Below are 115,343 nucleotides of genomic sequence, written 5' to 3'. Positions count from 1 at the left end.
CTGACGGTTCCCCTGATGATCGGCGTGGAGTGGCTGATGAAAAACGGCCTGTTTTCCTGGTGGGAGGAACACGTGCCGGACTGGGTCAACCGCATTTTTCCCGCGGAGCTCATGAGCATCGTGGCCGCGCAGATGGGCGGCCTGGTCCAGGCCGCCGGGGTGGCCGCCAACCTCCGCAGCCACGGCATGGTCACTTCCTCACAGATTCTGCTTGCCATGCTGGTAGCCAGCGCCATCGGCAACCCCATCCGCGCCCTGCGGCGCAACCTTCCCTCCGCCATGGGCATTTTCCCCACACGGGACGCCCTGACCATCGTGCTCGTCATGCAGCTCTCCCGCATGATCGGGGCCATTCTTCTGATTGCCCTGACGGGCCTTTTCATCCATTATACCCACTGACGCCTCATGACCGCCGCACCTGACATCCGCTGGGACATGCCCCCCGCCGCCATTGAGGCGGAAAGCTTCGCCGCCATTGAACGGGAGTTCCAGGGCTGGGAAGAGGTGCCGCCGTCCGAATGGAAGGTCATGCGCAGGCTTATCCACACCACGGCGGACCTTTCCATTGCCGCGGGGCTGGCCTTCCGCCATGACCCCATACCCTCCGCCCTGGCGGCCCTCCGCGGCCACTGCCCCATTTTCTGTGATTCCAACATGATCCGGGCCGGGCTTTCCGTGGAACGCCTGAGGCGCGCCCACCCCGGTTACAGCAAGGAGGACATCCATTGCTACATTGCCGATGCGGACATCGCCGCGCAAGCCAAAGCCACCGGGAGGACGCGGGCCATCTGCGCCGCGGAAAAGGCGCGCCCCATCCTGGACGGAGCCATCGTCCTCATCGGGAACGCCCCTCTTTCCCTGGCCCGCATCTCCCGGTATGTGCTGGAGGAGGGCATCAGGCCCGCCCTGATCGTCGGCATGCCCGTGGGCTTCGTCAACGTGGTGGAATCCAAATTGCTGACGGGAACCTGCCCCGCGCCCCAGATCGTTCTGGACGGGCGGCGCGGCGGAAGCGCCCTGGCCGTCACCACGCTGCACGCCATTCTGGAGAACCTGCCCGCCGCCTGATTTTTTCCTCATTCTACCCCATCCGCCGAATTCCGTTCCATGTCCTCCCCCCTCCGCCAGCCGCTCCGGAAAGGATTTTCCACCGGGGCCAATGCCGCCGCCGCCATCACGGCCGCGTGGAAAACGCTGAACGGAGAGAACATCAGTGAATCCATTCCCCTGCTTTTCCCGGACGGAGAAACGAGAATGCTCCCGCTGGCGGCCAGTGAACCGGGATTTTCCCGCATCATCAAGGATGGAGGGGACGACCCGGACTGCACCCACGGAGCCGTGATGGAGGCGCGCGTCCGGGCGGCCGTTCCGGAGGAAGCCGCCCCGGAGGATTACTTTCTGCCCATCCGCGGGGCCACCCTTATCCTGCGCTCCGCCGGGGGCATAGGCCTGTGCACGCTGCCGGGCCTGGACTGCGAGCAGCATAAATGGGCCATCAACCAAGGACCGCGGCGCATGATTGCTGACAACCTGGCCCGCTCCGGCATGCGGGAAGGGTGCTGGCTGGCGGAAATCTCCGTCCGGGACGGGGAACGGCTTGCCGGGAAAACGCTCAATCCCCTGCTTGGCGTGGTGGGGGGAATCTCTATTTTAGGCACCAGCGGCATCGTGCGCCCGTACAGCCATGAAGCCTATATTGCCACCATCCGCATCTGCGTGCGCTCCACCCGGCTCTCCGGCTTTGACAAGGCGGTCTTCTGCACGGGGGGGAGGACGGCCGCGCTGGCCAGGTCCCTTCTGCCGGGATACCCCTCCATCTCCTTCATCTGCATTGGCGATTTTATTGCGGAAAGCCTTCAGAGCGCAGGAGAACAGGGCATGGCGGAAGCCGTGGTGGCCTGCATGCCGGGCAAGCTCTGCAAGTACGCCGCCGGATTTGCCAATACCCACGCCCACAAGGTGGCGCAGGATATGCAGCTTTTTCTCCGCACGGCGGAACGCCACGCCGCGCTGGCGGATGAAGCGCGCCGGAGCATCCTGGCCTGTTCCTCCGTACGCCAGGCGCTGGCGCTGGTTCCGGAAGAGGCCCACCTTTCCCTGTACCGGGACCTGGCCGCGGAAGCCCGGCGCCAGTTCCAGCGCCACGTGCCCGGCCTGCCCGTCCGTTTCCTGATCTCCGGTTTTTCCGGCAGCCTTCTTCTCGACATACCTCCATGCCTTCCCTGACCGTTTTTTCCTGCGGCATAGGTCCGCTTCACCCCTCCCCGGCCCTGCTGGGCAAACTGGCGGAGGCGCAGAGCCTGTACGCTTCCGCCGCCCTGCTGAAGGAGTGCCCGCCCTGCAACGCACGGCGCATCCCCATCGGCAGGAACGCGCGGGAACAGGCGCGGGAGGCGCTGGAAGAAGCCCGGCAGGGCGGAAACGTGGTGGTGCTGGCTTCCGGAGACGCCCTGTTCCACGGGATGGGAGGCACGCTCCAATCCCTGGCCTGTGACGGGGACCGGCTGGAATTCATCCCGGCCCCAACCGCGTTCCAGGCCCTGTTCCACCGCCTGGGCATGCCGTGGGACCGAGCCCGGTGCTTCAGCGCGCACAGCACGGAAGATATCCCGTGGGGGGATATTCTGGCCCAGCCGCTTCCCGTCCTTTACGGCGGCCACCCCTTCACCGCGTGCCGCCTGGCCGGGGAGGCCATCCAATTCCACCCCCCGGCGGCTCAACGTTCCGCCGTGGCGGCGGAACGCCTGGGAACTCCCGGGGAACGCATCCTGAAAGGAACCCTGGCGGAACTGGCCCGGGAGGAATGCGCCCCCACCTCCATGCTCCTGCTGCTGCCGGACGAGCGTTCCGGAGCCGCGCCCATCCTGCCGCTGGGACTGCCGGCGGACTTTTATGAAAAGGAGAACAACCTGATTACAGCGGAGGAAGTGCGCGCCGTCATCCTGTCCAAGCTCCGCCTCCCTGCCTGGGGCGTGCTGTGGGACGTGGGAGCCGGAAGCGGCTCCATCGGCCTGGAAGCCGCCGCCCTGCGCCCCGGGCTCTCCGTGTACGGACTGGAACGGCAAGAGTCCCGCCTGGAACTGATCCGCCGGAACTGCCGGAAGCTGGGGTGCGTGAATTACGCCTGCATGCGGGGAGAAGCGCCGGAAGCCCTGGCTGCCCTGCCCGCGCCCGACCGCGTTTTCTTGGGAGGCGGGGGCGCCGCCCTTGAATCCATCCTCCAGGCGTGTTTTGACGCCCTGAATCCCGGCGGCCTCCTGGTAGCCTCCGCCGTAACCACGGAAAGCGAACACCTGCTTTACGGCTGGAACGCCGCCGCCCGCACGGGGATGTTCTCCCTGGACATCGCCTCCGAATCTCCCATTGCCGGAACCTACCACCATCTGCGGCACGGCAACCGCATCACCCTTTTCACCTATTCCCGCGCATGAATACCGCCCGTTTTCCCATCCATTTCATAGGAGCCGGCCCCGGGGCCGAAGACCTGATTACCGAACGGGGCGCCGCCCTCCTGAAGGAGGCGGACGTGGTCGTCTACGCCGGCTCCCTGGTCAATCCGGGGCACCTCAAACGCTGCCGCCCGGAAGCGGAACTCCACGACAGCGCCAAAATGAACCTGGAGGAACAGGTGGAGGTCATGGCCCGCGGGGTGCTGGAAGGAAAGAAGGTGGTGCGCCTCCACACGGGGGACCCGTCCATGTACGGAGCCATCGCGGAGCAATTCGACCTGCTTGACAAAAAGGGCATTGAATCCATTGTGGTGCCGGGAGTCAGCAGCGTTTTTGCCGCCGCCGCGGCCTTGCGCACGGAACTGACCTACCCCGGAATTGCCCAGAGCCTGGTGCTGACGCGCACCCCGGGAAGAACGCCCATGCCCTCCGGGGAAGCCTGCGAGGCCTTTGCCAAGACGGGCGCCACGCTGGCGTTCTTCCTCAGCGCGGGGAAGCTGGATGAACTGGCCGCACGGCTTATCTCCGCCGGGAAATCCCCCGATACGGCGGCGGCGGTAGTGTACCGCGCCACCTGGCCGGATGAAAAGATCATCCGCGGCACGCTGTCCACCATCGCGGCGGAAACGGCGCGGGCGGGCATCGGCAGGCAGGCCCTCATCCTGGTGGGTGACGCCATCGGCGCGCACGGCTGCGGGCAGTCCCTGCTCTACCACGGCCAATTCAGCCACGGCTACCGGAATGAGAAGGAAGACGAACGGTTCGACGGAAGCTGCGCGTTTTACGCTTTCACGGAAAAAGGAGTCCGCAAGGCGCAGGAGATTTCCCAGTCTCTGGGGAAAGCCGTTATCCATTCCGTAGGCAGGGCCGGGGAAACGGAAGGTGTCAAGCGGGTTTCCCCGGAGGACTTCGACCCGTTGCTTGCCCGGCAGTGGAACCTGTTTGACGCGCACGTTTTCATCGGGGCCACGGGAATTGCCGTCAGGAAAACGGCTCCCCTGCTCCGGGACAAGGCCACGGACCCGGCAGTAGTCTGCTGTTCGGAGTCCGGCTCCCACCTCATTCCCCTGCTTTCCGGCCACCTGGGCGGCGGCAACCGCCTGGCGCGCAGGCTGGCCCGCATCAGCGGCGGGGAGGCCGTCATCACCACCGCCACGGACACGCGGGGAATCACCGCCTTTGACGAAGCGGCGGCCAGGGAAAAGGCCTGCGTTCTCAACCCGGACGCCATCAAAACCCTGAACGCGGCCCTGCTTGACGGAGACACCGTATCTTTTCACGGTCCGCAGGAAATCCACGAACGGTACTGGCGGGACTGTCCCCAGGTCATTCCGGCGCGGGCGGATGGAGCGGAAGCCGCGGAAAAACCGCACGTTCCCGCCGTCTATTGGGATGAAGAGCCCCCGGAATCTGCGGGGGGAGCTGCCGCCCTGCTCATTCAGTCATCCTCCTTCGTGCTTGGAATAGGCTGCAAAAAAGGAACGGAACCCGGGCTGCTGCAGCAATACGCGGAAGGCTTTCTTGCCCGGCAGGGAATCTCCCGGTCCCGTATCAAAGCCCTTGCCTCCTGCACGCTCAAGGAGCAGGAACCGGCCATCCTGGCCCTGGCCGCAACATGGAACGTACCTTTCCATGTCTTTGAGCCCGCCGAGCTGGACGCGGTGGAAATTCCCACGCCGTCAGACGCCGTCTTTGAAAAAACGGGGACTCATTCCGTTTCCGAGGCTTCCGCCATTCTGGCCTCCGGGGGTAAAATCAACACTCCTAAAACCGTTTGCGGCGGGAACGTCACGCTGGCCCTGGCGACGTGCCCTCACGGCAGCCGGAACAAGGCCCGTCAAGAATCCGGAAACGTCATCGTCATCGGGCTGGGGTCCGGGTCTCCGGGCCAGCTTACGCCGGAAGCGGCTGCTGCCATGGAGCAATGCACCTGCATAGCCGGCTACACCAAATACTTGGATTTCATCCGGGAACGCATCCACGGGAAAAAGATGATCCAGACCGGGATGATGGGGGAAGTGCCGCGGTGCACGGCCGCGCTGGAAGCGGCTCTGAACGGGGAAAATGTCTGCATGGTCTGCTCCGGTGACCCGGGCATCCTGGCCATGGCCGGGCTGCTCTACGAAATGAGGAAGGAAAACGAACGCTTTTCCCCGGTCCGCATTGAAGTGCTCCCGGGAATTACGGCGGCCAGCATTTCCGCCTCCGCGCTGGGGGCGCCCCTCCAAAACGGCTTCTGCCTGTTGAGCCTGTCCGACCTGCTGGTCCCTGCGGAAGAAATCCGTGCCAACCTGGAGCAAAGCGCCGGAACGGCGCTGCCCGTGGTCCTTTACAACCCCGCCGGACGCAAACGCCGCCATCTGCTGGAGGAGGCCCTGCGTATCTTCCGGAACAAACGCGGTGGCCAAACCCTGTGCGCCTACGTGAAACACGCTGGACGCCCCGCCCAGCAAAAATGGGTGGGGACGCTGGACGAATTCCCGCTGGAGGACGTGGACATGTCCACGCTGGTGCTTCTGGGCGGCCCCCGGACCATCAGGGACGGAGACGTCCTTTTTGAACGGAGAGGCTACGCCGACAAGTACGGAATATCCTGACCTGATCCGGAAAGACAGCATCCGCAGAATTTGCCTGTTTCCCATGAATAAGCCTTTTCACGCCTTCTGCATCGCCTCCACCCAGTCCGGGGGAGGCAAGACCACGGTATCCCTCGCCCTGATGGCGGCGCTCTCCACCCGGGGATTACGCGTGCAGGCCTTCAAGTGCGGCCCAGACTACATTGACCCCTCCTTCCACCGGCAGGCGACGGGATTGCCTTCCTTCAATCTGGATACGTGGATGATGGGGAAAAACGGGGTGCGGTCCCAGTGGGCGCGGCACGCCTCCTGCGCGGACATCGCCATTTGCGAGGGGGTCATGGGCCTCTTTGACGCCCGGACGCCGGAAAGCCTGGAAGGAAGCACGGCGGACTGCGCCCTCACGCTTGGCCTGCCCATGTTGCTGGTGGTTCAGGCGCGGGGCATGGCGGGGTCCATTGCCGCCGTCGTCCGCGGCTTTTCCCAGCACCATCCCGGCCTGAACATAGCGGGAGTCATTGCCAACGGCGTGGGAAGCGCCACGCACGCGGACCTTCTGCGCCGGGCGCTGGCCCATCACGGCATGCCGCCGCTGGTGGCGGCGTTGCCCAGAAACGCGGAATGGACACTCCCGGAACGGCAGCTGGGCCTTGTTCCCGCGGAAGAGGAAGCACGGCAGCAATCCTGGTTCCGCAGGCTGGCGGAAGCGGTGGAAAAGCACGTCAACTGGAAGCTGCTGATGGACATCACGGAAATTCCCCGCCCCGCTCCCCTGAAAGCCTCCATTCCGTCCACCCCTGCCCGCGGGCGCCTGGCCGTGGCACGGGACAATGCCTTCTGCTTTTACTATGAGGACAACCTGGAACGGCTGAGGCAGGCGGGCTGGGAAATCACCTGCTTTTCTCCGCTGGAAGACACCGCCCTGCCGGAAGGAACCAGGGCCCTCTACCTGGGAGGCGGCTATCCGGAAACCTTCGCAAGCCGCCTGGAAAGCAATGAGGCCATGCGGAACGCCATCCTGGAATTTGCCAAGAACGGCGGAGAAATCTTTGCCGAATGCGGCGGTTACATGTACCTGTGCAAGGAACTGGCGCTTCCGGACGGGACAAGCAGGAACATGTGCGGAGTCATTGACGGAACGGCGCGGATGGGGGAAAAACTCCGTTCCCTGGGATACCGGGAAGCCGTGATGGAAACGGAAGCCCCGTTCGGGCTGCGTTTCACCCGCATCCGCGGCCATGAGTTCCACTGGTCCTCCATTAAACTGAACCGCCCCTACCCGCCCCTTTACACGGTCAGGGGAAAGGATGGAAGCCTGAGCGCGGAAGGCGTGGCGGACGGCAACGTGAAGGCCGGCTACATCCACCTTTACTGGGGGCAGGAAAACCATGACCAGCCGCAAACGCCCCAGCCGCGGCAGGGACGCGTCATCCTGCTCAACGGGGCCTCCAGCGCGGGGAAAAGCACGCTGGCCCGGACCCTGCACCGCCTCATGGAGGAGGACTCCATGATTTTTTCCATGGACGACTACCTGGCCATGAGCCGGGGAAGGCATGAAAACGCCCTGGACGCCGTCCGGGAAACCGGACTCCCCTTCATCGAATCCTTTCACGCCGCCATTGCAGAGGCCGCGCGGAAAGGCGCCCTGGTCATCGTGGACCACGTCATCGGCGAATCCCGCGCCTGGGTTCAAGACCTCCTGAACCGCCTGAGCGGCATTCCCCGCGCCCTCATCAAGGTGGACTGCCGGGAGGACATTCTGCTGGAACGCGAGCGGAACCGTACCGACCGGACTCCGGACCCGGCCCATGCGGAGCGTCAGCACGGAAGCATCCACCAGCACTTTCCGCATGACTTCTCCATAGACACCACGGAAGCGACGCCCCGGGAATGCGCCCTGGAACTCATGGGGCAGCTTCCGCCGGAATTCAGGGCGGCGCAGGAATGAAGAGAGGAATGGCCGACGGCGGAGAACAGATTTACCTGAGAGCTTTCAGGAGAGAATATCTTAAAACTCAACATTCCTCTGAGCCTTGACTCCCTGCTGAAAGGCATGCCTGACGCATTCAATCCGGCTCACGGTATCAGCCACGGCGACAATTTCCTCCGGAGCATCCCGGCCTGTCAGAACGACGACCTTTCCAGGGGCAATTTTCTTCAAAGCATCCAAGACTTCCGCAATGGGGAGGAACCCGTAATTCAGGGGGTAAAAAATCTCGTCCAGAATCACGGTTCCCACGGACTCATCCGCCAGCTTCTCCCGGGCCACCCTCCACCCGTCCCGGGCGGCGGAAGCATGGCGTTCGCGGGACTCTTCATCCCTGGCGCGGCCCGTAAACCCTTCTCCGGAACACACTACCTCCGCATTCGGAAACTGCCGGAGGGCCACCACCTCCCCATAGGAACCGTCATGCTTGATAAACTGAACCACAGCCACCTTGCCGCCATGCCCCAAAGCGCGCAGAGCCATGCCGAAGGCGGAAGTAGTCTTTCCCTTGCCGGGTCCGGTCAGAACAAGAATGCGGGAACCTTTCATGCCCGGCATTATACAGCCCCCAACAGCAATACCCAGCCCAAATTCCCATTGATTCCCTGCGTAAAATGCACTACCGGTCTCCGCATTCCCCTGCTGGTCACGGAGAAAGCATCTCCCCCGGCAGCACAAAATTTCATGAAGTACAGGCACTCATGCCATCTCCGCAAACCTGCGGGCAGACGTGAATAGGACTTTACAGAACCGCCCTCCTCACGGTAGCTTATGCCCGCGCTTGTTGCATGGAGAGATGGCAGAGCGGTTTAATGCAGCGGTCTTGAAAACCGCCGTGGGGCAACCCACCGTGGGTTCGAATCCCACTCTCTCCGCCACCTTTCCCTATTTTACGGCGCCTTAATCCGTTGATTGATCAAGGATTTTACTTTTCCGGGCCTTGATCTTCTTCCCGGCGTTTTCCCGAGGCATTTTCGATTCCTGAAGAACCAAGGCCCGCTGATTCCTTCTTCTGGGGCCTCTATTTCCTGATACGGTAGGGAATGTTTTACAAAATACTCATCGTCAGTCTGCCCGGTTCACCCAAACGTGAAACCATGTCCCAGCGCCTTTCCGCCCAGAGGCTTTCCTGGGAATGGGTGGACGGGGTGCGCGTCGCTTCCATGGAGGACATCCCCTGGGAGGAAAGGAACGACCTGGAGGCCTACGGCATTCCCCGTCTCAAGCAGGCTCCGGAATACGTTTGCCGGGCCATCGGGTGCAAGCGGGCCATGCGCCGCGCCATTGACCATGCCGCCACCTGCGCGGAAGACTGGGTGCTTATCCTTCAGGATGACGCCATACTGGCGGATTCTTTTGACGCCAAACTAAAGGAACTGCTCCATCGCGTTCCCGATGAAACCGGATGCGTGCTGCTGCACCGCGTGGGAGGCGGTGTAAAGGAAGTGGACGGCTGGACGCGCGTCACGGGCAATGTGCGCAGCATGACGGCTTTTGTGCTGCGCCCTTCGTTTGCCCTGTCCATGTCAAAAGCCCTCCTGCCGTGGGGAGGGGAAACGGACCGTATCTGGGAGTACCTGGCCCGGCAGGGAAAGATCATTCTCACCCCTGCCGAGCCCAGGCTTGTTTCATGCAACCAGAAGGAAAGCGATATCATCGGCGGCATTCCGGAACTGCATGTTTTTTGGAAATAAAGGAAAGAAAAAATTATCAGGATTCTCTCCACAGAGCTCATAGAATTCGAATTTTTCTTCTTTTCGCCATGAGCAAGAATTTATGAGTTTCTTCTCCCAATAACCTAAAATTGGGAGAAGAAACAGAATGATATCAGTTATTAAAAACCTTATTGATCAACAAATCATTTTTATCTTAATCATGGTTCGTTAACAGGTATTATTTTTTTCCGTGAATCACCTGTCCACTCTGACATGTCTTTGATATATTTTCAATTTCTCCGCTTTTCGCCACGGAACTTATTGAAAACGGATCTTTTTTTATAAAATCAAATTGTTAATGCACTTTCAAATTTACAACATTCAAATATTACTACGTTTCTTCTAGATGGGGAGGAGTTATACTGCATTTCAAGTATCTGTGCTGCATATTCGTATTTAAAATCAAAGGTAAACTGGATGAATAATACATGTTTTTTGTCATTATATTTATAAATCAATATAATATGTCTCGCTCGGAAATCCTGGAGATATAACTCCTGTTTCTTTCAATCTAGAACAAGTCAAGGGACTAAGTGTTCCGATACTTGGATGCGTGGAATATTCACGCCAAGCATCTTGCTTGCAATAAGTTGTTACTATGCAACATTTTGGACATTTAACCATTGAGCGTTGTTTATCGCATTGTCTGAGCGCCGAGTCATACTGTATAGTTTCACAGTCAAATTTTCCTGTTATATAATCTAAAACATCTTCCAATTTAGTTCTTCCTATTGATGAACTATTATCAGGATCTATAGGAGGAGTATATTCCGTTGGTTTATTCGATGGTTTTGTATTTTTATTATTTCTGGGTTTATTCTTAATTTGTTTTTTCAAGAATTTTGCTGCTTTTTGTTGAGAATAGGTATTCATGCGTCTATCCCCCAAAATATCAATATAGTTTATTCCATTATTATTAATAAAGGTATATAAATTTAGTTCATCTTTTTCTTCCAGGGAATCCCTAGAAGTCCACCTCCCGTCTAACGAATTTAAATATCTATAGTTATAATACGACATCCCCAAATCTTCATCCCATACTTCACTGCTCCATTGCAAGGGATTCGACGAGGCCTGTTCTCCATTGGTTGCAACAGCCCCATACGGAGTGTAGTCATAAGAAGCGACACTTTGCCCCTGATCGTCCAACAGTTCGGTAACGATCTTGCCAAAGTCAAAGCCGTACATGTACATCTCTCCCCTCGTCAACAGTGCCAGGGGACGAGTTGCTATCGGTTCTGAAGAGTCCCACAGGATCACGTGTTTGACAGTGGCATTCTGCAACATGTCCAGCGCGGCAATTTGCAGATAGTCCCGATAAAGGTAGCATTCATGTACCGTAACCACTCCATTCTGTTTGACTTTTTTAAACCATCTCCGGTCCATGTAGTCATAACCGCATTCCACTTCCATATTTCCCTGCACGAATTTTACAGGACGGTTGGCAGCATTATACGTTACCTCCCAGACACCCGTTTCCGTGTGAATCAAGGTCTGGTTACCGTTCATGTCAAAGGCGGGAAAGAAGGGTTGTTCCAGTGTTGAAGGTGGAGAGTTGAGAGTAGAGTTGGTGATTCCGGTGTATTGATTGAGGCTGTTGGCTTCGTAGCTGATTTCCCCGTCGATTTCCTGCGCTGTTTTGCGGTTGCCTATATTGTCATAGTCATAGACATAGTTTAGCCCTCCCAGGATTGCCCCCGTCAGTTCGCTGCGGTCATTGTACGTGAAGACATCATTCCTCACGGCTTCCGTACCGCGTTGCTGACTCCGGGTGACAGGCCTGCCCAGGGCGTCATAGGTCTGCGTTCTGGCCACTATGTTTGTGCCGTCTTTTTTGTAGGAGATATGCGTTGCCAAATCCCGGTGCTCTTCATAGGCCAGCTCCCGGCTGACGCCGCCCGGCATGGTCAGTGTGCCCGGCAGGTGTGTGCCGGACAAGTAGGAGTAGCCGAAGGCCTGCATTCCCGCCGCCGTCTGAATCCCTGCGGTGGCGAGGCGTCCGTCCGTTCCATAGCCTTGCACGGCATGGAGAAGGGACGTATCGCTTCCTCCGGTCAGCTCATATCCGGAGCTTCGTCCGCAGGAGTCATAATTTTCCTTCAGACTGTACTCTACCCCCCCAATGGTCACCTTTTCAGTATCCGGTTTGCCGTAGGAGTCATAAGTGATTTCCCTGGTGCCGGAGCCGTCTTTTATTTCCACCAGTCCTCCCAGATGGTTGTAGTCGTAGTGTATGTTCGGCGTTTTTCCTCCGGAGTATAGTTGCGATTTCAGCAGGCCCGTATCTACGTAGTAGGCATGGGTGACGGTTTGCCCCTGGGCGTCTGTCACGGAGGCAACCCGGTTCATGTCTCCGTACTGTGTCGTCACGATACTGCCGTCCGCATAGGTTTTCTTGAGTACCACTTTTTCCTGCCAGGCGTACTCCCATTCGGTCACGTCTCCGTCCGTTCGGAAAGAAGGATCGGTGGTGATCGTCTCTCCTGCACTGCGGAAGGTCGTCAGCCGAATCATGTTGCTGGCCTCATCATAGGCGAAGCAGGCGGGCTGGATGGCTGTTCCATATTCCGCCGTCTTGCGTCCGTATATGTCGTACTTGTAGCAGGTCGTCTTGCCCAGGGCATCCGTGAGGACGGAGGGCTGTCCGGTAGAACGATCGTAGGCTATGGACGCAGCATTCCCTGCGGCATCCGTCACCTGAATAGTCCGACCGGCAATGTCCTTCTTTTCCGTCACGGCGTTGCCGCGCCCATCCGTCTGAATGACCGTGCTGCCTGTGGCCGTGTACGCACGGCTCCAGGTGGTGGTGACTCCGGCATGATCCTTTTGTGAAACAGTGAAGCCGTCCATCACCAGCGTTTCCGCCGTGATGGAGGAAGTAGAAATGCTTTGCTGAACTTTTCTCCTGGTAGCTCCGTTGTATTCCGTCCATGTTGTCGTGACATGGCCGTAGATATCCGTCTCTATCGTCTTGCTTTCCAGTGTGGGGCTTAGTTCGGAAACCAGTTCCTCCCGCGTACTTGTCAGGGGGTAGCCTTGTGCGTTGTAGTCGGTCACGGTCGTTTTCCTGTACACCCCTTCCGTCTTTGCCTCATACGTATAAGCATATTCCTTATATGGGGAGTTGTAGGGAGTGGGGGACGTGGACAGCGGCTGTATTTCCCGGCACACTTCTCCCATGAGGTCGTACTCGTAAGTCGTCCTTACGTCGAGATCCGTGCGTTCGATCATTTGCCCTTTATTGTTGTAAATCAACAATATTTGAATTATCGCATCAACTCTATTTCTTATACTTTCCTTTTGAACCATAATCGGGCGCTGGAACTGGTCAAATATCTCACATTTGATTTTGTGGTTTGTTCCCATGATATAGCCATCAATATGAGATCCATAGGAATCCATCGGGTAACTGAACGTGAGTGGGTATTCCCCCGGCAGAGACTGGGTACGCAGGGAACCATCGTAGTTGCGCTCCGTCACCTGCTGCGCCCCGGTGGGCAGTGTGACCGTTTCCTTCAGTCCCCGGTTAACATAGGTAAAAGTGGTCACTCGGCCCAACTCGTCCGTCTTCCGGACAATCTGGCCCAGGCGGTTATAAATGGCAGCCGTCTGCCGGTGCATGGAACCGATGTAGGTGCCTTCCGTCAACACGCGGCCTACCGCGTCCCGCGTGAAGCTGGCAATGGTCTCCGGGGTGGTGTCCGTCGCAGAGCGAATAGTCTCTACCAATTGCCGGACGGTATTGTAACCGTAGGAGGTCATCACGCCATCCTCATCCACTTCGCGCAGGGGGCCGCAGCACATCCATTCCGTAGTGCTGACGCGTCCGTTGCCGCGTGTGCTCTTTGTCCGGCGGCGCTGCTCGTCGTATTCGTAATCGACTGTAGCAATGAGGCTCCAGTCCTCTCCTGTATGTACGTAGCTTTCTTCCCGTGTTACTGTCCCGTTCAGGGCAATGTACTGGACAGTCCGTTCGCTTCTTCCAGGCACGATAATGCCGTTCACGCGGGTTTCGCGTATAGCCTTGTTGGCGGCTCCATAGAGGGCCGTTTCCTCATACATCCATATCTGCTGTACTCCATCCGGAGCCTGACTCATTTTCGCACGGCCCCTTGCATAGGCTGGTGTGGCCTCGTCTCCATACAATTCTCTAACTTCCGTTTGCGACGCTCCAGATTCCGAGTAATACGCAATCGTTGTCCGGCGTATCTGGGGAGTGTCCATATACGTGTATACTCTTGTCATGATGTGGGCCTCTCCTCTGACACTGGAAAAATAGAAGGTTTCCTCCCGTGCAGGTCGATAATCATTGAAACGCTGGTTTGCGTAGATGGTTCGCTTCGCTACTTCCTCATCAGAGTCTACCCACGGGGAAGCTTCCAGAGTTACGCGGCCCTGCGCGTCGTATTCGTAGCGGGTATATCCGCCGTCTGGCTTGATCTCCAGGGAGACACGGTACTGTTCGTTATACGTGTAGGTAGTCGTCTCCGCCTCCGGAGCGCCATAGCCCTCTGTTTTACTCAGAACCAGCCATCCACCCGCCGTGCTTTTCTTGATCGTGCGGGTGCACGAGGCGGGCGTCTCTTCATTGATGCCTCTGACCGTTTTTATTTCCTCCCACTTACCATCCGGCAGATAGTTCCTTTCGTAGGTGGTGACAATCCGCTCGTCTCCTTCCCCCTCAATGATGGTGACGTTGTTCTCCTTGATCCGACGTTCAATACACAAGGTCGTCTGACCGTTCTGCTGGTTGATGATGTCCATCACCTTTACGGCTCCATCATACCGGCAGGTGTAGGAATAGGTCTTCACCGGGTCGCCCTGGGTGATCCAGCCGCTCTGCGCATTGCCGGAGACCTGCTTAGGAGCATACCATTCAATGTCCAGATGGCCGGTTGACCGCGTCAGCTGCAGCAGCCCCTGGGTGAGGCTCCAGACACTGGTGACTTCCCCCGCGCTGTCTCGCGTCACCTGCACGCTGTTGGCGTAAGCCTCGGCAGACATGGTGGCCCCTGTCTTCGTCGTAACTTCCACGACCTTGCCCGTTGCCACAGAGAACTGCTGTGCGGAACCGTCCGCCCGCACCACCTTGACATAGGCGGGCATTCCCTCTGTGCAGGGCGTCAGGTCCCGGTTCAGGTACTGGGCCAGGGAACCGTCCCTGCGGGTCATGCCCTGGCGCTCTCCCGTGGCGGAACCGGCGGCCGCCTTATAGTATTGGCAGCGTCCGGACGGGCGCTTGATGACTGCTTCCCGGGCCTGGTCATGGTAAGTCATTGTCCATTCCATCGGGCTGTCATAACGGAAAGGGATGCCGCAGTGTATCGGCTCGCCGGCCGCACGCATCCGGGAACGGGTGGGGGGCGGCGGGTCGGGATTACCGCCTACGCCGCCGCTTCCTTCACACTCTCCGGAATTCTGATCATCTCCAAAAGGAATACGCTGACCGTCTTCACCGTCGCCCTGGCTGCAATCCTTGTCACATTCAGTGCAGGTTGGGCATTCTTCCTCATCCGAAGGAGGATCACTGGAGGAGGATTCTTCGCTGTTGCTGCTCTCTCCGGATGGCTCGGACCCAGAAGGTTCAGAACTGAGAGAGGAAGACTCACTACTTGATTCCGAAGAAGACGGAGGAGCGCTTGATTCACTTGAACTGACCGGTGGAGCACTCGACTCGCTGGAACTCGCAGGAGGAACGCTCGATTCACTTGAACTGACTGGCGGAGCGCTCGACTCGCTGGAGCTCTCAGGAGAGGCACTCGACTCACTCGAACTGGCCGGCGGAGCGCTCGACTCGCTGGAGCTCGCAGGAGGGGCGCTTGATTCACTTGAACTGACTGGCGGACAACTGGAAGAAGATTCCGAGGAAGAGGGGGTACTGGACGATGGCGGTGCAGAGGAGGACGGTCCCGGCCACGGCCACCAGGGTTCAGCGCTGCTGGAAGGATCAGGTCCCGGATCAGGTTTAGGATCAGTATCCGGCTTTTCCTCGGAGCTGCTGAAGCCCCATTCCGGGTTTTCCCTGTCGTCAGAGGATGAGGAACTGCTGTCCGGGACGAGTTGCTGGATGTAGAGCCGCTTCAGAATCATGCCGGCGCCCGCCGCGAGGCGGGAGGCGCCCGTATTGTTCGTCCTGTAGGTTCCTGCCAAGGGATAACCGGACGTGGATACCAGAGCCACACAGCCTTCATAGGGGTAGCCCATGGAGGCATAGTGGTGGTGGGTGATTTCACAGTAATAGTATCCCTTTTGATCCAGGTACACTGATTTCAAGGCAGTATTCAGGGTTCCCGCCGATTTGATCATCGTAAAATTTTTCGCCGGGATGGAAAGGGTGATTGAGGAATCCGCATCTATGCGGAAATAGTGCGTCCCAGGTACGGTGACTTTGATATAGCCGTGCCAGATATGGGTGGTATCCTGCGGCTGAGGCACGATCTCCAACCGTGCCGGTGTATTGTCCGGTCCCTCAAATACGTCCCCGGCGAGGGGTACGTTACCCTCGCCCATGGCAATGAAGGGAATATTAAGGGGATCAGTAGGATTTTCAGAATTATTCATAAAAATGAAATTTGATTAGATTGTATTGTTTTATTATCAATTGATTAGGAAATTTATCCTTCATCATTTTTTATTATCTTACCATTTTTTTATTATTCAATTTTAAAAATTAAATGAATCATGTTTTTTAAATATTTTCAGAAATAATGTTTCCATGATGCGTTGAAAATAAACGGAAAATTATACCTTCCCAAGGCCCTCTACACGCTGCCTGCCGTAATGATGCCACTATCCAGGTGCAGGTATTCTTCCGCATCCGGGAATCCCCACCAATGAATCCGCAGAATGCCTCCGGTCTCCGGCAACTCTTCCATGCCCTTTTTCTCAGGTTCCACCTTTTCCAGCTCTCCCAGGTGCCCCCGGTGGTTGATCCATCCCCGTTCCAGGTCCAGTTCTACCTTATCCGTCCAGCCCGGATGAAAGCACAGGAGGGAACTGTCCTTGTACCGGTTTCCCGGCAACCCGACGTTCACCAGCAGATGGCCTTCCTTTCCCGCTTCTTCCAGACGGTCCGGCGGAACACGGGGAGAAAAGAGAAGATAGCGGCTCCGGTTTTTCTTTTCACAATCCAGCGCGGTTTTTTCTTCCAGAGTGTCGTACAAACGTTTCAGCACAAACTCATCCGCGGTCCTGTCAAAGTGTTTCCGGGTGCGGCCTTCATGGATATAGGCTTTCGTCAGGATGGCAGCCATACGCATCAGCGCAGGAGTTCCTCCAAAAAAACCGCCCGCCACATGCGCCATCCACGGCACATTGACAAGGAACAGCGCCGGAGCCAGCAGCTCCTCCCCGGCGCGGTTCACAAAACACGTATCAGCATCAATGAAATAAATGTAGTCATAATAGCCGTACAGTCCGTGTTCTGTCAAAAAGCGGTCGATGAAAAGCATTTTGTTGAAGGCGGTAAACGGCCAGACAGTCTTTCTCTCCGGATGGAACCGGGCTCCCGGCAGCTCCAGGTCCCGGTCGCTGAAATAATGGAAATCCACCTCCATCCCTGGCAGGAAGAATCTCTGGTTGAACGGCAGGCTCACCCTCAGGAAGTCATGGTAAAGGTCTCCAAGGGCCAGCGTAAACAAGGCAATACGATGCATAACAGTAAAGAAAGCAGGGAGTTAATTTTTACGTTTATTGTTCTCACAGCCGCGTCCAGCCTGGGCGGTACACGTCCTCATAATCACTGATCTCCCCAATGAACCATTTTTTCTGAATCATCACTTTTTCCTGGTTTCCCAGCCATGCCCCCCACCAGGAGTAGGAGGAACAGGAAATAACCAGCTCCTGCATCCCGCTCATGGTGCGTAACGCAGGCAGAACATCTTCCTCATTAAGCACCAGCTCAAACCGGGAAGCTCCAGGCACGGTGGACACCAGCTCCAGAGCCTGGCGCGGAGAGTCGGAAAAAATGTGCAGCGTCCTGACATTGTCAGACAGCCGCCTGAAGGCCTCTTCCAGAAATCCGGCATCCGGAGAATGGTACTGGTGAGACAGCTTCTGATAGTCCCCCAGCCTGACGTGCACCCCCGCCTCCCCTTCCCGGCGCGGAGCAGCCAGCCGGGCGTACAGTTTCCTGATTTCCTTCTCCTGGTCGGAAAAATATTTCTCGCTTTGGAAGTAGCCCGCCATGCGCCCCTGCCTTACCGCGGCGGGAATGGGATCATACGAAAAGCGCTTCTCCCGGTACGCAACCGGCCCCTTCTCCCCGCCCGGAGGGCAGGCGGCGGTTTCCGGACCCAGCATTTCATACAAACGGCCGGTTATCTCCTCATACCGCCAGGGGATGCGGCATTCCAGCCCGTGCCGCAGCGCATGGGCATACACGGCGGCAATCTGGAAGAGACGGTTGCCCGTACGCTGCCCCTTGGAAAAGTACGGAGAGACAAATACGCCCGTGTCCTCCTCCCGGAGTTCACTGGAAGAAGAGACGGTTTTTCTCCCGGCGCAGGCCGGACAGGCCAGCGGCGCAGCGTTCCCCGGTGGCTTTTGGGCCTCCAGGCAGCGGCGCCCCAGCAGTTCAAAGGGGAATTCCGGGCGCGCTTCTTTCCGTTCCAGGCCGCATAGTTCCGTCACGGCAGATTGCCCCGGTTCATGAATACTGACGGAAAACGCCGCCAGCTTCAGCATGCCGGACAGGGAGTCTTCCGACCAGAAGGATTGCTGGCCCTCCCGGCCTATCAGGGCTTCCAGCTCATAACCGGGCAGCGGGGACAGTCCGGAGCGCTCCCGCAGAAACCGTCTCCAGGCGATGGGTGCTTCCGCTGCCAGCCTCCCCGTATCCGTAAATGCCAGCCTTAGCACTCCACCCGGTTTCAGCACGCGCCACGCCTCCTTCAGAAAATCCACCAGCCCCACGGGAGACAGGTATTCAGCCACATGCTCCAGGAACAGCGCCTTGACGGTTCCATCCTCCCATGGCAGGGGGACTGTCAGATCGTAATGAGGCAGGTCCACGTTCAGCCAGCCTTCCAGAAAACGGTCCCCGCACCCCGCATGGATGTATTCCGTCCTTGCCTCCGCCTTTTTCACTTTCCCCATTCCGTCTCCCCCTTCCTTCCGCGCCAGTTCCCACAGGGAGGGCATTCCTTCCATGCGTTCCAGCCGCACGGTGGAACCGACAAAGGCCCCGTTCCTCCAGGAGAGTTGTTCGGCTCTCCATACTTTCCAGCGCAGCGTCAGCACGTTATCCGCACCCAGATTCCACCACCCATAGCAATCGGAACGCCGCCTGCGGAAGACGCCGTTCCGGTAAAATAAAAGCTCATCCTGCCAGTGTTCATGCCGTCCCCGGTACGCCGTGACCGGACTGTCATGACGCAGGGTTTCCAGGGCATGCAGCAGTTCCGGAGAACACCAGTGCGCGGAAACGGTACTGTTGCCCGGAGCCGGATACCGGGTATTGGACATGAACAGGCGCGGAGTGGCGTGTGGAACCGCTCCGGTTTCCAGCGCCAGCTTGCCGAAGATCAGATCCTCAGCCCCGGAGCAGGGCACACGGTCCGCAAAGGCGGGAGAAACCAGCTTTTCCATCGTCCGTCTGGAGAGCAGATAACCGGCCCCTCCGCTGGGCGCCATCCGCCTGCCCAGCATCTCGTCCCCGATGATGCCGTAGCGGTCATCGGCCAATTCCGGCAGCCGCGATAAATCCAGGAATGTATCGTCGTCACACTTGAAAAGCCAGTCGAAGTCCTCATGTTCAAGCGCATGGCGGAAGAATGCGAGCACTTTCCGGGGAAGTGCATTGTAGGAGTCCGGCGCATCCAGGCCCACCGTGTCCTTGCGTTCCCTTTCCGGAACATCCCCTCCCAGGAAGAATATGCATTTCACATCCGGGTGGGGATGGGACAGCCAGGTTTCACGCACGGCATTCCTCCGTTCAGAGTAGCCTTGCGCAGAACAGATCCCCACCAGAATTTTTATTTTTTTCCTGTCCGGCTTTTCAACTCCGTCCTCCAGGGCCCCTTCCTCCTCTTCCGTTTTCCCGCAACGGTAGGACAATGGAGCAATGAGGTCTGCGTAAGGAAATTTCTCCAGCCCCTGGAGCAGCGTGGTGCGGGAGTCCCCTTTCATGGAAAAATCATACACGCCGGAGATCTTTCCATAACTGTTGTCCAGCAGCCAGGTTTCCTTCCCCAGCAGGTACGCTCCGATCGCCCCATGAAGACGGTCCGTCAGCACCACGTCCGCCTGATCCAGACAATGGAGGAAAAGCCCGGAATAAAACCGGCCCCGTTCTTCATCCACGGTGCTTCCCCGGGCCAGGCCGGACAGGTCAAACGATTTGCAGCATTCCCGCGCCTGCCGGGACTCCGGACCGGCTTCCGCATCAGTCCGGAGGAACAGCAGCGCCTTTCTTCCATCTTCCAGAAGATGAAGCCCTTCTCCGGCCAGAGCGGCCTTTTCCCGGAATTCCGGGTCATTAAGAATTTCTTCCGGCAGGTTCCGGACAGCTTGCCGCGCATCCAGCGTAAAGGCCATGTCATGCGCCAGCAGGACACGGGCCCGGCGGTTGAGACGGGACAAATAACGGAAACTCCGCTCTTCCCGGCAGAAAACCGTCACCCGTTCGTCCAGCAATTCCGCCACCTCGTCACACTGGTAAAAGGAGCTTGGTAGAATCACCACCCTGCTGACGGCGGGGTTCGCCAGCAGGCGCATGATTTCCGGCACCATGCCGTAGTAGGGGACAAAGGGCCCCCCTCCGCCGTATACCAGCGGAAACGGTTCGCTCCTTTGCAGCGTTTCCATGAAAAACGGGCTGAAGGGCAGACTGTTCTTCCTGAAAAATTCCCTGGTGGCATGGGCAATCAGGTGATCGCCCATATTGCCCGGATTTGGCTGGTAGTAAAAAGGTCCCAGTTCCTTGAGAGCCTGTAAAACCTGGTTGTTGCTTGTCATGGCGGTCACTCCCTGAATCGTTGCATGTTCATTCATACCGGCAGCTTGTTGATTTCTTCAAAAACTTCTTCCCAGCCCGCGCGGGAAGCTTCCTCCCCGCCCAGCTCCCGGCCGCGTTCCCGTGCCGCCTCCGCCATGTCGTCGCGCAGGTTGGGCTCATAGGCCATCTTGCTGGCATAGTAGATGAAATCGCGCTCATGGTCGCAGAGCCAGCCGGTCTTGCCGTGCTCCACCATCTGCCGCCAGCCTCCCCGGTTGTCCACGATGAGGACGCTGCCGGAAGCCATGGCCTCAAAGCCGATTCGTGGCCAGTTCTCTGTTGTGTCGGTGGGCTGGAGGATGATTTTACAGTGACGGTAGAAATCCTGCTGGGAGACCTCCGTCTGGTCCTGCGCCGTCCGTATCCAGTCATACGGCCTGCCTATTTTCTCCCGGCTTTTTCCGCCGAACCCCAGGAACAGCCCGCGCTTGAACACGGGAGCCACAAAGTACTCGTAAATGTGCAGCGTGTTCCTGGCAAATTTGTCCGCATCCTGCCGGGAAATGCGCCCGCAGCCGAAGAATTCTTCCGTCCGGTCCGTGATGAAGGGAAAGGAGTCATTATGAAAATACGGCTTGAAGGTCATGAACCGGATGGCCGGATCTGCGTTCAGGGCTTTCAGTGCAGGCATGTTCTTCCGGAGTACCTCCTCATTCTGGTACAGAAACATAGCGATCTGCCCGTCCTTCATGAGCTCCTTCTCCTTTGGGAACAGCCACGTCATGCAGTTGATGAACACCGTCCGTTTCGTTCTCTTGCGGATCTCCGGCAGGCGCGCCAAAAATTCCGAATTGCAGAATCCCAGGATTGCGTCGTCCGGCTCTAGTACGGACCAATCCCCGGCGGCGTGGATGATGACACCCAGCTTGACCATTTCCAGGTAGAGACGTTCATTGCGGAATCCGTCTCCGGTAGGGATGAGATGAACGTCCACCCCCATTTTTCTCCAGAGAAGAATCTGGTGGTGCAGTTCCGTTCCGGCTCCTCCGTACAGAGACGGGAAACCATTGATAAAAATACGTTTTAGTGAGTTATTCATAAACAGATGGAATAAAATTGATTTTTTTTATAACACGGCGCTAATCCGGAACAATAATAAATATTTCCTTTCAGCGGGCCTCATAAATTCCATCTTAATATTTAACATTAATAAATAATAACCAATTAATTATATAATAACATACAATCTTGTTTTCAGGATTTTTCACCAAGGCCCTCCAAGGCCCGGCATTCCAGCCTGACTCAATCCGGAAATTTTGTTTTATTGTAAAAAACAAATTTTCAACAATTCCATGACCGCTTCATCTTCTACCTCCGCCCTGCGCTGCGCCTTCCTTCTGACCCCTGGCGAAATTCTGGAAGCCGCAGAAGAACTCCACCGCCTGGGATACCAGGCAGAGCCGTATCCCACCACGCAGGATGTATCCCCCCTCCGCGATACCGTGCCTCCCGCGGAGCTGGACTATTTTCTTCCGGCCTGGCGTGACCACAATACGCCCTACGTCCGTTCCCTGCGGAGTTCCTTTGCCAGGCTGCTGACAGATCCGCGCTGGCAGGGGGATGATTTCATTATCTTCGGAGAGAGCGATGCCGCCCCGGTGACGGAGTCCCAGGCACTGCGCCGCGCGCTGGAACGGGAATTGGCCGCCCATCCGGAAACGGACCTGCTACGGCTCTTCCACCATAAGACTGTTGCGCCAGGGGAGCCCCCCGCTTCTCCCGCCCAGTTTCTTTTTTCCCCGTACCTGACAGCCTCCCGCACCAAATGCTCCCTGTACGTGTGGGGGACGCACGCCCTGGTGGTTCCCGCCGCCAGCCGGGAAAAGGTGGCCCGGCTGTTTCTGAACAATATCCTTCCCATAGACAACGCACTGGAGATGGCGGCATCCCGCGGAGAACTGAATATAAGGGTGGCGGAGCACAACCATTTTTACCAGCAGCCACGCACTCATTCCGCAGACAAGACCGTTTCCTATGCCTGGCGACGGCGTAAAATAGCCATCGGCCTCTGCGTAAGAAACCTGATGCACCTGGACCGCCTGGCGGCCTGGTTTCTGGCGGAGCCATATGCGGAGAGCCATTTGTTCATCGCAGTCAAGGGAATGACGGAGCCCGTCTTCAGGAACCTGGTGGAAGCACGGTGGCATTCCGCCATCCAGACAGGGAGAATGACCCTGCGCCTTTTTCCGGAGAAGAACCCGGGTTCCAACGTACTGGACGCCTTCCGCGGCAGCGATGCGGAGCACTATGACCTTTTCCTGATGTTGAGGGAGTCAGATGCTCCCGCGCCGGGCTTTATGGAAACCCTGAACGCCTTTCATTCCAGCATTCCGGAGAATTATTCCGGGTACTATCAAGGGACCGCCTGGGAACTGGCTGCGGATGGAACACCCGTCCGGAAGGATGACGCCTGCGGACAGGGGACCTGCTTCTCTCTGACGCGGGAGACTTTTCTGGCGTTAAGGGAATTGGAAGGGGCGCCGGAACCGGAACCTTGCGGAGATGGAGAACAGGATTTGCTCTTCCGGCTGGTAACGCGGTACGGCAGAAAAAACATGGCTCCTTTCCTGGGCAGGGAACTCCCTGGCCACTTCCTGATTTATCCGTGCGCTTCCCAGCCCGGAAAATGCCATTCCCTGCAAAAGGCCCGTCAAGCTTCCCGGCAATACTTCCGTCATGAAGAGAAACTGTGGGAACATGTGCTGGAACTCCGGCATCCCGGCTGGTGCGACCATTTCCATCTTCTGGGAAAGGAAGGCTGCCGTGCTGCCAATGGAGACCGTGCCTCCATTCAGGAATTCACGGACCGTCAATTATGCGTAAAATGGGACAAATGGGGAGTGGAATGTTTTGTACGCGAAAGCGACGGAGGATTCCGCATGAAACAGGATGCGGCCTCTGAAGCCAAACCGTCCCCTACGCCGGAAACGGCTCCGGCCCCCATCCTTTCACCCGGGACACATCCCACGGCGATCCCGGCAGGGAAGCGGAATGGGGACAAGCCCGCGACTCTCCCTCCATTGCCGGAACTTTCCGCGGAACGCAGGGGAGTCTGTACGCTGGCCCGGCAGGAAACCACGCCGGAAGAACTGCGGGAATGGATCACGTTTCATTTGAAAACCGGAGCATCCGTCGTCGCCGTGTACCTTCCGGAAGAACGGAAGGAAAACAGTGCTGAAACGGATGCCGGGAGGGAAGCGCATAAAATGAAACAATATCTGGACAGCCTGGCGGAAAAGTACGGCGCGGACCGTGTGTGGATACGTCCCTGGAATGGGGATATCCCTGTTTCACAACTCCGTGAGAGCAGTGCGCTCGCGGCGCAGGCGAAAGAAAGGATGCGCCGGGAGGACGGCACGCTGTCAGCCTGTCTTTTCAGCGAACCGGAGAAGACAGGGGAATCATCAACATAACATGAGAAGAGATTTCCCGGAAATTCTTTTCCTCGTATTGCACGCTGCATTTACCGGCGTGAATCACTTGATTTCCTTCTGCATGTAAACGATGTCAAAGGTGCGGCCCAGTTTAAAGCCGATGTTTTTCAGACGCCCGGCATGTACAAAGCCCTGGCTGGCGTGAAAGGACATGCTTTGGTCGTTTTCAGAGGATATTTCCGCAATGATATGGCGGATGCCCTGCTTCACGGCATCTTCCTCCAGACGGCCCAGGCACATCCGGCCAATGCCCTGTCCAAGATGGGAGGGAGCAATGAAGTAAGTGATGGTGGCCGTTTCCCGGAATGTGGGTACGGGCTTATACGCGCTGAGGAAGCAGAAACCCACTATTTCCCCGGTCCGGCAGTCCGCCACGGCATACGCCGGATAACCCTTCACGCGTTCCAGAATATGGGGATAAAAGGATTCAGGCAGTTCCGCATCCGAGAAAGCGGCCGTTCCGTTCATCACGTAATGGTTGAAGATACGGATGACGGCCTGCCGGTGGGAGTCCGCCAACGGTTCAAATACTATTTTTTCCACCATATTCATTGCTTGTTGTTTCACCGCAGTGCAAAGCTTTTCTAAAGAATAGCTTTCATGCTTTTACATCCGTTCCCGTCTCCCTCTCCGGTATTTGCCAACCGCTGCCGCAGGAATAGAAGGGCTTATACGGAACACAGCCTTGCACTTCCTTTGAGACATTTCCAGCAGTAATTCCGTTCCTCCATTTTCAGAATAGCTGATTTTTCCTTTAAAAGCATTCCGGCGCCCTGCAGGCAGGCCAATGTCCTGCCGTTCCCCCATTGATCCCTGTTCTCCATAAAAAGGACCGTTCCGGTAATTCCGGAACGGTCCTGAAAAACAAGGTTTTTGATTTAATGGGTTACACGCCGTCCGGGTTCAATTCCCGGCGGATATATTCCGCCGTGGGGGAGTTCTTTTTGGCTATCTGCTCCGGCGTTCCTTCCGCTACGATGGTTCCTCCGGCATCGCCGGGCCCGGGGCCCATGTCGATGATGTAGTCCGCCTCCGCCATGATTTCCGTGTTGTGCTCAATGACGATGACCGTGTTCCCCTGGTCCGCCAGGCGGTGCAGCACGTCAATGAGCAGCCGCACGTCCCGCGGATGCAGTCCGATGGAGGGTTCCTCAATGAGGTACAGGTCACCGGGCAGTTCCTTGCCTTTCATCAGGGCGTTCCGGCTGACGCGCCGCCCCTTGATGAGCTCCGTCACCAGCTTGAGCCGCTGGGCTTCCCCGCCGGAAAGCGTGTTGGAAGCCTGCCCCAAGGTCAGGTAGCCCAGGCCGGTTTCCGCCAGCAGCTTGAGGGGGTCCGAGATGCGGGGCTGGCTTTCAAAGAATTCCGCCGCTTCCGCAAAGTCCATCTGGAGCACGTCAGCAATGGTTTTCCCCTTGTACCTCACGGTCAGGGTGGCGGCATTATAGCGCTTGCCCCGGCAGGTTTCACACGGCACGTAGCAGGGCGGCAGGAAGTCCATTTCCAGCTTCTGCATGCCCGTTCCCTTGCAGGATTCACAGTTGCCCTGCCCCGTGTTGAAGGAGAAGCGCCCGCGGTCAAAGCCCAGCCTGCGGGCGTCCGCCGTCTGCGCGAACAGGGTCCGTATGTCATCCAGAAAGCCCACATAGGTGGCGGGCGTAGAACGGGGAGTCTTGCCGATGGGGCTCTGGTCCACGCCGTACACCATGCGCAGCGTGTCAAACCCGGAGGAGGTTTTCCACAGCTTTTTCTGATCCCGCGTGAGCTTGTCCCCGATGGCCTGGCGCGCCGCCAGCCGGATGGTTCCCGTCATCAGGGAGGTTTTCCCCGCGCCGGATACGCCGGTGAGCACCGTGAGCCTCGCCTTGGGAATGGCTACGTTCACGTCCTTCAGGTTGTTCAGGCAGCAGCCTTCCACCCGCAGCCATGCGGATTCCTCCTTTTTGGCGGGAATCCTGCGCCTTTTGCCCCGGTAGGGGTGCTGCGGCTTGTGATGCAGGGCCGCGCCCGTTACGGAGTCCGGCATGGCGGCCAGTTCCTCAAAGGTTCCCCGGGCCACCACTTGGCCGCCGTGGATGCCCGCGCCCGGCCCCATGTCCACAATGTGGTCCGCACGCTTCATGGTGTCTTCATCATGCTCCACTACCAGCAGGGTGTTGCCCCGGCGCTTGAGTTCATCCAGCGTGCCGAGCAACAGTTCATTGTCCTTTGGGTGAAGACCGATGGTGGGTTCATCCAGCACGTAAAGCACGCCGCGCAGGTGGGAGCCCAGCTGGGAGGCCAGGCGGATGCGCTGGGTTTCCCCGCCCGAGAGCGTCGTGGCGCTGCGGTCCAGGGAAAGATACCCCAGCCCCACGCGATGAAGGAAGTTCAGGCGCTGCGTGATTTCCGCCACCACGTCACGGGCGATGAGGGCTTCCTCCCGTTCAAATTTCCACCCCTTCACCAGTTCCGCGGCAGCCACGGCAGGCAGGGAGGCGATTTCACCGGGGGTTACCCCCTGAAGCCGCACGGCACGCGCGAATTCGTTCAGCCGCACGCCCTGGCAGGCGGGGCAGACTTTCACTCCCTTGTCGTCGTCCGCCTGGCGAGCCAGGTCCCGGTCATATTTCAGTTCAGCTTCCAGCAGGGATTGTGCCTGGTCTTCCTTCATCTTTCCCTTGCCAACGATGCCGTGTCCGCGGCAAACGGGACACCACCCGCGCGGGGAGTTAAAGGAGAAGGTGTACGGCTCCAGCTCCGGGAAGGACTGCCCGCAGGAGGCGCAGGCCAGCTTGGTGCCCATCAGCTCCGGCCGGCTGGAACCGGGCGCCAGCACCTGTAAAAATCCTTCACCCATTTCCAGCGCGGCATGTACTGCTCCGGCAAGCTTTTCCGGGGTCCAGGAAGCTTCCGGCCTTGAAACAACCAGGTCCAGGTCATGGCTGGAGTAACGGTCCAGCGGCTGAAAGCCGCTCAGGGGGACCAAGGCCCCATCCACCCACATTTCCTCATATCCCTTGCCTTCCGCCCAGCGGGCCAGGTCCGCGTAGTGCCCCTTGCGCCCGCGCACCAGAGGAGCCAGCAACGCCACGCGACCATGTTTTTTCAATTCACGCACCACCAGTTCCACCACTTCCGATTCCGACCTTTTGCCCACCGGAACGCCGCACTGCGGGCAGTAGGCCTGCCCCAGCTTGGCATACAGCAGGCGCATGAACTGCCAGATTTCCGTGACAGTTCCCACGGTGGATTTGGTTCCCCCGCGGGACATGTTCTGTTCAATGGCTACCGTGGGAGGCAGGCCGGTAAGGCGGTCAATGTCCGGGCTTTCCAGTTGTTCCGTGAATTGCCGGGCATACGGGGACATGACGTCCATGAAACGCCGCTGCCCTTCCGCAAAGAAGATGTCAAAGGCCAGGGAGCTTTTCCCGGACCCGGAAAGGCCGGTCAGCACGGTCATTTCCCCGCGCGGCACATCCAGGTCCACGTTTTTCAGGTTGTGGTGCCGCGCGCCGCGCAGGGCCATCACACCTTCCGGTATGTCCATGTCTGCGGATTCCTGCACGGAAGCGTCCGCCGGATCATACACGGAGGGGCGGCCTTCCAACACGTCCCTGAGGTACTTGCCCGTGTATCCCTTCCCGGCGGCTACAATTTCCTCCGGCGTGCCGGCAGCCACCACATGGCCGCCGCCCGCGCCGCCTTCCGGCCCCAGGTCAATCACGTAGTCCGCGGACTTGATGAATTCCGGATTGTGCTCAATGACCAGCAGGGTGTGCCCCTGCTCCACCAGTTCCCGGAACACGGCCAGCAGCACTTCAATATCCGCAAAGTGGAGGCCCGTTCCCGGCTCGTCCAGAATCAGCATCTTGGGGCTGTTCGCTCCGGAACCGATCTGGTCCAGCAGGATTTTGGCCAGCTTCAGGCGCTGGTTTTCCCCGCCAGAGAGGGTGTTCAGGGGCTGGCCCAGGGTCAGGTGCCCCAGCCCTACGCGCTGGAGCACGCCCAGCTTGGACGCAATGCGGGAGGCCTTGGCCCCTTTTTCTCCATTGAAGTATTCCAAAGAGGCCGCCACCGTCATACCGAGAATATCCGCAATGTTCCTGCCGTCCCGGTACACGCTCAGCACTTCGCTCCCGTAGCGGGAGCCGTGGCACAGCGGGCACTGTACAAAAATGTCTGAAAGGAACTGCATCTCCACCTTTTCACTCCCCATGCCCATGCAGCGGGGGCAGCGGCCGTCCCCGCTGTTGAAGGAGAAGAAGCCGGGCTTCATGCCGCGCGCTCGGGCCGTCTCCGTCTCTGCAAAGAGGGAGCGTATTTCTTCAAATACCCCGGCATACACGGCAGGGGTGGAGCGCGGGGTGCGGACAATGGGGCTCTGGTCCACCATCACCACTTCATCCAGGAGCTCCCAGCCCTTGATGGATTTGACATGGGCGGGTTCCTCCTCACACACGCCGCCCTTTTCCACCAGTGCGTTCAGGTAAAGGACATCATGCGCCAGGGTACTCTTTCCGGAACCGCTGACGCCGGTCAGGCAGGTGAACACACCCAGGGGAATATCCACATCCAGCTTGTTCATGTTGTGCCGTGTGGCGCCGGAGACTTTCAGGAATTTGCGGGGTTTGCGCCTTTTTCCGGGCACGGCGATGCGCCGCCTGCCGGAAAGGAAGGCCCCCGTCAGGGATTCCGCAACGTCTCCTATCAGGGCAGGTTCTCCGGAATAAACCAGCTTCCCGCCCTCCCGTCCGGAGCCGGGGCCCATGTCCACCAGGCTGTCCGCCGCACGCATCACCGCTTCCTCATGCTCCACCACCACCAGCGTATTGCCACGCTTTTTAAGGCGGTTCATGGCGGAGATCAGGCGGGAGGTATCGCGCGGATGAAGGCCTACGGTAGGTTCATCCAGCACGAACAGGGTATCCGTCAGGGAAGCGCCCAGGCAGGTGGTCAAACTTACGCGTTCAATTTCCCCGCCGGAAAGGGAGCGCGTGGAGCGGTCGGACGTCAGGTAGCCCAGCCCCACTTCATTCAGGTATTCCAGGCGGCTTCTCAATTCCGCCACGGCATGCTTCAGGCCGGCATCCTCATGCGCGCGCGGCGTTACATACTTGTCCACCCAGGCCAGGAGTTCATCCATGGGCATGCTGGAGAGCTCCGGCATGCTTTTGCCGCCCACCTTGAACTGAAGGGCTTCCGGCCTCAGGCGCAAGCCATGGCAGGAGGGGCATTCCTGGTATGTGCGGAAACGGCTCAGGTACACGCGCACGTGCATCTTGTGCGTGCGGCTTTCCAGATATTTGAAAAAGCCCGTAATGCCGTACCACAAGCCCTTTTCATACATTTCATCCGGGTTTTCCCCGTCCCCGTGCATCAGCCAGTCCCGTTCCCATTGCTTCAGGTCCTTCCACGGCACGTCCAGCCGGACCTTCCGGGAATTATTCCGCCAGCCGCGCATCAGGTCCTTCTTGCATTCGGAAAACACCTTGCTCTCCCCTTCAAAGATATGAATGGCCCCGTCCTTGACGCTGAGCTCCGGCTTGATGCACCGGGTGTAGTCAATGGTGATCACGCGGCCATAACCGCGGCATTCCGGGCACGCGCCCAGCGGAGAATTGAAGGAGAACAGTCCGGGTCTCGGCTCCATCAGCGGGTACCAGTCACCGCGGAACTTCATGGCGGGCAGCCAGATGCCATCCACACGGGGAATCACATGAGCCACTCCGCCGCCCAGGCGCATGACCGTTTCCAGCGCTTCCAGCCTGCGTTCCCGCTGGTCTTCCGCCAGTTTCACGCGGTCCTGGATGACCAGCAAAGGCTCGCCTTCTTCCAGGGTCCAGTCTTCATCTTCCAGCCGGAGAGACTCTCCATGCGCAAAGGCGCGCAAGTAGCCCTGGGCCACCAGGTTCCTTTTCAGCGTGGGGAGGTCCACGGACTCCGGACGCGCCACCTCCAGGCAAATCATCAGTTCCGTCCCGGCGGGAAATTCCGCATGAAGCTTTTCATCAATGGAGCCGGGAGTCTCCGGCCTGATCTCCCGGCCGGTTTCCGGGTCCATGCCCACGGCCAGCCGGGCGAAAACGAATTTCCAGTAATCATTCAGCCCCGTCATGGTCCCCACCGTGGAGCGGGACGTCCGGACGGAGTTGCGCTGGTGCAGGGCAATTGCCGGAAGAATATTCTCCACGGCATCCACATCCGGCTTGTCCATGCGGTCCATGAACTGGCGCACATAGGGGGAAAAGGTTTCCATGTAACGCCTCTGCCCTTCCGCATACAGCGTATGCATCGCCAAACTTGTTTTTCCCGAGCCGGAAGGTCCGGTCACCACCGTCAAACGCCCCAGGGGAATGTCCACATCCACATTCTGCAAATTATGCTCACGGGCGCCGCGGATGCGGATGCGCCCATCCTCACAATGACTCATGGAATAAGTATACCATCAATTTGGAATCATTCCAAGAGATGCGCCTGTCATGAATGATGCCCACCTCTGCCCCGGCGCCTCCCTTCCGCTCATGCCGTAACCGGCTGCTTACACTGCCATTTCCCGTTTCATGGCCATCATTCCAATTCCGGCAGCATGTCTTCCTCCGGACAGGAACGAAAATCTCCGGGGATGGAGGGAAGGGACGATGAAGGCGCATCTTCAGGAATCTTCATGGGCGGCACCCATACGGGCGGCACTCCCACGGGCCGGACATTCCATGGATAAGGCCATCCGTGACCATCTTCCCAAATCCGGAAAGGCAACAGCTCACGGGGATGAAGAGTACGGTTATCCAGTGGTATCTCCAGGGTAAGCAGTGCCCCTTTCAACGCCGGGCACCGAATCTCCAACAGGCCGGAAGAACCATTTTTCCGGCTGCTCACCGTAAACAGGCAGGGCCACGAAACAGCAGCTCCTGCATTACTCCCCGGAGGGAGGCAGTCATAGGTTACTGATTCAATGTCTGAAATCCACCGTCCATGAACATACTGTTCCCTATCCGGCTTGAGCCAGGGAAACAGGTACTCCACGGAAGCATCCAGCACCTCCGCCTTCCTGCTTTTCAGAGAAAGCCGCATCCATCTGAAAAACAGCTCTTCATCATCACAAAAGTTGCGCAGCAGCCAATAACACCCCAGAACGGCAACGGCCCTCCTCAGGAGGGCTGTGTCTTCCCCGTTACCCTCATCATCCAGCCATGCCTCCTTGATCTCACCCGAAACGCGGCAAATTACGTAAAGGCGCAGGGACCGCTGGGGATCTATCCTGTCCAGAACCCCGTCCAAAACGTTCTTCTGCCGTGCTTCCAGGATACATTCTGCCAGCGTGAGACGGCTTTTCCCCTCCCTCAGCTCAAAGGCCGGACTGTGGGCCGTATTAAAAATGAAGGGGTCTTCCAACGGCACCATGCCCGTGGTTGATAAACAGGAAGCGTCGGCTTCAATCACCAGGCGCGTAGCCGGAATCCTTTCAGATACGCCTATCACCAGCATGCGGTATGTTGAAAAGCCGATGGCGCAAGCGGCCAGCACGGCGCACGTCATCCACAGGAAAGGCTTCATTCCCCATTCCTACCACAGGAAAACACGGAGAAACAGAAGCTTCTGTTAACATTCAGATAACAACCCGGGCCTTGAAGGAAAACAGCCACCGCTACTCCCTCTTTTTCTCCCACCCTCCCAATTTCATGCCGCACAGACTGACGTCCACGGAATCCGTCCCCTCAGGCCATGGGACAACAAGCCTGTACCCGTCCGCATAAGGTATCTTTCTGGAAGCTCCGGGGGTGGAATGCGTGTACAGGGCGATGCTTATTTCATCCCCCTGTACGGAAACTTCCGCATACAGGTCCCCCTGGTAACGGGAATCCAGTTCAAAATGCATGAAAAGGTTGCCGTCCTCGTCAATTCCTTCCGACAGCAAGTTCACATCCTGCTGTTTTACGGCGCCGTTTTCCTGGCATCCGGCCATGATGCAGATGACCGGCAGAAAAAGAACAAGCGCGGCGGAATGGAATACTCCATGCATCGTCATTCTCTCCTTTCTCCTACACATTCCTCCAGGATAAATGAAGGTTCAAGGAAAAACGGAAGAAAGAAAGAACGATGCCGCCCAAACCCAATCTATTACGTCATCATGAAGTCAAATGGCGGCCCGTGCTTGCATTTCTACAGGAAGCCGCTAGTATTTTTCGATTCTTAGATCGCTGAAAGCGCCTCTATCTCTCGTCAATTTTCAACAAGACAAAGATGATTAAGTGGATTCTAACCAAGATTGTCGGTACCAAAAACCAGCGTGAAGTGCGCCGCCTGCGCCCCATTGTAGAACAGATCGTTTCCATTGAAGAATCATGGAACGGCAAGGGGCAGGACTTCCTGCTTGAAAAAACCCGTGAATGGCAAGGCTACCTGCACCGCTTCCTCCCCATGGAACTTCCGCCCGTGCGCATTGTGGAAGCTGCGCCGCAGGAAGAGCTGGAAGCCATCGCCGCCAAGCTGAACGCCCGCTTTGAATCCCTGAAAGACGAGTTCGCCGCCCTTCCCGCCGTGGAAGCCACTCCCGCCTCCATTGAAGAGGGGAAGGCCGCCTGGAACAACATCACGCCCCAGTTTGACAAGCTGCGCGAACGCTACCTGAACCAGATCCTGCCGGAAGCCTTTGCCGCCGTCAAACACGGCGCGCGCCTGTTCTGCGGAGAAGAACGCGACATCTGCGGACAAAAGCAGGTATGGGACATGATCCACTTTGACGTGCAGCTGCTGGGCGGCATCGCCCTGCACCGCGGCTACATCGCGGAAATGGCCACGGGGGAAGGCAAGACGCTCGTCGCCACCCTGCCCGTGTACCTGAACGCCCTGACGGGCATGGGCGTGCACGTGGTCACCGTGAACGACTACCTGGCGCGCCGCGACTCCGAATGGATGGGCATGCTCTTCCAGTTCCTGGGACTGACCGTGGGCTGCATCCAGAGCATGATGCCCTCCCAGCTGCGCCGGGAGCAGTACGCCTGCGACATCACGTACGGCACGAACGCCGAATTCGGCTTCGACTACCTGCGCGACAACGGCATGGCCACCTCCAAAACGGAACAGGTGCAGCGCGGCCATTACTTCTCCATTGTGGACGAAGTGGACTCCATCCTTATTGACGAGGCCCGTACGCCCCTCATTATTTCCGGCCCGGCGGTCGTCACCCGGGAACAGCAGTACGACACCCTGCGCCCCGCCATTGAACGCGTGGTGAAGGCCCAGACGGACCTCTGCAACGAACTGATGGCCCAGGCTCTGGAAGCCCAGGAAAAAGGCCGTACCGAGGAAGTGGGCCGCTGCCTCTTCAAGGTAAAGATGGGGCAGCCCCGCCACCGTGCCTTCCTGCGCGCCATGCAGGATCCCGAACTGCGCCGCATCGTGGAAAAATATGAACTGACCCTTTACCAGGATACGCGCAAGAAAGAGCTCTACAAGCTGAAGGAGGAAATGTTCTTCACCGTGGATGAAAAAACCCATGACGCCGACCTGATGGAAAAAGGCCGTGAAGTCATCTCCCCCGGCCACCCGGAGGACTTCGTGCTGCCGGACCTGGGAACCGCCTTTGCGGAAATGGATGAAGACCCCCGCATGACGGAAAAGGACAAGCTGCGCCGCAAGAATGAACTGACCAAGCAGCTTGACGAGACGGGCGCACGCCTGCACACCACCTCCCAACTCCTGAAGGCCTACTGCATTTACGAAAAAGACGTGGAATACGTCGTCAAGGAAGACAAGGTCATCATCATTGACCAGAACACGGGCCGTGAAATGCCGGGACGCCGCTGGAGCGACGGCTTGCACCAGGCCGTGGAAGCCAAGGAAGGCGTGGAAGTGGAACGTGAAAACCAGACCTACGCCACTATCACCATCCAGAACTACTTCCGCCTGTACAAGAAGCTGGCGGGCATGACCGGTACGGCTGAAACGGAAGCAGCGGAATTCCATGACATTTACAAGCTGGACGTTCTGCCCATCCCGACCAACCGCCCCTGCATCCGCAAGGACCAGAACGACCTTATCTTCAAATCCCGCCGTGAAAAATTCAATGCGGTGATCAACAAGATTCAGGAACTCCACGGCAAGGGCCAGCCCATTCTGATCGGCACGGCCAGCGTGGATGCCTCCGAAACGCTTTCCCGCATGCTCAAGAGGGCGAAAATCCCCCATGAAGTGCTGAACGCCAAAAACCACCAGCGCGAAGCGGAAATCGTATCCCTGGCCGGCAAGCGCGGAGCCGTTACCGTCTCCACCAACATGGCGGGCCGCGGTACGGACATTAAGCTGGGCGAAGGCGTAGCCGACCTCGGCGGCCTCTTCGTGCTGGGTACGGAACGCCATGAATCCCGCCGCATTGACCGCCAGCTCCGTGGCCGCTGCTCCCGCCAGGGGGACCCCGGCGCCTCCCAGTTCTTCATCTCCTTTGAAGATGACCTGATGCGCAACTTCGGCGCGGCGGAGCGCATGACCAAGATGATGGAACGCCTGGGCGTGGCCGACGGCGAAGCCCTGGAACACAGCTTCCTGAACAAATCCGTGGAATCCGCCCAGAAACGCGTGGAACAGCGCAACTACATGTGGCGCAAGCACGTGCTGGACTATGACGACGTGATGAACAAGCAGCGTGAAATCGTTTACGGCTACCGTAATGAAGTGCTCTCCACGGAAAACCCGCGCGAAATGATTTACGACATCCTGGAAGAAGTGATCGCCACCCGCGCCCATGAATTCCTGGATCCGGACTCGGAAGGCCTCACCCATCCGGACGAACTGCTCTCCTGGATGAACTCCTCCTTCCCGCTGGGACTGACGGCGGACGCCGCCAAGCTGGAAGAACGCCAGATGGATGACACCATTGCCTTCCTCATTGACAAGGTCAAGGCCACTTATGAAGACAAGGCCTCCCGCGAACGTCCGGAATACCTGGACCACATGGAACGCCAGATCATCCTGGGAGCCATTGACAAAATGTGGCAGGAACACCTGTACAACATGGACTCCCTGCGGGAAGGCGTGCGCCTCCGCGCCCAGGGCCAGAAGGACCCGCTGGTGGAATACAAGTCTGAAGCCTACGACCTGTTCGTTACCCTGATGGAAAGCATCAAGGGGGAAGCCATCGGCAACCTCTTCAAGAGCACCACCAACCTGGATGCCTTTGAAGACTTCCTGGCCAGCCTGCCCCAGTTTGACTCTTCCGATGAAAATCAGGAAGACGGCGCCAACCTGCCGGAAATCGGCTTTGACGGCATGCCTACCGACCTGCTTTCCGCCCTGCGGGAACAAGTCTCCCGTGCACGGGAACACCAGTCCGCACAACAGCCGGAACCGGAACAGGCCCCGGCCGTCATCTCTGACGCCACAACCATCGGTGAAGGCTACCAGCCCGCCACGGCGGAACCCAAACTGGTCATGCCCAAGCGCAAAGTCAGCGTCATTCTCCGCAAGGAGGAAATCTCCGAAGCTCCGGCAGAAACGCCTGCCGCGGGTGATGACGAGGAAATTGCCGTCACTCTTGATTCCCAGGACTTCGCGGAAACCATGGACAACCGGGATTCCTCCGAGACCCGCACGTACTAAAAACACCACCTGCCACTTCCGGACGGAGGAAACGGGCTTTCCCGTTTTCTCCGTCTTCAAGCTTCCGGTCCGCCCTTGACCACACGCCCGCCCAACAAATCCACCAACGTCCGTTCCGTGCTGGAGTATGTCCCGTACTTCCGGGATAAAATCTTTGCCGTGCATGTGGAACGCCCTCTGGTGAATTCCGAGGAACTGGTGGACGCGCTGCTGGACCTGGACGTTCTTCAGGAAATAGGCGTCAGGCCCGTGCTCATTGTAGAAGGAACGGACGCCTCCGCCCTATACGAACATACGCGCGTCTGTGAAATGCGTTCCGCCCTGGTGGAAGCGCCGTTGAAAGGCGGCCAGCTTGTCCAGGAAAGAGTCCGGGAAATTCTGGGGAGGCATCAAATCCCCGTGGTGGCCTCCGGCCGTTCCGGCTCCTTTGATCCGGAATCCGTCCGTATGGCATTCAGCCTGGGGGCGTCCAAATACATCGCCCTGCTCAACGACCACAAGGTTCCCTCCCGTGACGGCCATCCGATTGCCGCCATTCTGGAATCGGAAGTAGCGGGAATGGAAGGAGAAGTAACCCACCGGGAACTGCTGGACCAGGCGGCGGAAGCCTGTCGCGCCGGAATCCCCCGCGTGCACCTGCTGGACGGAAAAATACGCGGCGTTCTGGTGGAGGAACTCTTCTCTGAAGAAGGCGTGGGCACCATGGTCCATACGGACTCCTACCGGGAAATACGCCCCTTGAAGGAAGAGGACATTCCGGAACTCCTCTCCATGATCGCCCGCTCCGTGGTGGACTCCAAGCTGGTGAACCGGAACTATGAGGACATCGCCGCCAGAATGGATGACTACTACGTGCTGACTCTGGACGACAGCATCGTGGGCTGTGTGGCCGTCTATCCCTACCCGAAGCACCGCAGCGCGGAACTGGGCTGCCTGTACATCAAACACCGCCATGAAGGCCGCGGCTATGGTCGGACGCTATGCGAATTCGCCAGAAAAAAAGCGGAGGAAATGGGCATGGAATTCATCTTTGCCCTCTCCCAGAGCGCCGTCCACTACTTCCGGGACCGCATGCACTATGCTGAATTCTCCCGCGACTGCCTCCCTCCGGAACGCCTGCGCGCCCTGGAACTCAGCGGCCGCAAATCCGGAGTCTTCGGGTTGAGGCTGAATCAATAAACAGCTGGCACAACCGGACAAACCAATTATTCAGTCTTCATACGTTTTGGGGCCGTACTTCCCTGAAATAACGGGAAGCTTTTATATCCTTCGTTTCTCATTTACCATCTGTCTTTCTGAAAAACCCTTCTCCTGGTCTTCCGCTGGGCCACTCCTCTCCTATCGCCTGAATGAATCCATCATGGAAGATTTCCCGGTGAACCCTTGGCCATCAATCTAGCAGGCTACCTGCTTATCGGTATCCTGTAGGCCCACTTTGACTGCAGTACGACAGCAAGCACCCCGGAAATGCACATCTTTCCCGGCAGCAGCCTCTGCTACGACTTCAGCACCTTCATGAATGAAAACTTCCTGATGGTCCAAGGCGGCTAATTTTACCTCTTTCTCTACTCCGTCCAAGTTTCGCCGACGTCTAGCTGTACAATTATAAAAGCACGACGTATCAGTTTTCCAGATATAGTTTAGCATGAGAGAGCAACTGCTCTGCATGCTTATACAAGTCAACTAGAGATTCCAGCTTAATCCTCTCTTCATGGCGCTCCTTATCCAGCAATATCAAAGTAAGTTGATGAGGGGTAAATAAAAAACGGCAAAGGGGCTTACGATTATTATCATCCAGCAAAACACCACAATAGCTTTTTGTATCTCGTAAATAAATTCGGGCAGGATCAATAATCTGGGCCAGAATGGCACGCACGATTCTAAACCCTTCCAATTCATCTTCTGTTGTGACAACTCCGTTATCCCTAGTGATTTGCTCTTCTTCTTGAGGCGTAGTATCTGGAGAAGAAGTCAACAAAGTTCCTTTATCTTGCAGCGACATACTGGATGTGGAATCCAAAGCATTTTGTAAACGTTCATTAAGAAGAGTGTTAACCCATTCCCTAAAAGCCTGTCCAACCAGCTGTGTAAACTGATCTTTTCTCTCAGTTGTCAGTACTCCTGAATAAACACGTTTGGCAAACAATCGCACAAATTCTTCCGAAGGATTATCCAATTCTTGAGAAAAACAATTACGTATCTGTTTTTTATACTTCAATTCGGAAGCATTGCTTAAAATATTGTCCTCATCATACAATTTTTTGGCAAATTTCTTAACTTCGTTAACACTCTTCTGGTCAAGCTGAAGCATAGAGAACTCAAAAAAAGGACGTTCATCCATTTTATTTGGCGCTTCAATATCCGTGAAAAATTTATACTGAATTCCATTCGTTAGAATAGCGAACCGTGCATCCGTCACTCCAAAATAACGGAAAAGCTGAGAAGCATGATTAATATTCAGAGATGTACCCGCCGACTTGCACTCTATCAAAACACAAGGTTTCTCATCGCGTACAATCACATAATCTACCTTTTCATTCTTTTTTGTACCCACATCAGCAGTAAACTCGGGAACTACTTCAAAAGGATCGAAAACATTATAACCCAATGCCTGAATAAACGGCATGACAAGGGCATTCTTAGTCGCTTCTTCCGTCTGGATTGATTCCAACAATTTGGGAATACGTGAAGATAAAGTGTTGAGCGTGTCAATGAGGTCCATATCTGTAGGCATTCTCTACAAATTATTCCCTAACAATCAAGTTTATTGTCCCCATTCACCAAATTTTTATACGGTTTCATATCTTTTCTCAAAAGATGTAAAATATATTTCAAAAAAAACAAACAAGCCCCTTAAATCGTTGGATTTAAGGGGCTTTAAAGATGGTAGCAGGGAGGTGATTTGAACACCCGACCAAAGGCTTATGAGTCCTCTGCTCTACCACTGAGCTACCCTGCCGTTAAGTGGTTGGTGCTGGAAAGCGGGGAGATATTTAGCCCGGATCGGAAAGAATGTCCAGATTTTTTTATGGGGCCGGAGCATTTTATGACGACAGCCCGCTTTCCCATCCAGAAAAATCATTGATGATGAATCGTTCTTTTCCTACAACCATTTCCTACGGCTCGCGTTCAAAGCCGTTCCTTGCGTCCGGACGTTTACGGCGCAGGGCGTCATTATTCCTCCAGTCCCACGCCATTTACAGAGTGAGACAGGAAATAGAGGCCCATGAAGATTTTCGGGTCCACCACTTTTCCCTGCCCTATCTGATCCATCAGCCAGCCATGCACCAGCGGAAGAGGAATGCGGTGCACGGTGATGTTTTCATGAGCCACCCCGCCGCCTTCCGATATGCGATGCAGCCCGTCCGCCAGATAAAAGGATACCATTTCGGTGGTCAATCCGGGAGAGGAGGGACCCGTGAACAAGTACGTCCAGGCGTCCGCCCGGTATCCGGTTTCTTCTTCCAGTTCACGCCGGGCGGATTGCAGGGCGCTTTCCTCCCCTTCGTCTCCGGAGATGCCGGCAGGCAGCCCGATGGTCCACGCATGAAGGGGAACACGGTATTCCTCCACCAGCAGCAGTTCGCCTTCCTTCGTCACGGCCACGATCATGACGGCGCCGCTGGCATTGACCCGGCGCACGTATTCCCACCTTCCCTCTTTCAAGAGTTCCAAAAATTTGCCCCGGCAGAGAGACTGGCATGTTTCCCAGGATTGTTCCATCTGTTCCATGATGCAGCCACGTTAGGTTTCCCGCCGCCCGTTGTCAACCATGCGGACCGCCTCCCTCCCGCGCCTTCCCGGACTGCTCCGGCCCGGTCCCTGTAAGTGGTTGATTTCCGGCGGCGTAATCGTGTCCTTTTCGTCACCTAGGCCCGTAACAACATGATAATGCGTTGATATTAAGCAATTCACCGTGTCATGCAAGGAATATACTCAGGAGGACTAAATTATCGGAGGAAGCAAGACTAAAATATTTTTTGGTGTGGAACCCCCGTGGAACGTAGAGCCACGGAACGATGACTCGCGCTGCTTCAAAAAGATATTTTTTCCACAGACGCAAACCAGTACTTTGGCGCTTCCGTCGACCGGGATGTCGAGCTGAAAGCGGATGAGTTCGCCTTCTCCATCCCGATGGACGCCACGAGCTGTCACGGCTGCGGATGACCCTAATCCGGTTCCATCCGCAGGCGGCCTCGTAGCGAGACGGAACGGCCTCACGGCCCCATATAACCAGTAACATTTTTTATTTCCATAACAATGACGCCGCCATCAGAATTGTCAGCCACCTGGTCCAGGATCACAGGAGCCCTGCAAACAATCATGTCTCCGGAGGTGTATGGATTGTGGTTTCCCAAGTTTTCCCTCCTGGAGGATTCCGGCAAGACGCTGACGCTGGTGTGTGACGATCCCATGGCCGCCCTGTGGGTGGAGAACAGTTATACCCCGGAACTGAAGCAGGCCGCCATGCTGGCCCTGGGCACGGAACGCCAGGTCAAGTTTATCTGCGCGGACGAGGTTGCATCAATAACGTCTTCCGAAAGCCAGCCGCAAAAAGCTCCTTCCCGCACCAAAACGCCCCAGGTACAGGATTCCCCTGCCGCCCCGGCCAAAAAACAACGCACCCCGGGAGCACGGGCGTCCCTGAATGATTTGTACACGTTCGATTCCTTCGTGGTTTATGAAGACAGCCGCTTTGCCTACAAGGCCGGCCTGTCCATCGCCCAGTCGGAACGCGCCCTGTTTAATCCCCTGTTCCTGTACGGGAAGTCCGGCGTGGGAAAAACGCACCTGCTCCAGGCCATCGGCCATGAGGTGCTTCACCAGGATTCCTCCGCCAATGTGGTGTACGTTACCGGAGAACAGTTCGCCAATGAGTTTATTGACGCCTCCCGCACCCAGAACGGACAGAGCTTTGCCAAGCTGCGCCGCAAGTACCGGAAGGCGGACGTCCTGCTGGTGGACGACGTGCAGTTTATTTCCGGCAAGGAGAAGACGGTGGAGGAGTTCCTCCATACGTTTGACGAGCTGTTCCACGCCCACAAGACGATCGTGATCTGCGCGGACGCCGCCGCATGCGATATTTCCAACCTGGATTCCCGCCTGGCCGCCCGTCTGGAGTCCGGCCTTACGGTGGAACTGAACCTTCCGGACGATGAAGCGCGCCTGGAAATCCTGCGCAGCAAGCGTGACCGGGCCGGCATGAACGTGTCAGACGAGATTCTGGAGTTTCTGGCCTGCCGCATCCAGAAAAGCGTGCGCCGCCTGGAAGGAGCCCTGCTCCGCGTAGCCACTTTTACGTCCCTGTCCGGGGACATGCCGGACATCGCCAAAATTGAGCAGCTTCTGCGCGACATCCTGCGGGAGGAAAACAGCCGCATCCTGACCGTGGATTCCATCCAGAAGCGCGTGGCGGATTTTTACGAGCTCAAGGTGAGCGACCTGACCGGCAAGCGCCGCCCCAACAGCATCGCCTTTCCCCGCCAGATCGCCATGTACCTGAGCCGCCGCCTGACGGAGTGCTCCCTGAAGGACATCGGCCACGCCTTCGGAGGCCGTGACCACGGCACCGTCATTCACGCCAACAAGCTGGTTGCCTCCCGCATGGAGGAGGACGTGCGCGTGCGGGACATCGTCCTGCGGCTGGAGGAGGATTTGAAGGATTGATTTTCCTTCCCGGCAGCCCTCTCCCAGTATGTTGGAACGGCCGCTGTTCCTTTTCAGCACGCATTGCTTTTCAAGCGGCGGCAGCGTCTCCGCGGCGCAGGGGAGAATAAGCTTGAGACGGGAGCGGTTTGGATTAGAATCACCCTGTTCCCATTGATTCCATGATTCACGCCGACCAGCTTTCCAAAGAGTTTGGCCGCTTTCAAGCGGTAAAGAATGCCTCCTTCCAGATTGAAAAGGGGGAGATCGTAGGGTTCCTGGGGCCGAACGGCGCAGGCAAGACCACGACTTTACGCATGCTGACCGGCTACCTGCCCCCCACCTCCGGCACCGCTACGATTGCGGGGTTCGATATCGTCAAGAATCCCCTGGAGGCGCGCAAGCACCTGGGCTACCTGCCGGAGCACGTCCCCCTTTACGACGACCAGCGCGTGACGGAGTACCTGAAGTTCCGCGCCAGGCTTAAAGGCATTGGGTCCAAGCAGATATGGCCTGCCGTCTCCAAGGTCGTGGAGCAGTGCGGCCTGGAGCCCGTGCGCCGCAAGATGATCCGCACCCTTTCCAAAGGCTACCGCCAGCGCGTGGGCCTGGCGGACGCCCTGCTGGGGGAACCGGACCTGCTGATTCTGGACGAGCCCACCAATGGCCTGGACCCCAACCAGATACGCCAGATACGGGAGCTGATCAAAGGCCTTGCCGCCAACCACACCATTATTCTTTCCACCCACATTCTCAGTGAGGTGGAGATGATCTGCAACAAGGTCATCATTATTGACCAGGGGACGATCAAGGCCGCGGATACCCCCTCCAACCTGACGGCCAACCTCCGCGCCGCCGGCAAGATCACGCTGGAGTTCCGCGGGGACCTGGCCCGGATCACGGAAAAGCTGGAAGCCCTGGAACACGTGAAGAAGGTGATCCATGAAGGCACGGATGCCGACGGCTGGCATACGCTGACCGTACGCGCGGAGGCCGGAACGGATACCCGTGAGAAGGCCGCGCGCCTCCTTGCGGAACAGGGCTGCCCCCTGCGCCATATTTACCGCCACACCCCCACCCTGGAAGAGGTGTTCGTGGAAATGACCCGTAAAGATTAACCTCCCGTTCCTTCCCCATTACCACTCCTCATTTTTCCTTTTCTCCCCATGTCTCCGGTACTCACCATTTTCAGAAAAGAACTCAGAAGCTACCTGACGACCCCGTACGGCTGGGTCATCCTGGCCTTCGTCATGGCTTTGCAGAGCGTTTCCCTGTCCGGCACGCTGAAGGCCTTCCAACTGGCTCCGCAGAAGGAAGGCATCCTGTTCTTCATCCTGCATTCCCCCATGTTCTGGTTTTATTTCCTGTTCATCTTCCCTCTGCTCACCATGCGCTCCCTGGCGGAGGAGGAGAAGACGGGAACGCTGGAATCCCTGCTGACCACGCCCATCAAGACATGGCAGGTGGTCCTGGGCAAGTATTTCTCCGCATACGCCTTTTACATCATCCTGTGGCTGCCCATGCTGCTGTACCCCCTGCTGGCGGACTGGTCCAACCTGATCGTGCAGTGGATTTACGGTTATGATGCAGGCATGGTCCTTTCCTACCGCCTGGCGGACTGGGCCGGAGCGTACGCCATCCTGCTCCTGGTCGGCGCCTGGTTCACGGCCATTGGCATTTTCGCTTCATCCCTGACAGGCAGCCAGATTATCTCCGGCATCATCACCATCGGCCTGCTGGTGCTGATTTTCTTCATGGGGCTTATTCCCGTGGTATGGGGGGAATTCCCCGCAGCGGGGATTTTCCACTACATGTCCTGCTCGGAACATCTGGACCGCTTTTCAGCGGGGCTGATTGATACGCGCCCCATCGTGTTTTACCTGACTATGACCGTCCTGACGCTGGCCGTCACCATCCGCATCATTGACCACCGCCGCTGGAAGCACTGATTCACCCTTCCCTTTCACCCCTTTTTATTTTTATCTATGAGCGAAGCACCAGATAACCACGCCGCGGCCATGGAAGCCCCCCAGCCCCCCGCCCGCAAGGTCAAACGCCCCTGGATGACCTGGATCAAGCTTTTCCTGCTGTTCCTCATCGTCGTGTGCCTGAATTACGTGGGCTGCCATGAGTATTACCGCCGGGACCTGACGGAAGACCAGCGTTACGAGATTTCCCAGCAGAGCATCAACATGCTCAAGTCTCCGGAAATCCAGGACCGCAAGACGCCCGTCAAGGTCACGTTCGCCTTCCTGCGCACCACGCAGAATTACACCCGCATGCGCTCCCTGCTGGAAGAGTATGAGCGCTATTCCAACGGAAAAGTGAAGGTGGAGTATGTGGACCCGCTCCGCCAGCCGAACAAGGCCCGGGAGATTGCGAATATTTACGGGATTGAGTTCAAGAAGAACCTGGTCATCATTGACGCCCGGGAAGATACGGAAAAAGCGCTCAAGACGTTTGAAGGCACCCAGGCGGACGCCGCCCACGTGCGCATCCTCCCCGGTGATTCCTTCGTCGTGTATGCTGCCAGTCCGGACGGCAAGAGCACGAAAGCGGTGGCGCTCCAGATTGAAGACATGATGACCGCCGGCATTTACGGAGCGGCCAACGGAGAACCCCGCAAGATGTACATCGCCGCGGACAAGAGCAATTTCAACGAGGCCCTGAGCAACAGTCAGGAAGAGAGCATCTTCACCACCCTGGCCAAAATTTGCCGTTCCGTCAACCTTCAGCTCGTCCCCATCCGCATGAGCGGCCTGAAGGATATCCCGGAAGACGCCGCGGGTTTCATGATCATCGGCTCCAAGTATGACCTGTCCCCGCAGGAGGCGGAGGTGCTGCAACGGTACTGGGCGCGCCCGAACGCCGCCGTTCTCGTGATGCTGGACCCCCTCCAGGATACGCCCAGGCAGCTGTACCGCTTCCTCCGTGAACAGGGCCTGCGCCCGCAGAATGACCGCGTGATGCTCCGCAACAGGAACAACCGCTCCGTATTTGAGATTAACGCCATTTTCGCGCCCTCCCTGAATTGCACGCGGGAGTTCTGGAATTCCAGCACCGGGCTGGAAGGGGAAAGCATCTCCCTTATCCTGGATTCCGATAACGCGGCGATGGAGCAGAAGCGCATCACGCCGTATCCCCTCCTGGTCACGACGGAGGATTATTACGGGGAAACCAAGTACAATCAGTTTCCCGCCAAGTTTGACCCGCAGGAAGACAATCCCGGCCCCCTGATGATCGGCGCGGCCCTCATCCGCGGCAACGCCGGGGACGTGAACCAGAATAAAACCACCGGGCGCCTGGTGCTGCTGGGCAATACGGACCTACTCCAGCCCAAGCAGATCAAGCCGGAACAGAGGGACTTCATGCGCACGCTGGTCGGCTGGATGACGGACCGTGAGGAGCTGCGCGGCCTCGGCTCCCGCCATGACCTGACCGTCAAGCTGAACCTGGACCGCAACGCCCTGGGCATTCTGGAACTCCTGACAAACATCGGCCTTCCCCTGCTGGCGCTGCTGATTGCCCTGATTATCTGGAACACGCGCCGCCATTAACTCCACCACGCCCATCACCGGAAGCACATGCGCACATTCCGCTTCATCCTTCTTATCCTCGTCACCCTCGCCGCCATCGGCGCGGCGGTGCTCCTGACCGTTGACGGCAACCTGTCCCGCATCATCGGGCGCACCGCCTTCAGTTCCGGAGAACGGCTTTTCCCCTACACCCGGGAGGAGATGAACGAGGTTTCCTGGATGCGCATCAATTGCGTGGGAGACGTGGCTGAATTCCGCCGCAAGCCCAACGGCGTCTGGTGGTGCGAGAAGCCGTGGGACGACCGCATGGACCCCCGCGCCGCAGCGGCCATCCTCCAGTATACGTATTCCACCAGCATTGTGGACGCGCTGCCCCTGCACAAGATTGATTCCGCATCCCTTAAGGAGTTCGGCGTGAAGACCACGCCCGTGACCATCACCCTGAAGGAGATGAGCGACGACGGAAAGCGCTCCTCCACCGTGGCCCGCTACACGCTGGGTTCCCTCGCGCCCTGGCTGGTGGATGATCCGGAAAACAAGACCACGGATGACACCACTTACATGCAGACGGATTTCTACGGACGGGACACCCGCATTCTGGTGGGCACCGGCAATATCCTGCCCTTGTTCAAGTCCGGCATCCGCCAGCTCCGGGACCACCGCCCCCTGCTCCTGCATCCGGCCATGCCCGCCTCCATTGAAATCAACAACCACGGCCAGCGCATCGCCCTGGAGCGGAAGGTTCCCGGAGGCCCCTGGAAAATCACCTACCCCCTTTCCCTGGATACGGACCCGGCCATGATGGATGTGCTGCTGGGCACCCTCCAGAAGCTGACCGCCGTACGCGTGTACAATCCGGAGGAAACCAGCGTGCCGGACATGACGGATGACCAGATCACCTCCGTCTCCATCAGGAATTTCACCGGGCGACGCACGGAAGACGGCAAGTCACTGGAAAAGGAGGAGAATCCCGTCACGCTCCGCATTTACCCCCCTTCCGACAACGGGAGCATGTCCGAACTGGTGAAGGCCACGGTTTCCGACCGCAAGGCCGTGTTTGAGCTGGCGCAGACCACAGAGGCCAACAAGGAGGTGCCCGGCGTGCGCAACATTCCGCTGGACCTGGGCCTTCTGCGCTCCAAGCAGCTCACGGACATCGGGGACTACAAAATAACCGGGCTTTCCATCCGCAAGAGTTTTCAGGATTACCCCACCATCGCCCGTTTTATTCAGGGAGATGAAAAGAAGGGCATCAAGCCCACCTGGCTGTACACGGCGGAGGGCTCCAGCTACCAGGAGGCCAATCCGGAGCACCTGGTCTCCCTGCTGAAAACCGTGAAGCTGGGGAAAGTGGCGGGATTCGCGTCGGACAAGGCCACGGACCTTTCCGTGTACGGGCTGGACAATCCCAGGATGACGCTCACCATGTCCCTGCTGCCCAAGCCCGGTGAAGAGCCCCGCGCGCCCGTGACGGTCTTCTTCTCCAAGGGGACGGACGGTTCCTGGTATGCCCGCCAGGCCGGAAAGCCCACCGTCGCCATGCTGGATAACGCGTACATGAAGGACCTGCTGACGGACGCCCTGGCCTGGAAGAAGAAGAAGCTCTTCTCGTTCAGCAGGTTCGACCTCAAGGAAATGCACCTGGAGCGCATCGGTTCCGGAGGCCCTCTCGCCCTGAAATTCGATCGCCTGGACGATTCCTGGACGGCTTCCAAAGACGGGAAGGATGAAACCCTGAACATTAATCCGAACCGGGCCAACCGCTATCTGGACGAGCTGGAAAAGATGGAGGTGAGCACCTGGCTTCCCTATACCGACGCCAGAGCGCACGAGGCGCTGAAGAATCCCGTTTTCCGCCTGAAACTCATCCTCCAGGTTTACAAGGAGGCGGCTCCTGTCCAGCCCCATGGCGGCTCCAGCGACATCACCTTTGCCCCTGAACCGGAAATGGAGGAAAAAGTCATCACGCTGGAGATCGCCCCGGCGGGAGAGGCCGGATACAGCAGATTTTATTACGGCAGGGTGAATACCTCCCCGAATTACTTTATCCTGAATATGGACGCCGTGCGCCTGCTCGGCGCCAGCCTCTCGGAAGACAATTAACCATTCCTCCCGCATGAGTACTGAGCTGCACACCGTTACCGCTTTTCTGGACGGAATCCTCTCCGTAGATTCCATTCCGGACGCCCCCCGCGCCCTGAACGGCCTTCAACTGGAAAACGGCGGCACTGTTTCCAGGGTGGCCGCCGCCGTGGACGGCTCGGAACAAGCCATTCATGCGGCGCTGGACACCGGAGCGGACCTGCTCCTTCTTCACCATGGCATTTTCTGGCAGTCCATGCAGCCCGTCACGGGCATCGCGTACCGGAAGCTGAAGGCAGCCATGGACGGGAACCTGGCGATTTATGCCGCCCATCTTCCGCTGGACGTCCATCCCGTATACGGCAACAATGCCCTGCTGGCAAAGGCCTGCGGAATCCGGCCATGTTCCAACGAAGGGCTGGACTACCACGGCGTGTCCCTGGGGACGCACGGGGACTTTTCCGGCACGTGCCGGGAGCTGGCCCAGCGGCTGGAAGCCGTCCTGGGCGCTCCCGTGCAGGCTTTCTGGGCGGATTCCCCTGATGCCCCGGCCGGGGACGTTTTCATCTGTTCCGGAGGAGCCGGGGATGACCTGGCCCAGGCGGCGGCCCTCGGCTGCCGCACCTACGTCACCGGGGAAGGCTCCCACTGGAACATCCCCATGGCCCGGGAACTGGGCATCAACCTGGTCTTCGGCGGCCACTACTTCACGGAAACATTCGGCGTGAAGGCCCTGGGGCTTCTTCTCAAGGACGTTTACGGACTGGACTGCACGTTCATTGACCTGCCGCCCGCCGCCTACAGCCACTGACCAAACGCTACGGAGCATGAACCTGACCACGGACGACGCCGACGGGAAAATCCGCCTGGACCAATACCTTGCCGCCCACCTTCCGGAACTTTCACGTTCCAGAATCCAGAGCCTGATCAAAAGCGGGGACGTGCTGGTCAACGGCTCCCCGGCCAAGCCCAAAAGCCCCGTCGCCCGCGGGGATTCCATCACCGTCAGCATTCCGGAGCCGGAACCGGCGGAAGCCCAGCCGCAGGACATCCCGCTGGACATCCTGTATGAGGATGAAGACGTGGTGGTCATCAACAAGGAAAGCGGCATGGTCGTGCATCCGGCAGCCGGCAACCCGGACGGCACCATCGTGAACGCCCTGCTCCACCATTGCGGGGATCTTTCCGGCATCGGCGGCGTGGAACGCCCCGGCATCGTCCACCGCCTGGACAAGGACACGTCCGGCTGCCTGGTGATCGCCAAGAATGACGGCGCCCACCAGTCCCTGACGGCGCAGTTCGCGGCCCGCAGCACGGAAAAACGCTACCTGGCCGTTGTCCAGGGCATTCCCTCCCAAAGCTCCGGCACGGTGTTCACCCACATCGGCCGCCACCCCGTCAACCGCCTGAAAATGGCTGTAGTCAATCCGGGCTCCGGGAAAGCCGCCATTACGGACTACGACCTGCTCTGCGCAGATCCGGCCACGGATTCCTCCCTGGTCCTGTGCACGCTGCACACGGGCAGGACGCACCAGATACGCGTGCACATGCTCCATCTGGGCCATCCGCTCATCGGGGACCCCATTTACGCCAAACCTGCACGGCAGAAGGCCAAACCCGGCAGGCTCATGCTCCACGCGTGGCGCCTGGGCTTTGACCACCCGCGCACAGGAAAGCGCATGGAGTTTGAAGCCCCCGTCCCGCCGGAATATACGCCGTGGCTCCAGCTCTTCCCCAACGGGCTTTACGGAGCCATCCCGGCACCCCGCCCCATGGAGGAAAACGGAGAACGGAGCTGAAGCGATTCTGCTCCAGGAAAAGGAAGAAGCACCACCCAGAGGCCCTTATTTTTTGCCTGCCTCCGGCTTGCAGTACTTGCGCCAGTCCTTCAGCAGCGTGGCCGGATGCCCCGTAATGATGACCTTGCCCGTGCCGTCCACAATCCCCAGCCGCAGAATGGAGCCGCCCGGCTTGTAGCCGGGTATGCCGTTCCCTTTCTTCGGCTTGATGATGGGGAACTTCATCCGCTCCTCCCTGGCCCATGCCTTGGCGGCCTCTTCCGTCTTGTCACAGGAAAACAGCACCAGTTCCACATCATCCGTCTGGCGCACCTTGCGGTAGGTCCGCACCACATGGGGCATCTCCCGGCAGCAGGGGCCGCACCAGCTGGCGGAATACAGGAAAAGGTAATATTTGGCTTTCGGATTCGGCCTATCCCTGGTTAAAAAATCAGCTTTCTCCAGCGCCTTTCCCACGGGAGAAACAGCCGCTTCCGCAGTATTGGAGGCAGGGCTGTCCGCCCAGGCGGGAACAATTCCGGCGGCACCGCATCCGGCAAGCGTTAAAATGACAGAGCAAAGTTTGATAGATTTCTTCATACCATCATCATTATCAATGAATGAAATAGCAGTCAAGTATGATCGTCTGCCGTAATGTAGTCCCCTTCATGCCGTCTACTTGGCGGGAGCATTCAAGTCCACGGCCACCTTCACGGGAATATCCATGGTTTTGACGCCCTTGTTCACCACCACCGCGGCTTTCATTTTAGCGGGCATGTTTTTTACCTGGTACGTATAAGTGCGGGAAGGGACAGAACCGAAGCTGAACGAACTTTGGGACATGTCCATGACCTCCAGCTTGCCGCCTTCCGCGTCAGTCAGCGTTATTTCTTCCACATTAAGCGTGTCGTTGAATTCCAGTTCCACTTCACCGGAAGCCTTGCCCTGCCCCTTAGCGGCCTTCACGGTAATCTCCATGCCTTCCACCTTGAATTTGGCGCCCTTGCGTGCGTCAAATTCCTGGCCGGGCAAAGTCGCGGTTCCCTCGGAAACCTTCATTTTAACCACTCCGTCCAGCTTCAGGGGAAACACGGGCCTCTGTTTCAGCCCCAGGGTATGTTTGGCAAATGCTCCGGAATCAGCAATGCGGGTAAAGAAATTGTCGAATTTGGCTTTTGTCCTGGCGCCGCGGCCATCCGTAACTTCAAGCTGTGAGTCCTCACCGCCGCTAACGAATTTACAGCCCCTGGGAGCAACGAAGCCCAGCACCACCTCCACGGCTTTCTTATTTTTGTTGAATATGTCATCCACCCTGGCAGGATCAGGGAAGGACACGGAGACGCCGGAAACATAAACGTTCACGGGCTCCGCCTTCTGGGCACGGGCCACATGGGAAACGGCGCACGCACAGCACGCCACGGCAATCAGTAACAATGGTTTCTTCATCATGTTGAGGAGGAATAAACCTACCCCGCATCTTCCGTGCAGGCAAGAAGAATCCGCCATGGAGGCAACGCCCCTTTAATCTTGATTTGCCCCCCCGGAACCGCTACCCTGACGCGGCTTTAAACACTCAGCTTTCACAGAGACATGGAGAATACCAACCACGGAGAGGGAGCCTCTCCGGACATTTCCCCCCGGCAGCAGAAAAGCGGAAATCCGGATGAACAGACCGCCGCCCTGGCGAAGGCGCGCCTGGCCATTGACGAGGTGGACGCCCAAATCGTGGAACTGCTGAAACACCGCGCCCGCTGGGTGCATGAAGTCGGGCGCATTAAAAAGGAACATGATTCCCCCATTTTCGTTCCGGAACGGGAAACGGCCCTGCTCAACAAGCTGAACAGCCTGAACGCGGGCGTGCTTCCGGAGGCTTCCCTCCAGGCCATTTACCGTGAAATCATTTCCTGCTCCTTTTTCCTGGAAGGCGGCCTTACCATCGCCTACCTGGGCCCCAAGGGGACCTGGAGCCATCAGGCCGCGCTCAAGCAGTTCGGAAAGAGCTGCAAGCTGATCGCCTGCCAGAGCTTCAAGGACGTATTTGACATGGTTGACCTGGGCAAGGCGCAGTACGGCGTGGTGCCCGTGGAAAATTCCTCGGAAGGGGCCGTCTCCACCGTCATGGACCTCTTCGCCACCTCCTCCCTGAAAATCTGCGCCCAGATCAACCTGAACATCCGCTACGCCCTGATGGCGGACGTTCCGCGGGAGCACATCCGCATCCTGTATTCCCATCCCCAGGCGCTCGGCCAGACGCGGAACTGGATTCTGCGGCACTTCCCGAACGCGGAAGTCGTGGAGACGTCCTCCACCACCAAGGCCAGCATTCTTGCCAAGGAGAACGCGTCCATGGGCGGCGCCTCCCTGGGCTGCCCCCTGGCCGCGGAATTGTTCGGCCTGAATATTCTGGAAGAGGACATCCAGGACCAGCCCGGCAACACCACCCGCTTTGTCGTCATCGGCCGCCAGGACACGCAGCCCAGCGGCAGGGACCGCACGTCCCTGCTCATCCGCATCCAGCACAAGCCCGGCACCCTGGCGGAAGTCATCAACTGCTTCCAAAGGCATAACAACAACCTGATCCGCATTGAATCCCGCCCCTCCAAGGCCATTAACTGGGAATACGTGTTTTATATAGACGCCGTGGGCCACATCCAGGAATCCCCCCTCCGGGAGACCCTTCCGGAGCTGGAACAGCACTGCTCCATGCTGAAAATCCTGGGCAGTTACGCGGATACGGACGTCGTTTGACCGGTCCGGCCTTCCCCTATCCTCACACCATTCTGAAAGATCATGAATATCGCCACGATTGCCGCCCTGGCCGCAGCCCTGGGGCTTCCGGCCTTCTCCCAGCAGGGCGCCACTAAAATCGTTACGGAGAACGGACAACCCGCCCTGGCCCTGGATGAAGCATTTGCAGCCCAGCTGCGCAGCGGAAACACGGCGCCGGATGCTCCCGCTCCGGTTCCCGCTGAATTCTCCGCACCCGTTCCCGTTCTCCCCCTGCCCGCGGACGCCAACCACGCCGCCGTGAAGGAAACGGCGGAGGAACGCAGCCGCCGCATGGAGTGGTGGCGTGACGCTAAATTCGGCATGTTCATCCATTACGGCCTGTATTCCGGGCTGGCCGGGGAATGGAAAGGCAAGCCCGGCGGGTCCGAATGGATTCAGAAGAACGTGGAGGCGGATACGGACTCCTACGCCGCGGAAGCCCTCCCCCTGTTCAAGCCCAGGGAAGGACTGACGGAAGAATGGGCGCAGCTTGCGCAGGACGCAGGATGCCGGTACGTGGTGCTGACCAGCAAGCACCATGAAGGGTTCGGCCTGTTTGACAGCGCCCAGACGGATTACGACGCCAAAAGCGCCATCAACCGGGACATCATCCGGGAATACGTGGATTCCTGCCGCAAACGCGGCTTGAAGGTGGGCCTTTACCACTCCGTCATTGACTGGCACCATCCGTCTTATGACAACACCATCTGCCCGGACCTCTGCTATCCCGCCGGGCAGGCGGAGATGCTTAAAAAGAAGAACATCCCGCGGGACCACGCCGCCTACCAGAAGTACCTGCACGCGCAGGTCAGGGAGCTCATGACCCGTTACGCGCCCATTGACATCATGTGGTGGGATTATTCCCAGGGAGCCATGGAGGGCGCCAGGGGCTGGAAAGCACCGGAACTGATGGACATGGTGCGCTCCATCAATCCCGCCGTCATCATGAACAACCGCCTGTACGCCTACTCCGGATTAAACAGGGACCAGGCCGGCACGCTGGACCTGCGCTGCGGGGATTACATCACCCCGGAACGCTTCATCCCCCGGCGCGGCTATCCCGGCGTGGACTGGGAGTCCTGCATGACGGTGAGCGACAAGTGGGGCTACAACCGGTATGACACCAACATCAAGTCCCCGGAAACCGTCATTGAAAAACTGGTGGAATGCGTCACCAAGGGAGGCAACCTCCTGCTGAACGTAAACCCGATGGCGGACGGCACCATTCCGGAAAAAGTGGCCGCCACCATGCGCGGCGTGGGCCAGTGGCTCAAGATCAACGGAGAGGCCGTATACGGCACGCGGGCCTTTACGGAACTGGACCAGCCCGCCTCCATCAACCGGAACGGAGACATTTTCGTGTTCCTGACCCCGCCGCCGGACAAGGGCCCGGCCCAGCCGCCCAGTGAAGGGACCATGAAGGAATTGACGGAAGGCGCGGAGTACGCCCGCATGCAGCCTCTGGATTCCACCGGGTACGAGGAGGATGAAGGCACAGCCGTCACCCTGCCAAAGGGTTATTCCAAGGCCGTTCTGCTGGGGGACAATACCGTCCTTCCCGCCGTCAACGGCACGGTCCTGTTCAAGGCGCATGAACATTCCAAAACGCCTTGTTCCGTCATTAAACTGAGCAAATAGCCCTCTTTTTCACTCATTTTCCTTATGGAGGAAGACCTTTTTTCCCTGGCGTCCGGCAAACAGACGCCACAGCAGGCGGAGAATGACGCGGCCGCCCAGCCGGACCAGGCGGAGGAAGCCATGCGCCGCCGCGCGGACCACCTGCGTTCCGAACTGCGCCGCCATAACCAGCTGTATTATGAACAGGCGGAACCGGAGATTTCCGATGCGGAGTATGACGCCCTGTTCCTGGAGCTTGAAAAACTGGAACAGGCCCATCCTGAACTGGCTGACTCGGATTCACCCACGCGCCGCGTAGGGGGTGCTCCGCTCCAGGGGTTCAACCAGATCAGGCACACGGTTCCCATGCTGTCCATTGATGACATTTTTGAGCAGCGGGACGCTCCCGTTCCGGATGAGGAACTGGTGGAATTTTACAACAAGCTGGCCAAGACGCTGAAAACGGAGCAGGTGCCCGTCTCCGTGGAACCCAAGATTGACGGAGTGGCAATATCCATCATGTACCGCGACGGGCGGCTCGCTTATGCGGCCACGCGCGGGGACGGAGACGTGGGGGATGACGTGACGGCCAACGTCTGCACCATCCGCAGCATCCCCCCCACCCTTCCCGCTGGGGCCCCTCCCGTGCTGGAGGTGCGCGGAGAGGTATTCATGCCCAATGAAGCCTTTGCCAAACTGAATGAAGAGCGGGACTCGGAAGGGCTCCCCGCCTTCGCCAATCCGCGCAATGCCACCGCCGGGACCCTCAAGCAGCTGGATTCCAGGCAGGTAGCCGCCCGGCCTCTGGCCTTCCTGGCCCACGGACTGGGCGCCTATGAAGGGCCGGAACTGAAGAACGTAAAGGATTTCTGGGACATGTTGCACCGCTGCGGCATTCCCGCCAATGAGCCGGTGTATTATACGGATACCCTGGAAGCCACCCGCCAGGCGGTGCGGGACATTGACAAACTACGCCACGCGCTCCCCTACGGCACGGACGGCGCCGTCATCAAGATCAGCTCCATGGCCACGCGGGCAGCTCTGGGCGCCACGGCGCGCGCGCCCCGCTGGTCCGCTGCATACAAGTTCCCCCCGGAACAGAAGGAGACCCCCCTGCTGGACATCACCGTGCAGGTGGGCCGCACCGGGGTGCTGACGCCCGTGGCGGAACTCAAGCCCGTGCTGCTTTCCGGCTCCACCGTCTCCCGGGCCACCCTCCATAACCAGGATGAAATCGACCGGAAGGACGTCCGCATCGGTGATACCGTTCTGGTGGAAAAGGCGGGGGAAATCATCCCCGCCATCCTGAAGGTGATCCTTTCCAAACGCCCGGCGGATGCCAGGCCCTACAGCATTCTGGAGGCCACCGGAGGCCTCTGCCCCGCGTGCGGCAACCCCATCATGAAGGAAGAGGGAAAAGTGGCCTGGCGCTGCACCAACTTCACCTGTCCGGCCCAGGCCGTATCCGGCATCACCCATTTCTGCTCCCGTTCCGCGCTGGACGTGGAAAGCATCGGCTCTTCCGTAGCGGAAGCGTTGAGGAGCTCCGGGCTGGCATCCTCCCCCCTGGACCTTTTCTTCCTGAAACTGGACCAGCTCGCCAACCTGAACCTGGGCACTCCGGAGGAACCGCGCCGGTATGGGGAAAAGAATGCCCAGAAAGCGCTGGACGCCCTGCAATACGCGCGCGAGCTTCCGCTGGAACGCTGGCTCATCGCCTTCGGCATTCCCCTGGTGGGGGAAGTAGTCGCCAAGGCGCTGGCGGACACGCACCCGGACTTGGAACATGTGGCGGACTCCCCCTACCTCCGGGACATTGTACGCCTGGACGAGCTGATGGAACAAGCCGCCAAAACCAACCCCAACACCCGTGAAAACAGGAAGGCGGTGAAGGAAGGCGCGCTTTCCGCAGAGGCGGTGCAGGAACGCCATCAGGAACTGACAGATGAAATCGACCGCCTGACCGCCCCCTATCTGGAAACGGGCTACCTGCGCAAAAACACGGCCAAGTTCAGCTATGGCTCCGAAATCGGCGTGGCGGCGGCCAAATCCCTCCAGAGCTTTTTCACCTCCGCGGCGGGGAACCATACGATGGACGTTCTGCGCGGCCTGGGCATCAATCCCCAGTCCCAGTCCTACCGGGCCAACCTTCTGGAAATCCCGGCGGGGGCCCTGTCCGGCAAAACTTTCGTCATCACCGGTACGCTGAGCCATCCGCGGGACTACTTTGAAGAACTCATTGCCGCTCACGGGGGGAAGGCCACCGGAGCCATTTCCAAATCCACCTCCTACCTCCTGGCAGGCAGCGGCGGGGGCTCCAAGCGGGACAAGGCCGTCAAGCTGGGCGTACCCGTCATTTCCGAGGAAGATTTCAACAAGCTGATTGCGGATTAAAACCTGCCACCCACCCTTTCCCGCCCCCTGTTCTGCCTGCTTTTTTCCGTGCTCCGCCTGCCGGAAATTTAATTCCGGAATCCTGCAAAAAAGCTTGCTACGGGGCGTCATCTCCCCCCTAATAACCGCGTATGCTGAACCTGCCTAACGCCATCACCCTGACACGGATTGCCCTGGTAGTCGTCTTCACGGCAGCGGTCAGCATAGCGGACCAGTATTCCTGGGGATACCTGGCCGCACTGGTCACCTTCATCCTGGCGGCCTGCACGGACTGGCTGGACGGCTACCTGGCCCGCCGCCTGAACCAGGTTACTACCTTCGGCAAGCTGATTGACCCCCTGGCGGACAAGATTGCCGTTTCCGCCGCATTCATTTACCTGACGGGCGTGGGGCTGTGCCCCGTCTGGGTCACCATTCTCATCATCAGCCGGGAATTCCTGGTCACGGGCCTGCGCCAAATCGCGCAGGACCACGGCGTCATCATCCCCGCGGGCACGTCCGGCAAATGGAAAACCGCCTTCCAGCTGGCTTTCTGCATCGCCTCCCTGCTGGCCCTGACCTGGACGCACACGCCGGAATACCTGCCCTCCTTCCTGGACCAGCTTGCGGCGCTCTGCCTGTGGTACGGGTCCGGAGCTTCCAACTTCCTGTACCAATTCACCCTGTGGGGCTCCATCATCCTGACCGTTTATTCCGGAGCCGTTTACTGCGTGGGCGCGCGCAAATTCCTGCAACGCTGAAATACATCCCTCCGGACAGCCTGTGATGCGCGCCAAGAGAGCCGCAGGCCTTTACGGAAACTGACTTGATATTCCGCAGGAGGGCACAAGCTTTTTTAAAGAAGTAATTAGCTAAATCTCAATCCGGTATCCAGTTGCCGCAAGGACTTGCCGCGCTCCATGCTCCTACAGGCCGTTTCTCCTTGATGGCCGCCAACCGGGTTCCATCTCCAGCCTCTTCCGGAACTGACGGAAAAGGATTCATGACGTGCAGGACGTTTTTATTTCTCTTGACGGCTGTCCTTTGCCGTGTTTTTATGGCCCTGTTCCCGCCGAATGGTGCTTGGTTGTTGATTTTTGATAGTCATTTGCGGTTGGCGGAATACGGGCGTCTCCGTATTGATCCTTTCAGTATCGCTCCTGCGGGCTTCTTTTTGTTCCGCTATTGTCGTGATTCCGTCAGTTCATTGCAGCCGAGGCGCATTCACAGACATATAAACAGACATGGTATCCACCACATTCAGGGAGCTTGGCTTGTCGGCTCCCATTCTCCGCCAGTTGGAGAAACTGGAGTACAAGACCCCCACCCCCATCCAGGCAGCCTGCATCCCCCTGCTGCTGCAGAACAAGGACCTGATGGGACTGGCGCAGACCGGAACCGGCAAAACGGCCGCGTTCGCCCTGCCCCTTATTCAACAATTTTCAGAACATCCCAGAAAGCCGCTTGCCCGCCAGGTAAGGGCGCTCATCCTGAGCCCCACCCGGGAACTGGCCGCGCAGATTCATGACAACATCTGCGCTTATGCCAAAGGGCTGAACCTGTCCACCGCCGTCATCTTCGGCGGCGTGGGCTACGCCCCCCAGTTCAAGAAGCTGGCCGGCGGCCTGGACATTCTGGTAGCCACGCCCGGCAGGCTGATTGACCATCTGGAACGCCAGACCGTCAGCCTGGGCGGTGTGGAAACCCTGATTCTGGACGAAGCGGACCACATGCTGGACATGGGCTTCGCTCCGGCCCTGAAAAAGATCGTCGCCAAAATCCCGAAGAAACGCCACACCCAGATGTTCTCCGCCACCATGCCGGACAACATTCTGCAACTGGCCCAGTCCCTGCTTCAGGAACCGGAAACGGTGATGGTCACCCCCCCGGCCGCCACGGCGGACAGGGTGGAACAGTCCCTCTGCATGGTTGGCTCCCAGGCGGAAAAAAGGCCCCTTACCCTGGATCTGCTGGAACAGCAGGAACAGCCGGGCCGCACGCTCATCTTCACCCGGACCAAGCACGGCGCGAACCGCCTGGCCTCCTTCCTGACCGGAAAGGACCACCCGGCCTCCGCCATCCACGGCGACAAAAGCCAGGGCACGCGTGAACGCATGCTCCGGGAATTCCGTTCCGGGGAAACGCCCATTCTCGTCGCCACGGACATCGCCGCCCGCGGCATTGACGTGAAAGACGTGCAGCTCGTCATCAACTACGATCTGCCGGAAGAACCGGAGGTCTATGTGCACCGCATCGGCCGCACGGCACGCGCCGGAGCCGCCGGGCAAGCCATCGCCCTCTGCTCCCCGGATGAAATCAAAAAAGCCAGGGACGTGCACAAGCTGCTGGGGCGCCTCCTTCCCGTCCACTCCTCCAGCGCCGCCGTACCGTCTGAATTGCAAACGGTTCCCGGCACACAGAGGGAAAGGAAAAACTCCATGCAGGAAAACCGCTCCGCATCCCGCAAGGGGCCGCGGAAAAGTTACGGAAGGCGGAATACCGCCGGAAGGCACGGAAGCCGCATGGGCGCCTGATTTTAATCATTCAAAAAATCTTTTGAACAAAATCAGGGGCTGCGGAGTCTCACTTGCTACAAACGGTTCACCGGACCGTTCCAGTCGGGAAGCTTCAACAGGAGTTTCAATCATGAAAATCGTCTCGTCCATCATCAAGACACTGTGCGTGGGTACCATCGGTTCCCTCGCCTGCCAGGCCGCCATGCAGGCTTACGCGGATGACGTTCCCTCCACGTTTGTGGAAGGCAACTATTCCCCGGAAGTAGCCCGCTACGTGCAGAGCATCGCAGGCGTGGCGCTGGCCTCAGGCATTCATGATTATGACGAAAACGCCACCAGCAGCTACCAGGTTCTGGCTCAGGTCCTCAACAGCGGCAATGCAACTGATTTGCCGGAAGACCTGAAACGGGCCATTGAAATGCTGACCAGCTACGTCCCCGACCCGAACGCGACCATTCAGCCGATTCTGACTAAAAAACAGATTGAGAGGATGGAGCAGATGGCGGACCGTATAGAAAACCTGATGGAGGAAAAGTACGGCGTGGACCTGGAAGACTGCATGAATATCATGAAGCATGCGTTAGGCTCGTCCATTCCGGAAATCCTCCGTTCCTGTGACATGGAAGGCACGCAGCTGCCCACCACCACCGTTTTCCGCCCCAGGCTGGGCAAGGCGCTGAATGAAGCCTATGCCAGGCTTGCCGCGCCAACACTTCCCGCCGCTGGTACGGCGCAGTAACCGGACCCCTTCAAAACGACCGGGAAGATGATCCCGATTCTACGGCACGCGGACCCCGTCAAGGTTCCCTGAATATGAAGCCGCAAGAAACGGAATGATCTTCCCCGTCGCCAGGAACGGAAACAGCACCACTGCCGGCGGCACTACGCAACCCACTCCGGATGTACTCCGATGCAGGGCCGATGCTTCGGAACGCGGTGAAGCGATACGCTCACCCTGTTCACTCCCAAGCAACGGCATGCAACATCGGCACAACCGGAGAAATGCAACCGACAGGCCCCGTCCTTCCCGCACTGCGGCAGGAATGGGGCCTTTTTCGTGCCCATGTGTCCTGGAAAGCCCCTGCTTCTTCGCCTCCGGCATGGGAAATATCTTCCCCACATGGGAATATATTTTTTACACCATCCGTGAAAGAAAGATTCTCAAGCCCCGGTATCTATGGCAAACTAAGGATTCAAATCCTTCCCTACATTTACCATCCATGGATAATTCATCATCACGCCGTCGTTTTCTTCAGACCCTGGGCCTCGCTACCGGCGCCCTGGCTGCCGGTCCCTTTGCCAACGCCCAGGAAGTGGCCCCTCTGGCTCCCCGGAAGATTACCGTCCCGGACCCGAACATCATCGGCCCCATGACCACGTGGCCCCCGCGCAAGCCCGGCGCCATTTACATGGGCGGCTTCAGGGCCCCCAAGCTGGACAAGGTCCGCGTGGCCTTTGTCGGCGTGGGCGAACGCGGTTCCATGCACGTGGGCCAGATGGCCGTCATTGAGGGTGCGGAAGTCGTCGGCATCTGTGACCTGTACAAGGACTGGGCGGAACGCAATGCGGCGCTGGTGGAAAAGAAGACGGGCAAGCGCCCCCCCATTTTCACGGACGGCCCGGAAGACTACAAGCGCATGATGAAGGAAGTCAAGCCGGATGCCGTCATCGTCTGCCCCAGCTGGGAATGGCACTGCCGCGTCACCTGCGACGTGATGAAGATGGGCGCCCACGCCTTTGTGGAAGTGCCCATGGCCGTCTCCATCAAGGAACTCTGGGAAATCGTGAACACCTCCGAGGAAACCCGGAAACACTGCATGATGATGGAAAACGTCAACTACGGACGTGAAGAACTCATGTACCTGAACATGGTGCGCCAGGGCGTCATCGGCGACCTGCTGTACGGGGAAGCCGCCTACATCCACGAACTGCGCGGCCAGATGAAGCAGGTGGACCGCGGCACCGGCTCCTGGAGAACCTACCACTACGCCAAGCGCAACGGAAACGTCTACCCCACGCACGGCCTAGGCCCCATCGCGCAGTACATGAACCTGGCCCGCAAGGACGACTGCTTCGGCAGGCTCGTTTCCTTCTCCAGCCCGGCCCTGGGCCGAGCCGCGTACGCCAAGAAGAATTTCCCGGCGGACCACAAGTGGAACAAGCTGGACTTCGCCTGCGGCGACATGAACACCTCCATCATCAAGACCACCATGGGCCGCACCATCCTGGTGGAATGGGATGAAACCAGCCCGCGCCCCTACTCCCGCCTGAACCTCATTCAGGGCACGCTGGGCACGCTGGCCGGCTTCCCGACCCGCGTGGCCGGTGAAAAGCTGGGCAACGGCAACTATCACGAATGGATTGAAGGCAACGAAAAACTGGCCCCCATTTTTGAAAAGTACGATCACCCGCTCTGGAAAAAAGTCGGCCCGCTGGCCCTGAAGATGGGCGGCCACGGCGGCATGGACTTCGTGATGCTTTACCGCATCATCGAATGCCTCCGCAATGGCGAACCGATGGACCAGAACGTTTACGAAGGCGCCTTCTGGTCCTCTGTCTCCGAGCTTTCCGAATACTCCGTGGCCCAGGGCGGCATCCCCCAGGTGTTCCCGGACTTCACCCGCGGAGACTGGAAGACGACCGCTCCGCTGGGCATCGTTCAGTAAAAAAATCATTCCCTCCCCGGTCTGGAGCTTTTCCGCCTTTACAGCGGGCTTCCAGGCCGGGGCGGATTTCCCGTTCAGAAAACAGGCCGCTGCAAGGCGTGCCTGTTTTTTATTGGCGTGAACAGCGGTTGCAGGGGCAAAAGGAAGCAGGCTGTTCCATTGGCAGCCCCCCTGTTCCTTGATGGAACGGGCACTCACGTTCATAAAGGCGGAGCATGGAAACCCGCAATAAGCATCGGTTCCCTGCCTGCTATTCTTGAAAAAGGCAGGAAAGGAAGAATGACTTGCACCGGGAAGGTGCAACCACACAGCCTGACTATTTTATGAAAGCGCCGGCTCAACTCATTTCTTGAGGATTCTTTTTAGATTGGCAATGTCCAATAACAAATTCACCGTTTCAAAATTCCCCTTGTAAAACACGCCCCAGTTATTGAAGACGCAGGGCAATTCCTTTGCTTTTTGCAGCGTATCCACCCTGATGAGAGATACCGGAACATCGTTCTCTCCACAGTACCGTTTTATGATCTCAATGTTTTGATGCACAAAGGGGCATTGCATATCATAATAAATTGTCAGCTCCCGGCTCTCAATTCTCCCCTTTTTGGCATTCGGCGCAAACCTCGGCGTTGTTCCGTCAAAGGAAAGAGCAAGCAGTTCATAGCCATGACTGGCAGCATCCACCGCCTCAAAGCCGAACTTCTTCGCGAAGGATTGATCGGCAAGCCACGCTTTCTGTTTTTCAGCTCCGAGCATGCAAACGCCTGATTTGCCCTTTTTCCTGGCATCAGCCAGACAATATTCCATCAGCAATTTTCCATACCCTTTCCCCTTGTAGCTGCCGGAAACCCACAAGCAATATATATAATAGTAGTTGTCCCCAAGGATGGGAACCCAGGCCGTCTCCAGAGGGGCATATTCAATAAAAACCACTCCCTTGGCATTTAACTTTCTAAAGACGTGGCCTTCCCTGATCCGGCCGGAAAGCCATTGCCGCTTTGCTTCAACGCCCGGATGGGGGGCCCGGCTACGGATAATGCAGCATAAATGTTCACTGGCCAGATTGTCCGCCGTTAAATTGATAAAATCCGTATTCAAAGGCGCATCTTCCATTCTACTAATTTTAATATCCGCCTGTGGAAATGTCAAAAACTCATTCCGTGCCCCGACTTCCCGTTACAGGCACAAGCCCTTTTGTTCATCCGGGCATCAGCGGGCGCATTACTCCCTTGGCAAATGGGGCGCATTACAACAGAAACAAGGCTGTACCTGCTGAAAAACAACTGTAACGGCGTGAAGGGACACCAGGGGCCCTCAACTGCCTTTGACGGGTGTCTCCGGCGTCAGTTCATACGTCTTTTCCGTGCCATTGGCGGCCACCCGGACGGATTGCGCCACCCGGACGGATTGCGCCACCGGGGAGGAAAGGCGGAACTGCGTTACCCTGCCGTCCTTCCAGTCCATGTCCACGGTAATGTTGCCGCGGGCTTTCAGTCCGCGCACGCTCCCGTTTTTCCAGGCTTCCGGCAGAGCCGGCAGAAGATGCAGGCGCCCGGTGCGGGACTGGAGCAGCATTTCAGCAAAGCCGGCCACGATGCCCATGGTCCCGTCCACCTGCATGGGCGGATGCGTGGTGAACAGGCTGTCCATCATGCTGTGGCGCATCATGCCCTGAAGCATTTCATACGCTTTATTGCCGTCCAGAAAACGCGCCCAGAGGCTGGCGCGCCACGCCCAGGTCCAGGAGCGGCGGGAATCCCCCGTGGTTCCGCGCGCCAGCAGGGATTTACGGGCGGCTTCCGCCCATTCCGGCGTCTTTTCCGGGCTGATCTGGTTGCCGGGATAAACGGCAAACAGGTGGGACGTGTGCCGGTGGCGCGGGTCCCAGGAGCCGCCCGGCTTGCGGGCGATCATCCATTCCAGCAGCAGGCCATCCTCCCCCACCCTGGGACCGGCCAGAAGGTCTCTCTTGGCGGCCAGTTCCTTCCTCCAGGCGGCGTCCACGCCCAGGATTTCCGCGGCCTGTACGGTATCATGGAACAATTCCCAGACAATCTGCTGGTCATGCGCGCAGCCGTCCTCCCTGGGGCCGTGTTCCGGGGACCAGCCCATCGGAGCCACCAGCGTTCCTTCCTTCACGTCCTTCAACTCCCGGGAGATTATTTCCGGCGTCACCTTCCTGTCCTCCGTCCGGAAGTTGCTTCCTCCCGCGTGCAGGGGCTTGAGCTGGCTTTCCCAGAAACGGCAGATTTCCTTCATCATCGGGTAAGCCGTCGTTTTCAGGTATTCCCTGTCCATCGTGAACAGGTAGCGTTCCCACAGATGCAGGGCGTACCATGCGGAAGCGGGCTTGTTCCATTTAAATCCCTGGCCCCCGTAAATGTTCTGGGCCGTCCTGGCCGTCCAGCCCGGAGCGGGCTTGCCGCCAGCCGTCCTGAACTCTTTCTCCTCCCGGGTGATTTTACGCGCGGAGGGCGCCATTTCCCGGATGTAATCCACCAGCGGGTCATAACATTCCGCCAGGTTGGAGGGGAGCACTCCCCAGTAGCACATCTGGATGTTGATATTATTGTGGTAGTCGGAATCCCACGGCGGAATCAGGCTGTAATTCCACAGGCCCTGGAGGTTGGCGGGCAGATTCCCCGGCTGGGAGGAGGAAAGGATGACGTAGCGGCCGAAGTTGAACACCAGTTCCTCCAGATCGGGATCACGGGCGTCCCTTCCGGCGTCCACCGCCTGCCTGTATCTCTTCAGCCTCTCGTTGACGGGGAGTTCCGCCGTGGCGTCCTCCGTCTCTCCCAGGTCCAGGGAAACGCGGTCGTAAAGCTTGCCGTAGGCGCCCCGGTGGGCGGCTTTCAACTGTTCCGGAGCCGCCTTGAGCGCACGGGCCAGAACGGCGTCATTCCTCTTGCGGGGCGGCTCCCCCTTCCAGTTCCGGGAAGCGTCCAGCACGTAATCCGTAGCCAGGGAAACCAGCACGCGGCAGGAATCAGCCTGCCGGACGGTGATGGAGCCGCCGTCCGCCGTGACTTTCCCACCCCTGGGAAGAACGGCAATGCGCGCCTCATAGGTCAATCCGTTTTTCAGGGAACCCTGCATCAGAATCATTCCCCTGCCCCCTCCGGCCGTGGCCGTAATCCTGTCCTGAGGATGCAAGGTCGCCAGGCGGAAGGAGGCTTCCACGGAACGGGGCCTGTCCCCCTGCACCGTCATGGAAACCACCTGGTGCGGAACGCTGGCGAAATACTCCCTCCGGTAACGGACTCCCCCGGAGTTGTAGGACACGGAGGCCAGCGCCTCCGCCACATCCAGCGTCCTTTTATAATCCTGCACGTTCTCTGCTGCCGGATACGTGATTTCCAGCGTGCCGAACGGCTGGTAGGAGCCGAATTTGACGGAATCCGGCCCCTTGTCCTTGGCTTCCGCACTGCAAAAACCTCCGGACCACATGCTGATTTCCGTCAGCTCCAGGCGGTCCTTTTCCACGCCTCCGTAAATGAGCGCGCCTATTTTTCCGTTGCCGATTGGCGTGGCGTCCTTCGCCCAGGAGTTATCCCCGGTTCCCTTCTGGGGGCGCGTCTCCTTCCATTCCGCCGGGCGGTTGAACCGGACTAGGCAGGATTTCCAGGCCGTTGATTCCTCCGCCGCGCGCAGGACGCCCCCGTGGAACAGAACACCAAGAAGGAGAAAGAAGAACGGACGCATATCAAAAAGGTACTACCATATATCCGGAGTCTTTTCAAAGCCATTCTTTCCGCCGGAAAGGCCGCCTCCGGATGACGCCAAAAGCCGCAATTCCATGAAATTTTTCCCCTCCGCGGAACCGTATGTAGGCTTGAGGAACGTCTCATGCGCATGCATCATCCACCATTTTCCCCCGGAGTGGAACGCCGTTCCCCAAAACAGCAAATATTGCCCCACCATGCTTTCCTACTGCACCAACATCCATCCCGCGGAATCCTGGGCGGAAACCCGGGAAGCCCTCCAGACCCACGTTCCCCGCATCAGGCAGGAGCTGGCCGCACTGAATTCCCCCCTGAAGGACCGCCCCCTGGGCATCGGCCTGCGCCTGTCCGCCAGGGCGGCAGCGGAACTGCTGGAAACGCAGGACGCCGTGGAAGACCTGAAAGCATGGCTGGATGAACACGACGCGCGCGTAGAGACCATGAACGGTTTCCCGTACGGGAACTTCCACGGCCAGCGGGTGAAAGAACACGTTTTCCAGCCGGACTGGACCACGCCGGAACGTTTTGAATACACCTGCAACCTGTTCCGCATCCTGTCCCGCATCGGGGATGAAAACGCAGACAGGCTGACCGTCAGCACGCTCCCCGCCTCCCACAGCTGGTTCCATGCGGAGGAGGAGCGCATGTTCTCCCGTCTGGACGCCATGAGCGGATTCCTGGACGTGCTGAGCAGGCAGACCGGACGCCTGATGCAGCTTGGGCTGGAGCCGGAGCCCTTCGGCCATTTCCACGATACGGAGGGTGCCATCCGCTTCTTCAACGGCCTGCGCAACCACTCCCGCCGCCCCGAACTCATTGAACGCCATCTGGGACTGACGTATGACACCTGCCACTTCGCCATTCTGCGGGAGGAACCGGCAGACACCCTTTCCGCCTGGGAGGAAAACAACATCTCCCTCTGCAAGGTGCAGTTCTCCAATGCGCTGGAATGCCGCATACGCGGGGAGGAAGACCTGGAACGCCTGCGCCAGTTTGACGAAGGCGTTTACTTCCACCAGACCAGCATCCGCAACCGGGACTGCACCATGCTTTTCCCGGACCTGCCGAACGCCCTGGCCTACGGGCGGGATTACGCGGAGGAAACGCGGGATTCCCAGTGGCGCATCCATTACCACATTCCCCTGTACGCTTCCCCGGAACCGCCCCTGAATGGCACGGAGGAGTTCATCCTCAAGACGCATGATTTCCTCCGCAGCCATCCGGGCCTGAACCCCCACCTGGAGGTGGAAACCTACACCTGGAGCGTCCTGCCGGACCACCTGAAAATCCCCCTGGCCGCCCAGATTGCCCGTGAACTGCACTACGTTGAAACCCTGTAAGACATGACCCGCATTCACAAACACGCCGCCCTGACCGCCGGATTCCTGCTGCTGGCCTCCGGCCTATCCTCCTGCACCCTCCTTCCCGCGTCCTCCTCCGGCGGCCCGGAAACGCCGCGGACCCTGGGCGCGCGCATGGAAAAGCACGCGAAAGTCCTGCAAAAAGACATCGGAGCCCGGAACGCCAAAAAGCCCAAATCCATGGAAGCCGCCGCCAAATACATCGCCGGGAGCTTCTCGGACATGGGCTATGCCGTCACCCTCCAGCCCGTGGCCGGCGGCGACGCGAAAAAGGGCACAGCCATCTACAACGTCCTGGTGTACAAGCCGGGCCTTTATTCCAACAACCAGAGCATTGTGGTGGGAGCCAATTACGACTCCAGCGAACAGCTCAATAACGGCACCGGGACCGCCCTGCTGCTGGAAACGGCCAGGGACCTCAAGGACATTCCCACCAACCATAATATTTACTTCGTCGCGTACGCGAACGGGGCAGGCCCCGCGGGGAAATCTTCCTCTTCCGGCGCTTACGTGCATGCCAAAGCCCTGAGCGGCAGCATAGGCGCGGCCAACATCCTGGGCATGATCAACCTGGAACCACAGGAACTGGCCGCCGCTGCGGAGCAGAAACAGCCGGAACCAAAATCCCCGCAGGAAGCCGTGCTGTTCATGACCACTCCCCGCGGGAAGGAATTTGCGGGCCAATGCGCCGCCCCCTTCACCAAATCCTGGGAGCAGGCGCCTCCCACGTTCCACCGGGAGCCTGCGGCCATTGCCGGAAATGACCGCCACTACGCGGCCCTGAACATTCCCACGGTTTCCTGCCTGTGCAAATACTCCGTCACGGATTCCCACACGGAAGATTACGTGCACGCCCTGACGGACATGATTCACCAGGTGGCGGACAATGACGCGCCCCAGCCGGAGAAAGCCGCCCCGCCAGAGCCGAAAAAACCCTGACGCCTCTTTCTCCCCCTCTTCTTTTACCGGGACAGCTTTCTTCTTCCATGGCCACCGCCCAGCATCAGCACGGGCATGAAGGAGAGTGCCACCAGCGCAATGACCATCGGCATCCAGTTATCGGAATACCGCTGCATCAGGAAGGAGGTCAGGGAAGGCCCGGCCAGCGTGCCAATGGAGTAGCTCAGCAGCAGAAGCTGGTTCATGGTCACCAGCTCATCCCGTGAGGCCTCTTCACACCCCCAGGCCATGGCGACGGGGTACAGGGAAAACCCGGCCAGCCCCAGCGCGATCAGGGAGGGGGCCATCAGGCCGCCTTTCAGCACCAGTCCGGCGCAGGCGGCCACCACCAGCAGGGACTGGCATTTCATGACGAAGGCGCGCCCGTACTTGTCCGCCAGCCTGCCCATGGGCCACTGGCCCAGAATGGCCGCGGCAATCAGCAGGGCCATCCAGTACCCCACGGAGGAATGGTCCATGCCCTGGTGTTTCAGGAACAGGGGCATCAGGCAATAAATCGTTCCCAGCACCACGCCGGAAATCACGCACCCCACCACGCCCAGGAATACGCTGCGGCGTTTCAACAGCGTCCGTACCTCCACACGCACGGAGGACAAGGCGCCCGCGGAATCAGATTCCAGACGGGCAAACATCAGGGGAACCATGGCTGCCGCGGATAGAAGGCACACCTCCGTCACCACCAGGGACATGTCGCTGGGGAACCAGCCCAGGAGCAACTGCCCCAGCACCGTTCCCAGATAATAAACCACCAGGTAGGATGCCAGCAGAATGCCGCGGGTTTGCAGCGTTCCGGCCCTCAGCAGGGCGCTTTCCACCACCACCCAGACCAGGGCGCAGCTTATCCCCGTCAGCAGCCGGAGGCCGCTCCAGGCCAGCGCGCCGGGAAACACAAGCAGCAGCAGGGTGGACGCCGCGCATAACATGCACGCGTACTGGTAGCTACCCTTGAACCCGGTCTTGCGGATCACCCCTCCGGCCATCAGCGTGCCGGCCAGGTTCCCCAGAAAGAAAAAAGCCCCCACCAGCCCGGCCTCCCAGGTGGCGGCGTCAGACTGTTCCATCCACAGCGGAACCACCGTATTCAGAACGGCAAACGCCACCGTCTGAAAAAGAAGCCCCGCCAGCAGCAGGGCAATAGGCCAGGTAAATGTACGCATCACGATAAAGCGGGGACTATAGCACCAAAGCCGCATCAGTCAACCGCCTCTTCCGCCGGAAATAAAAACAAAGGAAACGCCCCTGTAAATGAATACATAATTCATTGAATATAAAATATCAATAAATTATTTAAAAATATAGGAAACTGTCATATCCCCCGGCGCAGGGACGCGGGCAGAATCTTCATCTGCTCCCGGTACTTGGCCACCGTTCTGCGGGCGATGTTCACCCCCTTCTCCTGAAGCGCGGCGGCCAGCCTGGCGTCACTGAGGGGTTTGGAAGAATCTTCCTCCGCAATCAACCGCCGCATCAGCTCCTGAACGGCTCCGGAAGCCATCGCCTCCGCGCCCGTTCCCGCAGAAGAAACATCCCCTTCCGCCGGAACGCCCGCGCTGAAAAAGCTTCTCAGTTCCTTCATCCCCCACTTGCACAGCAGGTACTTGTCCCGGCACGCACGGGAAACCGTGGACACGTGCACCCCCATTTCCTCCGCTACCTCCTCCATGCCCATGGCCTTCAGCCGGGACGGCCCGAACCTGAAAAAATCCTCCTGCCGCCGCACGATGGCGCGAGCCAGGCGCAGCACGGTCTCCTGCCTCATGTCCAGGGCGCGCAGCAGTTCCTGCCCTTCCCGGAATGCCTTGCGGAGATACTGCCGGAGCTCCCGGCTGCCGGAGCTCTCCGCCATCAGCTCCATGTACCGTTCATTCATGGACAGGCGCGGCAGGTACTCGGAAGTGAGGACTACATCCAGAACCCCGGAAGGCCCTTCCTCCACGATGACGTCAGGCAGCAGATGGGGATTGCCGCCGGGAGCATAGGCGCAGCCGGGATCCGGCGTCAGGCTGCGGATAACTTCAAGGGCCTCCGCCACGGCCTCCGGCTCCACGTCCAGCAGGCGCGCGGCCTCCTCATACTTGTGCGCCGCCAGCTCCCGCCAGCAGCGCTTGACCAGACGGAAGGCGAGCGAACGCTTCAGGCCGCGCTGCTCAAGCTGAATCAGCAGGGAATCCCTCAAATCCGCCGCCCCCACGCCGGGAGGGTCCATCCCCCTCAGCACGGCCAGGGCCTCCTGCATATCCCGCATGCTGAAGCATTCCCGTTCTTCCAGCTCCTGCGGGGACTCCGTCAGGAAGCCGCGTTCGTCCAGGGCGTCAATCAGCAGGAACAGGGCGTCCCGGACGCGCCCGGTAAGCGCGGAATGCTGCGCCTGGGCCGTCAAATGGGTCTTCAGGGACTCCGGAGCCACGATGGATTCATACATGAAATCGCGGCGGGCGGCGGCCTCCGCGGATGGGCGGCCTTCCGCCGTAAACTCGTTCCAGCCGTCCTCCTGCTCGTTCCAGCCGTCCCCGTCCTCCAGGGCTTCCGGAGAAGCGTCCGGCAATTCTTCAAGCATGGGATTGGTCTCCAGCGCGTGGCGGAGAAGCTGCTTCAATTCCAGAGCGGAGGCCTGGAGTATCTGCATCCCCGCCTGCATGGACTGGGAAGCGGCCATCTGGCGCACCATTCCATGCTGCAGGGATACCTCACTCATACCGTCACAAGCTACACCACCCCCCGGAATCTGGCAAGGGGGAACGCCCTGCCGCAAGAGCTGCCCGCGTACCGCAGGAGCGGAAAAAGACCACAACTTTCCTGTAACGTTTTTGAAAACCGCCCGTATAATGAAGGTAAATGAAAACCCTGCATGCACTTGCCTTCTCCCTGCTGGCCACCCTTCTCATGCCGGCCTCTTCCGCGGAATCTCCGTCACCCCTGGCCCCGGTGCCCAGGGAACAGCCCCAGTGGTGGAGGCAGCAGTATGAACAGCAGGTGGAGCAGGTAAAAAACAACCCCTGCGGCGTCCTTTTCCTGGGAGACTCCATCACGGACTACTGGAAAAGAGAAGGAAAGCAAGTATGGGAAAAGGCGTTCAAACCCTACCATCCCTGCAACTTCGGCATTTCCGGGGACCAGACCACCAACCTGATCTACCGCATCACGGACTCCGGCATTCCGGCCCAAACGGAACCCAAACTCTGCATCGTCATGATCGGCACCAACAACACCGGCCATTTCAAGGGAGGAGAAGCTCCGGAAAAAACGGCCATGGGCATTCTGGGAGCCGTTCAGCACCTGCTGGTCAGGTTCCCGGACACCCACGTTCTGCTGCTGGGCATTTTCCCGCGCGGCACGGGGCCGCAGGACAAGCTGCGCCAGCACAATGACAAAATCAATGCCGTCCTGGCTCAGTGCAAACTGCCCCGCACCACCTACGCCAACATCAACAAGCGCTTTCTGGACCCCTCAGGAAAGCTCCTGCCCGGCATCAGCAGGGACAACCTGCACTTCACGGAAAAGGGCTATGCCATCTGGGCGGACGCCGTGCTGCCCTACATCAAAAAATACTGCAAGTAGCCTGGTCCGTCCCACAGGGGAACCGGCAGAAAGACTGTTCCAGGACCATTCCCGCGCACGCACCAGACGCGTTCCGGACAGAACAGGCACGCCCTGTCATCCCGTAAATTTGTCTTCACTGAATTTCTTGTGACGGGGGTCTGTCCACGGATAGCCGGGCTGGACTTCTCCGCCCGGCCCCCGGGAATGTTCCGAAAGCGTTTCCGGCAGTCTTGCCCGGACCCGGAAAAAACCGCGTGGAACAAAAAAATTGCTTTTTCCCGGGGATGTCCTAGAGTGCCTCTCCGCAATGAGCATGCCGCTTGCCGACTTGTTATTCCTGGCTTTTGCCCTGTCCGTAGACGCCTTTGTCGTGGCGTTTACCTACGGCTTGCTCATTAAGCAAAAACGCCTGAGCAACGGCATCAAGCTTTCCGTGTCCACCGGGGCGGGACAATTCCTGATGCCCGTGCTGGGCTTCCTGCTCACGGGAACCGTGCACCAGTACATTGCGGCCTGGGACCACTGGCTCGGCTTTGCCGTGTTCACCTTTCTGGGAATCAACGTCATCCGGGAAGGCTGGAACCACCGCGATGAAGAGGAGCACATGCCCCACGTCACCAGCCTGACGCTGCCCACCCTCCTGGCCGTGGGGATCGCCACCAGCATAGACGCCCTGGTGGCGGGCGTCAGCATCTACCTTTCCTCCGCCCAGTGCGGCTCCTCCCCCACCCTCCACGCCGTGCTTCTTCCCGCTGCCGCCATCGGCTTCACCACCTTCCTGTGCACGGCGGCAGGCTTCTTCCTGACCAGGCGGCTGCACCGCTTCCCCACCTTCCACCTGGAAGCGGGGGCCGGACTCATCCTCATCGGCCTGGGCGTGAAAATGCTCTGCGACCATTTATGCTGAAAGATGCCCCGCAGCGCATGATAAAAATACTGTTCCGGCACCGTAATAAGTCGGAAAACAAACTGGCTCCGGCCCCTTTTTTCCGCTATCCTTAAACAAGCTTTTCCACATGAATATTTCACACCTTCTTCTCTGCACCGCCCTGCTCGCCGCGCCCGTCTGCATGGCGCAGGATCTGACGGAACCTGAAACGGAAGCGCCGTCCGCCGCCAGCCAGCTTCCTGCCCCCCTGGCGCAGAAAATAGCCGCGGGCGACTTTGCCGGGCTGCAAACGGAACTCCGCTCCTCCCTCCTGAAGGCTGGGGAACAAACCAAATCGGAACAAAAACTGCTTCAGGACAAGCAATACCGCCACCTGCTGGACATTCACGAACTCCTGCGCGTCACGGGACCGGACAACGTAAAGGCCGTTTTCTCCAAAAGCCCGCAGGACGCGGCCTTCATCAAGGCCTTTTTACAGGACCCGGCATGGATGGAACTCTACCTGGGCGCGGGCCTGATCCCGGAAAACTCCCCGGAGGGCCTTCAAATCCTTTCCGACATCTGGAAGGCGGACGGCAGGAGCGCGGACTTCCGGGACTACCAGCCCCTCGCCACCGGGCTTGCCTCCGTCTTTTCCACAGGCCCCATGGCGGGAAAACTGAAAACCAACTCCGCCAACAGCAACCCGGTGCGCCGTTACCAGATATTCAAGAAACTGCATCAGGAAAACAAGCTGCATCCCGGCTTCATCAAGCTGCGCCCGTGGGAAATGCGCTTCGTCGTGGGCCATACGTGGGACGACAAATCCTACGAATGGAGCAATGAGCACGTCAACCTCCCCTGGCGGCGCTATACGGACGCCTGCTGGGCCGCCCCCTATACGGGCAACAACTTCTTCGGCGACACCATCCAGGGCCCCCTCTTCTACGTGCCGTGGCGCGACGTCAACACCTCCGCGGAAAACACGCAGGTCATCGGCGGCGTGTGCGGCGGCCTCTCCTACTTCGGCACCATGGCGGCCCAGGCCCACGGCATTCCGGCCTACCCGGTAGGGCAGCCCGGCCACTGCGCCTATGCGGTGCGCGTGAAGCGCGGGGAATGGAAAGGCGGCTTCGGCGGACCGGACGGCGGCATGCACAACCACATTTTCGGCGGACAGGCTCCAACCTCCTACCTGCTGATGGAAAACGTCTTTGCGGACAACGCCAAGGCGGACCAGGCCTACCTGTGGGCCGCGCAGGCCCGCCTGGACGAAGCCGCCGGCAACAAGGACAAGGCCATCCAGGCCTGGGGGGAAGCGCTCAAGCAAACCCCGCTGCACCCGTTCTTCCGCACGGAGCTTCAGCGCCTGCTGATGGAAAAGGAAGGCATGCAGCCCATCGACTGGTACGTGTACGCCAAGGACGCCCTCTCCCACTACAAGGGGAACGGCTTTGCCGCGTTCGACGCCCTGAAGGACGTGCAGAACAAGTTCCTGATGGACATCCCGTCCGAAGACCGGATCGCTTGGTTCCGGGACCTGCATGAAACCATCGCCACCACCCCCACGTCCTGGGCAGTGAAATTCCAGCCCGTGCTGGACTCCCAGTCCGCCTTCCTGACCAATCCGCAGGAAAAGGCGGCCTATCTGGAAACGGTCCTCTCCACGCACCTGAAAACGGGGGACGGCACCAACTTCGGCCAGGCGCTGGAATGGGCCGTGAAAACCTTTGTGGAAAACGGCCAGGCGGATGTCTTCTCCAACGCCTTCGCCAAGGTAGCCCAGCAGACGGGGGAAGCCGGAGCCTCCGGAAAAGCCCCCGACCCCAAGAAGCTGAAGGAAGCCTACGGAAAAGCCATCTATGCCACGGAAATGGCCCGCTCCATTCCGGCCTTCCAGACCCTGAGCAAGGCGGCCGCCTCCTTCTCTGACGCCGATACGTCTGCCAACACGGTCAATGCCGCCATCCCCCAGGGCTGGAAGCTGGTACCCGCGGACGGCATGGTCAGGTGCTCCACCACCTGCCAGTGGGACAGCCCGTGGGACCACATCAACCTGCTGCGCCCCTGCGGCGGCTCCCAGCATACGGACAAGGAAGCGAACCCCAACGTCATTGTGGAACTGAAAAACGGCGTGGACCTGGCCGGGCTGGTGGTCACCAAGCGCAACGGCAACGAAGACCGGATGAAGAAGATGGAGGTCTCCACCTCCACGGACGGAGCCACCTGGTTCCCCCTGGCCGCCACGGAAAACATGCCCAAGGAATGGGTCATCACCGCTCCGGAAGGCACCAAGGCCAAGTGGATCAAGGTGGAAGCCAAGAACGCCCAGCCGGAATTCATGCACCTGCGCCACATCCTCGTTTACGAAAAATAACCCCTGCACCCTTTTCCATTAACGCCATGTTTCATCATCTCAACATCGTCCCCGGCCTGCTGGCCGCAGCCCTCCTCCTGTCCGCGCCCGTCCAGGCGGCCCTCCCGGCCTACAGCGCCGTGAAGGACGAGGCCAAAACCGTCAACAAATACATGATCGTCGTGTGGGCCGGCACGGACTGGTCCCCCAAATCGCGTGAAGTCACCCGCGCGGTGGAGCACCTGGCCAAGGACTCCCCGGAACCCGTCCTCTGGTGCATCCAGGATGAACGGGAGGAAATGACGGAAGAGGAAAAGAAGCTGCCCAAGCCTCCCGGTGAAATCTGGAACATCCCGGCCATCCAGGTGGTTTCCCCCGCCGGCGGCATGGTCTTCCTGTCTGAAGGCGTTTCCAAGGAAACGCTGCCCGCCGTCATGAAGCAGGCGCTGGAAGCCGTGAAGCAGCAGGAAAAGGCCAATGCCCTGTGGGAAAAGGCGGACGCCTCTTCCGGCGCGAACGCAGCCCTTCTTTACGGGGAAGGCCTCCAGCAGCTTCCCCCGTACGCGGCCTCCGCCAGGAAGGACATTCTGGAAAAAATCAAGAAGGCGGACCCGGAAGACACCAGGGGCATGCACTTCAAATACACCTTCAAGCACCTGCCCTACATTGAAAAGGTGCAGCGGATGGTGGAAGACTCCGGCAAAAACGGCGGGCAGAAAGACTACAAGGCCGCCCATGCCTATGTGGACAAGCAGCTCAAAATCCCCGGCCTGACTCCCCTGCAAAAACAACAGGTCATGGCGGCCAGATTCTGGCTCTACCGCAGCGAGGGGAAAAAGGACCAGGCGCTGAAAACCCTGGCGGACATCGCCAAAATCTCCCCCAAGACCCTGATGGGAACAGGCGCGCAGAACTACTACCGCTTCCTGACGGAACCCGTCACCCTCAAGGAGCCGCACTTCACGGGCTATGACCTGCGCCCGGAATTTACGCCCACCCGCGTCAACATCGGCAGCATGCTCAACGGCCCCGGCAACTACAAGATCACCTTCAAGATGAACAGCGGCGGCTGCAACATCCGCAATCCCCGCTTCATGAGGGGCAGCCGCGTGGTCAGCGAACTGCCCAAGGACCAGCAGGACAAAAACGGGCGCGAATTCACCCTGCGCTTCTCCGGCTCGGAAAAGCCGGACCTGGTCTTTGACTGCCAGGGCCAGGGCTGGTTTGAGGCGGACTGCGACATCATCGTGACCAAGGAATCATAATTCCACAGCCCTATCGAAACCTTCACGAAGGCAGGATGTTCCCAAGGGACCTCCTGCCTTCTTCTTTTCACAATTCTTTCGTCAAACGGTATTCCTCCAACATGCCAAGATCGCAAAGAGTGAAAACTTTACAGCAACAAAATATCTTTTTTTCATTTTTGCGCTATCCGAAAGGCATTCATTAGAATTTTTATAAACTCTATATAAAGAAACATGAATAAGCCATCAAAATTAGCCGTGTGAATATCCCCGTAACCACTCTCGGAGAGAGCATTTCTCCATAAGCAAGTCACTGAGAAATTTCTCTTTATAGTACTTTTTATCTCAAATCATGTAGAGATCTCACCTTTAAAGCAATTATTCATAATTTTTTACAAATACCTCTTGACTTTCTGCATATTTTACCCCAGAAGGGAGTATGGTTTTTTCTTTGAAATCCATCATTCTGGTTATGGGAAGCATAGTGGGCACGGCTTATGCTCAGTCAGCATATGATTTGCCAACTTGCCCCATCCCCTTTTTAACTGATGGAATAGTAGCTTCTGATGGAAGCATTTGGGTAACAGGAGAACGTTCTGGCGTATACAAACTATCTCTTGATGAAAACAAAAATGGAGAGTGGATCAACACAAATTATTATGCAGGATTTCCAAAAACACAAAATTTCTATACCATTGCGGAAGATTTACAAGGGCGTATCTGGGTAGGGACTGACAATCAAGGTGTTATTGTTTTTAATGGAGAAAATTGGAAAAGCTACACAAAGGAAAACGCTTTATGCGGAGAACGAGTGTTTGACATTGCCGTTTCTCCCACCAGTGGTGAAGTAGCAATTTCCACCTCCGGAGGAGTGACGATTTACAATCCAGCCAATGAGCATTGGAGAGATTTAAATCGTCATGACGGCCTTCTTGCCGACCAAGTAGAGGCTCTGTCATTCGATAGCGAAGGAAAACTATGGCTTGCCTATGCCTGCGGTGGGGTGGCCTCAAGTTCCTCCAAAAGCGGGTATTCTAAATGGGAAAATGTTCAGGCTCCCTGGTACTGGGATGCTAAACAATATATACGGCAACCGTTCAGTGGGAAGGGAGAAGGACTTCCTTCCAACCTTGGGAATGCAATTCTGGCTAAAGGAAATGGTAATGTATGGCTCGGCACGACATGTGGTCTCGCCAGCAATTTCCCAACAGGCCGCTGGCAATACATTAGAGGAAAAGATTACGAAGCAAAAAACAAGGGAGTATATGGAGGAGGCAAAGCGTCTTCCAGGAAATATGGGAAAAACGATCTTTTACCGGAAGATTATATCACCTGTTTATGTGAAACTCCTGAGGGAATATGGGTAGGTACGAGGACCAAAGGAGCCGCCCTAGTAGACAAAAAGACATTAAAAATATTGAAAACAGAAAATCTTATTCCTAAGCAAAAATACGACCAACAGACATTTCCGTCAGAATGGGAAAAACTTCCTGCACAGTGGATAACAGCCTTTCTGCCGTTACAGGATGGAAGCGTTTATGCCGCCACTTATGGAAGAGGATTAGTCAATATCACGAAAGGTAACCTCACATGGAAGAAGAAAAAAGCCAATGAAAGAGATTTTCCGAATCACCCGTCTTATCCGCAACCACTGAATCAAGAAAAATTGATAGAGGAAATAGTGAATCTGGGAAAGTATCGCGGCAACAATAAAAATTCTCCGGCTTTATTCTGGAAAGAAGATTGGGCTACACAGGGAAGGTGGTGTGAACGGTACGGCCGGGACTTTGCGGTTCTATGTGCGGCAGGAAACATTCCCCGCGATCTTAGCATGACTCTTGAAGACCTTTCTTCTCAAATTATGGTGGCCGGAAGAATAGGATGCCACAGTTCGCCTAATGATTCGTTACGCCATTGGATTCATAATCATAACATGGCGGGAAATCCCAATGTACTGCATAATCTTTCCTATTATTCTAAAACTGAAGCGGAATGGGATGATCATGGAGAGGCGTATCCAAGAACTTTTGATGGTCCTGATGTCTGGGCTATCATTAAAGTGCCAGAAGGGAAACACCAGATATCTTTGTATTTTTATAACCCTAATGGATTGGAACAAGCCAATGCAGCCCAGCGTGACTACCTTGTGGAAGTTCGTAAATTCCAAAGCAAGTATCCGGATGAACTTGCTTTAAGTCCTAATCTCATTGATCCCAAGCAAAACCGCGTACCCCTAAATTTTGATCAAAAGGAAACCGCAGATATTCTAAAAACCCCGGTTTTAACTCGTTTCCGAGTTAAATCGTTCGCCGGATCCGGAGTCTACAAAACAATCCTCGTCAAAGAAAAAGGATATTATTTCATCCGTATTGGGAAAAACTATTCTTTCAACACATTGCTAAACGGTATTTTCATTACAAAGCTTGAAGAAAAAGACGGAACGCCACCAACCCGAAAATCAATGCTGTTTGAATATGCAGGAAAATGCCCTCAACCTTGTCCCATTACTGATCAAGACGCTAAAGCACATGCCTTGTTTTTGGAATACTGGTCCAAACTTACGGCTCCACATTTTTCTCCCTCCTATCTTTCAAAGGCTCATCAATTAGCTCTGCAAATCTACCGCATCATTCAGCATACCGCCCCCAATTCATCCCTTATTCCTAATTGGAGATGGACTTTAAGCATGTGGAATGAACAAGAAACTGATAAATTTGAACAACTAATGCTGGAAATTTGGTATCAAAAACAAGAAAAATTCCCTGATCCTTATGCTTCTAAAAAGTTTTTCCCTTTTAGTCCAAGAACAATTCCATTTGCACCGCTGGAAATTCGCATTATGCGTTACATGGATATAGATTGGCATCAGTACCTTCCTGACTATCAGGGAATACCAAAACCAAGCGCAGAAAAATTTCATCAACTCATCAAGAATATGACTGAACAGGAATATAAGAAACTGGCACAGAAATATACTGAAAAGAGATTGATGAAATTAAAACAACAAATCAGAAAAGAAAATGAATAAAATTATTCTAATAACCTGCGCTATACTTAGTACCTCCAGTATATCGTCTGCTCTTGACGTGGATTACACAGTATCCATTGTAGCAGGACATGAGGAGCTGCGTCTCGAATCCAAATCTTCATATCACGCCGTCGTCCGTGTCGATCCCTTAGATGAGATTGAACGTAAAAAGCTAGAGAAAATGATTACTTGGTCTACTCCCGATAAATACTTTACAGTAAATCCATATCCTGAAATACCCACCATATGTGAAGTGATAGCAAATAAAGGTTTTCACACCGTGAACAAAACAGGGAGTTTAATTGCTAAATGCGGTTCAAAAGAATCACTCCCTTACTTTATCACTATCATCCAATAATCATATTCATTAAAAGCAGCTTGAAATTCAAGCTGCTTTTTTTAATTCCATTTTACTGATTTTTTGAGAAGGATATTATCCTTGCCTGTTATCTTCCTCCGCCAGCTTGCGGCGGTATTCCATGCGCTCCCTGATGCGCATTCCAGGCCATTCCCGGTGGGGGTGTAATAAACGCGGCCTTCCGGCAGGTAGGCCTGGGGAACGAAGTGTTCCGGATAGTCATGGACAAGTACTCCAGCCCGGCGGCATCCGCACCTCCGGCAGCGGCCAGTTTCTTGCGCGTGGACATCCCGAGATGTTCCGGCACGGCAAGCGGCAACCGCACAAAACAGCCCTATCAAAACCTTCACAAAGGCAGGATGCTCTCAAGGAACATCCTGCCTTCTTCTTTGAAACCGGAATAGCATCCCTCTTTTGTAAAGGAAACAATTTTTTAAAGTATCACATACTGCTCATGTCATGGAATCGCATTAAAATACTATTTTTCTATCTTCCTTTATTAACATGATTCCTTCTGGATCTTATGAATGTTTTGACACAAAAAAGTACAACTTCACCTGCGTTAATTCTGTTCTTCCCATCACTAATCCATCGCGAGATGATAGGACTCACATCCCTCAGATAAAAAATATCCACGCACTTTAAAAAACTTTTAACATTAGAGACGTTAAAAAGTATGCTCAACCCTCATCCAACGTCTTCAGACGTTCTCGATATTTTTCCGCTGTTCGTTCACTCTTTTTAAGCTCTGCCAGTTTAACTCCCATATTGAGCGTATCTTTCAAAACAGACCGATCTGTTATTTCTTTGAGACTTTGTTCTACGAAGTCCAGTGCCATTGAAATATAACGGTCATCCTTCCACTCCGTCAGAAACTTCATGTAAAAATCGACTATTTCAGAACGCGTTTTTCTGTATGCGTTTAACGAGACAATTGTTTTCTGTAGAAAGACAGATGTTCTCATTTTGACACGGGAATTAATGATTTTATCATTCTTGCGATAAAATTCTGCCCACTTTCCAAACAAGTAAGTACTCGTCTTATGGTCGTACACCATTTTCATTTGCATAAGCTCCGGAATATCCTTCCGAGCCTGTTTCCATAAATTACGCAAATAAATATCTTGAGATTCTTCTGTCTCAGCACGGTTCAGCATCAAAGCTGACAGTTGAAATGGATCAAGAAGCCTTTTAACATTGGGCGCCAGATGGTGATTAACCAGATATTCAAGCACTGCCGGTTCTTCTTCAAAAGAGGCGTTCAACTCCAGTGCTGTTGTAAGCACCTGTTCGGGGGACATCCCCTGTCTTATTTTCATCCGGTTCAGTACCTCCTGCCAAGCTGGGTAATTTTTCCGGTTCCGCTTTAAAGCATATTCCAGTAAGCGATCTTTGAGCTCAGGGGACTGAACAAGCAATGCAAAATAATAGGCATTATTGCTCTCCTCCGTCTGTCCCATCACCAAATAATGATCAATTGCCTGAATGCAAGCTGTCGGTCCTTTCCAAGGTATTGGTCCATTTCCATTCGACCAGTTCCATCCACCGCATACGTTGTTACCGATAACCCAGTGATTTCCAGGTTTTTTCCAAATAAAGGCACAGTGCCCCGGTTGACCGATAGGATAGGCCGGAATTCCTTTGACGCGGCAGAATCCGCTTGCACCCTTGGATACGGCTCCGCAAACTCCGCCGTATTCCGTATAAATTTTTAAGCTGATGGGATTGTTGTCATAAAAAGCTCCACCCGCATGTACACTAATGCCATTCTTGTTTTTACTTCGATAAGGAATCAAACCACAAGCGGCTTGACCTATATTCCCCTCCTTAATCTTCGGTCTTGCTGCAAGGTAATTCTGAGCCCATTCCATATCATCAATTTTCCCAATATTTAAAATTGTTTTGGTGACGATAGACATTTCCCAAGGTTTTAAAGTTTTAAATTGGACAAACAGATTTCCATCAGCATACGATTTTTTGTAGAAGTGATACTTGGCAAGCAATTCTTCTTCCGAATGCTCGTCTGCATTCAGGGCGATACCGACTGCCAAATTGAGCAAGACTCCGTCAAGTCGGCTGTCCTCTTTTTTCCAGATAGAACGCAAAATATCCATTGTTTTCCATGATCCTCGATTGGCAAAAGCTAGATCCCGGAATAAATCAGGACAAGTAAATAACCAATCTACAAACTTGGGATCTTTCAAGGCGTCAGAGGAACTTTTTTCGCAAACCTCCGGCTGAGAAAAATACCGGGCAACATGGCTGGCAAGGACCAAGTCTTTGTCTGTCAAGGCCAGATTGATCGATTCATCATTGAATTTACCCCATTTGAGCCGATCCTGAACCTGCATGCTACAAAATCGGGCAATGCGCTTGCAATCCGCTGATTTGACTTCTTTCCGTATTTTGCGTTTCAGTGGACCATCTTCTTTCCTTGAGTAATCTGGAGTAGACAAGCTGTTCTCAAGAGATTTTTTTTCTCCTTGGGCCATGGAAGAAATCAGTAAGCCAAAAAAGATAATAAATTTAAAATATCCAATCATTTTTAATACCTTAAAACTCTTATTTTATTCAAGGGGAGGAGTACTGAATAACTGACCAATGAGTAGAGCGTATATTCTCTTACTCCAATCCGAGAATGCACATTCTTACTAAAGCAATCAGTTGAGACTTAGCATTTGAGTATTCAGAAAATGTATAATATAAATCGGAAGCGTTTACTTTGGTCTTAGTCCCATACTAAAACCAAAGTAAACACTAATAATATTATTCAATTTCCCATTACGATTCGGGCGGTAAATTTGTCATTGTGATTGGGAGACTTCCTGAAAGTTGTGCACCACTGGAGTGAGTTGCCGTGCATTTAAGAGTACAACTTATTGCTGCATCTATATTATCATTTCTTCTCAAAGTAACAGTAACCGTCTTCTTGTTTTTAGGTTCTAATTCAAAACTAGATTGCCGTTTACCCTCTCTACTCCAAGCATACTTAAAACGATCTGGTTTAATCTCTGATTTGTCCGACTTTCGTCTTGGAATGGCTGTAAACCTACCGCCTTCATCTTTGGAAAACCTGGGCTCGCCTTCGATCGACAAATAACCGTTTGATGCATCAGCTATAGATACAGCCGAAGCCCCAATAATTATCGCCATTAATACATGTTTATATTTTTCCATAGTATATTGTTTTTATTTATTTTGTTTTTTCAAGAAATCTTCTTCCATTTTGTTATATTCTTCGTCAGTCATTTTTGAAATTTTTTCTTTGAACTTCATTGCATCAATAATCGGCTTATTCCGAGAGTCTGGTAAATAATCCTTCCAGTTTATCCCCATACATTTCATTGCACGTATTTCTCTAGGTGAAAAAGGAATTGTACGAGGGCTATATGGGAAGAATTCTTCACTTCGCATTGTAGGAAATCTATCCTGTACAGCATACCACGTTTTCAACATGAAGTCTTCAAACGAGTTGTGTTCTTCTGTACTCCACATTCTCAGAAACCACCTCCAATTCGAAATAATTGACGGTCCACCATTTTGCGAGTGCATCCGTCTGTATAGAGAATACAATAGTTCACGATTCTTGGATAAGTACTGTCCTGACACAACGGTAGAAGAAGCATCATCCCACATTTTGAGTAAGCCCGAATATTGAACGCGATCCTTCCTGTCAATTTCATCAGAATGAGGGGGGGTTGGGCCATAGGCAAAAACATCATGGCGTGAATATTGTACAGGTTCAGGGTTAATCCGAGTGACAAAAACAGCATTTAATATGGTAAGGGATGAATAATTATTGACTATTCTAAAGTAATATCTTCCTCCTTTACCAGCGAAGAACGATTTGTATACTCCACATCCCTTAAAATCGGATATGCGGGTTCTTGCCAGTACAGGCTTCTTCATGGCATTCAAGACCTCCTCTTCCCAAGTAATTTCTTCGGGCAAAGGATTTTGGGCTGATCTGACCTCCAATAAATAATCCTTGTACCCCTGGCTGGTTCCCTCCCTCTCCCCATAATTATGAAAATAGAGGGATACTTCATGTTTCCCTTCCGGAATATCAACTACGGCCCATAAATCCGGCCCATCATTGCGGGATTTATAATCCACTTGCTCTTCTTTCCTGTCTACCCACCGGGCTGCTGCACGAGTGCCTGTTTTGGGGTTGTAAAGCACATTGGGATCATCCACAATATCACCCTGAAAAAACAGCAGGTAATGACCCTTATCACCATCTTTGTTCGGACCAATTTCTCCGCGAATATCAATTTTAACATCTTCTCTAGCCACCTCAAAACGCATGATTTCATCATCGCCCTGAGGTGGGGCAGTCGCACACAATAAAGCCCTATGTGTTCCGTATCGCTCACACCAGTCCCCCTGAGTCGCCCAATCTTCCTTCCAAAATACAATGGGAGTTTCTCCTGCCTTGAACTGTTGATCTCTCTTTTCCAGTTCTTTCATGATTGCCTCCTCACTCGCCAGTTTGGCAATTTGCGGATGTTCCGGACTTTTATCTTGCTTCAGAACATCCAATTTTGAGGAACTACTTTTTTTTCCTTCAGCTATTTTCACCAAATTGAACCCGTAAGTCGTTGCATAAACGGCTCCATCAGGCATCGTGAGCATGGATGTTACCCACGGAGTCTTAATATTTTCGGAGAATTTTCCCTCTTCCTTTTTTCTCATTGTTGATGGATCCAGCAGAATTGCTCCTTTTTCACGGAAACCTACCCATAGTCCTTGGTTGCTCCAGGCAAGGCTTGTTACATAATCTTCCGGTAGAAGAAACCCTGTCTGGTTCCGGGATGACTTGGTGGATGCCAGCAAACCCATGAGTCCCTTGTTTTTGTCCATGTAATCCTGCCCTCTCAGGAATTTCCATTTTCCACTCTGGCGATTTCCCATCCAACCGAGCCCGCTGCTTGTACCCACGGCGACTCCACCATTGGGCAGAGTCTGAATAACATTACACAAATTCGACGGAATCCCTTCCCCAGTTGCTTCCAAAGGCTGTCGTGCTCCTCTTTTCTCATCCCAATACCATGGCGCCTGCACTGTTTGAAGAACCTTGTAATTATCCTTCCCCGAAAGCCGGGTGACGCCTCCGCACGAGTAAGCAATCCAAAGGTCACCCGCTGCATCGTAGGTGAGAGACTTGATTTGATCTTCAGCCAATCCTTCCGCTCTCGTTAGATTGAACCAGTTCTCCTTGTTCGGGTCATAAATGCTAATGCCTCCTGATGTAGCTACTGCCACGTCTCCGGTTTTGGGTGAAACAGCGATGTCGAAAACGCGTTCGCCTATCAACGCATTTTCGCGGTCATAGACTTTCCATTCCGCACCATTAAAAACGATCACACCCTTGTTGTCGCTTCCTGCCCAGATTCTTCCTTGTTTATCTTCCGCCAGTGCGTAGAAATTGGCTGTATCGGGTAATCCTGAGTAATAGGTGGCTGCCAACCACGCGTCTTTCGTTGTGTTATTTTTACCTGGAAAGTATCGATAAATCCCATTGCCTTCGCTTGTTACCCAAATCGAGCCGTCTGAAGCCATGAGTCCGTCCGTCAGGTAATCAGCAGGACAGGCGGGTATCGCTTTGGGAAATTCAACTTGATCAGCAGCTTTCCCTGATTCAGTCACCCCCCAATAGACCAGACATATCAGGATGACTGATGTGAATTTACGAATTTTTATGAAATAGTTTAACTGCATAAGGATTTTCCGCATTAAAATAATTTTCTCACATCTCATAGTTCACAAAAATTAGATGGGATTGATAGAAGCATATTAACTAGTATGAAAAGTAATTTTATCAATCTAAAAAGTCAAATAATTTATTTTGTTAGAGACAGAACAATCTAGCCTGCTGCCGTATAGTTCAATATTTTCAAAGAAAAAAAATAAAATCTTTCTCAATTTTCATCCTTATTTCCGTTCGCTCCCACCACCATTTTACGGCGGTATTCCATGCGCTCCTTGATGCGCAGTTCCAGCCCGTTTCCTGTGGGGGTATAGTATACGCGGCCTTCCGGCAGGTAGGCCTGGGGAACGTAATGTTCCGGGTAATCATGGGAATACAGGTATTCCAGCCTGGCCGCGTCCGCACCGCCGGCGGCGGCCAGCTTCTTGCGCGTAGGTGTCCGGAGGTGCTCCGGCACGGCCAGCGTTTTTCCGTTGCGCACGTCATCCATGGCGGCGTTGATGCCCATGTAGGCGGAATTGCTCTTGGGGGCCGTAGCCAGGTAAACGGTGGCGTGCGCCAGCGGGATGCGCGCCTCCGGCATGCCGATCATTTCCGCCGCGCGCGCCGCGTCCAGCGCCACGCGCAGGGCGTTGGAGTCCGCCAGCCCCACGTCTTCCGACGCGGCGATGACCAGCCTTCTCCCGATGAAGCGGATGTCCTCCCCGGCTTCCAGCATCATGCCCAGCCAGTACAGGGCGGCGTCAGGATCAGAGCCGCGCATGGACTTGATGAAGGCGGAAATCGTGTCGTAATGGGAGTCACCCAGGCGGTCGTACTTGATGGCCTTGCGCTGGATGGATTCCTCCGCTACGGAGAGGTTCACATGGATAACGCCGTCTTCCCCTGCAGGAGTGGACAGAACGGCCACTTCCAAAGCCGTGATGGCCTTCCGGGCGTCTCCGTCCGCCTTGGCGGCCAGATGGTTCAGGGCTTCCTCCTCCATGTCCACGCGGGAGGCTCCCAGCCCGCGCTCCGCATCCGCCAGGGCGCGTTTCAGCAGGGCGGCCAGCTCCTCTTCCGGCACGGGCTCCAGCGGAAAGACCTGGGAGCGGGACAGCAGGGGGGAGTTGATCGCAAAGTAAGGGTTCTCCGTCGTCGCGCCGATGAACCTGACCGTTCCCTTTTCCAGATGGGGGAGCAGGACATCCTGCTGCGCCTTGTTGAACCGGTGCAGCTCATCCACGAAGAGGACGGTTTTCCGCCCGTGCATGCTCATCCTCATCTGCGCCTGGGCTATTTTCTCCCGGATGTCCGCCACGTTGGATTCCACCCCGTTGAGCATCATGAAATGAGCGTTCGTCGTCTGTGCAATGACGGCGGCCAGGGTGGTCTTTCCACAGCCGGGAGGCCCGTAAAAAATCAGGGAGGTAAACCGGTCCGTTTCAATCGCGCGCCTCAGCAGTTTTCCCGGCGCCAGCAGGTGCTTCTGCCCGGCCACTTCATCCAGGGAGCGCGGACGCATGCGCGCGGCAAGAGGCATGGCGGAGATGTCCGCCCCGGGTTCAAACCCTTCCCGCGCCTCCGCTTCCTGTAAACTGAACAGATCCATTAAAGGCACTTTACCCGGTCGGAGGAGCGGAGAAAAGGCCAATCCCCGGAATGCGGCAAGTTTCCCGCCCGTGAATGGAGGGGAGTTCCATGTTATCCAAAAACGGACCAGCAGGAGAGCATCAGCACCATGCAGACTGGGGCAAGCACGCTGAACAGCAGCCCCGCCACCGCCAGTCCCCTGCGGTTCACCTCCCAATAGCGGAGGGAGGCTATCAGCATCCAGATGGGGAGTACTATCATGTGGATGAGAGCCAGAAGCCCCCAGCCTGCCAGCGCCAGCACGAAGAGCCAGGGTTCCGAACCGTCCGTGTCATTGGTAGGCATCAGAAAGCCAAAGATGCGGTATACGAGCAGAAAGGAAACGAATGCGGCAAAAGGTATCCATCCCCAGCGGGCTTCCTCCTTCCGGCGGGCCATCACCAGTTCAAGATAGGTATCATCAAGCGCAGATAATTGGTTGGCAGAAGAATTTCTGTAGGGATTCATATCGTTTTTGGTCTCTATTATTAACCCTTCCTCCTGTCAATGATATTCAATACCGGAGGCTATCCTTTCTGTAGGAAATGATGTTCTCTAACAAACATGAAATATCAACTTGCTCCAATCATCTTCTTGTAACTCCAACGTACTGCCGCATTCCATAAAACATGCTTCATGATGAATGAATTTCCATTTTTTCCGGCGATTCGTTTCCCCCGCTTTTCCCGCTCCGGAAAAAAGCCTTTTGAATGATCCACTTTAGGGCTCCGGGCATATTTGTCATACACGCGCCGTTTTTCCCACAAAAAAAGGACTGCCTCCGCCGCAGGAGCGGAGACAGTCCCTGAATAATGGTAAACCGGAAATTCCGGAAAGTTACTTGCCCAGAATTCCCTTGAAGTATTCCAGCGTAGTCGCCAGGCCTTCCGGCAGGGTGTGTTTGGGCTGCCATCCGGCGCTCCGGAGCTTGTCCGCACAGGCGCGGGAATGCTTCACGTCGCCGGCGCGTTCCGGGGCATGGAGCACCTTGGAGGAGGAACCCGCGGCCTTGATGATGTTGTCCGCCAGTTCTTCAATGGTGATCTGCCCGCCGTAACCGGCATTGAACACGCCGGTGACTTCCGGATGCTCCGCCACGAAGGTGAGGGCCCCCACGATGTCCTTCACGTAAATGAAGTCGCGCGTCTGGGTGCCGTCGCCGTACACGGTGATGTCTTCTCCCTTGACGGCTTTTTCAATGAAAATGGGCACCGCGGCGGCATAGGCCCCCTTGGGGTCCTGCCGGGGGCCGAAGACGTTGAAGAAGCGCACGGCGGCCGTGTTGACCTTGCCTTCCGCCCGGAACATGTTGAGGTAGTATTCCCCGTCCAGCTTGGTGATGGCATAGGGGCTCTTGGGTTCCGGGTACATGGTTTCCAGCTTGGGCACGGTGGGGTTGTCACCATAGATGGCGGCGGAAGACGCCAGCACGATTTTCTTGACCCCGGCGGCGGAAGCTTCCTCCAGCACGTTCAGAAGGCCGTTGACGTTGATGTCAATGCATTCTCCGATCTTGCTCATTGATTCCGGCACGGAGACGAGCGCGGCCATGTGGAAGATGTAGTCCACGCCCTGCACCGCCTGGCGCACCAGTTCGCGGTCGCAGATGGAGCCTTCAATGAAGGTGTGCTTGAGCCCGTCCAGGTTTTTGAGGTAGCCCGTGCGCAGGTTGTCCAGCACGCGGATTTCCTCCGCCTTGTCCTGATAGTGTTCCACAATGTGGGAACCGATGAATCCGGCGCCGCCGGTTACGAGAATCTTCATGTGTTTTTCCGATGTTGGTAGGTATTGGTTAGTAGCGGTCCACAACGGCCTTCATTTCATCCATCTGCGCCTCGATGGATTCCACCAGGGCCATCTGCGTGCGGCAGCGGTCCAGGTTGTGTTCCGGGCGGTGAATCTTGAAGTACACGTCTCCGGACAGGTAGTCCGTCAGGAAGCGGATGCCGCATTCCATCGTGAGCAGCTTGCCGGAGAACGGCAGCAGGCTCTTTTCCAGAGGCGTCAGGAAGCTCTTGGCGGAGCTCAGGTAACCCTGCACCAGCGCCTCAAACATGAACATGCGCATCGTGACCTTGGAGATGTCCTTTTCATCTTCCGCGGCGGGGGACGTAGCCGTGCGGATCATGTCCCCGAAGTCGTAAATGGCGGAACCGGGCATCGTGGTGTCCAGGTCGATCACGCAGATGCCTTCCCCCGTCACGTCGTCCAGCATCACGTTGTTCAGCTTGGTGTCGTTGTGCGTGCAGCGCAGGGGCAGTTCTCCGGATTTCAGGTAGTCCACCACCAGATGGCAGTCCGCTTCACGGGCCAGGTACCAGTCTATTTCCTTCTGCACTTCCTTCACGCGGCCCAGGGGGTCGGACTGGATGGCCTTTTTCAGGGCCTCCAGGCGGGAAGTGGTATTGTGGAAATCGGGGATGGTTTCAAACAGGGGTTCTCCGGGCAGGTCCGCCGTGAGTTTCTGGAACTCGCCGAAGGCGCGGGCCGCTTCCTGGCACTGCTTGGTGGTTTCAATCTGGTCATAGGTGCGTGCGCGTTCAATGAACGGGTACACGCGCCAGCAGTTGCCGTCCGCATCCAGGGCGTACGGCTTGCCGTCCACGGAGGGAACCAGCGTGAGGGTGCGGCGGTAGGCTTCCGGGCAGTCCTCCTCCTTCAGGCGCTTCAGGGCGTGGTCCGTCACGCGCTTCACGTTTTCCATCAGGGGGATGGGCTGCTTGAACACGTTATGGTTCACGCGCTGGAGGATGTAGCGGATGCGCTGGCCCGCCTGGTCCACCCAGATGCAGTAAGTGTCGTTGATGTGGCCGCTGCCGTAGGAGTAACCGTGGACGAAGTCGCCCCGGAGATCGAACAGGGATGATACAGCCTTGAGATCGTGCATGGGAAAAGAGGCTTAGTTGAGCTTTTCAGGGTATACGCCCTGCTTGATGAGTTTGTTGATGCCTTCCACGACCATGGGCTTGTCCCCGGGATAGGTCATGCCGAACCAGGTGGAGGAGGTGGGAAGAACGGCGCAGTCCGCGCGGTCTTCATGAATCAGGGCGTCCACCACGGTGGGAATGAAGCATTCGCTCTTGGGTTCCTGGCCGTGTTCCTTCAGGAAGTCAATGAAACGGTCTTCCGTCAGCTCAATGAAGGAGGGGGAGAAGAGCCAGAAATTCATGGAAACCAGTTCGCCGGGGTCCACGGGCAGGCGTTCGCCCTTCAGGTTGTTGCCGCGCACCACGCCGTCTTCATCAGCCTGGATTTTCACGAATTCCTCCACGCCGTCCAGCAGGCCTTCCTTGATGGAGCAGATGCCGCGGTTCACGTCCCCGTTGTCGGAGAGGGTGTTCTTCAACGGATAGCCGATCATGCCGTAATGGGCCTTTCCGGGTTCATCCGTGGTGGAGGTCAGGAACTTGGCGGCCTGCACAAAGGCGTCCGCGCCGTAAAAGTCATCCGCGTTCACCACGGCAAAGGGTTCCTTCACCACGTGGCGGGCGGCGCGCAGGGCGTGGGCGGTGCCCCAGGGCTTTTCACGGCCTTCCGGCACGGAAAAGCCTTCAGGCAGGTCGTCCAGGGACTGGAAGGCGTAATCCACCTCAATCTTGCCGGCAAAGCGGCTGCCGACCTTTTCCTTGAAAATATCTTCAAAGTCACGGCGGATAATGAATACCACTTTTCCGAAACCGGCCCGGATGGCATCATAAACAGAATAGTCGAGAACGACTTCACCGTTGGGACCCATCGGGTCAAGTTGCTTGAGACCGCCGTAACGGCTACCCATACCAGCTGCTAAAACAAGAAGTGTAGGCTTCATAATACGCAGGCCATTATGACCAAGCCTCCCCGTTTGGCAACTGGAAAATGCTGGAAAACCGGAGAAATCCGCCCGTTAAAAAACGTAAGAGCACCAAAGGCCCAGCACCACTTTTTTGAAATCGTCACGCCCGTAGCCGCAATACCATCCCAGGAAAGGCTCCAACCGCAGACTGCCGGAAACGGCCCACCGCGCGCCCGTGCGCACCATCAGTTCCTTCAAGCCGTTTCTCCCCAGGTAATCATGGGAAAACCCCAGGGAAACCGTATTCACCATGGCGACGGATTCACACAGCAGGGGCTGCCAGGTAACGCCCCACTGGGAGTACACCCCCTCCTGCCCGGAATCATACAGGAAGGAGCCGCTGAACGACCAGGACGGCATGGGGTTCCACTTGAGGGACAGGCCGGGCTCCACCCCGGTTTTCAGGGGGCAGGAATCATACCACTGCCCGTTGACAAACAGTCCGGCCGTGCACTCGTCCGCCAGATAATATTGAAGTTCCCCGTGCAGGGTGGTCTGGCTGAAATTGCGCCCCTGCCAGTTGCGGATGGCGAAGAGTTCCCCGCTGACCGCCCATGAGTCCGACAGGGAGGCCCCCCCGGAAATCTGGCCTTCCACGGAATTGGGCCCCATCTTTTCCCCGCGGTGGATGTAGTCCGAACGGTAGCCGCCCAGCAATTCCCCCCCCATGCGGATGGGGGAACGGCCGTCCACCTCCGTCAAGGGAGGGGGTCCGTCATATCCCTGTACGGCCTGAACGGCGCAGCACAGAATGATGGGAAACAGCCTCATAAAGGCCTTTTAACACAATCCCCTGCACCGTACCAACGCCAAAACGGTGCATGCACATTCTCCGGGCTTGGCAAAAGGGGAATCTGCCCTTACCCTCTCGCGCATGATTCATTTCACCCTGTTCGGGATACCTGTTTACATCCGCCCCAGCTTCTGGGTGGTGCTGGCCATCTTCGGCGGCGCTCTCAGCATCAACAGTGTGGAAGGCCTCATTTATCCGGCCCTGTTCGTCATTGCCGGCTTCGTCGCCATCCTGTCCCATGAAATGGGGCACGCGCTGGTGGGCCGCAGGCTGGGCGGCGGCCAGCAGACGATCGTCCTGGAACTCTTCGGCGGCCTGACGAGCAGCCACGGCATGCAGCTGACCCGCGGAGGAAGGGCCCTCATGATTCTGGCGGGCCCCATGATGACCTTGCTGCTGGGCATCATCAGCCTGTGGATTACCTGGAACATCGTCGCTCCGGTCATGACCGCGCACAACCTGACCTTCTGGGACCTGGCCATCAGCCCCTTCACGGCGGCGGCCATCTCCCCCCAGCTTTACATCCTCTCCTGCCTCATCATGATCGGGGAATGGTGGACGATCCTGAACCTGCTGCCCATCTACCCCCTGGACGGCGGACAGCTGATCGCCCAGTTCATCCGCTCCCCCCGGAAAGTGTTCATGACCGGATTCATCACGTCCATCATTATCGGGCTGCTCAGCTTCCAGCTCTTCCACGGCTACTTCATTCCCATATTCATGGCCCTCTTCGCCTACAGCAATTACCGGGAATACAGAAACGCCCCCTTTTAATATTCCGAGCTTCCTTTGCGGGCCGCGCCCGTTCCATTCAACATACCATCCAATATGTCTCAACAAACTGCAATCACCCCCACCCGCGCCCAGGACTTTCCCGAGTGGTACCAGCAAGTCATCAAGGCCGCCGACATGGCGGAGAATTCCGAGGTGCGCGGCTGCATGGTCATCAAGCCGTGGGGCTACGCCATCTGGGAACTCATCCAGAAGGACCTGGACCAGCGCTTCAAGGACACCGGCCACACGAACGCCTACTTCCCTCTCCTGATTCCGATTTCCTATCTGGAGAAGGAAGCGGAGCACGCCGAAGGCTTCGCCACGGAATGCGCCGTGGTCACCCACCACAGGCTGGAAGCGCAGAAGGATGAAGCTACCGGAAAGACCCGCATGATTCCCACCGGGGAGCTCACGGAACCCTTCGTCATCCGCCCCACCTCGGAAACCGTCATCGGCGCGGCCTTCGCCCGCTGGACATCCAGCTACCGCGACCTGCCCCTCAAGGTGAACCAGTGGTGCAACGTGATGCGCTGGGAAATGAGGCCCCGCATCTTCCTGCGCACGGCCGAATTCCTGTGGCAGGAAGGCCACACGGCCCATGAAACCCGGGAGGAAGCCATTGAGGAGACCCTCACCATGCACAAGGTTTATGAGGACTTCCAGAGGGACGTTCTGGCCATTCCCACCATTCCCGGAGAAAAAACGGAGGCGGAACGCTTCCCCGGCGCGGAACAGACCTACACGGTGGAAGCCATGGTGCAGGACCGCAAGGCCATCCAGGCCGGGACCTCCCACTTCCTGGGGCAGAACTTCTCCAAATCTCAGAACATCTGCTTTGCCGGGAGGGACAACACCCAGCAGTTCGCCTGGACGAGCTCCTGGGGCGTTTCCACCCGCATGATCGGTGCGCTCATCATGATGCACTCCGACGACGACGGCCTGGTATGCCCTCCCCGCGTCGCCCCCCAGCAGGTCGTCATCATCCCCGTCACGCCCAAGGAAGAAAGCCGCCAGGCCATTCTGGACCACTGCGAGGAACTGGCGAACACCCTCCGCGCCAAGAATTTCCACGGCCAGCCGCTCCGCGTACTGGTGGACAAACGCGACCTGGGCGGCGGCGCCAAGAAATGGGAATGGGTGAAGAAGGGAGTGCCCGTGCGCCTGGAAATCGGCCCCCGGGACCTGGAAAAAGGCTCCGTCTGCCTCCAGCGGCGCGACCTGCCCGTCAATGAAAAATCCTTCGTCCCGGAAACGGAACTGGTTGATACCGTCACGGACATTCTCCAGAACATCCAGGATACCCTGCTTCAACGGGCCGTCGCCTTCCGGGACGCCCACATCCGCCCCGCCTCCACCCTGCGGGAGCTGGAAGAAAACTTCTCCGGAGAAGGAGACGCCGACTGGCTCCAGGTGCCGTGGGACGGCTCCCCGGAAGAGGAAGAGGAACTCGCCAAGCACCTGCGCATCTCCATACGCTGCATCCCGCTCGGCGAACTGGGCCGCGGGGAACCCGCTCCCTGCATCCTCACCGGCCGCATGACGGAACGCCGCGTCCTCTGGGCCAGAAGCTACTAATCTCCCATTGACTCCCTTTCTTCACGGGACTGTTCCAGGGCAAGGCAAACGCGCCTTTCCGGAACAGCCCCGTTTTTTATGGAAACAGGGAGCCCTTTATAATTTCCCCATTCTTTCCGTAAAAACCGCTTCATTTCGGATGCCTGCCTGGCGCTCCCCCTGCCGCGCCAGCGGATAAAGCGGAAAGGGGACAGCCGCTCTACCAGGTTCTTCCCAGGTTCTGGCGCCCCCCTGCCTGAAACCCGCCTCCAAATGGTTTGAATGGCACATCATGCAGGGAAACAAGGCCACCCGGACGGAACGCGCCAAAATCACCAGCGCCGACGATGAACACATGAAAGGAAAATGAATCCGGCTCCACAATGAGGCAGGGAATTCAGAATCTACCTGGACGGCCTGGCGCCGGACGACATTGCCCACCTCCTTGACTGGGAGGAACACACCAGGATGTGGGAATACGCAGCGGCATGGAAGCATCCGCTGCCCCTCCCGTCCTCCATACACCTTCCGCAAAAGCATCAGACCTCTTTAAAAGGTATGGCAGCGTGGCCCTGTTCCGGTGAACATGAATTTTTCTCTAAAAAAATCTTGCCAAATCCGGATAGCTCTATATATTTTTTGCCACACGGACGCCGCAAGGCTCCGGTCATTCAAAGCGGATGTAGCTCAGGGGTAGAGCGCAACCTTGCCAAGGTTGATGTCGTGGGTTCGAATCCCATCATCCGCTCCAACAGTTTCTGTAAGAAAACCTACGCAAACCTTGATATTGCTAGGGATTATGAATAAAGTACACGTAAGAAAACTTACGTAAACCATATTACAAAACCCTTACAGGAAATATTACAGGTATGAGCAAGCCTTTCTACAGCGGCCGTCTGTCCATCAACAAGGAAAAATCTTCCCCTTACTGGATGGTAACATTCCAAGGGCCGGACGGCAAGATGCGGCGGCGCTCCACCAAGGTGCCTGTGAATGGCGGCGAGTTCGAGGGAGACCGCATCACAGCCAAGCTGGCGGAACGGCTCGCTTACCAGCGGGGCGTGCAGATTGCCTGTGCGGAGGCGGAAGAATATCAGGCGCACAATAATGTTTCCGTGCGGGCCTGGTGCGACGACTACATGAGGCGCAAGGCGGCGCTGGTATCGGAAGATACGGCACGGAACGCCAGGACGGCCTACAAGCATTTCTACGCTTATCTGGGCGGTCGGGCTGATGCCCCGCTACGCCTGATCACCAAGGCGGACATCAAGGGCTTCGTGGCAGCCCGCCGTGAAGAGGTGCGCCAGAAGACGGTGGCCAAGGATTTGGCCGCCCTTTCCCAGGCATTCACAGACGCCGTGGATTCTGAAGTGATTGACCGCAACCCGTGCACCGGCGTTTCCATTCCCCCGGACCGCGCGGGCGAGAAACTGCACAAAGAAGCGTTCACCCTGGACGAGATACGCTACATGATTGAGCATTTCCCTCCCCTGTGGAGTTCTGCGGTGCGCTGCTCGTTTGAGACCTTCGGTCAGAGGCTGGGGGATATTTTGAGGTTGAATTGGAGTCAATTTGACTGGGAGCGCCGCGTCGTGCGCTTTGACACGGGCAAGACGGGGCGCTGGATGGACCAGCCCATGAGGGAAGGCTTCTACCAGTGGGCGCTTGCTCGCTGGAAGGAAGCGGGGGAACCGGCGGATGAACTGCTTCACGCTCCCCTGCTGGCCCTGGGGGATGGCGCTTCCGCCCAGTTCGGCCTTCTGCTGCGCACCCACGGCATTGGCGTGGTGCATGGTGCCTCTGGTGGTCGCCGTCGGAGAATGAACAGCAAGTCCTTCCACAGCATCCGCGCGACGGCCGCCACCTTGTTGCAGGCTTCCGGCGTTTCCCAGGGGCTGGCTATGGAGCTGGTGGGGCATGATTCATCCGCCGTGCATAGCGTGTACATCCGTCCCTCCGCGGAACAACTGCGTTCCGCCGCTGAATCCCTGCCGGAATTGTAAGGTTCCCGGCTGTGTGACACCGTCACGCTTTCTTTGATTCTGCCGCCTTGCCATGCTGTAGACATGGACAGGCATACTGTGTTTACTCTCGCCCTGCAACTGCTTGGGACGCAAGAGTATAAAGAGGACTCCCCAACGCAGCACCCGTGTGACGTATGGTACAATCCCGTACTGCGGATGGCGTGCGCCCGCTTCAACTGGACGTTTGCGGCGCGTGAAACGGTGCTGAAGCGCAAGAGAGACGCCCAGGTGGCGCCGGGAGTGGCCTTGTTTCCTTATCCGGACGGGTGCCTGAAAATTACCCGCATGAGGACGGAGGACGGGATGGACGTGCGCCTGCCCCGCTTGCAGGCGGAGGGCATTCTGGTGGATGAAGACGAGTGCCCGGAGACATTGCGTGTGAATTACCAGAGCGACCTTGTGGCGCTGGGAGGGACGTTGCCGGACCATGCGCCGGAGTTTTGCGACGCGGTGGTTTGTTTGCTCGCCAGCCGGGTGTGCATGGCGCTGACGAGTAATGCCAGACTCCAGCAGGCGTTGGATGAACGGGCCCAGATGGCTTTCCTGTCCGCCATTGCCACCGACCGGCAGCAGGATGGCAGCAAGGCGATCGACCCCATCACACGCATCACGAGGCAGAACATTTTTAAAAGGAGACGCTGATATGGGATTTATGAATTCTGTACTTTCCGCGAACGTGACGGCCAGCGGATATGACGCCAGGAAAAAGCAGACGCTGGCTCACGGCCAGGCAGCCAAGAACCGGGCCTACAGCCAGGCCGCCGGAGTGGAACAGGCTGCACGAGCCAACGCACTGGTGGAAGGCGCCAACATGATGACGATGCGGGGCAACCAGCGCCGTGCGGTGGGCAGTGCCAGAGCCCAGGCGGCAGGCAGTGGGTTTACCAGCGAGGGAACGGGAGCGGCGACTGCCGATGCGGTGAACAGCCTTTACGAGAAGCGGATTTCCGACATGGCCTATGAGTCCAGCACGGGTTCCCTGAACGCCGTGAACCAGGCGATCGGCCTGCGCCGTCAGGGAGACGAGTACATGAGGACCGCGGAAGCGGAGGCCGCCCAATACCGCAGCATGGCCAAGGGTACGCGCACGGGGATGTGGTTGAGTGGTGCCGGTGCTTTGGCCGGAGCGATTGACGGGGGGCTGAATGCTTATAACGATGCCCAGGAATGGAATGAGCGCCCGGATGTCCAGAGTGGAAAGGAAAATCCCGTGAGCGTGTGGAGAGATTCAATTACGGGAACCCTGAATGGTATGGATTGGGGAAGTTCCGCCGCGAATGCGTTCAACCCGTACATGTCTTCCTTCACGTCCCAGGGATGGGAAAAGAATTTTTTGAAAGCACTTGGTTATGGAAAGAGATGAAAGCTTGATCAATGGGCCGGGGGTGCAGCCCCCGGTGAGTGTGAACTCCCAGGTTCCGCGTGACGTGACGGGGGATGCCCTGCGCCGGGGTGTGGCCCAGGTGGGCCAGAACATCGGCGGTGTGTTTCGCGAGATCGTGGAAACGGAGGATTCCACGAAGCAGTTCGATCAGGAGCGCATCTTGATGCAGATGCAGGGCGAGGTTGACCGAGAAGCCAAGAGGCGGCTGCAACTCCCCGACGGGGACCCGGAATCGTTTTTCGATGAAAGAGGAAATCTAAGCCAGGTGGCCCTGAAGGATTTTATGGCTTCCTACTCGAAAACGCTTAAAGGGATAGGCAGCGGTATTCAGAATCCTGACCGTGCCCGGCAGATGCAGATGAAGGCTGTATTGATGGGAGAAAAGATGTTGAGCGACCTGATGGACAACGGGTTTGAAGTCGGCAAGAAGAAGCAACGGCAATCCCTGGAAGCCAATCTCGCGCTGGCGGAGGAAACGAATAATTGGGGCTGGTATGGTGATACGGTCCGGGAAGCCATGAAGTCCGGAGCTATGGAACCTGCCGAAGGAAATTTGGCGTTGTTTAGAGGGGAAAAGAAGGCAAATCTCCATGATTTTAAAAATCTATCCGCAACCAATCCAGACCTTGCCGCTGAAAAAATCAACCGCGGGGAGCTGGACGGGTATTTTTCTGCCGCCGAGCAGGATGATTTGATGCGGTCTTTGCGGCGCCAGGATGACAGCAGGCTGACGGAGTTAATCGAGCAGATGGCATCCCGCCCCAGAACGAAGAATGATAAGCAGGCCGTGACGGATACCTTGATGTCCGGGCCCGTGTACAAAGACCAACTGGAGTTTGATGCGGTTCATCAGCGCGACGGGGATTACAGTGCGTGCGCTCCGCAGATTGATTCTTTCATTTACCGGGTTGCAGACCAGGTGAAGGCAGGAGACGAAGGCGCCGATTTTGCGAGCAAGAAGGAAGAGGTGATCCGCCTGTGTAAGTTCTACGGGAAGTCCAGCGAGTTCCAAAAAGACATCTTGAACCGCATGGACAAGTGGGCCGAGCGGAAAAACGAGTTTCCCGTATTGAAGGTGGCCGACCGCATCAAGGAGATGGAGGAGATGCCCCTGTACCGCCAGGCGGATTATAATAACGCTATCGGTACACTTGGTGTTAATGCGGATAATGCCTATGAGCTTTACCTTGAATCTGCCAAGGGTGCAGGCATGAACGCCAAAGGCAAGGATAACTGGCTACAGGAGTACAAGAGCAAGAAGGTGGCGGAGCTTGAGAAGAATCTTGCAGCCAAAACCGAGCTTGCCGTGCGCGAGAGGTTTGAGGCGTGGTACGAAGGGTACAAGAGCATTCACAACGACAAGGAGCCTTCCTCCGTCATCCAGGAAGAGCAGTTCCAAACGATTTTAAGAGAGGTAACAGGCCGGAGTGATTTAGTGGTTCCCAAGCGTGGAAACGTGATGGACGCGGAGCAGGAGAAGGCGTCCACCCGCTGGAATATGGGGGACGACGAACGGTTCTTGTCCGGTCCTGAATTATTGAATGAAAGAGAGAAGCAGGCACTGCGCCGGAAGGAGATGTTGCGCAAGCCGGTTACTTTCCCCGCCATGGTTTCGGTGGATACCGTGAACACGAACGCGCCCGCCGGGATTCTCCTGCCGGAGAGCATGAGGAAACAGTTTGGCGACGATCTTTCCGGCCTGGCCGCCCTGGTGCCCTCTTCCCCGTCTTCCCGTCGCGGGAAGCCGCTACCCGTGGTGGGCTACACCAGGGAGAGTTCCCCCCAGCTTACGTTGTCCGGCGCCAGCAAGCTGCGGATGACGTTTTCCTCCAAGATGGATACGCATGTGACGGTCTCCCCCGCCAGTCCGGAAATGAAGGAGTTTTTCAAGAGGGAGTATCCGGGGAGCCAGGATTGGAAACAGGGTTCCGGAGAGTCCAAGGTGCCCGCCGCCAAGCTGGGAGGACTGGGGCAGTACAGCCAGGCTTTCCACGATGCGGGAAGGAAGTATGGCGTGGACCCGAAGCTGTTGATGGCTATTGCCATGCACGAAACCGGCAAGGGAACGAGCTCCGCCTTCCTCCGCAAGAATAACGCCATGGGTATCAGCCCGGATGGAGGAGGCCCCCGCACTTTCTCCTCCGTGGAAGAGAGCATTGATTATGCCGCCCGCCTGCTCAAGAAGCACTATCTGGACCAGGGGCTGACGACGATTGCCGCGATTGGCGGGAAGTACGCTCCGGCAGGAGCCGGGAATGACCCGCGCGGCCTGAACAAGCATTGGGTCAGCGGCGTGAGCAAGTATTACAAATCATTTTAACATTTAACATATTATAAACATTTCTCACCATGAACGACGATTTTTCTTTTGACGGGGCCGCCGCTGCGGACATGCCTCTGGACCTCTCTTCCTCTTCCATGCCGGAGGGCGAGGCTGCCACCGGATTTCACCTGCCGGATATGGGACCGGTGCAGGAACAAGCGGATGTGCCCTCACCGCAACTGGCAGACGAATGGAAGAAAGATGTCCAGATGCTTGACGGCGGCGGATTGAATGGGCTGGAAGAGAGCGCCGGTCTTGAAACCGTGACTTCCCTGGACACCGAAGCGGCGGAGGAAGAAGGTTCCGAACCCTTCAACCCCCAGTTGGGGGATACGGATTCCGTACACCGCCAGGGGTCCATGCTGATGAAGGGAGTGGAGGAACGGAGACGTGAACAGGTGCGGGACCGGCAGAACATGGTCATGAACCTGCTGCGCGCAGGCAGAAACGATCAGGATGCGTTGAAGCGCATGGCCGAGCGTTGGGGGGAAGATTCCGTTTCCCGGCTTCTGGCTGCCAATGATGAAGATCGTTCCTACATGCTGGGCATGCGGCTGGCGGAAGTCCTGGGGGATGGAGATAGTGATGCGGGCTTCCAGATTTACAAGAACACTCACGATTTGTGGGGCAAGGGCATTGTCTCTCCGGAACAGGTGTGGAAGGATTTTGCGGAACGGGGTAAGGAAATCGTGGAGAGGGAAGACCGGCAGCGCGTGGAGCGCGAAAACAAAATCAACGACCTCAATGGAGTGGTGGGCCGCTACGTGAGCGGGGAACAGGATTCCCTTTCCGCCGATGAACGGCTGGCGTTGTTTAATGCCGGAGTGAGTGTGGCGAGCATGGAGAAAGCCAGACGCGGGGTGCGCCTCATTGAATCGTTTGAGCAGGATTCCAAGCTGTACAATGACGATATTGCCGATGATTTGTTCGGCATCATTGGAAATGATGACGATTCATTGATGATGCTCTGCTCCCTGTTGAGAAACAGGTCCAGGAGCACGGCCAATGACCGGCTGGGCATGGGCGGCGCGGAAAAGAGGGCGGACGAGGCGTACCAGGAGGTGATGGAGAATTCCAATCCATTGGTGGCAGCCATAGCGGGGCCGCAGATTCAGAACGCTAAGATGGCTTCTGGCATTGCCATGACCGGCAAGGTGGCGGGGGTGAAGACGAAACGCTCCCTGGAAAGAGCATTACAAAATATGCGTTCCAAGAAAGACGGCCGCATGAAAGCGGTGGCTTCCCGGGTAGCCCTTGCCAAGGCCCGGCAGATGGGCCTGTCCGATGCAGAAGCTTTTGAGCTGGCCGGAGCCCAGGAACAGGAGCGCCGCGAGTTGAAGCAGAAGCGCAGCAGGATTTTTTCCGCCCTGACTACCGCTCTTGAGGGAGGGGAAGATGATTACTTTTCCAGCGGCGAAGCATCCGCCTTGAGCAAGGTGGGCTACCACCTTGGCAGCATGACAGGGGACACGGCGCCATGGTTCCTCCCCTATGCCGGTCCACTCATTGGCCTGAATACGTCCATGCAAAGGCGGCGCGAGGAAGGGTACATGCTGGGGCTGGATGTGGACGAGATCGAGAAGCGTTCTTTCTGGTTCGGGGCAGCGGACACGGCGGAGGAAATGATCGGGTTTCACGCGTTGTTCAAGGCGACGCCCCTCTACAAGGGAGTCCGGAAGCTGCTCCGAACCGAGAAGGGGTCCGGAGTGAGGGCGCTGGTTTCCGGCAGTCCGGCGGCCCAGTATGCGCTGCAAGGGGTGGCCGGGACGGTGGAAGAAGGCATTTTGGAGCCCACGGCTGGCTATTTAATGAGGTCTGCCATCAATCCCCTGCTGGACGACGAGCGCGGCAAGCAGACGTTGGATCAATACACCAGTGAGCTTTCCCAGACGACTTCCGGAGAACAGGGACTTGCCCTCCTGGCGTTCAGCTTTGGACTGTCCGGATTGAATTATTCCCAGTTGAGCCGGGCCGCCAAGGAGTTCAAGCTTTCCCTGAAGAATTACGAGGCCCTGGGGGGAACGGCACAGGGATACCTGGAAGCCAGGGAGGAAAAGACCGCCGAAGGGTTTTTGAACAAGGCTCTTTCCAATTTGCATGATTCCTGGATGGAGAATCCCCAGGGGGCCATGGAGCGGGCCAGCGTGGCTACGGGGGAACGCCTTTCCGGGGAGCGCATCGAATCCCTGCGGGAACTGGATGCGTGGAGGGCAGCCGAGACGGCGGGGATGGTGCCGCGGGTGGAACCGGCGGAGCAGGACGGCATGTTCCGGGTGTATCCTCCGCGCGGCGCGGAGAAGGTCCGTCCGAAAGCGCAGCGGGAGAATTCCACTGCTGCAGGCCAGCAGCCGGAAAGCAATCAACCCTCCTACACGCTAATGGACGGCGAGCAGATGGCGGCCTACTTGCAGGCGTTTGTGAGCGAGCAGGTGGAGAATGACATTCTCTACACGCAGAACATGCTGGCCGGGGATGTGGCGGTGAACCAGGCCCTGGCCCAGAAGCGGTTTGATGCGGCCGAGGTGATCACGCGCACGGAGGCGGATGAACAGACCGGAGCAGAACGGGTGGTGATTGCCCCGGAAACCCTGGGGCAGATGAAGGCCCGCGCTGATATGGCGATGGCCGCCATCCGCGCCCTGGAGGCGGAGGGGGTGAGCTATGATGAAGCCGCCGAACGCATGGATGCTTCGTTGAGCGAACATATCCCGCTGGGCACCCTTGTTCAGACGTGGGACGAGGCCCAGGAGCGCATCCGGACGGAACAGGCCCGCAACCCGGAGTTCAAGGTTCCGTCCATGGATGCTCCTTTTTCCCGTGCGTATGTGACCAACGTCCGACGTGGGGATACCTTCCACCGGGTGTTGAGGTACGCCCGCGGCAGCGCAACGGTGGAGGATCTGATGGAGGAAACGATGGAACAGGCCGTCATCTCCTGGCAGGCGGAGCAGAACACGACCTGGGGAGAGTTTGGCACGATGCTCCAGGAGGCGCAGAGGTCCATCAATGATTTGTTCCCGGAGGCGCGGGGGAAGGACATGCAGTTCATCCACCTGGACGCAGGTAAACCCGTAACGGGACACGATGCGATTGAGGCGTTTTCCAAGATCGGGCGTTCCCGCTGGCTGGCGGATGCCCTGAATCATCCTTCCCTCCCCTCCTGGCTGCGGAAGCTGCTGAATCATTTGGTGAAGTTCCTGGGGGCTTTCAAGGCCCGCGTGGAGCTGGGCGAGATGGTGCGCCAGGCGGAGGAACAGGGCGTGTTTACCCTGCCGGTGCGTCAGGCTTTGGCGGTGATGCTGGATGCGGGCAATGCCCTGTACCGGGACCAGCAGGGAGACCTCATCTCTTTGACCATGGAGCGGGCCAAGGCGCAGGCGGAACTGGACGCCGCCCTGGGACGCGGTGTCGCCACGGAACAGGAGGCGGTTGAAGAGCAGCTTGCCGAACGGAATGACACCGATGAACCAGGCCCCGTGGACCGGGCGCAGGAAGAGGCCGATGACGCCAACGCCCAGCAGGCGCGGCGCGAACGCACGGAGGCGGAGGTTATCACGTTGGGGGAACGGGATGACGACGGCGTGTTCAACGGAGGGGTGAGCATCCGCATCGAGGACGGGGTGCGCCAGGGGTTTATCGACAAGGACCGGCTGACGCTTTGCCCTGACGTGCCCCAGTTCAAGCAGGGGGCTGATGAAAAAACGGGGGTAGTGAACCGGATTGTGGGGGCCTGGCAGCGCAACGCCGCTCCTATTTCCGTGTGGCGGCGGAAGGATGGCGCCCTGCAGGTGATTTCCGGCAGGCACCGCCTGGACGCCTGCACGGATGCGGATATTAACTGCACCGTATACGACGAGGGGGACAGGTTTAATCTGGACTGGGCCCGGAGGCACGACGTGGAGAACAACATCCGGGATGGCCAGGCGAGCGCGTTTGAGATTGCCCGCTACGTGCGGGATTCCTCCCTTTCCATGGCGGAGGCCGTGGAGCGTGGGATTGCCCGCAAGGGCGCCTCCCTGAAAGGGGTGGAGCTGGGGCTTTATGCCAGCCAGGAGCTTTTGGACGCGCTGGGCAACGGGCTGGTTTCCCCGGACGACGCCTACCGCGTGGCCCTGGCGTTCCGGAACGATGCCGAGGTGCAGCGCTCCGGGCTGGCCGTGCTGCTGGACGGCGGGAGCTGGCAGGAGGCTTACAATACCATGGCGGCCAAGGCGAACCTGGAAGCGATCGCCCGCCAGAATGCGGCCAACGGCATGGACATGGGCATGGACCTGTTCGGGAATACGGATAATGAAGAGCTTTACAAGCGCATCGGGAAGTATGCGGCGGAGAAGTACCGCGAGCTCGGCAAGGAGCTGACGGCGATCAACGGCGCATCCCGGAATCCGAAGGTGGCCCGCAAGTACGGCGTGAATGTGAATGATGCGGCGGCGGTGCAGCAGGTGGTGAAGCGGTTGCAGGAGGAACGGGCCCGCTGGAAGAATTTTGCGGTGCATCCCGATTTGCTCAAGGAGGCCAATGACGCCGTGATGGCGGAGATGGGGTTGAAGAGCCGGGAAGAGTTGTCCAGCGCGATCATGAAGCAAATAGGAGTGGAAAGTTCTACGCATTTGTCTGAATTGGTTGTGGGTGCTCTTATCCAGCTTGGAAAGATGGCGGCGGATGAAAGAGGCGGATGGATGGCTGAACGTATCACGGCGGCCAGGACGCAACTTGAAGAGGTGAAGGGGCAGAATAGGCCGTCGCGTGATTTGGTCTCTCACCTTGAGAATAGCGTGCGTGCTTTTGAGCTTATTGCCGAAAAGGTTCATACGATTACTGCCGGGAATGATCTGCGTATGTTTGCGGAGGACGTGAGCCGGATGCTGGACGATTTCATGAACCGGGGGAATACTCATTTTTCTTTGGCCGGGGAGAATGAGGCATTGCTGGCTCCCAACGGGAAGCCGTCCAACCTGGCGCCGGAGCAGTACCGGCAGGTGCGGACGCCGGAGTTCAAGAAGTGGTTCGGGGACTGGGAGAAGGTGGCTACGTTCAAAGATGCCTATGAACGCATCATGGCCATGCCTCCTGTAACAGCCTTGACCGGACAGGAGTTTCAGAAAGATGGTGTTCCCCTCACCGAAAAAGTAACGAAGCTTTGGAAGGAGCAGTTCAATGGCATAGCCATTTCGCCCGAACTTGGAAAGGTGAGACTGGACCTTGAAGGGGTGAAGTCTTCCATCGGACACGGTATTGGTTCCTTGAAGTCCGCGGCTTTTGCCTGCGTGGAAGACGTGATCCGGAACGGCATTGTGTTCGACCGTCAGGAGAATTGGAAGGGACGCGGTTACGATACGGCGGTGATTGCCGCTCCTGTCACGATCAAGGACTTGGAGTATATTTGTGAGGTTGTTGTGGAACAACGCTCCAACAGGCAGGGTTTTTACCTGCATGAAGTGGAGATAAAAAAGAAGCTCGAAGACGTGTTCAAGACCTCCACTGAAGGAGGCACGCCCCAAGCTTCCAGAAGCATACTAGCCCTGCGCGCCGAAGATGTCAAGAGGGAGGAAGAGAACGTGTCCAAGGTGGTTGACGAGAACGGGGAACCGAAAGTGGTGTACCATAACAGCGGCAAACGCAGAAGAGTGTTGAGCCGAGAATTCTCACGCAAGTCAATGGATATTGAAAGTGTGTGTTTTGCTCCGCATGCCGACCCATACAAAGAGTACGGACCGTACGAGCATGCTGTGTTCTTGAAAATTGTGGCTCCTGCTGATTATAAGACTGCCTACGTTGAGCCGGGCATACGGTTAGGGGCGACGGATGATGCAGGTGTCAAAATCAGAGAATGGCTCCAGTCAAGGGGTTATGATGGTGTCATCGAAGAAGAGGACGGAAATGTTTTTGAGTATAAGGTGTTTGACCCTACGCAAATCAAGTCCTCCACGGACAACCGGGGAACGTATGATCCGAATAACCCGGATATTACGTTTTCCATTGCCTCGGCACAGGAACAGGGCTTGTTCAAGTCCGGCCATTTTGAGGCGGGCAATGCTGTCATCACGGAACCGGGCGTGACGTTTTCCATTACCGCCCTGCATGCCTCCCCTCATTCTTTCCGGAAGTTCACCACGGAGGAAATAGGGAATGGCGAGGGAGCACAGACGTATGGATGGGGGCTGTATTTTGCAGAGAATCAGGAAGTAAATAAAGCCTACATGAACCAGTTTGCGCAGTATGTGGCGACATGGAGGTTCAAGGATTTGGAGACTTCCAACGTGGATGATATGGCACGAGGATTACGCGATAGAATCAAACTTCCAGAGAATGTCAGTCGTGTAGTTATGGATGGTGCACTAGATACGGTGTATGCCGTTCTTGGCAATTTATCTGATGCCAGAGGAGACAAGAAGAAGATAGATGCCATTAAGGATAAATTGAGGGAGGATATACGCGTTAATGAGAATTATACGAAAAATTACCCCGATACGAAGAACCTGAACGATGCAGAAAATGTAGTTTGTCAGTTTTTGGTTGACCATCTGGATGAAATAGAAGTTGCCGCCGGCAGTCCGTCCAACTACCGAGTAGAACTGAATGTTGATGAGGGTAGTTTGCTGGGCTGGGAGTACATGGAACGCGACGTTGAAGAGTTGTTGAGTTCCTCTCCGGTTGATTCGGTGAGGTACGCCGTTGAATATGCCAGGGATGTGGCCGGTTCCCGTGGAGAGGATGTAAGCGGCAAGGGTATTTATTTCGCGCTGGTTGACGCTTTCTGGGATGGAGGCGATGATACTAAACAGGATGCTAAAAAGGAGGCGAGTCTGGCTTTGCTGGAGGCCGGAATCAAAGGGATTAAATACGCAGACAGACTATCCCGCGGAAAGTTGCAACAGACGTATAACTATGTGATTTTTGACGAGAATGACATCAAGATCACGGAATTTGCTGATGAGAGCACAGGGGGAGAGTGGAAAGACTACTCGGACCCGACGGCGACTTTCTCCATCATTGGCGAGAAAGCGGAATCCTTCCTGGATTACCATAACAACGGCCTGTCCTACACGGACCCGGCGGATGGCAAGCGGAAGGCGATCATCGACTCCCGCGGGGTACGGCTGAAGAAGGAGCGCATGGGGGTGAGCGAAGGAGGCCATGTGAATGTTTCCCTGGCCGCGGCCCTGGATTTCCCGGAATTGTTCCGGGCCTACCCGGAGCTGCGGAAGCTGCGCGTGGATTTTTACCGGGACAGCAAGAGCAACACGGGAGGGTTTACCGATCCGCGGGAGAATTATATTGCCGTCAATCTGGCCCGCGGCGGGAAGAACGCGGCTCCCGGCATGGTGCTGGATACGATATTGCACGAGGTACAGCACGTGATCCAGGGGTATGAAGGGTTTGCCCTGGGTGCCGGAGGCATGAACCGGAAACAGGCGCTTGCTTATTTGGGGGAAAGCATGAAGCAGTTAAAGGGCCGGGATGACGATTGGGCGAAGAAGGCCCTTCCCCGCCTGGAACGGATGAAGCGGGAGCTGGAAGAGGGAACCTTGCAGCCTCCATTTGTGTACATCTTTTCCCACGGGGAACAGGAAGCCCGTCTGGCTGGCAGCTTCAACAGGAACAGCGAAGGCGTGGTCATGAGCGGCCTGAACGGGTTCCGCCTGCTGGAAGCCCCGATGTTTTCCATTCCGCTGACCGGGAATATCACCGAGCTTGGCGGCATTACGTTCGGAGCCGGACGGTTTGGCCGGATGGCCCACAAGGTTCTGGCTCCGAACGGGGATTGGCTTTACGACGAGATGGTGTTCAAGATGCGGGCCGCTACGCAGCGGTCTGTGAATAAGCTGAACCTGTACGAGACCGGAGACAGGGAGCGCGGCCTTGAGCTGCTGGCGGAGGCGCAGGAGTTGATTTCCACGGTGGAGCGGTTTCTTCCCAACACTTACGGATTCGGCCTGGAACCGTACAAGATTTGGCTGAATGTGTTTTCCCTGCTTTATGGCAATAGCGGGAAGATGGCTCCCGACGAGGCGCTTGCCAGCGCGCTGGGCGCGATTCCCATGGAGAAGTGGCCGGAGATTATGACGGGAAGCGTGATGAAGCATTTCTGGTTGTATGTGGAGCAAGACGAGACGCTGGGCCCCGTGTGGGAGAACAAGATGAAGGAGTTTGAGGAGGAGGCGAAATTTGCCGAAGCCGGGGAGAAGGCCGCGGAACTGGATAAGCGCCGGTGGGAGTTTTTTATGGAGAATGGCGCGGAGTTCCTGGAAGAGTACGGGGAAAAGAAGGTGTACCGCCTTGTTGGCAAGTTCATGGCCCGCGTGGTGGAGCAGATTGACCGCTACCGGAAGGACCGGACGCTGGGCCGCATCCGCCGCGTGGTGGCATCCGTGGCTCCGCGGACGAATCCGAAGGGGAAGCCCATGCTGGGGAAGATGGATGCGGAAGCGCACCGGAGGCTGGAGAAGTGCATGCGCCTGCTGGAGATGACCGAGAGCCAGTACGACGAGTTTTTCCAGAAGAATTTCCCGGAGGACGCCAAAGAGGGGAAGAGGTGGGAGGACCTGGCCCCCGATGCGCTGGTCCAGGTGACGCTGCCCGATGCTGACGGGAAGCTGGAAGAAGTGGCCGTGACACAGCGGGAGTTTGAGATTTACGCCTGTTACGAGCGGATGGACGTGAATACCGCCGAGAAGTGCGGCGCGGCACTGGGCGAGTTTGTCTCTACGTCCCGCCATGCCTGGGAGAATGCAGCGGAGAAGAAGAAGCTGGAGGTTGCTGCCATGGCTGCCCCCGTGCTGCAGGCAACCGGGGAATTGGATGATAACAGGATGGCGAAGTTCCGCCGGAAGGCGCGGCTGCGGGCCCTGCCCAAGAAGCCTCTTTCCCTGTTTGATTACCTGATGAATTTTAACCAGTATATGCAGGCGCTTTCTTCCGTGGAGCCGTTCGCCGCGATTGCTGCCCAGTTTGAGGAACGGGCGGCGCGGTTCAACGTACAGCGACAGGCAAGCGAGAAGGATATGCTGGGCTTTGTACACAATACCGTGGCGGAGATCGCGGAGTCCGCGGACAGGTACGATATTGCCGAGTGGATTTATGAGGGGCGCGTGAAGCAGGATACGGGGATTACCGTTGTGGAGCGGGAGCCGGATTGGAACAAGAAGGCAAACGCCCTGTACCGGGAACGTTTTCTTCACCTGCTGCGCCGGAAGGTGAAGTCCCACGGGCTGGAAGCGGTGCAGCTTTATTTGAGGGAGTTTAAGCTTTCCGAGGGGTTGAAGAAGGAGGTGAATGCCTTGTTTGGGCACCGCCGCAAGGAGATTACCGCCAAGCAGGCAGAGAAGGCGTTGAAACACATGGAGAGTGTGTTTACGCAGAAGGAGTGGGAGCGGTACGGGGAGCAGGAGGTTTTTGTGAGGGAGCGGGCGGAGATGCTGCGCTCCAGGACGAAGTATGCCAAGGAGGGGTATGAGCCGAAGAGCTACCGGCTGGATGGCCTTTCCCGGATGGAGGCGGCGTATCTGGTGCTGCTGTCCGAGCAGGCGGATTATACCGAGGCCCTAGCAGAGCGCGGGTTTGACGCCGCGGTGATGGACCAGTTACGCGAGTTTGCCGGTGACGAGGTGATGCGGGTTGCCTACCAGTTGAGGGAGAAGCTGAATGAGCGCAGCGGGCAGGTGCAGGAGATGACCGAGCGGCGCTACGGCACGCCGTTTCCCCTGACGGAGAATTATTTCCGGGCGTTTTTTGACGTGACGATGGAGGCGATTGATAAGTCGATTGCCGATGCGGCTTCCTACGGGGAGGCGGCCACGGGTGGGAAGTACGGGATGATTCACGCCCGCCGGAAGCATAAGGCCCACCTGGATTTGGAGATGGACGTTTGCACAGCGTTCATGGCAGCCATGACCGAGCAGGACCTTTACCTGTACGGCTCCGAGATCAGCCGCGACCTGCGGGCCCTTCTGAATTTCAGGGGTGAGTCCGGTGAGGCGGGCCGGAGCCTGGAGGTGCTGCTGGGGCGGGATGCCGTGGGCAAGCTGATGGCCTGGGCGGATGCGTTTGACCGGGCCGGGGCGGAGAGCATTCGCGGGCACCTGGATATGAACCGCCTGATGAACCGGCTTTCCGGAGCGGCGGCGCGGGTGCTGCTGTCCGGGCGCGTGGGGACGCTGACCAAGCAGGCTACGACGGTGATTAACGCGATGTATGCCAGCGACGAGATCAACCTTGCCGAGTGGCTTGGAGCCGTCCGCCGGTATCACGCCGGCAAGTTGGTGATGCCTGTGAGCGAGATAGAGGCCCTGCCGGAGCTGGACAGCCGAGATAAGACGCAGTTCAGCGCCACGCTGGCCGCCATGGGCGCCGACGAGGCCGGGCGCCGGGTGTCCCGCCTGGAACGCTGGAACCGTGAGGGGATGGATTTGCTGGAACGGGTGGATATGAAGGGGAATGCTATTTCCGCGGCTATCCTGTATGATGCGGTTTACCGTAAGGCGAAGCGTGAGACGCCGGATGCCACGGAGGCCGAGCTTGATGCTGTGGCTATGGCGGAGGTGCGGTGCTCCCTGTCCCGCAAGGGGCAGCCGATGACGCAGCTACAGAAGTCCCTGGCCGCGCAGCACCGGACCTGGATGCAGGCGGGCATGTTGTTCCTGGGCGGCGAGTCCATCAATACGATTGGCAATGTGTTTTCCCTGGCCCGCAGCGGGCAATGGGGGAAGGCCGGGCTGATGTGGGTTTCTCACGGGATGGTGCTTGCGATCCTGAACGGCTTGCTGAATTTCATGACCGACGACGAGAAGCGCCGCCGGAAGCGGGAGTGGTGGCATGCCCTGTTTGATGTGGTGATGGGGCCCGTGATGGGGATTCCCGTAGTGAGCGGGCTTGCCGGTGAGGGCATGAGGCAGATTGCGAAGCTGTGCGGGTATAATGCCTTCATGCCGGGGAATAATTTGCTGGTGCCGTTTTCCAATGCGGCGGATATAGGCAAGGCGTTTTCCAACGCCTGGAAGGTGTTTGACGGCAAGGAGCGCCCCTGGGAGGATGATGCCCTTTCCTTCCACGAGCTTTTACGTACTGCGGCGGCGGGGACGGTGGCGTTTTCTCCGCGGACTACCAAGGGGGGCGCCGCCGCGGTAGGGGCTGCCCTGACGATGGCGGCGTTGCTGAACGTGACGGAGTTTGCCCTGAAGACAGTCAGGAGCGTGCAGGAGAACGGCACGGATTGGGATAAGTGGACCGGGAACCGGAAGTAACTAAAGCCTTTAATTGGAGTGTTTTCTCCAAAATAATTTTATGATGCCTTTTTGAATAAGGAAAGTAGGCAGTAAGACAAGAATCAGGTATCCTACAAGATTCAGAAAATTCAGGAAAATAAGTGTTTCAGTATCTATATCATTATGAATATATCGGAATCGGTCAAACAGAAGACTTGCATATGAAGGGAGTGTAGTGAAACCACTGAAACTCTGAAAGATAAACCAAGAAGTCAATACCAGGAACCAAACGATAGTAAAGATTCCACATGATGCGAGCCAACCAGGCCCCTTTTTTTCTGCCGAGGAGTCACTTCTGTTCATAGTCACGCCAGAAAACTATGTCTTTTTATGGAGAAAGACAATAAAAAAGCCCCCCTGGCCCGAAGGCCAAGGGGCGAAGCATTCTAACGTAAAGGCGTGTATTATACCACAAAAGATACAAATTGAAACACGTTTATCATTATTTCGGTATTTACGCCTTTTCCCACTTTTCGAGGGTCTCCACGTCCACGCCGGATATCTTCCCGCCATCCATTGGTTCGATGTCGCCAAATTCTGGATTGAGAGGACGTGCTTTGTTAAATGTTTTTTAATGCAATTAAGAATCATTTTTATTTTTATAACTCAATAATATTAAACTTAATAAAGCTATTAAAAATAATAATCTAACAAACTATCTAACAAATAATCTAACAGAAAGGGACACTAATTATTTATGAAAGCCATATCATGAAAATAAGAAACCACGACAGAATCTCCAGCAAGGATTATCCTCCCGCGTGCTCTTCAGAAAGAGTCGAAGTGTATGTAACAGTCTATTTGCATTATGCGCTTACTGTCAACAATAACAGAAACATTGAAGATGATGGTAGACGACTTTTGAATGGAAAACATGCAGAAAAAATGAAAATTAGTGTTGACTGGTGGTTAACCACCGAACATAGTACGTCCATGCCAAGCCAGCGGAAGATAGATAAAAAGCAGATTTCTGTATGGATACCGATTGTCCTCTTCAAAAAATTTCAAAAAAGAGCACATGAACTGGGCATGACCATGACGGAAATACTCACGGCTTACTTAGTGCAGCAAACTCAACACGTAAATCTCACACCAGAAGACTATGAAAACATTGCTAGAGAAATACGAGAAAAAACAAATAACCGTTAACATTCCTATCAATTTGTTTGAGCGGATAAAACTACGTGTGCGGAAAGAGCAGAGATTTATTTCCGGGCAAGTAGTTTTTTTTGCTCCAAGGTGGTTCACCACCTCCATTCAAACTCCAGGTGGAGTGCAGGAGATTCGGGTCGTCAACAGTCCGCCATACCTACTTCGTAGGATTCCCGTATTCAGCCGAGTCTTCGGCGACCTTGGAAGTAGTTTCATCACGCTCTATGAGAAACTTATTCTGTTTATCCAGACCCGCGCAGAGTTCAATTACCTTGTTACGCAGATAGTTTTCCAAGTCAATTCCAGGGAAGTTTTTCTGAAATCTTCGAACTACTTCCATTTCTTCATCGGAAAAGTCCAGGGACGTAATTACGTCAGGTTCTTGATCCTCTCCACACTCTTCCTTTTTGGGCGCGGCGTCCATGAGCTGCTGAATAACCAACAGTGCTTTTGCAGGCACATTCCCCCGTGTTGTAAACCATCCATCTACCGATGGTTTAGTTACACCACATTCTTGAGCGAGCCAGAAACGGTCTTTGCCAATTTCTTTCAACCATTCTTTGATCTCTTCCTTTGTCGGCATAGGGAATAGAATATGTAATTCTTACATAATTGCAAGACATTTATTCTAAGAGTGTATGTATTTTTTACGCAAATTTGATTGACATATATGTAAAAAATACATAATTATAAATCCATACAAGAGCACCATGCATCATCAAACTATGAACGCTACATCCAATCGACCCAACCTAGGTTTGCCTCCCTCTATCGTGAGAAAGGCAGAACGTGCCGCCAAAGTTTCGGGAAAACCCGTCACGGAATTCTTAAAGCTCTATCTCGTGGAGTGCATGCGAGAAGAAAACGAAGCTGTTGAACCTACCCAACCCAAGAAGCCTGCGGCATGACGACTGATCTTGAACCCGAGCTTATTGACGCCCTGAAAATTTTAGGGTGGGAAGAATTTTGAAGCTATGACCTACCCTGAAACAGAATTTTACGACTGCAAGACTCTTGCTCTCCTGTACGATTCCGACCGGGATGTGATCAAGAAGACTGTCCATGAGTTGAAGGACAAGGGGCATGTGATCGAGGTCCTGTACTGGGGCAAACAGGGGAAACTGAAGGTACACGGCAAGCAGTTCCGAAGGGCGCTCCTGCGGGAATACGGAGAAGGAGGAATGAGCAAATGAAGGCGTTACTTCGAGCCTTGGCCATTGGTACATGCCGCCTGATTGCTGGCGGTGCCTGTGGTTTGCTCATTGCCGGTACAGCGTGGCTCGTCGTGGAAATGGACAACGACGAGCTCCAGGCGGGGAAGAGTCCGCATTCTGGGTTTTGCCCGGAGTCTCCCACGCCAATGAAAGCTTTTGACGGCTTTGAAAAACCGTCCCGCTCCCCACGGACTGGGGAAAGCAATAACCAATAGAAAACCAATACAATGGATAATACCACCGAAGAAAAGAATACGCAGCCCTGCACGCCGGACGAAGCCTGCTGCTGCCCTACTGACGAACAATCCCCAAACGAGGACAAGATGGATAAATCTTTCGCCGACTTGGTCGAAAAATTACGTGAAGTAGCGAATGATATGGAAAAGGCTCTTAACGAGTTGCCGAAGCCCGCGAGTTATATGATGTGTTCTATTGCCGCCATGGCCGCCCATGCGAAAATCGGTTTAGTGTTGGAAGACCTTCTCAAGTTGGCAAAAGAGAAGAAGGATGAAGCTAATCCATCCGTTTCTGTCCATGTTGTCAACATTGGCTAATTAAGTGCCGTGGTCGGCTTCAATCGAGCTCCGGCCTGCTTCAATAATTAACTGTAAATAATTAACATTATGAGTAAAGAAACTACACGGCAAATGCCCGGAGAGGTCTTTTTTGAAGGACTTTCCGAAATCAACGAAGGGGCTCTTTTGACTGCCCTGGACAACAAAATGAAGGCTCTTGTGGCCGCCGTCCTGGAAACTGGCAACAACGGCACCCTGACTCTCAAACTGTCCTGCAAGCGTAAGGGCGGCGTGAATCAGGTGGTCATTGAGCCGAAGGTCACGGCGTCCATCCCGGACCCAACGATTGCCCCGCGCATCATGTTTGCCGACACCTCCGGCGCCCTGCATACGGACGACCCCGCCCAGGGAAAACTGGACCTGGATGCCCCTGTGAAGGTGACATTCCCGTCTCCCGCCGATGCTGATGCCGGGATGCCCGCCAAGGTATCCAAGCGCGCCTAAGCCCTCCAACAACCCCGCAATTACATAACAATAAACATCATAGATTAAATCATATGGATAATTTAAACAAAGAAACTCTGGCAGCCGTCCGCGTGCAGGAAGTAGCAAATGGCCGTGCCGCCGTCGTACCGGATGGATACAAACTGCGTCATCTGGATTGCATGCACAACACGCCCCAGCGCAAGGCAGGGAGAGTCCAACTGCTGGACCTGGAAACGCTGGTAGATCACGTGAAGGCGGAAGATGCCGAAAACGGCGTTAAAAGCGTGATTTACGTGAGCGAAAGAGAGGTGAATGCCGTGTTTAATTACCATGCCTCCCCGGAAGGCTTCGGATGGGGAGATCACCACGCCACCATGGAACTCAAAAAGACGGTGGAATGGGAAAACTGGATCAAATACGACGGACATGGCATGAGCCAGAAGGACTTTGTGGAATTTCTGGAGGAAAACAGCAAGGATGTGATGGAACCCTCCCCATCCGAAATGCTGACGCTAGCCAGTAAGTTCGACATGCACCGCAAGGTTGAGTTCAAGAGCGCTTACCGGGCATCCGATGGCGAAACGAAGCTGACCTACAACGAAACGGTGGATTCCAAGAGTGGAGAGCTGAACGTTCCTACCGAGTTCACCATTGCTATTCCGGTTATCCAGGGAGCCGAAGGAGACACCACGTATCAAATCAAGGTGCGTCTGCGTGTGCGTCTGGCTGATGGGAAACTGTATTTTGTGTACCAGCTTATTCGCGCGGACATCCCGGAACGCAATGCGATTAAGGATATTGCCGACAAGCTGGCAAAGGATTTGCCGCAGAACCGAATTCACCGCGGGCATGTGTGCCTGTGTACGAAGGCAGCGTTCACCGGAGAAATTGACCGATAAGAATGAGTTGGCCGGGGCCAGCGCCAACTGGTCCCCGGCCGTGTTATCAAAACCAATACTATAGAATCAATAACATGAATACGAATACTACAGAAGCGCTCACCAATCAAGCACCGGGCAATCCTTTTGCCGTTCAGGCTCCCGCCGGTGGCGGAGCCCTGGCTGCCATTACGGGCAATGCAGCCGTAACCGAGGTACTGGCGTCTATCTGGATTGCCAAGCAGTTTCCTCGTGACCTCGCCGAAGTGACCGCACGCATGAACCAGGCTTGTTCCCGGCTGACGCTGGCCCAGTCCGCCACTTACGCTTTCCCCCGAGGGGGAACGACGGTGGAAGGCCCCAGTATCCGGCTGGCGGAAGCCCTGATCGGAGCCTGGGGCAATGCGGAGGCTGGCTGGAAGGAAGTTGCCCGGCACTGGGACCCGAAGGGGGCGGACGGTAAGGGCTGCATGGTCTCCGAGTGCGTGGCTTTCTGCTTTGACAAGGAAACCAACGTGCGCCGCGAGATTTCCTTCACGGTGAATCACACCCGCGACAAGAACGAGTATGAGGGAGGCAAGAAGGTGATGAAACGTGTTGCCCTGGAAAGTGAACGGGACGTGTACGAGCTTTGCGCCAACATGGCTTCCCGCCGCATTCGCGCCTGTATCTTGCAGGTGCTCCCCGGCTGGTTGACGGAAGAGGCTCTGGCGACAACCAAAAAGGCGCTGGAGAACGGCGACTCCCGCCCTCTGGCCGACATTATCCGTTCCCTGGAAGCGAAGTTCCGGGAGTACGGCGTTACCCGGGCGCAGCTTGAAGCCAATCTGGGCCACAAGCTGGAAGAGACGACTAAGCCGGAGGTGGTGAAGCTGGGGAAGGTGTACAACAGCATTGCCGACGGGATGGTGCGGGTGAAGGACGTGTTCCCGCAGGAGGAAGAGCCCGCCAAGGAACCGGCCCTGCCGAAGGCTCCTGTATCTACTCCCGCTCCCAAGGCGGCTCCCAAGACGACGCAGGCCCCGCCGCCTGTAACCGCTCCGGCGCCGGAAGACGGTATTCCCGGCCTGGATGTGCCGGAGGATGCGCCCTCCTTTGGTTCCTTTGAACACTAACCCCTGAACTGTTTACTTATCATGTTTGATACAGAAATTATCGAAGACGAACGCCAGGGGCTGCCCAGCGCCAGTGGGATGCAGCGGCTTTTCCTCTGCCCTGGCTCCTGGCAGGCAGAAAGGAAGTGCCCGGTGGACGAAGAGAGCGAGGACGCCGCCCTGGGAACCATGCTGCATGCCCACATGGAGCAAGGGACAATGCCGGAGGACCCGGAGGACGCCGAAGCCGTGGCTTGGTGCCGCGAGACGGAAAGGGCCCTGTGTGAAAAGCACCTGGGGATGATGGAAAACTGGGGGGATGTCCAGACGTTGCGGGAAATACGCCTGTTTGAACGGGACCGCCTGTTTTCCGGAAAACCGGATATGGTGGCTGTCTGGGACCGCAAGGCTTTTGTGGTGGATTACAAGTTCGGCCGCCTCCCGGTGACGGCTGCCGAGTGCAATTTGCAGTTGAGCGCCCTGGCCGTACTGGTGATGGATCGTTGCGAGGTGGACGAGGCGTTTGTGTGCATCTTGCAGCCTTACGCGAGCCGCAAAGAGCCTGCCGTATGCCGGTACAC

73 protein-coding genes and 3 tRNA genes (2 of these 76 cut by a window edge) are annotated in these 115,343 nt (G+C 56.9%); 48 read left to right on the top strand and 28 right to left on the bottom strand.

Translation table 11 applies throughout. From position 1 onward, the window contains the following. The 6 genes in view from CXU21_RS01225 to CXU21_RS01200 are tightly spaced (at most 43 nt apart) and all read left to right on the top strand, a layout consistent with a single transcriptional unit that may run on beyond the window. Window positions 1-399: the end of a hypothetical protein gene (locus CXU21_RS01225; protein ID WP_102724751.1), read on the top strand. Its footprint begins 843 nt before the window's first position; the window shows 399 of its 1,242 coding nt (coding positions 844-1,242); its start codon lies beyond the left edge, outside the window; the stop codon is at window positions 397-399. Between the two features lie 6 nt (window positions 400-405). Beyond that, window positions 406-1,068 carry a precorrin-8X methylmutase gene (locus CXU21_RS01220; protein ID WP_102724750.1) on the top strand — a complete coding sequence of 221 codons (663 nt, stop codon included), beginning with the start codon at window positions 406-408 and terminating at the stop codon, window positions 1,066-1,068. Between the two features lie 39 nt (window positions 1,069-1,107). Next, a complete protein-coding gene (gene cbiD / locus CXU21_RS01215; protein WP_102724749.1) occupies window positions 1,108-2,226 on the top strand; it encodes a cobalt-precorrin-5B (C(1))-methyltransferase CbiD in 1,119 nt (372 codons plus the stop codon). Then, on the top strand, window positions 2,214-3,431 hold the full coding sequence (cbiT, locus tag CXU21_RS01210; RefSeq protein ID WP_102724748.1) for a precorrin-6Y C5,15-methyltransferase (decarboxylating) subunit CbiT: 1,218 nt from the start codon (window positions 2,214-2,216) through the stop codon (window positions 3,429-3,431). The genes cbiD and cbiT overlap by 13 nt, the downstream gene beginning before the upstream one ends. Then, complete coding sequence (gene cobM / locus CXU21_RS01205; RefSeq protein ID WP_102724747.1) at window positions 3,428-6,046, top strand: precorrin-4 C(11)-methyltransferase; 2,619 nt, start codon at window positions 3,428-3,430, stop codon at window positions 6,044-6,046. Before cbiT ends, cobM begins: the two co-directional genes overlap by 4 nt. 43 nt (window positions 6,047-6,089) lie before the next feature. Continuing rightward, the gene (locus CXU21_RS01200) at window positions 6,090-7,973 is read left to right on the top strand and encodes a cobyrinate a,c-diamide synthase (RefSeq protein ID WP_102724746.1); all 1,884 of its coding nucleotides are present in this window, start codon (window positions 6,090-6,092) and stop codon (window positions 7,971-7,973) included. 60 nt (window positions 7,974-8,033) lie between these two features. Here CXU21_RS01200 and cobO read toward each other — a convergent pair whose 3' ends face one another. Then, complete coding sequence (gene cobO / locus CXU21_RS01195; RefSeq protein ID WP_219723141.1) at window positions 8,034-8,561, bottom strand: cob(I)yrinic acid a,c-diamide adenosyltransferase; 528 nt, start codon at window positions 8,559-8,561, stop codon at window positions 8,034-8,036. A gap of 241 nt (window positions 8,562-8,802) precedes the next feature. Here cobO and CXU21_RS01190 point away from each other — a divergent pair. Continuing rightward, a tRNA-Ser gene (locus tag CXU21_RS01190) sits at window positions 8,803-8,890 on the top strand. A 165-nt stretch (window positions 8,891-9,055) separates the two neighbouring features. Beyond that, window positions 9,056-9,706 carry a hypothetical protein gene (locus CXU21_RS01185; RefSeq protein ID WP_146016893.1) on the top strand — a complete coding sequence of 217 codons (651 nt, stop codon included), beginning with the start codon at window positions 9,056-9,058 and terminating at the stop codon, window positions 9,704-9,706. A 468-nt stretch (window positions 9,707-10,174) separates the two neighbouring features. On the opposite strand, the gene CXU21_RS01180 is transcribed toward CXU21_RS01185, so the two are convergent. From CXU21_RS01180 to CXU21_RS01165, 4 genes are all read right to left on the bottom strand, one after another. After that, entirely contained in the window at window positions 10,175-16,288 is a 6,114-nt protein-coding gene (locus CXU21_RS01180) for an RHS repeat domain-containing protein (RefSeq protein ID WP_102724743.1), read from the bottom strand. 200 nt (window positions 16,289-16,488) lie between these two features. Then, window positions 16,489-17,382 (bottom strand): hypothetical protein, encoded by an 894-nt coding sequence (locus CXU21_RS01175; protein ID WP_146016892.1) that lies wholly within the window; start codon window positions 17,380-17,382, stop codon window positions 16,489-16,491. 43 nt (window positions 17,383-17,425) lie between these two features. Then, a complete protein-coding gene (locus CXU21_RS01170; protein WP_102724741.1) occupies window positions 17,426-20,719 on the bottom strand; it encodes a polysaccharide pyruvyl transferase family protein in 3,294 nt (1,097 codons plus the stop codon). Then, a complete protein-coding gene (locus CXU21_RS01165) occupies window positions 20,716-21,762 on the bottom strand; it encodes a glycosyltransferase (RefSeq protein ID WP_102724740.1) in 1,047 nt (348 codons plus the stop codon). Before CXU21_RS01165 ends, CXU21_RS01170 begins: the two co-directional genes overlap by 4 nt. Before the next feature lie 253 nt (window positions 21,763-22,015). Here CXU21_RS01165 and CXU21_RS01160 point away from each other — a divergent pair, with 253 nt between their 5' ends. Further along, window positions 22,016-24,136, top strand: a complete 2,121-nt coding sequence (locus tag CXU21_RS01160) for a hypothetical protein (protein WP_146016891.1) — start codon at window positions 22,016-22,018, stop codon at window positions 24,134-24,136. 63 nt (window positions 24,137-24,199) lie between these two features. Here CXU21_RS01160 and CXU21_RS01155 read toward each other — a convergent pair whose 3' ends face one another. From CXU21_RS01155 to CXU21_RS01140, 4 genes are all read right to left on the bottom strand, one after another. Continuing rightward, window positions 24,200-24,709, bottom strand: coding sequence for a GNAT family N-acetyltransferase (locus CXU21_RS01155; RefSeq protein WP_219723140.1), 510 nt, complete (start codon window positions 24,707-24,709; stop codon window positions 24,200-24,202). Window positions 24,710-25,043: 334 nt separating this feature from the next. Next, window positions 25,044-30,569 carry an excinuclease ABC subunit UvrA gene (gene uvrA / locus CXU21_RS01150; RefSeq protein ID WP_102724738.1) on the bottom strand — a complete coding sequence of 1,842 codons (5,526 nt, stop codon included), beginning with the start codon at window positions 30,567-30,569 and terminating at the stop codon, window positions 25,044-25,046. Between the two features lie 137 nt (window positions 30,570-30,706). Then, entirely contained in the window at window positions 30,707-31,693 is a 987-nt protein-coding gene (locus CXU21_RS01145) for a hypothetical protein (RefSeq protein ID WP_102724737.1), read from the bottom strand. A 91-nt stretch (window positions 31,694-31,784) separates the two neighbouring features. Next, window positions 31,785-32,165: a hypothetical protein gene (locus tag CXU21_RS01140; RefSeq protein ID WP_146016890.1), complete on the bottom strand. Its 381-nt coding sequence runs from the start codon at window positions 32,163-32,165 to the stop codon at window positions 31,785-31,787. Window positions 32,166-32,380: 215 nt separating this feature from the next. Here CXU21_RS01140 and secA point away from each other — a divergent pair, with 215 nt between their 5' ends. Together secA and CXU21_RS01130 are read left to right on the top strand one after the other, a co-directional pair. Next, on the top strand, window positions 32,381-35,734 hold the full coding sequence (gene secA, locus CXU21_RS01135; RefSeq protein ID WP_102724735.1) for a preprotein translocase subunit SecA: 3,354 nt from the start codon (window positions 32,381-32,383) through the stop codon (window positions 35,732-35,734). A gap of 75 nt (window positions 35,735-35,809) precedes the next feature. Beyond that, window positions 35,810-36,913, top strand: coding sequence for a GNAT family N-acetyltransferase (locus tag CXU21_RS01130; protein ID WP_102724734.1), 1,104 nt, complete (start codon window positions 35,810-35,812; stop codon window positions 36,911-36,913). Between the two features lie 442 nt (window positions 36,914-37,355). On the opposite strand, the gene CXU21_RS01125 is transcribed toward CXU21_RS01130, so the two are convergent. The 3 genes from CXU21_RS01125 to CXU21_RS01115 form a co-directional block, all read right to left on the bottom strand. After that, window positions 37,356-38,456 (bottom strand): type I restriction endonuclease, encoded by a 1,101-nt coding sequence (locus CXU21_RS01125; RefSeq protein ID WP_102724733.1) that lies wholly within the window; start codon window positions 38,454-38,456, stop codon window positions 37,356-37,358. Between the two features lie 162 nt (window positions 38,457-38,618). Further along, window positions 38,619-38,693, bottom strand: a tRNA-Met gene (locus tag CXU21_RS01120). A gap of 215 nt (window positions 38,694-38,908) precedes the next feature. After that, window positions 38,909-39,466 carry an NUDIX hydrolase gene (locus CXU21_RS01115; RefSeq protein WP_102724732.1) on the bottom strand — a complete coding sequence of 186 codons (558 nt, stop codon included), beginning with the start codon at window positions 39,464-39,466 and terminating at the stop codon, window positions 38,909-38,911. Window positions 39,467-39,994: 528 nt separating this feature from the next. On the opposite strand from CXU21_RS01115, the gene dnaA reads away from it, so the two are divergent. From dnaA to CXU21_RS01080, 7 genes are all read left to right on the top strand, one after another. Next, entirely contained in the window at window positions 39,995-41,401 is a 1,407-nt protein-coding gene (gene dnaA, locus CXU21_RS01110; protein ID WP_102713456.1) for a chromosomal replication initiator protein DnaA, read from the top strand. A gap of 161 nt (window positions 41,402-41,562) precedes the next feature. Beyond that, on the top strand, window positions 41,563-42,498 hold the full coding sequence (locus CXU21_RS01105; RefSeq protein ID WP_102713458.1) for an ABC transporter ATP-binding protein: 936 nt from the start codon (window positions 41,563-41,565) through the stop codon (window positions 42,496-42,498). Between the two features lie 48 nt (window positions 42,499-42,546). Next, on the top strand, window positions 42,547-43,329 hold the full coding sequence (locus CXU21_RS01100) for an ABC transporter permease subunit (RefSeq protein WP_102713460.1): 783 nt from the start codon (window positions 42,547-42,549) through the stop codon (window positions 43,327-43,329). A 36-nt stretch (window positions 43,330-43,365) separates the two neighbouring features. Beyond that, window positions 43,366-44,937 carry a DUF7088 domain-containing protein gene (locus CXU21_RS01095; RefSeq protein WP_102724731.1) on the top strand — a complete coding sequence of 524 codons (1,572 nt, stop codon included), beginning with the start codon at window positions 43,366-43,368 and terminating at the stop codon, window positions 44,935-44,937. A gap of 27 nt (window positions 44,938-44,964) precedes the next feature. Beyond that, entirely contained in the window at window positions 44,965-47,019 is a 2,055-nt protein-coding gene (locus CXU21_RS01090; RefSeq protein ID WP_102724730.1) for a DUF4340 domain-containing protein, read from the top strand. A gap of 13 nt (window positions 47,020-47,032) precedes the next feature. Further along, window positions 47,033-47,809: a Nif3-like dinuclear metal center hexameric protein gene (locus CXU21_RS01085; protein WP_102724729.1), complete on the top strand. Its 777-nt coding sequence runs from the start codon at window positions 47,033-47,035 to the stop codon at window positions 47,807-47,809. A gap of 16 nt (window positions 47,810-47,825) precedes the next feature. Further along, the gene (locus CXU21_RS01080; protein ID WP_102724728.1) at window positions 47,826-48,797 is read left to right on the top strand and encodes an RluA family pseudouridine synthase; all 972 of its coding nucleotides are present in this window, start codon (window positions 47,826-47,828) and stop codon (window positions 48,795-48,797) included. Between the two features lie 45 nt (window positions 48,798-48,842). Here CXU21_RS01080 and CXU21_RS01075 read toward each other — a convergent pair whose 3' ends face one another. Further along, on the bottom strand, window positions 48,843-49,376 hold the full coding sequence (locus tag CXU21_RS01075) for a TlpA family protein disulfide reductase (RefSeq protein ID WP_102724727.1): 534 nt from the start codon (window positions 49,374-49,376) through the stop codon (window positions 48,843-48,845). 75 nt (window positions 49,377-49,451) lie between these two features. Continuing rightward, a complete protein-coding gene (locus CXU21_RS01070; protein WP_102724726.1) occupies window positions 49,452-50,225 on the bottom strand; it encodes a hypothetical protein in 774 nt (257 codons plus the stop codon). 141 nt (window positions 50,226-50,366) lie between these two features. Between CXU21_RS01070 and pheA the strand changes: the two genes are divergently transcribed. The 7 genes from pheA to CXU21_RS01035 all read left to right on the top strand — a co-directional run bounded on the left by pheA (window position 50,367) and on the right by CXU21_RS01035 (window position 60,717). Beyond that, on the top strand, window positions 50,367-51,524 hold the full coding sequence (gene pheA / locus CXU21_RS01065) for a prephenate dehydratase (protein WP_102724725.1): 1,158 nt from the start codon (window positions 50,367-50,369) through the stop codon (window positions 51,522-51,524). A gap of 42 nt (window positions 51,525-51,566) precedes the next feature. Further along, entirely contained in the window at window positions 51,567-53,183 is a 1,617-nt protein-coding gene (locus CXU21_RS01060) for an alpha-L-fucosidase (RefSeq protein WP_102713476.1), read from the top strand. Window positions 53,184-53,207: 24 nt separating this feature from the next. Next, window positions 53,208-55,556 carry an NAD-dependent DNA ligase LigA gene (gene ligA / locus CXU21_RS01055; RefSeq protein WP_102724724.1) on the top strand — a complete coding sequence of 783 codons (2,349 nt, stop codon included), beginning with the start codon at window positions 53,208-53,210 and terminating at the stop codon, window positions 55,554-55,556. Between the two features lie 131 nt (window positions 55,557-55,687). Then, window positions 55,688-56,296, top strand: a complete 609-nt coding sequence (gene pgsA / locus CXU21_RS01050) for a CDP-diacylglycerol--glycerol-3-phosphate 3-phosphatidyltransferase (RefSeq protein WP_102724723.1) — start codon at window positions 55,688-55,690, stop codon at window positions 56,294-56,296. Between the two features lie 483 nt (window positions 56,297-56,779). Next, the gene (locus tag CXU21_RS01045) at window positions 56,780-58,069 is read left to right on the top strand and encodes a DEAD/DEAH box helicase (RefSeq protein ID WP_102724722.1); all 1,290 of its coding nucleotides are present in this window, start codon (window positions 56,780-56,782) and stop codon (window positions 58,067-58,069) included. Window positions 58,070-58,181: 112 nt separating this feature from the next. Next, window positions 58,182-58,790: a hypothetical protein gene (locus CXU21_RS01040; protein WP_102713488.1), complete on the top strand. Its 609-nt coding sequence runs from the start codon at window positions 58,182-58,184 to the stop codon at window positions 58,788-58,790. Between the two features lie 481 nt (window positions 58,791-59,271). After that, a complete protein-coding gene (locus CXU21_RS01035) occupies window positions 59,272-60,717 on the top strand; it encodes a Gfo/Idh/MocA family protein (RefSeq protein ID WP_102724721.1) in 1,446 nt (481 codons plus the stop codon). 342 nt (window positions 60,718-61,059) lie between these two features. Here the strand turns inward: CXU21_RS01035 and CXU21_RS01030 are convergent, their stop codons facing one another. Together CXU21_RS01030 and CXU21_RS01025 are read right to left on the bottom strand one after the other, a co-directional pair. Continuing rightward, window positions 61,060-61,812, bottom strand: a complete 753-nt coding sequence (locus tag CXU21_RS01030; RefSeq protein ID WP_102724720.1) for a GNAT family N-acetyltransferase — start codon at window positions 61,810-61,812, stop codon at window positions 61,060-61,062. A 216-nt stretch (window positions 61,813-62,028) separates the two neighbouring features. Then, entirely contained in the window at window positions 62,029-64,419 is a 2,391-nt protein-coding gene (locus tag CXU21_RS01025; RefSeq protein ID WP_102724719.1) for a glycoside hydrolase family 95 protein, read from the bottom strand. A 217-nt stretch (window positions 64,420-64,636) separates the two neighbouring features. On the opposite strand from CXU21_RS01025, the gene eboE reads away from it, so the two are divergent. Together eboE and CXU21_RS01010 are read left to right on the top strand one after the other, a co-directional pair. Continuing rightward, window positions 64,637-65,779, top strand: a complete 1,143-nt coding sequence (eboE, locus tag CXU21_RS01015; RefSeq protein WP_102724717.1) for a metabolite traffic protein EboE — start codon at window positions 64,637-64,639, stop codon at window positions 65,777-65,779. Window positions 65,780-65,782: 3 nt separating this feature from the next. Further along, complete coding sequence (locus CXU21_RS01010; protein ID WP_102724716.1) at window positions 65,783-66,739, top strand: hypothetical protein; 957 nt, start codon at window positions 65,783-65,785, stop codon at window positions 66,737-66,739. 23 nt (window positions 66,740-66,762) lie between these two features. Here the strand turns inward: CXU21_RS01010 and CXU21_RS01005 are convergent, their stop codons facing one another. Then, on the bottom strand, window positions 66,763-67,917 hold the full coding sequence (locus CXU21_RS01005) for an MFS transporter (protein ID WP_102724715.1): 1,155 nt from the start codon (window positions 67,915-67,917) through the stop codon (window positions 66,763-66,765). Between the two features lie 149 nt (window positions 67,918-68,066). Next, a complete protein-coding gene (rpoN, locus tag CXU21_RS01000) occupies window positions 68,067-69,455 on the bottom strand; it encodes an RNA polymerase factor sigma-54 (protein ID WP_102724714.1) in 1,389 nt (462 codons plus the stop codon). 140 nt (window positions 69,456-69,595) lie between these two features. On the opposite strand from rpoN, the gene CXU21_RS00995 reads away from it, so the two are divergent. The 6 genes from CXU21_RS00995 to CXU21_RS12065 all read left to right on the top strand — a co-directional run bounded on the left by CXU21_RS00995 (window position 69,596) and on the right by CXU21_RS12065 (window position 78,154). Continuing rightward, a complete protein-coding gene (locus CXU21_RS00995; RefSeq protein WP_102724713.1) occupies window positions 69,596-70,318 on the top strand; it encodes a GDSL-type esterase/lipase family protein in 723 nt (240 codons plus the stop codon). Between the two features lie 289 nt (window positions 70,319-70,607). Then, complete coding sequence (locus tag CXU21_RS00990) at window positions 70,608-71,207, top strand: manganese efflux pump MntP family protein (protein ID WP_102713506.1); 600 nt, start codon at window positions 70,608-70,610, stop codon at window positions 71,205-71,207. Window positions 71,208-71,316: 109 nt separating this feature from the next. Continuing rightward, complete coding sequence (locus CXU21_RS00985; RefSeq protein ID WP_102724711.1) at window positions 71,317-73,545, top strand: tetratricopeptide repeat protein; 2,229 nt, start codon at window positions 71,317-71,319, stop codon at window positions 73,543-73,545. A 26-nt stretch (window positions 73,546-73,571) separates the two neighbouring features. Continuing rightward, window positions 73,572-74,789 (top strand): hypothetical protein, encoded by a 1,218-nt coding sequence (locus CXU21_RS00980; RefSeq protein ID WP_102724710.1) that lies wholly within the window; start codon window positions 73,572-73,574, stop codon window positions 74,787-74,789. Window positions 74,790-75,240: 451 nt separating this feature from the next. Then, a complete protein-coding gene (locus CXU21_RS12070; protein ID WP_180972567.1) occupies window positions 75,241-77,796 on the top strand; it encodes a ligand-binding sensor domain-containing protein in 2,556 nt (851 codons plus the stop codon). 58 nt (window positions 77,797-77,854) lie between these two features. Then, entirely contained in the window at window positions 77,855-78,154 is a 300-nt protein-coding gene (locus CXU21_RS12065; RefSeq protein WP_180972566.1) for a hypothetical protein, read from the top strand. 680 nt (window positions 78,155-78,834) lie between these two features. Here the strand turns inward: CXU21_RS12065 and CXU21_RS00960 are convergent. The 9 genes from CXU21_RS00960 to CXU21_RS00925 all read right to left on the bottom strand — a co-directional run bounded on the left by CXU21_RS00960 (window position 78,835) and on the right by CXU21_RS00925 (window position 90,078). After that, complete coding sequence (locus CXU21_RS00960) at window positions 78,835-80,697, bottom strand: hypothetical protein (RefSeq protein WP_102724706.1); 1,863 nt, start codon at window positions 80,695-80,697, stop codon at window positions 78,835-78,837. A gap of 238 nt (window positions 80,698-80,935) precedes the next feature. Continuing rightward, window positions 80,936-81,331, bottom strand: coding sequence for a hypothetical protein (locus CXU21_RS12055; protein WP_146016886.1), 396 nt, complete (start codon window positions 81,329-81,331; stop codon window positions 80,936-80,938). A 12-nt stretch (window positions 81,332-81,343) separates the two neighbouring features. Next, on the bottom strand, window positions 81,344-83,914 hold the full coding sequence (locus CXU21_RS00955) for a ligand-binding sensor domain-containing protein (RefSeq protein ID WP_102724705.1): 2,571 nt from the start codon (window positions 83,912-83,914) through the stop codon (window positions 81,344-81,346). 161 nt (window positions 83,915-84,075) lie between these two features. Further along, complete coding sequence (locus CXU21_RS00950) at window positions 84,076-85,455, bottom strand: replication-associated recombination protein A (RefSeq protein ID WP_102724704.1); 1,380 nt, start codon at window positions 85,453-85,455, stop codon at window positions 84,076-84,078. A gap of 92 nt (window positions 85,456-85,547) precedes the next feature. Next, window positions 85,548-85,943 (bottom strand): hypothetical protein, encoded by a 396-nt coding sequence (locus CXU21_RS00945; protein ID WP_102713512.1) that lies wholly within the window; start codon window positions 85,941-85,943, stop codon window positions 85,548-85,550. 369 nt (window positions 85,944-86,312) lie between these two features. Beyond that, a complete protein-coding gene (locus CXU21_RS00940) occupies window positions 86,313-87,239 on the bottom strand; it encodes an NAD-dependent epimerase/dehydratase family protein (RefSeq protein ID WP_022397063.1) in 927 nt (308 codons plus the stop codon). A gap of 28 nt (window positions 87,240-87,267) precedes the next feature. Then, window positions 87,268-88,362, bottom strand: coding sequence for a phosphotransferase enzyme family protein (locus CXU21_RS00935; protein WP_102724703.1), 1,095 nt, complete (start codon window positions 88,360-88,362; stop codon window positions 87,268-87,270). 12 nt (window positions 88,363-88,374) lie between these two features. Beyond that, on the bottom strand, window positions 88,375-89,283 hold the full coding sequence (locus CXU21_RS00930; protein ID WP_180972565.1) for a nucleotidyltransferase family protein: 909 nt from the start codon (window positions 89,281-89,283) through the stop codon (window positions 88,375-88,377). Window positions 89,284-89,358: 75 nt separating this feature from the next. Beyond that, window positions 89,359-90,078, bottom strand: a complete 720-nt coding sequence (locus CXU21_RS00925) for a hypothetical protein (RefSeq protein ID WP_102713518.1) — start codon at window positions 90,076-90,078, stop codon at window positions 89,359-89,361. Window positions 90,079-90,181: 103 nt separating this feature from the next. On the opposite strand from CXU21_RS00925, the gene CXU21_RS00920 reads away from it, so the two are divergent. The 9 genes from CXU21_RS00920 to CXU21_RS12050 all read left to right on the top strand — a co-directional run bounded on the left by CXU21_RS00920 (window position 90,182) and on the right by CXU21_RS12050 (window position 110,572). After that, window positions 90,182-90,874, top strand: coding sequence for a site-2 protease family protein (locus CXU21_RS00920; RefSeq protein WP_102713520.1), 693 nt, complete (start codon window positions 90,182-90,184; stop codon window positions 90,872-90,874). Between the two features lie 54 nt (window positions 90,875-90,928). Continuing rightward, on the top strand, window positions 90,929-92,449 hold the full coding sequence (gene proS / locus CXU21_RS00915) for a proline--tRNA ligase (RefSeq protein WP_102724701.1): 1,521 nt from the start codon (window positions 90,929-90,931) through the stop codon (window positions 92,447-92,449). Between the two features lie 655 nt (window positions 92,450-93,104). Beyond that, window positions 93,105-93,179 (top strand) — tRNA-Gly (locus CXU21_RS00905). A gap of 118 nt (window positions 93,180-93,297) precedes the next feature. After that, a complete protein-coding gene (locus CXU21_RS00900) occupies window positions 93,298-94,431 on the top strand; it encodes a tyrosine-type recombinase/integrase (RefSeq protein ID WP_102724699.1) in 1,134 nt (377 codons plus the stop codon). Window positions 94,432-94,494: 63 nt separating this feature from the next. After that, window positions 94,495-95,094 (top strand): hypothetical protein, encoded by a 600-nt coding sequence (locus tag CXU21_RS00895; protein ID WP_146016885.1) that lies wholly within the window; start codon window positions 94,495-94,497, stop codon window positions 95,092-95,094. Window positions 95,095-95,104: 10 nt separating this feature from the next. Next, window positions 95,105-95,815 (top strand): hypothetical protein, encoded by a 711-nt coding sequence (locus tag CXU21_RS00890; protein WP_146016884.1) that lies wholly within the window; start codon window positions 95,105-95,107, stop codon window positions 95,813-95,815. After that, entirely contained in the window at window positions 95,802-98,156 is a 2,355-nt protein-coding gene (locus CXU21_RS00885) for a glucosaminidase domain-containing protein (protein ID WP_102724696.1), read from the top strand. Before CXU21_RS00890 ends, CXU21_RS00885 begins: the two co-directional genes overlap by 14 nt. Before the next feature lie 29 nt (window positions 98,157-98,185). After that, complete coding sequence (locus CXU21_RS00880; RefSeq protein WP_102724695.1) at window positions 98,186-109,402, top strand: hypothetical protein; 11,217 nt, start codon at window positions 98,186-98,188, stop codon at window positions 109,400-109,402. Between the two features lie 732 nt (window positions 109,403-110,134). Further along, window positions 110,135-110,572, top strand: coding sequence for a hypothetical protein (locus CXU21_RS12050; protein ID WP_146016883.1), 438 nt, complete (start codon window positions 110,135-110,137; stop codon window positions 110,570-110,572). A gap of 160 nt (window positions 110,573-110,732) precedes the next feature. Here the strand turns inward: CXU21_RS12050 and CXU21_RS00870 are convergent, their stop codons facing one another. Beyond that, the gene (locus CXU21_RS00870; RefSeq protein ID WP_102724693.1) at window positions 110,733-111,158 is read right to left on the bottom strand and encodes a hypothetical protein; all 426 of its coding nucleotides are present in this window, start codon (window positions 111,156-111,158) and stop codon (window positions 110,733-110,735) included. 391 nt (window positions 111,159-111,549) lie between these two features. Between CXU21_RS00870 and CXU21_RS00865 the strand changes: the two genes are divergently transcribed. From CXU21_RS00865 to CXU21_RS00835, 6 genes are all read left to right on the top strand, one after another. Next, complete coding sequence (locus CXU21_RS00865; RefSeq protein ID WP_102724692.1) at window positions 111,550-111,768, top strand: hypothetical protein; 219 nt, start codon at window positions 111,550-111,552, stop codon at window positions 111,766-111,768. A gap of 248 nt (window positions 111,769-112,016) precedes the next feature. Then, window positions 112,017-112,343 carry a hypothetical protein gene (locus tag CXU21_RS00855; RefSeq protein WP_102724690.1) on the top strand — a complete coding sequence of 109 codons (327 nt, stop codon included), beginning with the start codon at window positions 112,017-112,019 and terminating at the stop codon, window positions 112,341-112,343. Window positions 112,344-112,412: 69 nt separating this feature from the next. After that, window positions 112,413-112,808, top strand: a complete 396-nt coding sequence (locus tag CXU21_RS00850) for a hypothetical protein (RefSeq protein WP_146016882.1) — start codon at window positions 112,413-112,415, stop codon at window positions 112,806-112,808. A 53-nt stretch (window positions 112,809-112,861) separates the two neighbouring features. After that, window positions 112,862-113,689 (top strand): DUF2303 family protein, encoded by an 828-nt coding sequence (locus CXU21_RS00845; RefSeq protein WP_102724688.1) that lies wholly within the window; start codon window positions 112,862-112,864, stop codon window positions 113,687-113,689. Window positions 113,690-113,763: 74 nt separating this feature from the next. Continuing rightward, window positions 113,764-114,783 (top strand): hypothetical protein, encoded by a 1,020-nt coding sequence (locus CXU21_RS00840; protein ID WP_102724687.1) that lies wholly within the window; start codon window positions 113,764-113,766, stop codon window positions 114,781-114,783. Window positions 114,784-114,804: 21 nt separating this feature from the next. Further along, window positions 114,805-115,343: the 5' portion of a DUF2800 domain-containing protein gene (locus tag CXU21_RS00835; RefSeq protein ID WP_102724686.1), read on the top strand. The gene runs 595 nt beyond the window's last position; the window shows 539 of its 1,134 coding nt (coding positions 1-539); its start codon is at window positions 114,805-114,807; its stop codon lies off the right edge, out of view.

The sequence above is a fragment of the Akkermansia muciniphila genome, assembly GCF_002884975.1.
Lineage (GTDB): Bacteria > Verrucomicrobiota > Verrucomicrobiia > Verrucomicrobiales > Akkermansiaceae > Akkermansia > Akkermansia muciniphila_C.
This window is presented reverse-complemented; position numbering and strand designations above follow the sequence as displayed.

What these genes read in the sequence shown, in the direction of transcription:
- CXU21_RS01220 (WP_102724750.1), top strand. Translation starts at nt 406, where the DNA reads ATGACCGCCGCACCTGACATCCGCTGGGACATGCCCCCCGCCGCCATT.
- cbiD (WP_102724749.1), top strand. Translation starts at nt 1,108, where the DNA reads ATGTCCTCCCCCCTCCGCCAGCCGCTCCGGAAAGGATTTTCCACCGGG.
- cbiT (WP_102724748.1), top strand. Translation starts at nt 2,214, where the DNA reads ATGCCTTCCCTGACCGTTTTTTCCTGCGGCATAGGTCCGCTTCACCCC.
- cobM (WP_102724747.1), top strand. Translation starts at nt 3,428, where the DNA reads ATGAATACCGCCCGTTTTCCCATCCATTTCATAGGAGCCGGCCCCGGG.
- CXU21_RS01200 (WP_102724746.1), top strand. Translation starts at nt 6,090, where the DNA reads ATGAATAAGCCTTTTCACGCCTTCTGCATCGCCTCCACCCAGTCCGGG.
- cobO (WP_219723141.1), bottom strand. Translation starts at nt 8,561, where the DNA reads ATGAAAGGTTCCCGCATTCTTGTTCTGACCGGACCCGGCAAGGGAAAG.
- CXU21_RS01185 (WP_146016893.1), top strand. Translation starts at nt 9,056, where the DNA reads ATGTTTTACAAAATACTCATCGTCAGTCTGCCCGGTTCACCCAAACGT.
- CXU21_RS01180 (WP_102724743.1), bottom strand. Translation starts at nt 16,288, where the DNA reads ATGAATAATTCTGAAAATCCTACTGATCCCCTTAATATTCCCTTCATT.
- CXU21_RS01175 (WP_146016892.1), bottom strand. Translation starts at nt 17,382, where the DNA reads ATGCATCGTATTGCCTTGTTTACGCTGGCCCTTGGAGACCTTTACCAT.
- CXU21_RS01170 (WP_102724741.1), bottom strand. Translation starts at nt 20,719, where the DNA reads ATGAATGAACATGCAACGATTCAGGGAGTGACCGCCATGACAAGCAAC.
- CXU21_RS01165 (WP_102724740.1), bottom strand. Translation starts at nt 21,762, where the DNA reads ATGAATAACTCACTAAAACGTATTTTTATCAATGGTTTCCCGTCTCTG.
- CXU21_RS01160 (WP_146016891.1), top strand. Translation starts at nt 22,016, where the DNA reads ATGACCGCTTCATCTTCTACCTCCGCCCTGCGCTGCGCCTTCCTTCTG.
- CXU21_RS01155 (WP_219723140.1), bottom strand. Translation starts at nt 24,709, where the DNA reads ATGAATATGGTGGAAAAAATAGTATTTGAACCGTTGGCGGACTCCCAC.
- uvrA (WP_102724738.1), bottom strand. Translation starts at nt 30,569, where the DNA reads ATGAGTCATTGTGAGGATGGGCGCATCCGCATCCGCGGCGCCCGTGAG.
- CXU21_RS01145 (WP_102724737.1), bottom strand. Translation starts at nt 31,693, where the DNA reads ATGAAGCCTTTCCTGTGGATGACGTGCGCCGTGCTGGCCGCTTGCGCC.
- CXU21_RS01140 (WP_146016890.1), bottom strand. Translation starts at nt 32,165, where the DNA reads ATGACGATGCATGGAGTATTCCATTCCGCCGCGCTTGTTCTTTTTCTG.
- secA (WP_102724735.1), top strand. Translation starts at nt 32,381, where the DNA reads ATGATTAAGTGGATTCTAACCAAGATTGTCGGTACCAAAAACCAGCGT.
- CXU21_RS01125 (WP_102724733.1), bottom strand. Translation starts at nt 38,456, where the DNA reads ATGGACCTCATTGACACGCTCAACACTTTATCTTCACGTATTCCCAAA.
- CXU21_RS01115 (WP_102724732.1), bottom strand. Translation starts at nt 39,466, where the DNA reads ATGGAACAGATGGAACAATCCTGGGAAACATGCCAGTCTCTCTGCCGG.
- dnaA (WP_102713456.1), top strand. Translation starts at nt 39,995, where the DNA reads ATGACGCCGCCATCAGAATTGTCAGCCACCTGGTCCAGGATCACAGGA.
- CXU21_RS01105 (WP_102713458.1), top strand. Translation starts at nt 41,563, where the DNA reads ATGATTCACGCCGACCAGCTTTCCAAAGAGTTTGGCCGCTTTCAAGCG.
- CXU21_RS01100 (WP_102713460.1), top strand. Translation starts at nt 42,547, where the DNA reads ATGTCTCCGGTACTCACCATTTTCAGAAAAGAACTCAGAAGCTACCTG.
- CXU21_RS01095 (WP_102724731.1), top strand. Translation starts at nt 43,366, where the DNA reads ATGAGCGAAGCACCAGATAACCACGCCGCGGCCATGGAAGCCCCCCAG.
- CXU21_RS01090 (WP_102724730.1), top strand. Translation starts at nt 44,965, where the DNA reads ATGCGCACATTCCGCTTCATCCTTCTTATCCTCGTCACCCTCGCCGCC.
- CXU21_RS01085 (WP_102724729.1), top strand. Translation starts at nt 47,033, where the DNA reads ATGAGTACTGAGCTGCACACCGTTACCGCTTTTCTGGACGGAATCCTC.
- CXU21_RS01080 (WP_102724728.1), top strand. Translation starts at nt 47,826, where the DNA reads ATGAACCTGACCACGGACGACGCCGACGGGAAAATCCGCCTGGACCAA.
- CXU21_RS01075 (WP_102724727.1), bottom strand. Translation starts at nt 49,376, where the DNA reads ATGAAGAAATCTATCAAACTTTGCTCTGTCATTTTAACGCTTGCCGGA.
- CXU21_RS01070 (WP_102724726.1), bottom strand. Translation starts at nt 50,225, where the DNA reads ATGATGAAGAAACCATTGTTACTGATTGCCGTGGCGTGCTGTGCGTGC.
- pheA (WP_102724725.1), top strand. Translation starts at nt 50,367, where the DNA reads ATGGAGAATACCAACCACGGAGAGGGAGCCTCTCCGGACATTTCCCCC.
- CXU21_RS01060 (WP_102713476.1), top strand. Translation starts at nt 51,567, where the DNA reads ATGAATATCGCCACGATTGCCGCCCTGGCCGCAGCCCTGGGGCTTCCG.
- ligA (WP_102724724.1), top strand. Translation starts at nt 53,208, where the DNA reads ATGGAGGAAGACCTTTTTTCCCTGGCGTCCGGCAAACAGACGCCACAG.
- pgsA (WP_102724723.1), top strand. Translation starts at nt 55,688, where the DNA reads ATGCTGAACCTGCCTAACGCCATCACCCTGACACGGATTGCCCTGGTA.
- CXU21_RS01045 (WP_102724722.1), top strand. Translation starts at nt 56,780, where the DNA reads ATGGTATCCACCACATTCAGGGAGCTTGGCTTGTCGGCTCCCATTCTC.
- CXU21_RS01040 (WP_102713488.1), top strand. Translation starts at nt 58,182, where the DNA reads ATGAAAATCGTCTCGTCCATCATCAAGACACTGTGCGTGGGTACCATC.
- CXU21_RS01035 (WP_102724721.1), top strand. Translation starts at nt 59,272, where the DNA reads ATGGATAATTCATCATCACGCCGTCGTTTTCTTCAGACCCTGGGCCTC.
- CXU21_RS01025 (WP_102724719.1), bottom strand. Translation starts at nt 64,419, where the DNA reads ATGCGTCCGTTCTTCTTTCTCCTTCTTGGTGTTCTGTTCCACGGGGGC.
- eboE (WP_102724717.1), top strand. Translation starts at nt 64,637, where the DNA reads ATGCTTTCCTACTGCACCAACATCCATCCCGCGGAATCCTGGGCGGAA.
- CXU21_RS01010 (WP_102724716.1), top strand. Translation starts at nt 65,783, where the DNA reads ATGACCCGCATTCACAAACACGCCGCCCTGACCGCCGGATTCCTGCTG.
- CXU21_RS01005 (WP_102724715.1), bottom strand. Translation starts at nt 67,917, where the DNA reads ATGCGTACATTTACCTGGCCTATTGCCCTGCTGCTGGCGGGGCTTCTT.
- rpoN (WP_102724714.1), bottom strand. Translation starts at nt 69,455, where the DNA reads ATGAGTGAGGTATCCCTGCAGCATGGAATGGTGCGCCAGATGGCCGCT.
- CXU21_RS00995 (WP_102724713.1), top strand. Translation starts at nt 69,596, where the DNA reads ATGAAAACCCTGCATGCACTTGCCTTCTCCCTGCTGGCCACCCTTCTC.
- CXU21_RS00990 (WP_102713506.1), top strand. Translation starts at nt 70,608, where the DNA reads ATGAGCATGCCGCTTGCCGACTTGTTATTCCTGGCTTTTGCCCTGTCC.
- CXU21_RS00985 (WP_102724711.1), top strand. Translation starts at nt 71,317, where the DNA reads ATGAATATTTCACACCTTCTTCTCTGCACCGCCCTGCTCGCCGCGCCC.
- CXU21_RS00980 (WP_102724710.1), top strand. Translation starts at nt 73,572, where the DNA reads ATGTTTCATCATCTCAACATCGTCCCCGGCCTGCTGGCCGCAGCCCTC.
- CXU21_RS12070 (WP_180972567.1), top strand. Translation starts at nt 75,241, where the DNA reads ATGGGAAGCATAGTGGGCACGGCTTATGCTCAGTCAGCATATGATTTG.
- CXU21_RS00960 (WP_102724706.1), bottom strand. Translation starts at nt 80,697, where the DNA reads ATGATTGGATATTTTAAATTTATTATCTTTTTTGGCTTACTGATTTCT.
- CXU21_RS12055 (WP_146016886.1), bottom strand. Translation starts at nt 81,331, where the DNA reads ATGGAAAAATATAAACATGTATTAATGGCGATAATTATTGGGGCTTCG.
- CXU21_RS00955 (WP_102724705.1), bottom strand. Translation starts at nt 83,914, where the DNA reads ATGAGATGTGAGAAAATTATTTTAATGCGGAAAATCCTTATGCAGTTA.
- CXU21_RS00950 (WP_102724704.1), bottom strand. Translation starts at nt 85,455, where the DNA reads ATGGATCTGTTCAGTTTACAGGAAGCGGAGGCGCGGGAAGGGTTTGAA.
- CXU21_RS00945 (WP_102713512.1), bottom strand. Translation starts at nt 85,943, where the DNA reads ATGAATCCCTACAGAAATTCTTCTGCCAACCAATTATCTGCGCTTGAT.
- CXU21_RS00940 (WP_022397063.1), bottom strand. Translation starts at nt 87,239, where the DNA reads ATGAAGATTCTCGTAACCGGCGGCGCCGGATTCATCGGTTCCCACATT.
- CXU21_RS00935 (WP_102724703.1), bottom strand. Translation starts at nt 88,362, where the DNA reads ATGCACGATCTCAAGGCTGTATCATCCCTGTTCGATCTCCGGGGCGAC.
- CXU21_RS00930 (WP_180972565.1), bottom strand. Translation starts at nt 89,283, where the DNA reads ATGAAGCCTACACTTCTTGTTTTAGCAGCTGGTATGGGTAGCCGTTAC.
- CXU21_RS00925 (WP_102713518.1), bottom strand. Translation starts at nt 90,078, where the DNA reads ATGAGGCTGTTTCCCATCATTCTGTGCTGCGCCGTTCAGGCCGTACAG.
- CXU21_RS00920 (WP_102713520.1), top strand. Translation starts at nt 90,182, where the DNA reads ATGATTCATTTCACCCTGTTCGGGATACCTGTTTACATCCGCCCCAGC.
- proS (WP_102724701.1), top strand. Translation starts at nt 90,929, where the DNA reads ATGTCTCAACAAACTGCAATCACCCCCACCCGCGCCCAGGACTTTCCC.
- CXU21_RS00900 (WP_102724699.1), top strand. Translation starts at nt 93,298, where the DNA reads ATGAGCAAGCCTTTCTACAGCGGCCGTCTGTCCATCAACAAGGAAAAA.
- CXU21_RS00895 (WP_146016885.1), top strand. Translation starts at nt 94,495, where the DNA reads ATGGACAGGCATACTGTGTTTACTCTCGCCCTGCAACTGCTTGGGACG.
- CXU21_RS00890 (WP_146016884.1), top strand. Translation starts at nt 95,105, where the DNA reads ATGAATTCTGTACTTTCCGCGAACGTGACGGCCAGCGGATATGACGCC.
- CXU21_RS00885 (WP_102724696.1), top strand. Translation starts at nt 95,802, where the DNA reads ATGGAAAGAGATGAAAGCTTGATCAATGGGCCGGGGGTGCAGCCCCCG.
- CXU21_RS00880 (WP_102724695.1), top strand. Translation starts at nt 98,186, where the DNA reads ATGAACGACGATTTTTCTTTTGACGGGGCCGCCGCTGCGGACATGCCT.
- CXU21_RS12050 (WP_146016883.1), top strand. Translation starts at nt 110,135, where the DNA reads ATGAAAATAAGAAACCACGACAGAATCTCCAGCAAGGATTATCCTCCC.
- CXU21_RS00870 (WP_102724693.1), bottom strand. Translation starts at nt 111,158, where the DNA reads ATGCCGACAAAGGAAGAGATCAAAGAATGGTTGAAAGAAATTGGCAAA.
- CXU21_RS00865 (WP_102724692.1), top strand. Translation starts at nt 111,550, where the DNA reads ATGACCTACCCTGAAACAGAATTTTACGACTGCAAGACTCTTGCTCTC.
- CXU21_RS00855 (WP_102724690.1), top strand. Translation starts at nt 112,017, where the DNA reads ATGGATAATACCACCGAAGAAAAGAATACGCAGCCCTGCACGCCGGAC.
- CXU21_RS00850 (WP_146016882.1), top strand. Translation starts at nt 112,413, where the DNA reads ATGAGTAAAGAAACTACACGGCAAATGCCCGGAGAGGTCTTTTTTGAA.
- CXU21_RS00845 (WP_102724688.1), top strand. Translation starts at nt 112,862, where the DNA reads ATGGATAATTTAAACAAAGAAACTCTGGCAGCCGTCCGCGTGCAGGAA.
- CXU21_RS00840 (WP_102724687.1), top strand. Translation starts at nt 113,764, where the DNA reads ATGAATACGAATACTACAGAAGCGCTCACCAATCAAGCACCGGGCAAT.